General features: G+C 60.0%; 100 protein-coding genes (2 of these 100 running past the window's edge). 59 read left to right on the top strand and 41 right to left on the bottom strand.

Annotated elements, in window-relative coordinates; genetic code table 11:
* The 12 genes from QD172_RS02935 to QD172_RS02880 all read left to right on the top strand — a co-directional run.
* A protein-coding gene (locus tag QD172_RS02935) for a polysaccharide biosynthesis/export family protein (RefSeq protein ID WP_279854869.1) crosses the window boundary here: on the top strand, positions 1-1,017 show its 3' portion. Its footprint begins 699 nt before the window's first position; only the last 1,017 of its 1,716 coding nucleotides appear in the window; its start codon lies beyond the left edge, outside the window; the stop codon is at positions 1,015-1,017.
* A 2-nt stretch (positions 1,018-1,019) separates the two neighbouring features.
* Positions 1,020-1,832 (top strand): ABC transporter permease, encoded by an 813-nt coding sequence (locus QD172_RS02930; protein WP_279854868.1) that lies wholly within the window; start codon positions 1,020-1,022, stop codon positions 1,830-1,832.
* The gene (locus QD172_RS02925; protein ID WP_279854867.1) at positions 1,829-2,491 is read left to right on the top strand and encodes an ABC transporter ATP-binding protein; all 663 of its coding nucleotides are present in this window, start codon (positions 1,829-1,831) and stop codon (positions 2,489-2,491) included. Before QD172_RS02930 ends, QD172_RS02925 begins: the two co-directional genes overlap by 4 nt.
* 6 nt (positions 2,492-2,497) lie before the next feature.
* The gene (locus tag QD172_RS02920; RefSeq protein ID WP_279854866.1) at positions 2,498-3,589 is read left to right on the top strand and encodes a chain-length determining protein; all 1,092 of its coding nucleotides are present in this window, start codon (positions 2,498-2,500) and stop codon (positions 3,587-3,589) included.
* A gap of 37 nt (positions 3,590-3,626) precedes the next feature.
* A complete protein-coding gene (locus QD172_RS02915; RefSeq protein WP_279854865.1) occupies positions 3,627-5,954 on the top strand; it encodes a glycosyltransferase in 2,328 nt (775 codons plus the stop codon).
* A 5-nt stretch (positions 5,955-5,959) separates the two neighbouring features.
* Positions 5,960-6,781 (top strand): 3-deoxy-8-phosphooctulonate synthase, encoded by an 822-nt coding sequence (kdsA, locus tag QD172_RS02910; protein WP_279854864.1) that lies wholly within the window; start codon positions 5,960-5,962, stop codon positions 6,779-6,781.
* 21 nt (positions 6,782-6,802) lie between these two features.
* The gene (kdsB, locus tag QD172_RS02905; RefSeq protein WP_279854863.1) at positions 6,803-8,092 is read left to right on the top strand and encodes a 3-deoxy-manno-octulosonate cytidylyltransferase; all 1,290 of its coding nucleotides are present in this window, start codon (positions 6,803-6,805) and stop codon (positions 8,090-8,092) included.
* A 68-nt stretch (positions 8,093-8,160) separates the two neighbouring features.
* The gene (locus QD172_RS02900; protein ID WP_279854862.1) at positions 8,161-9,108 is read left to right on the top strand and encodes a KpsF/GutQ family sugar-phosphate isomerase; all 948 of its coding nucleotides are present in this window, start codon (positions 8,161-8,163) and stop codon (positions 9,106-9,108) included.
* 35 nt (positions 9,109-9,143) lie between these two features.
* Entirely contained in the window at positions 9,144-10,160 is a 1,017-nt protein-coding gene (locus QD172_RS02895; protein ID WP_279854861.1) for a phytanoyl-CoA dioxygenase family protein, read from the top strand.
* Between the two features lie 359 nt (positions 10,161-10,519).
* Positions 10,520-11,593, top strand: coding sequence for a dTDP-glucose 4,6-dehydratase (gene rfbB, locus QD172_RS02890; protein WP_279854860.1), 1,074 nt, complete (start codon positions 10,520-10,522; stop codon positions 11,591-11,593).
* Between the two features lie 337 nt (positions 11,594-11,930).
* Positions 11,931-12,857 carry a glucose-1-phosphate thymidylyltransferase RfbA gene (rfbA, locus tag QD172_RS02885; protein ID WP_279854859.1) on the top strand — a complete coding sequence of 309 codons (927 nt, stop codon included), beginning with the start codon at positions 11,931-11,933 and terminating at the stop codon, positions 12,855-12,857.
* Between the two features lie 323 nt (positions 12,858-13,180).
* Entirely contained in the window at positions 13,181-14,209 is a 1,029-nt protein-coding gene (locus tag QD172_RS02880) for a glycosyltransferase (RefSeq protein ID WP_279854857.1), read from the top strand.
* Positions 14,210-14,335: 126 nt separating this feature from the next.
* On the opposite strand, the gene QD172_RS02875 is transcribed toward QD172_RS02880, so the two are convergent.
* Entirely contained in the window at positions 14,336-14,890 is a 555-nt protein-coding gene (locus tag QD172_RS02875) for a flavodoxin family protein (RefSeq protein WP_279854856.1), read from the bottom strand.
* Between the two features lie 134 nt (positions 14,891-15,024).
* Here QD172_RS02875 and QD172_RS02870 point away from each other — a divergent pair, with 134 nt between their 5' ends.
* Together QD172_RS02870 and QD172_RS02865 are read left to right on the top strand one after the other, a co-directional pair.
* Positions 15,025-15,963 (top strand): LysR family transcriptional regulator, encoded by a 939-nt coding sequence (locus QD172_RS02870; protein ID WP_279854855.1) that lies wholly within the window; start codon positions 15,025-15,027, stop codon positions 15,961-15,963.
* Between the two features lie 136 nt (positions 15,964-16,099).
* Positions 16,100-16,783 carry a DUF938 domain-containing protein gene (locus QD172_RS02865; protein ID WP_279854854.1) on the top strand — a complete coding sequence of 228 codons (684 nt, stop codon included), beginning with the start codon at positions 16,100-16,102 and terminating at the stop codon, positions 16,781-16,783.
* Positions 16,784-17,322: 539 nt separating this feature from the next.
* Here the strand turns inward: QD172_RS02865 and QD172_RS02860 are convergent.
* The 4 genes from QD172_RS02860 to QD172_RS02845 all read right to left on the bottom strand — a co-directional run bounded on the left by QD172_RS02860 (position 17,323) and on the right by QD172_RS02845 (position 20,621).
* Positions 17,323-17,682 (bottom strand): hypothetical protein, encoded by a 360-nt coding sequence (locus tag QD172_RS02860; protein ID WP_279854853.1) that lies wholly within the window; start codon positions 17,680-17,682, stop codon positions 17,323-17,325.
* Positions 17,683-17,733: 51 nt separating this feature from the next.
* Positions 17,734-18,102, bottom strand: coding sequence for a PH domain-containing protein (locus QD172_RS02855; protein ID WP_084208355.1), 369 nt, complete (start codon positions 18,100-18,102; stop codon positions 17,734-17,736).
* A gap of 346 nt (positions 18,103-18,448) precedes the next feature.
* On the bottom strand, positions 18,449-19,312 hold the full coding sequence (locus QD172_RS02850; RefSeq protein WP_279854851.1) for an SDR family oxidoreductase: 864 nt from the start codon (positions 19,310-19,312) through the stop codon (positions 18,449-18,451).
* Positions 19,313-19,724: 412 nt separating this feature from the next.
* A complete protein-coding gene (locus QD172_RS02845; RefSeq protein WP_084208357.1) occupies positions 19,725-20,621 on the bottom strand; it encodes a LysR family transcriptional regulator in 897 nt (298 codons plus the stop codon).
* Positions 20,622-21,074: 453 nt separating this feature from the next.
* Here QD172_RS02845 and QD172_RS02840 point away from each other — a divergent pair, with 453 nt between their 5' ends.
* The 8 genes from QD172_RS02840 (at position 21,075) to QD172_RS02805 (ending at position 34,404) form a co-directional block, all read left to right on the top strand.
* Positions 21,075-22,592: a CoA-acylating methylmalonate-semialdehyde dehydrogenase gene (locus tag QD172_RS02840; RefSeq protein ID WP_279854850.1), complete on the top strand. Its 1,518-nt coding sequence runs from the start codon at positions 21,075-21,077 to the stop codon at positions 22,590-22,592.
* A gap of 104 nt (positions 22,593-22,696) precedes the next feature.
* Positions 22,697-24,511 (top strand): GMC family oxidoreductase N-terminal domain-containing protein, encoded by a 1,815-nt coding sequence (locus QD172_RS02835; RefSeq protein WP_279854849.1) that lies wholly within the window; start codon positions 22,697-22,699, stop codon positions 24,509-24,511.
* A gap of 133 nt (positions 24,512-24,644) precedes the next feature.
* Entirely contained in the window at positions 24,645-26,282 is a 1,638-nt protein-coding gene (locus QD172_RS02830) for a BCCT family transporter (protein WP_279854848.1), read from the top strand.
* 86 nt (positions 26,283-26,368) lie between these two features.
* Complete coding sequence (locus QD172_RS02825) at positions 26,369-28,879, top strand: CoA transferase (RefSeq protein WP_279854847.1); 2,511 nt, start codon at positions 26,369-26,371, stop codon at positions 28,877-28,879.
* 690 nt (positions 28,880-29,569) lie between these two features.
* Positions 29,570-31,177: a BCCT family transporter gene (locus QD172_RS02820; protein ID WP_084208362.1), complete on the top strand. Its 1,608-nt coding sequence runs from the start codon at positions 29,570-29,572 to the stop codon at positions 31,175-31,177.
* A 550-nt stretch (positions 31,178-31,727) separates the two neighbouring features.
* Positions 31,728-33,275, top strand: coding sequence for a catalase (locus QD172_RS02815; RefSeq protein WP_279854845.1), 1,548 nt, complete (start codon positions 31,728-31,730; stop codon positions 33,273-33,275).
* A gap of 89 nt (positions 33,276-33,364) precedes the next feature.
* Entirely contained in the window at positions 33,365-33,952 is a 588-nt protein-coding gene (locus QD172_RS02810) for an ankyrin repeat domain-containing protein (RefSeq protein ID WP_279854844.1), read from the top strand.
* Between the two features lie 116 nt (positions 33,953-34,068).
* Positions 34,069-34,404, top strand: coding sequence for a hypothetical protein (locus QD172_RS02805; RefSeq protein WP_141391705.1), 336 nt, complete (start codon positions 34,069-34,071; stop codon positions 34,402-34,404).
* A gap of 499 nt (positions 34,405-34,903) precedes the next feature.
* On the opposite strand, the gene QD172_RS02800 is transcribed toward QD172_RS02805, so the two are convergent.
* The gene (locus QD172_RS02800; protein ID WP_077377625.1) at positions 34,904-35,581 is read right to left on the bottom strand and encodes an HAD-IA family hydrolase; all 678 of its coding nucleotides are present in this window, start codon (positions 35,579-35,581) and stop codon (positions 34,904-34,906) included.
* Positions 35,582-35,902: 321 nt separating this feature from the next.
* On the opposite strand from QD172_RS02800, the gene QD172_RS02795 reads away from it, so the two are divergent.
* Both QD172_RS02795 and QD172_RS02790 read left to right on the top strand, forming a co-directional pair.
* The gene (locus QD172_RS02795) at positions 35,903-36,379 is read left to right on the top strand and encodes a MarR family winged helix-turn-helix transcriptional regulator (RefSeq protein ID WP_279854843.1); all 477 of its coding nucleotides are present in this window, start codon (positions 35,903-35,905) and stop codon (positions 36,377-36,379) included.
* A 1-nt stretch (position 36,380) separates the two neighbouring features.
* Positions 36,381-37,130 (top strand): siderophore-interacting protein, encoded by a 750-nt coding sequence (locus tag QD172_RS02790; protein ID WP_077377619.1) that lies wholly within the window; start codon positions 36,381-36,383, stop codon positions 37,128-37,130.
* Between the two features lie 127 nt (positions 37,131-37,257).
* Here the strand turns inward: QD172_RS02790 and QD172_RS02785 are convergent, their stop codons facing one another.
* On the bottom strand, positions 37,258-39,207 hold the full coding sequence (locus tag QD172_RS02785; protein ID WP_279854842.1) for a TonB-dependent receptor: 1,950 nt from the start codon (positions 39,205-39,207) through the stop codon (positions 37,258-37,260).
* Between the two features lie 310 nt (positions 39,208-39,517).
* Between QD172_RS02785 and QD172_RS02780 the strand changes: the two genes are divergently transcribed.
* Both QD172_RS02780 and QD172_RS02775 read left to right on the top strand, forming a co-directional pair.
* Entirely contained in the window at positions 39,518-39,952 is a 435-nt protein-coding gene (locus tag QD172_RS02780) for a MarR family transcriptional regulator (protein ID WP_192839313.1), read from the top strand.
* Between the two features lie 80 nt (positions 39,953-40,032).
* A complete protein-coding gene (locus QD172_RS02775) occupies positions 40,033-41,292 on the top strand; it encodes an FAD-dependent oxidoreductase (protein WP_279854841.1) in 1,260 nt (419 codons plus the stop codon).
* Positions 41,293-42,101: 809 nt separating this feature from the next.
* Here QD172_RS02775 and QD172_RS02770 read toward each other — a convergent pair.
* The 3 genes from QD172_RS02770 to QD172_RS02760 are packed head-to-tail and all read right to left on the bottom strand — an operon-like array spanning position 42,102 to position 45,042.
* Complete coding sequence (locus QD172_RS02770) at positions 42,102-42,866, bottom strand: SDR family NAD(P)-dependent oxidoreductase (RefSeq protein WP_279854840.1); 765 nt, start codon at positions 42,864-42,866, stop codon at positions 42,102-42,104.
* Positions 42,863-43,900, bottom strand: a complete 1,038-nt coding sequence (locus QD172_RS02765; protein ID WP_279854839.1) for an alcohol dehydrogenase catalytic domain-containing protein — start codon at positions 43,898-43,900, stop codon at positions 42,863-42,865. The genes QD172_RS02770 and QD172_RS02765 overlap by 4 nt, the downstream gene beginning before the upstream one ends.
* Before the next feature lie 23 nt (positions 43,901-43,923).
* Positions 43,924-45,042 carry a mandelate racemase/muconate lactonizing enzyme family protein gene (locus QD172_RS02760; RefSeq protein WP_279854838.1) on the bottom strand — a complete coding sequence of 373 codons (1,119 nt, stop codon included), beginning with the start codon at positions 45,040-45,042 and terminating at the stop codon, positions 43,924-43,926.
* Positions 45,043-45,563: 521 nt separating this feature from the next.
* Between QD172_RS02760 and QD172_RS02755 the strand changes: the two genes are divergently transcribed.
* The 6 genes from QD172_RS02755 (at position 45,564) to QD172_RS02730 (ending at position 50,770) form a co-directional block, all read left to right on the top strand.
* Positions 45,564-46,265, top strand: coding sequence for an FCD domain-containing protein (locus tag QD172_RS02755; protein ID WP_043334202.1), 702 nt, complete (start codon positions 45,564-45,566; stop codon positions 46,263-46,265).
* The gene (locus QD172_RS02750; protein WP_279854837.1) at positions 46,262-46,555 is read left to right on the top strand and encodes a hypothetical protein; all 294 of its coding nucleotides are present in this window, start codon (positions 46,262-46,264) and stop codon (positions 46,553-46,555) included. Before QD172_RS02755 ends, QD172_RS02750 begins: the two co-directional genes overlap by 4 nt.
* A complete protein-coding gene (locus tag QD172_RS02745; protein ID WP_279854836.1) occupies positions 46,552-47,691 on the top strand; it encodes a GMC family oxidoreductase in 1,140 nt (379 codons plus the stop codon). The genes QD172_RS02750 and QD172_RS02745 overlap by 4 nt, the downstream gene beginning before the upstream one ends.
* 194 nt (positions 47,692-47,885) lie before the next feature.
* Positions 47,886-48,860 carry a sialic acid TRAP transporter substrate-binding protein SiaP gene (locus QD172_RS02740; protein WP_279854835.1) on the top strand — a complete coding sequence of 325 codons (975 nt, stop codon included), beginning with the start codon at positions 47,886-47,888 and terminating at the stop codon, positions 48,858-48,860.
* A 62-nt stretch (positions 48,861-48,922) separates the two neighbouring features.
* Positions 48,923-49,480 (top strand): TRAP transporter small permease, encoded by a 558-nt coding sequence (locus QD172_RS02735; RefSeq protein WP_279854834.1) that lies wholly within the window; start codon positions 48,923-48,925, stop codon positions 49,478-49,480.
* Between the two features lie 9 nt (positions 49,481-49,489).
* Positions 49,490-50,770 carry a TRAP transporter large permease gene (locus tag QD172_RS02730; RefSeq protein WP_279854833.1) on the top strand — a complete coding sequence of 427 codons (1,281 nt, stop codon included), beginning with the start codon at positions 49,490-49,492 and terminating at the stop codon, positions 50,768-50,770.
* A gap of 118 nt (positions 50,771-50,888) precedes the next feature.
* On the opposite strand, the gene QD172_RS02725 is transcribed toward QD172_RS02730, so the two are convergent.
* The 4 genes from QD172_RS02725 to QD172_RS02710 form a co-directional block, all read right to left on the bottom strand.
* Positions 50,889-52,433 (bottom strand): tripartite tricarboxylate transporter permease, encoded by a 1,545-nt coding sequence (locus QD172_RS02725; protein WP_279854832.1) that lies wholly within the window; start codon positions 52,431-52,433, stop codon positions 50,889-50,891.
* Between the two features lie 3 nt (positions 52,434-52,436).
* Complete coding sequence (locus QD172_RS02720; RefSeq protein ID WP_077377607.1) at positions 52,437-52,982, bottom strand: tripartite tricarboxylate transporter TctB family protein; 546 nt, start codon at positions 52,980-52,982, stop codon at positions 52,437-52,439.
* Between the two features lie 113 nt (positions 52,983-53,095).
* A complete protein-coding gene (locus QD172_RS02715) occupies positions 53,096-54,151 on the bottom strand; it encodes a tripartite tricarboxylate transporter substrate binding protein (protein ID WP_279854831.1) in 1,056 nt (351 codons plus the stop codon).
* A 131-nt stretch (positions 54,152-54,282) separates the two neighbouring features.
* Positions 54,283-55,029: a ribonuclease activity regulator RraA gene (locus tag QD172_RS02710; protein ID WP_077377604.1), complete on the bottom strand. Its 747-nt coding sequence runs from the start codon at positions 55,027-55,029 to the stop codon at positions 54,283-54,285.
* 503 nt (positions 55,030-55,532) lie between these two features.
* On the opposite strand from QD172_RS02710, the gene uxuA reads away from it, so the two are divergent.
* Positions 55,533-56,708 carry a mannonate dehydratase gene (uxuA, locus tag QD172_RS02705; protein WP_279854829.1) on the top strand — a complete coding sequence of 392 codons (1,176 nt, stop codon included), beginning with the start codon at positions 55,533-55,535 and terminating at the stop codon, positions 56,706-56,708.
* A gap of 106 nt (positions 56,709-56,814) precedes the next feature.
* Here the strand turns inward: uxuA and QD172_RS02700 are convergent, their stop codons facing one another.
* The 8 genes from QD172_RS02700 to QD172_RS02665 all read right to left on the bottom strand — a co-directional run bounded on the left by QD172_RS02700 (position 56,815) and on the right by QD172_RS02665 (position 66,454).
* Complete coding sequence (locus QD172_RS02700) at positions 56,815-58,122, bottom strand: TRAP transporter large permease (RefSeq protein ID WP_279854828.1); 1,308 nt, start codon at positions 58,120-58,122, stop codon at positions 56,815-56,817.
* Positions 58,119-58,736 (bottom strand): TRAP transporter small permease subunit, encoded by a 618-nt coding sequence (locus tag QD172_RS02695; RefSeq protein WP_279854827.1) that lies wholly within the window; start codon positions 58,734-58,736, stop codon positions 58,119-58,121. The genes QD172_RS02700 and QD172_RS02695 overlap by 4 nt, the downstream gene beginning before the upstream one ends.
* 155 nt (positions 58,737-58,891) lie before the next feature.
* The gene (locus tag QD172_RS02690) at positions 58,892-59,956 is read right to left on the bottom strand and encodes a TRAP transporter substrate-binding protein (protein ID WP_279854826.1); all 1,065 of its coding nucleotides are present in this window, start codon (positions 59,954-59,956) and stop codon (positions 58,892-58,894) included.
* Positions 59,957-60,132: 176 nt separating this feature from the next.
* Entirely contained in the window at positions 60,133-61,275 is a 1,143-nt protein-coding gene (locus QD172_RS02685; RefSeq protein ID WP_279854825.1) for a LacI family DNA-binding transcriptional regulator, read from the bottom strand.
* A 225-nt stretch (positions 61,276-61,500) separates the two neighbouring features.
* Positions 61,501-62,514 carry a D-glycerate dehydrogenase gene (locus QD172_RS02680; RefSeq protein ID WP_279854824.1) on the bottom strand — a complete coding sequence of 338 codons (1,014 nt, stop codon included), beginning with the start codon at positions 62,512-62,514 and terminating at the stop codon, positions 61,501-61,503.
* Between the two features lie 178 nt (positions 62,515-62,692).
* Positions 62,693-63,718 (bottom strand): sugar kinase, encoded by a 1,026-nt coding sequence (locus QD172_RS02675; RefSeq protein WP_347882022.1) that lies wholly within the window; start codon positions 63,716-63,718, stop codon positions 62,693-62,695.
* A 141-nt stretch (positions 63,719-63,859) separates the two neighbouring features.
* Entirely contained in the window at positions 63,860-65,455 is a 1,596-nt protein-coding gene (locus tag QD172_RS02670; RefSeq protein ID WP_279854823.1) for an aldehyde dehydrogenase (NADP(+)), read from the bottom strand.
* 222 nt (positions 65,456-65,677) lie between these two features.
* A complete protein-coding gene (locus tag QD172_RS02665; protein ID WP_054557138.1) occupies positions 65,678-66,454 on the bottom strand; it encodes an SDR family oxidoreductase in 777 nt (258 codons plus the stop codon).
* A gap of 647 nt (positions 66,455-67,101) precedes the next feature.
* Between QD172_RS02665 and QD172_RS02660 the strand changes: the two genes are divergently transcribed.
* The 4 genes from QD172_RS02660 to QD172_RS02645 all read left to right on the top strand — a co-directional run bounded on the left by QD172_RS02660 (position 67,102) and on the right by QD172_RS02645 (position 70,997).
* Positions 67,102-68,067 (top strand): tripartite tricarboxylate transporter substrate binding protein, encoded by a 966-nt coding sequence (locus tag QD172_RS02660; RefSeq protein WP_279854822.1) that lies wholly within the window; start codon positions 67,102-67,104, stop codon positions 68,065-68,067.
* 76 nt (positions 68,068-68,143) lie between these two features.
* A complete protein-coding gene (locus QD172_RS02655; RefSeq protein ID WP_084208377.1) occupies positions 68,144-68,614 on the top strand; it encodes a tripartite tricarboxylate transporter TctB family protein in 471 nt (156 codons plus the stop codon).
* A complete protein-coding gene (locus tag QD172_RS02650) occupies positions 68,614-70,134 on the top strand; it encodes a tripartite tricarboxylate transporter permease (RefSeq protein ID WP_279854821.1) in 1,521 nt (506 codons plus the stop codon). The genes QD172_RS02655 and QD172_RS02650 overlap by 1 nt, the downstream gene beginning before the upstream one ends.
* A gap of 161 nt (positions 70,135-70,295) precedes the next feature.
* Positions 70,296-70,997, top strand: coding sequence for a FadR/GntR family transcriptional regulator (locus QD172_RS02645; RefSeq protein WP_077377578.1), 702 nt, complete (start codon positions 70,296-70,298; stop codon positions 70,995-70,997).
* A gap of 121 nt (positions 70,998-71,118) precedes the next feature.
* Here the strand turns inward: QD172_RS02645 and dauA are convergent, their stop codons facing one another.
* The gene (dauA, locus tag QD172_RS02640) at positions 71,119-72,921 is read right to left on the bottom strand and encodes a C4-dicarboxylic acid transporter DauA (protein ID WP_279854820.1); all 1,803 of its coding nucleotides are present in this window, start codon (positions 72,919-72,921) and stop codon (positions 71,119-71,121) included.
* Between the two features lie 296 nt (positions 72,922-73,217).
* Here dauA and QD172_RS02635 point away from each other — a divergent pair, with 296 nt between their 5' ends.
* On the top strand, positions 73,218-73,406 hold the full coding sequence (locus QD172_RS02635; protein ID WP_084208379.1) for a CopG family transcriptional regulator: 189 nt from the start codon (positions 73,218-73,220) through the stop codon (positions 73,404-73,406).
* 190 nt (positions 73,407-73,596) lie between these two features.
* On the opposite strand, the gene QD172_RS02630 is transcribed toward QD172_RS02635, so the two are convergent.
* Together QD172_RS02630 and QD172_RS02625 are read right to left on the bottom strand one after the other, a co-directional pair.
* Entirely contained in the window at positions 73,597-74,883 is a 1,287-nt protein-coding gene (locus tag QD172_RS02630; protein WP_279854819.1) for an FAD-binding oxidoreductase, read from the bottom strand.
* A 244-nt stretch (positions 74,884-75,127) separates the two neighbouring features.
* Complete coding sequence (locus QD172_RS02625) at positions 75,128-76,537, bottom strand: sodium:solute symporter family protein (RefSeq protein ID WP_279854818.1); 1,410 nt, start codon at positions 76,535-76,537, stop codon at positions 75,128-75,130.
* Between the two features lie 246 nt (positions 76,538-76,783).
* On the opposite strand from QD172_RS02625, the gene QD172_RS02620 reads away from it, so the two are divergent.
* On the top strand, positions 76,784-77,755 hold the full coding sequence (locus tag QD172_RS02620; RefSeq protein ID WP_176503805.1) for a LysR family transcriptional regulator: 972 nt from the start codon (positions 76,784-76,786) through the stop codon (positions 77,753-77,755).
* A 163-nt stretch (positions 77,756-77,918) separates the two neighbouring features.
* Here the strand turns inward: QD172_RS02620 and QD172_RS02615 are convergent, their stop codons facing one another.
* Together QD172_RS02615 and QD172_RS02610 are read right to left on the bottom strand one after the other, a co-directional pair.
* On the bottom strand, positions 77,919-79,484 hold the full coding sequence (locus QD172_RS02615) for an aldehyde dehydrogenase family protein (RefSeq protein ID WP_279854817.1): 1,566 nt from the start codon (positions 79,482-79,484) through the stop codon (positions 77,919-77,921).
* A gap of 3 nt (positions 79,485-79,487) precedes the next feature.
* On the bottom strand, positions 79,488-80,408 hold the full coding sequence (locus QD172_RS02610) for an NAD(P)-dependent oxidoreductase (protein WP_279854816.1): 921 nt from the start codon (positions 80,406-80,408) through the stop codon (positions 79,488-79,490).
* 128 nt (positions 80,409-80,536) lie between these two features.
* Here QD172_RS02610 and QD172_RS02605 point away from each other — a divergent pair, with 128 nt between their 5' ends.
* A complete protein-coding gene (locus QD172_RS02605; RefSeq protein WP_279854815.1) occupies positions 80,537-81,487 on the top strand; it encodes a LysR family transcriptional regulator in 951 nt (316 codons plus the stop codon).
* Here the strand turns inward: QD172_RS02605 and QD172_RS02600 are convergent.
* The gene (locus QD172_RS02600) at positions 81,467-82,390 is read right to left on the bottom strand and encodes a LysR substrate-binding domain-containing protein (RefSeq protein WP_279854814.1); all 924 of its coding nucleotides are present in this window, start codon (positions 82,388-82,390) and stop codon (positions 81,467-81,469) included. The two genes, QD172_RS02605 and QD172_RS02600, sit on opposite strands and share 21 nt — an antisense overlap.
* 148 nt (positions 82,391-82,538) lie before the next feature.
* Here QD172_RS02600 and QD172_RS02595 point away from each other — a divergent pair, with 148 nt between their 5' ends.
* The 5 genes from QD172_RS02595 (at position 82,539) to QD172_RS02575 (ending at position 87,328) form a co-directional block, all read left to right on the top strand.
* Entirely contained in the window at positions 82,539-83,015 is a 477-nt protein-coding gene (locus tag QD172_RS02595) for a nuclear transport factor 2 family protein (protein WP_279854813.1), read from the top strand.
* An 80-nt stretch (positions 83,016-83,095) separates the two neighbouring features.
* Positions 83,096-83,737 carry a glutathione S-transferase gene (locus QD172_RS02590; RefSeq protein ID WP_279854812.1) on the top strand — a complete coding sequence of 214 codons (642 nt, stop codon included), beginning with the start codon at positions 83,096-83,098 and terminating at the stop codon, positions 83,735-83,737.
* Between the two features lie 46 nt (positions 83,738-83,783).
* Complete coding sequence (locus tag QD172_RS02585) at positions 83,784-85,901, top strand: 2Fe-2S iron-sulfur cluster-binding protein (protein WP_279854811.1); 2,118 nt, start codon at positions 83,784-83,786, stop codon at positions 85,899-85,901.
* Positions 85,902-86,126: 225 nt separating this feature from the next.
* Positions 86,127-86,663: a DUF2628 domain-containing protein gene (locus QD172_RS02580; RefSeq protein ID WP_279854810.1), complete on the top strand. Its 537-nt coding sequence runs from the start codon at positions 86,127-86,129 to the stop codon at positions 86,661-86,663.
* A 26-nt stretch (positions 86,664-86,689) separates the two neighbouring features.
* Positions 86,690-87,328 (top strand): cold shock and DUF1294 domain-containing protein, encoded by a 639-nt coding sequence (locus QD172_RS02575; RefSeq protein ID WP_279854809.1) that lies wholly within the window; start codon positions 86,690-86,692, stop codon positions 87,326-87,328.
* Positions 87,329-87,450: 122 nt separating this feature from the next.
* Here QD172_RS02575 and QD172_RS02570 read toward each other — a convergent pair whose 3' ends face one another.
* Positions 87,451-89,145, bottom strand: a complete 1,695-nt coding sequence (locus QD172_RS02570; protein ID WP_279854808.1) for an L-lactate permease — start codon at positions 89,143-89,145, stop codon at positions 87,451-87,453.
* A 391-nt stretch (positions 89,146-89,536) separates the two neighbouring features.
* On the opposite strand from QD172_RS02570, the gene QD172_RS02565 reads away from it, so the two are divergent.
* Positions 89,537-90,517: a DMT family transporter gene (locus QD172_RS02565; protein WP_279854807.1), complete on the top strand. Its 981-nt coding sequence runs from the start codon at positions 89,537-89,539 to the stop codon at positions 90,515-90,517.
* 144 nt (positions 90,518-90,661) lie between these two features.
* Here QD172_RS02565 and QD172_RS02560 read toward each other — a convergent pair whose 3' ends face one another.
* From QD172_RS02560 to QD172_RS02545, 4 genes are all read right to left on the bottom strand, one after another.
* Positions 90,662-91,351: a hypothetical protein gene (locus QD172_RS02560; protein ID WP_176494151.1), complete on the bottom strand. Its 690-nt coding sequence runs from the start codon at positions 91,349-91,351 to the stop codon at positions 90,662-90,664.
* A gap of 196 nt (positions 91,352-91,547) precedes the next feature.
* On the bottom strand, positions 91,548-91,952 hold the full coding sequence (locus QD172_RS02555) for a YkvA family protein (protein ID WP_077377519.1): 405 nt from the start codon (positions 91,950-91,952) through the stop codon (positions 91,548-91,550).
* Positions 91,953-92,154: 202 nt separating this feature from the next.
* A complete protein-coding gene (locus QD172_RS02550; RefSeq protein WP_271302847.1) occupies positions 92,155-92,880 on the bottom strand; it encodes a pirin family protein in 726 nt (241 codons plus the stop codon).
* Positions 92,881-92,929: 49 nt separating this feature from the next.
* A complete protein-coding gene (locus QD172_RS02545; RefSeq protein ID WP_084208395.1) occupies positions 92,930-93,391 on the bottom strand; it encodes a DoxX family protein in 462 nt (153 codons plus the stop codon).
* A gap of 131 nt (positions 93,392-93,522) precedes the next feature.
* Between QD172_RS02545 and QD172_RS02540 the strand changes: the two genes are divergently transcribed.
* Entirely contained in the window at positions 93,523-94,464 is a 942-nt protein-coding gene (locus tag QD172_RS02540) for a LysR family transcriptional regulator (protein ID WP_077377508.1), read from the top strand.
* A 59-nt stretch (positions 94,465-94,523) separates the two neighbouring features.
* On the opposite strand, the gene tdh is transcribed toward QD172_RS02540, so the two are convergent.
* From tdh to QD172_RS02515, 5 genes are all read right to left on the bottom strand, one after another.
* Positions 94,524-95,549, bottom strand: a complete 1,026-nt coding sequence (gene tdh, locus QD172_RS02535) for an L-threonine 3-dehydrogenase (RefSeq protein WP_136939232.1) — start codon at positions 95,547-95,549, stop codon at positions 94,524-94,526.
* Positions 95,546-96,784, bottom strand: coding sequence for a glycine C-acetyltransferase (locus QD172_RS02530; RefSeq protein ID WP_279854805.1), 1,239 nt, complete (start codon positions 96,782-96,784; stop codon positions 95,546-95,548). Before QD172_RS02530 ends, tdh begins: the two co-directional genes overlap by 4 nt.
* Before the next feature lie 304 nt (positions 96,785-97,088).
* Positions 97,089-98,567, bottom strand: a complete 1,479-nt coding sequence (locus tag QD172_RS02525) for a BCCT family transporter (protein WP_279854804.1) — start codon at positions 98,565-98,567, stop codon at positions 97,089-97,091.
* Between the two features lie 280 nt (positions 98,568-98,847).
* On the bottom strand, positions 98,848-100,533 hold the full coding sequence (locus QD172_RS02520) for a BCCT family transporter (protein ID WP_279854803.1): 1,686 nt from the start codon (positions 100,531-100,533) through the stop codon (positions 98,848-98,850).
* 368 nt (positions 100,534-100,901) lie between these two features.
* Positions 100,902-102,608, bottom strand: a complete 1,707-nt coding sequence (locus tag QD172_RS02515) for a BCCT family transporter (protein ID WP_240499701.1) — start codon at positions 102,606-102,608, stop codon at positions 100,902-100,904.
* Between the two features lie 483 nt (positions 102,609-103,091).
* On the opposite strand from QD172_RS02515, the gene QD172_RS02510 reads away from it, so the two are divergent.
* The 12 genes from QD172_RS02510 (at position 103,092) to QD172_RS02455 (ending at position 113,636) form a co-directional block, all read left to right on the top strand.
* The gene (locus tag QD172_RS02510; protein WP_176494141.1) at positions 103,092-104,048 is read left to right on the top strand and encodes a GlxA family transcriptional regulator; all 957 of its coding nucleotides are present in this window, start codon (positions 103,092-103,094) and stop codon (positions 104,046-104,048) included.
* Between the two features lie 202 nt (positions 104,049-104,250).
* Complete coding sequence (locus QD172_RS02505) at positions 104,251-105,294, top strand: YHYH protein (RefSeq protein WP_279854802.1); 1,044 nt, start codon at positions 104,251-104,253, stop codon at positions 105,292-105,294.
* A 100-nt stretch (positions 105,295-105,394) separates the two neighbouring features.
* Positions 105,395-105,685: a hypothetical protein gene (locus tag QD172_RS02500; protein WP_176503824.1), complete on the top strand. Its 291-nt coding sequence runs from the start codon at positions 105,395-105,397 to the stop codon at positions 105,683-105,685.
* Between the two features lie 132 nt (positions 105,686-105,817).
* Positions 105,818-106,879 carry a YHYH protein gene (locus tag QD172_RS02495; protein ID WP_279854800.1) on the top strand — a complete coding sequence of 354 codons (1,062 nt, stop codon included), beginning with the start codon at positions 105,818-105,820 and terminating at the stop codon, positions 106,877-106,879.
* A 325-nt stretch (positions 106,880-107,204) separates the two neighbouring features.
* On the top strand, positions 107,205-107,765 hold the full coding sequence (locus tag QD172_RS02490; RefSeq protein ID WP_279854799.1) for a HupE/UreJ family protein: 561 nt from the start codon (positions 107,205-107,207) through the stop codon (positions 107,763-107,765).
* Positions 107,762-108,313, top strand: coding sequence for a hypothetical protein (locus QD172_RS02485; protein WP_279854798.1), 552 nt, complete (start codon positions 107,762-107,764; stop codon positions 108,311-108,313). Before QD172_RS02490 ends, QD172_RS02485 begins: the two co-directional genes overlap by 4 nt.
* A 135-nt stretch (positions 108,314-108,448) precedes the next feature.
* A complete protein-coding gene (locus QD172_RS02480; RefSeq protein WP_279854797.1) occupies positions 108,449-109,570 on the top strand; it encodes a YHYH protein in 1,122 nt (373 codons plus the stop codon).
* Positions 109,567-110,193: a YbhB/YbcL family Raf kinase inhibitor-like protein gene (locus QD172_RS02475; RefSeq protein WP_279854796.1), complete on the top strand. Its 627-nt coding sequence runs from the start codon at positions 109,567-109,569 to the stop codon at positions 110,191-110,193. Before QD172_RS02480 ends, QD172_RS02475 begins: the two co-directional genes overlap by 4 nt.
* Before the next feature lie 75 nt (positions 110,194-110,268).
* On the top strand, positions 110,269-110,967 hold the full coding sequence (locus QD172_RS02470) for a PEBP family protein (protein WP_279854795.1): 699 nt from the start codon (positions 110,269-110,271) through the stop codon (positions 110,965-110,967).
* A 223-nt stretch (positions 110,968-111,190) separates the two neighbouring features.
* On the top strand, positions 111,191-111,802 hold the full coding sequence (locus QD172_RS02465) for a hypothetical protein (RefSeq protein WP_279854794.1): 612 nt from the start codon (positions 111,191-111,193) through the stop codon (positions 111,800-111,802).
* A 162-nt stretch (positions 111,803-111,964) separates the two neighbouring features.
* A complete protein-coding gene (locus QD172_RS02460) occupies positions 111,965-112,528 on the top strand; it encodes a hypothetical protein (protein ID WP_279854793.1) in 564 nt (187 codons plus the stop codon).
* A gap of 199 nt (positions 112,529-112,727) precedes the next feature.
* Entirely contained in the window at positions 112,728-113,636 is a 909-nt protein-coding gene (locus QD172_RS02455; protein ID WP_279854792.1) for a hypothetical protein, read from the top strand.
* A gap of 168 nt (positions 113,637-113,804) precedes the next feature.
* Here QD172_RS02455 and QD172_RS02450 read toward each other — a convergent pair whose 3' ends face one another.
* The 3 genes from QD172_RS02450 to QD172_RS02440 all read right to left on the bottom strand — a co-directional run.
* On the bottom strand, positions 113,805-114,725 hold the full coding sequence (locus tag QD172_RS02450; RefSeq protein WP_279854791.1) for an alpha/beta hydrolase fold domain-containing protein: 921 nt from the start codon (positions 114,723-114,725) through the stop codon (positions 113,805-113,807).
* Between the two features lie 118 nt (positions 114,726-114,843).
* Positions 114,844-115,311 (bottom strand): thioesterase family protein, encoded by a 468-nt coding sequence (locus tag QD172_RS02445; protein ID WP_279854790.1) that lies wholly within the window; start codon positions 115,309-115,311, stop codon positions 114,844-114,846.
* A protein-coding gene (locus QD172_RS02440; RefSeq protein WP_279854789.1) for an L-carnitine dehydrogenase crosses the window boundary here: on the bottom strand, positions 115,311-115,343 show its 3' portion. The gene runs 921 nt beyond the window's last position; the window shows 33 of its 954 coding nt (coding positions 922-954); its start codon lies off the right edge, out of view; the stop codon is at positions 115,311-115,313. The genes QD172_RS02445 and QD172_RS02440 overlap by 1 nt, the downstream gene beginning before the upstream one ends.

Raw genomic sequence — 115,343 nt, 5'->3', positions numbered from 1 at the left:
CTCTATGACTTCCTGATCAATGGTGAGATCGCCCGTCCGCAGTTCCGCGATGGCGATACCGTCGTCGTCGAGGAGCGTGGCCCGGCCATCAGCGTGGTAGGGGATGTCGAGCGTGATTACCGCTATGAACTCACCGACTCGCGCCTGAGCGGGGAAAACGTGCTGAATCTGGCGCGCCTCAAGTCCGGTGTCTCGCACGTGCTGCTGCGCGGCTCGCGCACGGACGGCCCCATCTCGCGCTATCTGCCGGTGGCGGAATTCCGTGGCGCTGACGTACGTGCCGGGGATGAAGTGCTGTTCAGTGCCGACCAGCGTGACGAGACCATCGTCGTGCAGCTGGAAGGCAGCTTCTATGGCCCCTCTCGCTATGCACTGCCGCGGGATGCTCATCTGGGCGAATTGCTCAACGCCGTCGGCGTGCCGAAAGGGCTGACCGACTACCAGAGTGTTTCCATCCGCCGTGAAAGCGTCAAGGAACAGCAGGCGCAGGCACTGCAGGATAGCCTCAAGCGTCTTCAGGCCACCTATCTTGGCGCGTCTTCTTCGACCACCGAAGAATCCGAGCTTCGTGTCCAGGAAGCCGCGATGATCGAGAAATTCGTCGAGCAGGCCAAGAAGGAAGAGCCGACCGGGCGTCTGGTCGTCGCACGTGACGATGGCAACATCGCCGACGTGCGTCTGCAGGACGGCGATGTCATCACCATTCCGGAAGTCAGCGATTCCCTGCTGATCAGCGGCGAAGTCGTGGTGCCTCAGGCCATGGTCTACACCCAGGGCATGACGGTGATGGACTACATCAACAGCGCCGGTGGCTTCACCCAGCACGCGGATGAAGGCCAGATCCTGGTGGTGCGCCAGAACGGCGCCGTCCGCCGTGCCGAGGAAGTCGAGCTGCGCTCGGGTGACCAGATTCTGGTACTGCCGGAACCGCCGACCAAGAACCTGCAGTTGGCCACCAGCATCACGCAGATTCTCTATCAGGTCGCCGTCGCCACCAAAGTCGCGATAGATCTTTGATCATGGAAATGACAACCCCTTCCTTACACAAAGTCACTCGTAGCCCCCTACGTGTGACGTGGAGTGTCTGGCACGCGTTGTTCATGCGCGAGGCAGTCGCTCGTACCATGGCGGATAGAATGGCGTGGTTCTGGATGTTGTTTGAACCCATTGCGGTAATCGCCATCATGGTCGGCATACGGGCCCTGTTAGCGGGAGGGCATCGGGTATCTGGAGCTGAATTCGTTCCTTGGATGATTACGGGACTGCTGGGGTTCTTTCTGTTCAGGGAAAACATGATGCGCTCCATCGGAGCGGTAGACGCCAATAAAGGACTATTCACCTATCGACAGGTCAAACCCATCGACCCTGTGCTGGTGCGTTGCTATCTGGAAGGCATGATAAAAACACTGATCCTGATTCTATTTGTGCTGGTCGGCAGCCTACTGGGGCTCGACTTGATTCCTGATGACCCACTACTGGCACTATGGGGTTGGCTGACTCTCTGGGCACTGGGTGCCAGTATTGGAATTCTTGTTTCTGTGCTGAGTGAGCTGATTCCTGAGATTGGCAAGCTACTTAAAATCATGGGGCTTCCGCTGTTGATCATCTCTGGGGTCATTTTCCCCATCAACCTCATTCCGCACGAATACCAGATCTATGTCACCTGGAATCCTATCGTTCACGGCGTCGAAGAACTGAGGAAAGCATTCTTCTCCGGATACCACACGCTGAATGTGATCAATCTTCTCTATCCGTGGTTCTGGGCACTTGGCATGATGGCATTTGGGTTGCTCCTGCATATCCGGTTTTCGTGGAGGTTGCGCGCTCAATGATAGAAATTCGTGGCTTGTACAAGCGTTACCATAATCATCATGGCAGCGACTGGGTGCTTAACGATATCAATCTCACTATTCCCACAGGAGTTAGTGTCGGCTTGGTAGGCAAGAATGGGGCAGGGAAGTCGACCTTGCTACGTCTTATCGCTGATATGGACCGTCCCGAAAGAGGGGAGGTCATACGCCATAGTCGAGTATCTTGGCCGATCGGCCTTGGTGGCGGCTTTCAGGGTTCAATGACAGGTCGGCAGAATGTCAAGTTCGTTGCACGGATTCATGGTAATCATGGAAAAGTGAATGATCTTATTGATGAGGTTGAAGCATTCGCAGAAATAGGCCCAGCGTTCGATGAGCCTGTAAAAACCTATTCATCAGGGATGAGAGCACGCTTGGCCTTCGGGCTATCACTGGCATTTGAATTTGATGTCTACCTATCTGATGAAGCAACCGCGGTCGGAGATAGGGCATTCAGGGCCAAGGCAAGTAAGGCTTTCAAGGATAGAATCAATACCGCAAGCCTGATCATCGTTTCACATAGTGAAGGTATCCTGAAAGAGCTTTGCCAAGCGGGTATCTATTTAAAAAATGGTGAAGCGATATGGCATGACAGTATCCATGACGCCATTTCTCATTATCATGCCGACAGCAAGGATTAAATACGCATGAAAAATTTTTTGAAAAAGTACCCTCATTGGGGACTTTGTTTTTTTAGTATCTTCGTTGTGAGTTTTTACTGGACATTCTGGGCCAGTGATCGTTATGTCTCTGAAGCCAATGTGGTGTTGGAGAGTCCACAGGTCAGTATGCCAAGTCTTGATGTCTCTTCACTCTTGACGGGGGGGGGGAGTTCCAATAGCCAGGATATGCTACTGCTCAGGGACTACTTACTATCTACGGACATGCTGAAGTATCTTGTCAAGAATGCAGACTTCAGGAAGCACTATGCTGGTTCTGGTGCAGACTTCTTTACACGACTGAGAGATGAAGATGCACCTCTCGAGATGTTGCATAAATACTATAAAAAGCGCGTCTCGGTTGAGCTTGATTCTTATGCTGGGGTATTGCGTATCAAAGTTGAGGCATTTACTCCAGAAAAAGCGCACCAGATAGCGAGCCTGTTGCTCTCACAGGGTGAGACTCAGATGAACCTTTTGGGGCAGCGTCTGGCTCAAGAACAAGTCGAGTTTTTGGAACAGCAAGTTGAAGTTCTTGAGAAGCGATTCAACGCCACGCGTGAAGCATTGTTGAGTTACCAAAATGAAAATGGCTTGGTTTCCCCAACTGCAACTGTTGAAAGCTTGAGTACAGTCGTGGCGACCCTGGAAGGGCAGTTAGCCAGTCTCAAAGCACGAAGAAGTGCACTATCGAGTTATCAAAGCAAGCGTTCACCTGAAGTGGTTCGTGTGAATAGTGAAATCAAGGCGCTTAATGACCAGATCGAAAGCGAACGAAATCGCTTAGCTCGTCAAGGTGGTAATGCTTTGAATGCTCTTTCCAGTGATTATCAGACGTTACAGCTGAAAGCTGAGTTTGCACAGCAGAGCTATTCAGGAGCTTTAGAGGCTCTAGAAACAACCCGAATAGAAGCAGCTAGGAAATTGAAGAAAATTACAACATTGCAAATGCCCACCATGCCTGAATACTCTGCCGTGCCTAGGAGGCTGTACAATACGATTGTATTTGTCTGTATTGCTTTGTTTGTATCAGTGATTTTATCTATGATCTCTTTAATCATATCGGATCATCGGGATTGATCTTTATGTTTGTATAAGTGCTCTTAGGAGGCCTGTGATGTATAGTGTGAACAATATTGACTTGACCGTTATTATTCCTTTCCGTGATGACCCATCTCTCCCTTATTTAAAGTCGCGACTAGAGGATCAGTGCTGGTCTTTTCCAGATCACAAGAGAATTCAGTTTCTTGTTGTGGACTCTGGCTCCAGCTATGATAGTCAAAAAGTATGTAGAGAGATCTGTTCGAAGAATAATGTAGATTATATTTATCACGACAGTATAGGTAAGACTTTCTCAATTGGTGAAGCGCGTGATTACGGAGTTAAGCATGCTGAAGGTAATGCCGTTACTTTCCTCGATGTTGACTTGCGAGTCTCAGATGATTTCTGGGATAATCTTCTGAAGTTGATGTGCTCTTATGGTATCTCAACGTATAAGAAAAGTTTTTTTGCCATACCGTGCTTGTACCTTACCGAGCAAGGCACAGAAGATTTTAATAATAACTCTGACTCCTCGAAATATTTGGCATACTATATGTCATATCTGTTAGGAGATAAGTCAAAGGTACAGAATCTTGCAGCTTGCTCTTCGGTAATGATTGTCAATCGTTTGCATTATCTATCTGTGGGCGGCCATAGCCCTGAGTTTAGAGGGCATGGATACGAAGATTTTGAACTTTATCATCGCCTTGGTGCAGAAGATAATACTATTCCTAGAGCTGATGATTATTATAAAGACACTAAAGTATGGGATACGTCAACCTATAATGGGTTTAGATCGCAGTTTTCATTATATGGTAGACTTGCGCTTGCCTCTAATCTTTATGTTTTTCATCTTTGGCATCCTCGCCCTAAAGAAAGCGATTTTTATGCGCCGGTTAACACTCAGAATAATCGGCTTCTATGGATGGATCTTTTTAAAAAGTTTGACAAAGATAGAATTCATCCCACCCCGATATCGGCAGTAGAATCTGCACATAAAAAAGTTCTTTACTTTGGTGTGCCAAATAGTCATTCATCAAACTGTTTAAAAGATATTGTACCTTTGCTTGGTGATTTCGTATATATAAGTGAGTATGATTACTATGAAGATGAAGTATTCGATTATAGATCATTTGAAGACCTAATTTCTCACCATGACATTGAAGCTATTGTTTTTCCTAATCCTTACGGTAACCCGGCCCGTTTAGAGGTTTACAAATGGGCAAAAAGAAGCGGTATCAAGCTATATGTCTACGAGCGGGGTGCATTACCGGATAGTTGGTTCTTTGATTCAAGTGGTTTCAATTCACACTCGAATAGCTATGACGCAAAACTATGGGATCATAAAGTATCTGATATTGATTTAATTCGCACAAAGAAATACATAGCACAACTGTCAAATCAAGAAACACTCGAAAAGCAAACAAATAGAATTGGTGCCGATGCTTTATATGAGAAGTTAAATATTGGTGGAAAAAAAGTCCTTTTTGTTCCCTTGCAACGTCCTAGCGATACAGTAATAAAATACATGGGTGGGGAAATAGAAGAATATAGCGACTTTGTCAATTTTATAGATAAAGCTGCGGAGCAGCTGAAAAAAAAGGGCTGGGTTGTTCTTTGCAAAAGGCATCCTCTAGAAACCGACTCGCCTGCTTTAGAGCATGCTCGATATGTTGCGCATGAGACACATTTCATGGATCTAATTGAAATGTCTGACTCTGTGGCTTTGGTTAATTCGGGTGTAGGCCTTTACTCTATGGCTTTTAATAAGCCCACTTATGTTTTCGGTGAGGCTTTTTATAGCATTGAGGGTGTAAATGTCAAATCAAGCATTTATGATATGGATGGCTTCATAAGCAATCTAAGTAGCCCGTATCAAGTTGATGTGGAAAAAGTATATCGATTTATCTCTTATTTAATTCATGGGTTTTATTCTTTTGGGAAGCCAAATGTTGTATACCGAACTGAAAGAGATGGCTCTAAGCGGAGCATTACAACGTCTGTAGACTTTTACGAAATTAGGATCCCGGGTTTGCAGCCAGTTTTATATAATAAGTCGAGTTATCCATCTGTCAGTAAGTTTTCTCCCTTATTTGAGAGATTTACCTTAGATCTAGTGCAGAAAAAAAGCCGATCTAAAGTTACTAAATCTTCTGGTAAAGCTGTAACTGCTGCTACAGGTTCTCAGCCTAAAAGAGAAGATGCAAGTAGTTTGAATCAGCTACGATCCAACTTGATAAAATCTACCATGAGATATCGACTCTATAAGGTTGCCTATGGAGCTTTCCTGAGTAATGCTCAAAAAGCTCGCCTAGAAAATCAAACGGTCGATTTTTTTGTTAAAGCTAAACATCCTGTCTCTCGCTTTGGGCGCTGGATGTTTAAGCGTCAATTAAAGGCTTGAAACGTATGAGAATTAGTAACAATATCAATTTTACTCTTTTTGGCGGTATTAACGTCCTTGAATCTCGCGATCTCGCCATGCGTGCTTGCGAGCACTATGTAGAGGTGACCAATAGGCTTGGTATCCCCTACGTATTCAAAGCCAGTTTCGACAAGGCCAATCGGTCCTCGATTCATTCATATCGTGGCCCAGGCTTGGAAGAAGGCATGCGAATTTTCCAGGATGTAAAGTCCGAGTTCGGCGTCAAGGTCATTACGGATGTCCATGAGACATGGCAGTGTGAGCCTGTAGCGGAAGTGGCCGATATCCTGCAATTGCCGGCTTTCCTTGCTCGTCAGACAGATCTGGTCGTGGCCATGGCCAAGACTGGCAAGACGATCAATATCAAGAAACCGCAGTTCCTGAGCCCGGGGCAGGTGGTGAACATCGTCGAGAAGTTCAAGGAAGCGGGGAACAGCGATCTCATTCTCTGTGATCGTGGCACCAGCTTTGGGTATGACAATCTGGTAGTCGACATGCTCGGCATTGATGTCATGAAGCGCGTGACCGGGAATCTTCCGATCATCTTCGATGTCACCCATGCGTTGCAGCAGCGTGAAGCGACCGGCGCCGCTTCTGGTGGTCGTCGTCAGCAGGTGGTGACACTTGCGAGAGCCGGCATGGCCACAGGCTTGGCGGGCCTGTTCCTAGAAGCCCACCCGGACCCCGACAATGCCAAGTGCGATGGACCCAGCGCTTTGCCGCTTCATCAACTCGAGCCTTTCCTGCAACAGGTCAAGGCTATCGATGATGCAGTGAAGTCGCTGCCTGAACTGGTCATTGAATAAGTCTGCAAAGGGAATAGCGTCGTGACGATTGAGATGAACCAGAAAACGGTCATCATCATTCCTGCACGTTACGGCTCCAGTCGTCTGCCAGGGAAGCCCCTGGCAGACATCGCTGGCAAGCCGATGGTGCAGCATGTGGTGGAGCGTGCTTCCCAGGTATCTGGAATTGATGCTGTCTGGGTTGCCACTGATGACCAGCGCGTCTTCGATACCGTGGAAGCTTTCGGTGGGCAGGCCGTCATGACCTCTCCAGAGCATGCCTCCGGTACGGATCGCCTGGTTGAGGTGATGCAGAAGGTGTCTGCCGACATCTACCTCAATGTGCAAGGCGATGAGCCATTGGTACGACCGGGAGATCTGGAGCTGCTGGTGGCAGCGATGCAAGACAGTTGGGTGAAAGTGGGCACACTCTGTCATGCCATCTCGGCAGAGGAGGCCAGGAATCCGAATACGGTCAAGGTGCTGTGTGATCAGTTTGATGATGCCTTGTACTTCAGTCGCTCTCCGATTCCGTATCCCCGCGAGGCAGACGAGGCCAGCTATCGCAAGCATGTCGGTGTCTATGCCTATCGGCGCGAGGTGCTGGAGGGATATTCGCAGTTGCCACAGCCTATGGCTGAGCGTGTTGAATCGCTCGAGCAGCTGCGTCTCATGCATGCAGGCATCAAGATTCGTGTCATTGAGGTAGAAGAGACAGGCCCGGGCGTTGACACTCCTGAATGTCTTGAGAAGGTAAGGGCCTTGGTGGAAGGGCGTCCTTCATGCGCCAAGTCTGAGCCACTGGTCAGAACTCGGCTGCTGATTACGGATGTTGATGGCGTACTGACGGATGGTGGTATCTATTACGATGCCTCTGGTGAATCTCTCAAGCAATTCCATGTCCGCGATGGCCTGGGTATCCGCTTGTTGGAGGAGTGCGGTATTCAGGTGGCAGTGCTGTCAGGGCGCGATTCCGCGACACTACGCAAGCGTGTGGCGGATCTCGGGATTTCTCATTCCAGGCTTGGGGTGAAAGACAAACATGCTGCATGCCTCGAACTGATGACGGCGGCGGGGGTTACCGCGGATCAGACAGTCTTCATCGGTGATGATGTAATTGATCTGCCAGCCTTCGAGGCTTGTGGTAGCGCTTACGCCGTGGCGGATGCCCCCAACTATATCAAGGCACAAGCCGATGAAGTGTTGTCACTGCCAGGTGGCAAAGGTGCTGTCAGAGAGCTGGCAGATCGAATCCTTTCGGCGCAGGGCAAGGAAGCCGTCTATAGCACCGCAGCAGGTTTTCTGGGCAATGTTGCCAAGGTTGCACAATAAAGAGTGAAGGATACTGCTCAGCAGCAGCATCGCTGGGCAGCCTAGCATCATGGACAGAGGGTAAGGAAATGCCAAGCGTCGAGATTGGAAAGAAGGTATTCGTGACTCAGGCGGAGGCACTGCAAACGACTTCTGAGCGTTTGGGGAATGAGTTTGAAGAGTCGGTACGCATGATCATGACGACCTCTGGTCGAGTGATCGTCTCTGGGATGGGCAAGTCAGGCATCATTGGCAACAAGATTGCAGCCACCTTGGCTTCGACGGGGACGCCCAGTTTCGCCGTTCACCCGGCAGAGGCTTACCACGGTGATTTGGGGATGTTCACCAAAGGGGATGTGGCCATCCTCATCTCCTACAGTGGTGAAACGGAAGAGGTCATTCGCCTGATCCCTTCCTTGAAGCACTTTGGTGTGAAGATCATTGCACTGGTAGGAAACCCCAGCTCGACACTTGGCAAGAACAGTGACTTGGTACTGGATGTTGGTGTTGATCGTGAGGCGTGCCCCAACAATCTGGCGCCGACTACCTCAACTACCGTCACCCTTGCCATGGGGGATGCGCTTGCCGTTGCCTTGATCGAGCGTCGCCAGTTCATGCCTCAGGACTTCGCGGTATTTCATCCCGGTGGAAGTCTCGGGCGTCGTCTGTTGACGCGTGTACGCGATGTCATGCATTCGCCAGTCCCTTGCAATACGCCTGCTGACTCCCTGCGTGAAGTCATCATGACGATCACCCAAGGCGGGTTGGGACTCACTGTCATTGCTGACAAGGGCACCATCCATGGGTTGATCACGGATGGTGACTTGCGCCGCTCACTCTTTGACAATCAGGGACTGGATGGCGTGACAGGGGGCGATATCATGACGCGCACCCCGATGACGATCAATGAGAACGAGATGTTCTCGGCTGCCGAGAACACCATGTTGAAAGCCAATGTCACCTCCTTGTTGGTGGTAGATGACAATGGTGCGCTGACAGGTGTTCTCAAGCTTCAGGATGCTCGCAAGATCGGTTGAGTGGCTCACTGGTCATGAATTCAATGGAGTCAGGCATGCGGTCACTTGCTGCTAGATGCATGGATGCACTTGGATTGTTGACAGGTGCCAAGTCCTTCGTGGCCAATCCAGTGCTGGGCAGTGCTGAGCTCAATCGTCGTGGTCTTCACCTGACACGCCTGCGCGCTGCGCATTGGCTGATGCGTGTACGCCAGGCCTGGTTTGCCTATGGCGTTCCGCGAGAGCAGCGCAAGGCCTTTCAGCGTGATGGCTATCTGATGCTGGAAGATTTCCTGCCTGCGGAGCAGTATCAGCGGCTGCTCACTGAGGCCGAGGGGGCACGTGGCGAGATTCGTCAGTGTCGCCAAGCAGATACCTTGACCCGTCGCCGGGTGATGTCACCGGAAAATGTTGAAGCCTTGCCGGAAATGCAGGCCTTGATGCGTGACAGACGATTCCGCCGTCTCATGCGTTACTGCAGTGGTCATGCTCGCCAGCCCATCATGCATCTGGAGCGCATCCACAATGGTGTACTGGAAAGTCACGAGCGCGATCCTCAGAAATCACTGCACGTGGATACCTTCCAGCCCACCATGAAGTTCTGGCTATATCTGCAGGATGTGACGCCTGCACAGGGCCCCTTCATGTTCGTGCCTGGTTCCACTCGCCTGACGTCAGCCCGATTGACGTGGGAGAAGCACATGAGCCTGATCGCCCGTGATCATCCCAATCGCTATACCCAGCGAGGCTCGTTCCGGGTGGATGAGGGGGATCTGGAGCGCTTCGGGCTGGGCGAGGTCAAGCACTTTGCCGTGAAGGCCAACACCCTGTTGATCGCCAATACCTACGGCATGCATGGCCGAGGTGAGGCAGAGCAGGGCAGTACACGCTTTGCGCTGTGGGGAATGAGTCGTACGACTCCCTTCTCTCCGTTACCGGGACTGGGTTTCGAGTGGTTGAATCGCGTGCAGTACAAGGTACTGGAGGCTGAACGGCAGCGTGATGATCGCAAGGCCGCCGCCCGGGGAGAGCAGGCTTCCTGGTTCGTTCCCTCGGACAACGGCGAGCTGTGAGATAGGTCTACTGACGTGCCGGACGCCTGGGCAAGGCATCCGGCCATGGTTCCTGACAGACACAAGAAAGCCCCGTTCGCTTCGCGTTCGGGGCTTTCTTGTGTCTGTCATACCTCGGGAGGAGGTTTCTCCCTCGTCATATGAGAATTGCCTCATCATATTGAGGTGACATTTGACGCAGGAATTTCAGCTGGGTGACGGCAGGTGAATCGGGCGAGGGCCAGCGATGGCGTGACGTATCATCTAGGGACAAGGAGGGTGGCGGCCCGGTGCTTTGTCGCGCCAGCTGGTCGGCGTTGCCGTGGCTGACAGCACTCTCACATTTTCTTTCTGCGCCGAGTGCGTGGCCGAGGTGAAGCATGAAGTTCCTGATTACCGGTGGTGCCGGTTTCATTGGCTCAGCCGTGGTGCGTGAGTTGATCCATTCGACAACCCATGATGTGGTCAATCTCGACAAGTTGACCTATGCGGGCAACCTGGACTCGCTGGAGTCCGTCAGTGACCACCCACGGTATGTCTTCGAGCAGGCGGATATCTGTGATGCCAAGGCATTGGCGCGCATCTTCCGTGAGCATCAGCCGGATATCGTCATGCACCTCGCCGCCGAGAGTCATGTGGACCGCTCCATCGATGGGCCGGAAGCCTTCATCGAGACCAATGTCATGGGCACCTGCCGTCTGCTGGAAGCCGCACGTCGTCATTGGAAGCAGCTGACGATGGTCAATCCGGAGAAGGCCGAGAGATTTCGTTTTCACCATATCTCGACCGATGAAGTGTTCGGGGATCTCGATGATGATGCCCCCGGTTTCCACGAGCAGACACCTTACGCACCGAGTTCTCCCTATTCAGCGAGCAAGGCGGGCTCGGATCATCTGGTCAGAGCCTGGCAGCGCACTTATGGCCTGCCCACGCTGATGACCAACTGCTCCAACAACTATGGCCCCTATCACTTCCCCGAGAAACTGATTCCCCTGACGATTCTGAATGCGCTGGAAGGCAAGGCATTGCCTGTCTATGGCAGCGGCCATCAGGTGAGGGACTGGTTATACGTGGAGGATCACGCCCGCGCCTTGATCAAGGTGGCGTGTGAGGCAGAGGTGGGGCAGAGCTACAACATCGGGGGCCACAACGAGCAACGCAACATCGATGTCGTCCGCATGATCTGCGCTCTGCTGGAAGAGATGGTGCCGACACGGCCAGAAGGCGTCGCACATTACGCGGACTTGATCACTTTCGTCTCTGACCGGCCGGGGCACGATCTGCGCTACGCCATCGATGCCGCCAAGATTGACCGGGAGCTTGGGTGGCGCCCTCGGGAAACTTTCGAAAGTGGCCTGCGCAAGACAGTGCACTGGTACCTCGAGAACCCTGAATGGTGGCAGCGTATCCGTGATGGCCATTATCAAGGGGAGCGCCTGGGCGTCAGCGCCTGATCCGTCGTTCTCATGTGTCTGTAAGGCTTGGAGTATGGCGTCACGTCATGGTGGCATGGGGCGTCTGGATGAGCGGCATCATGCAAGGCATGACTGACACTTGATCCAAGCATGTTAATTAAATGATGTTGGTAACGTCAGCCAAACATGGGGTAAATGGGGATGAATATCGGTGAAAACCATGCTGCGTGACAGGTAAGGGGCACGTACTCTGTTCTGCGACACGGACTGATGAAGCAAGGCATTTTCAAAGCCATGATGCTCGATGCCCATTTGTCGGTCGGTGTTCGCTATCCGCGGTGACAGCGGAATGACGTCAAGGGACAGGGAGATCAGCATGGCACGGAAAGGCATTATTCTCGCGGGTGGTTCGGGTACACGGCTGCATCCGATCACGCTCGGCGTCTCCAAGCAGTTGTTGCCCATCTATGACAAGCCGATGATCTTCTATCCGGCCTCGGTACTGATGCTGGCGGGAATTCGCGACATTCTCATCATCTCGACGCCTGAAGATCTGCCGCAATATCAGCAACTGCTGGGGAGTGGAGAGCAGTATGGCGTGCACTTCGAATACGCCGTACAGCCCAGCCCGGATGGCCTTGCTCAGGCGTTCCTGATCGCCGAGGACTTCATCGGGGAAGACGATGTCTGCCTGGTGCTGGGCGACAATATCTTCCATGGCCCCAATTTCACCGGCCAGCTCAAGCACGCGGCTTCACGTGTTTCCGGGGCTACCGTATTCGGGTATCTGGTTCAGGACCCGGAACGCTTTGGTGTCGTGGAGTTCGACGAAGAGGGCCGGGCGCTGTCCATCGAGGAGAAGCCAGCTCATCCTCGTTCTCCCTTCGCGGTGACGGGGCTGTATTTCTACGACAACGATGTCGTGGAAATCGCCAAGCAGGTCAAGCCTTCTGCGCGCGGCGAACTGGAGATTACCTGCATCAACAATGCCTATCTGGAACGTGGGGATCTGCATGTCGAGCGCCTCGGCCGTGGCTTCGCGTGGCTGGATACCGGTACCCACGATAGCCTGTTGGATGCAGGGCAGTACGTGCAGACCATCGAGCATCGTCAGGGACTCAAGATTGCCTGTCTGGAAGAGATTGCCTGGGGCAATGGCTGGATCAGCGATGAGGAGTTGCAGGTGCTGGGCCAGCGTCTCAGCAAGACGGGCTATGGGCAGTACTTGCTCAAGCGTCTTGAGGATGTGAGAAGGGCGACCTCACAAGGAGAGGATCGACACGAGCTGATCAGGGTCGCATGAGGCAAGCCCCATGAGGCAAGCCCCATGAGGGCCGGTCGATGAGTGATCGGCCGGACATTTGAGGTATCGATGAGTCAAGGCCCACAGCTTACCCTGTGGGCCTTGTCGTTGCTGGAAGGGCTGTCAGCGGCCCTAACGCATGTAACACGTTGATTACCTCCGCTACATGTTGGCAGCATTCGGGTGGTGTCTGGCTCAGAATTCATTAAGCTCAGAGGAAGCGTCCCAGAGACAATGTGTGCTCTTTCGCGCGCTTGCCTCCCTTTTTGGCCTCCGGGCCAGACGCGCCGGGACCATGAATGCCTCGTGTAAAGGAGACTGTCATGACCGCCTTCCCGACAACCCCACGCTGGATCGTACTCAGCGATGATGCTCTGGCACTGGAAGACATCTATTTCTTCCTGCCTGCCATGGGCGCCTTGCGCAAGGAAGGCACTCGCGTCGAGCGTTTCGAGACGCGTCGCTGGAAGTTCTCGCCCAGGCTGGCTCAGGCGCGTCTCGGCGGTGCCTGTCTGCTGATCGCCCGCACCCTGGGTGAGGAGTGGATCGAGATGCTGGAGGCTCACCGCGAGCAGCATGGCCGCATCTGCTATCTGCTGGATCATGATCTCGTTACCGCGCAGCCTCAGGAGGAAAGCGAGAGGCAGGCTCGTGAGTTGCAGCAACGCCTGCTGGCGCTGGCGGATGAGGTGGTGGTGGTCAGCGAGCAGTTGCAGACTGCTCTGGCAGGCCTGCATCCCAAGGTCAGCCTGCTGACGCCGCCGCTGACAGGGGCGCTGCCGGACCTTCGCCATCTCGATAGTCAGGACTGGTGCATCGGCTTTCATGGCACTCTGGCGCATCGCGACGATATCGTGGCGCTGGCACCGGTACTGCGCGATATCCAGACGCGTCACGACGATACCGAGGTGGAGTTGATGATGGGGCGTCATCTGCCGCTGGCGCTGAGTGACATTCCGCGTCTCAAGTCCATGGAGGCGTTGGGCTGGGAGGCTTTCCAGGACTATTGCTCGCGGCGGCGGATCGCCATTGGCCTCGCGCCCCTGATGGCGGATTCGGTCAATCACGACATGTCGTGGCGGCGTTTTCTCGATATCACGCGCATGGGCGGAGTGGGGATCTACAGTCGTCGCGCTCCCTATCATGAGCTGATCGAGGATGGCGTCGACGGCCTGCTGGTCGGGGATGACCCGGCAGAGTGGCTGGCGGCGCTGGAGCGTCTGTTGAGTGATCGGGATGCCACCCGCGCCATGGCGCACAACGCCCAGCACAAGGCCCATGAGGTGGGGGACCCCCTGCGAGTGCTGGATTTCTGGCGGGCCCGCAGCACGATGGTCACTTACCCCATGTGACACTGCCACTCGGGTAACGAGACACTATCCTCCTACACGCCAATACCCCACAGGCATTCCATCGCCTGTGGGGTATTGGCGTTTTCAGGGTCTGATCTTCCCGCGACCTGACAGTGGGGTGTCAGATCAACCCACCAGGCGCTGGGTGATGTGTGCGACGCGCTCACCGTACAGGCGTGCGGTTTCCAGATCACCGGCGGGGATCGCCTCAGCGCCTGCATCGGAGGGAGACTGCACCAGAACTCCGGCGGACCCACCGAGATGGTTCACGTCGTCGCGGGTGGCTGCCAGCGTGGTGGCAGGAGCGAGTCCCAGACTGACCCACAGGCCACCGTGCTGCATGGCCAGAGTCTGCAGGTAGTTCAGGGTCATCTGCTTGTCGCCGTTGAGGCTGGCGCTATTGGTGAAGCCACCGAAGACCTTGTCCTGCCAGCCGCGCGAGAACCACACCTTGGAGCTGGCGTCGGCAAATTTCTTGAACTGCCAGGGAGGGCCGCCCATATAGGTCGGGGTGCCGAAGATGATGGCATCCGAGTCATTCAGTACCTGCCACTCCGCCTCACTGATCTCGCCCTGTGGGTCGATTCGAATCAACGTGGCACCAGCACCTTCCACCACCGACTCTGCCACACGCTGGGTGTGTTCATAGCCTGAGAAAACGATCACGGCAATCTTGCTCATGCAGACATCCTCTGGGGTCATGACAGATTTCACGAACGAGGTCAGTCTAGTCAGGCACGCGTCAGCGAGATACCGTATGGCGAGTGACGCTTTGTTGCATGAAATGAGCAGATGCAGGCGAGGGGTGGGCGGAGATGATCGATCGTATTGCGGCCAGTGAGGTGTTTCTGGCCAGCGTGGAGCTTGGCAGTATCTCGGCCGCCGCCGAGCGGCTGGACATGTCGCGTGCCATGGCGTCCCGCTATGTCGCGGCGGTAGAAACCTGGGCCGGTGTACGGTTGCTGCATCGTTCAACCCGTCATCTGAGCCTGACGGGGGCCGGGGAGCAGTTACTGCCCACTCTGAAGACTCTGGTGGCGCTCTCGGATCGGGTCGCGTGGCCGGGGATTGCCCAAAGTGCCGAACCCTGCGGCCCGCTGCGTGTCAGTCTCAGCGTGATTGCGGCCCAATCCCTGATGGGCGAGGCCTTTGCCAGCTTCATGGCCCGATATCCACGTGTGCAGTTGGAATTGCTGGCGACCAACGAGCGCGTCAATCTGATTGAGGAGCGCATTGATCTGGCGATCCGCATTACCAATGAGCTGGATCCTCAGCTGATCTGTCGCCCTCTGGGCCAATGTCATTCCGTGCTGTGTGCCGCACCTGGCTATCTGGCGGTTCATGGCCACCCCTCGCATCCTGAGCAGCTCGCCCAGCATCAGTGCCTGACCTACACGCATTTCGGGCCGGGACAATGGACGCTCTATCGTGATGATGAGGTCTGTCAGGTGACGGTGAGCGGGGGGCTCAAGACCAACGAAGCTACCTTGCTGATGGAAGCCCTGCGCTGGCAGGGGGGTATCGGCATGCTCCCCCGATTCGCCGTTGCGCCCCTGTTGGCCAGCGGGGAGCTCGAGGCCGTGTTGCCGGAGTGGGCGCCCAAGCCACTGGGGATGCATGCGCTCTACAGCACTCGCCAACACATGCCGCTGGCATTGCGTGCGCTGATCGATCACCTGGCCGACGTCCTGGCAGGATCTGCGGGAGCGGGGCCGTATCACACCGCTTCGGCTGTTGAGGATGGGATAACCTGAGGGCGAGGTTCTGTCCCGGAGGTGAGGAGGACTCATCGTCCTGTGTGACGGGCTGCTGGCAGGGGCTTTTCGCGATGGTTTTGCTATGCTGCGTCACCTGATCGTTTCCCCATGTATCCGTTGCAAGGAGTGTGGCATGTCGTTTCCCCCAGCGCCTGAAGTTCCCGAGTCCCTGCCATTGGCGGATGCCTCCTCACCAGTGCGCCCGACGCCCCAGGAACTCTCCGAGCCGAGTCGTCTGGCGAGCCCGGCGGCCGCCCGCAATCGCGATGCCATTCTGGGCGTGTTGCGCGAGGTGATGGGTGAGTCCCGTCGGGTTCTCGAGCTGGCCAGCGGAAGCGGTGAGCATGCCGTGCATTTCGCCAGTGGATTGCCGCATCTGTGTTGGCAGCCGACAGACGCCAGCGCCCGAGCGCTGGCCTCGATCGTGGCCTGGCGAGAGGAGGCATCCTTGCCCAATCTGCAGGCCCCGCTGGCATTGGACGTCCTCGATCCCTGGCCGGAGGTGACATTCGATGCACTGGTGGCGATCAATCTGGTACACATCTCGCCGTGGCGCGTCACCACCGAGCTGATGCGTCAGGCCGGACGTCGCCTGCCACCAGGCGGGGTACTGTATCTCTACGGCCCCTACAAGCGTGAAGGCCGGCACACGGCACCCAGTAACGAGGGCTTTGATATCCAGCTCAGAAGCCGCAATCCGCTGTGGGGCGTGCGCGATCTGGGCGCGGTCATCGAGGAAGCGAATCGTAACGGCCTGACCCTCGACAAGGTGATCGAGATGCCAGCCAACAATCTGAGTGTGGTCTTTCGACGTTAGCACGTGCGATGGCGATCAGTGAGCCGTCAGCCATCAGCGGTAGTGAGCACTCCGCATGTGGCCCCTTCACTACGACAATGCCCCGTCCTGTCGCCAGGTCGGGGCATTGTCGTATTCCGGCGAGGGAAACCCGTCACTGCGGACGTGGGCAAATCCTTGATTTACCGTTCTGCTTTCAATAAGGGCCGTTATGAAGGCGAGTGCATTAATCATTGATCGTGAGTCGGTATCAAAAGCGCTTAGTCGCAAGCAGAAACTTAGTCTGAGAATGATCTGTCATCCACAATACGGTGTCAGTGTTGTCTAGGAGTGCTTGATCGGTAGGATATTTGCATAACCCGTATTGTTTACAGGTCTTTCATAGAAACCACGCCTCATCAGGCGGTGTTGGGGGCGACAGATGGGGTTGGGCAGAAGAGTAACCAGCTCAGGCTAATCGTGTCATTACTTCCCGGGACCATACACCTAGAGGCCATCTTGCCTAATGCAGAATTGCCCCGGGAGCTTGCGGGCATTCCCCGGGAGCACAAGCGAGCTTACTAGCGCCCGCGAGCGTCGGGTTCCCGCTCGGTATCATTCCAGTCGATCACGTGACTGATGATCTTCCAGCCGGCCTTGCGGGCGGCCTTTTCGGCCTGAATGCGCGCTTCCACCCGGGAGATGCTGTCGGTCTGCACCGTGAAGGGTTCTTCCAGTGCCAGACGTTTCTGCTTGACGCCCAGCGTCACTCTGAGCCCCTTGAGCGGAGTGGTCGTCTTTCTGGCGCGTGGTGCCTCAGGGCGAATGCGCGGCGAGGTGCCGGGAGAGGTTGAGCTGGCGGGGGCAGTAGAGGAGCGGACATATCGCTCCAGCTCACGCTTCATGTTTTCTTCGAATTGTTGGATGGTGGTATCACTCATATCAGCAGTCTCATTCACGTCCGTAGAGAAGTACGATGATGGCGAAATGGCTCAACACGCATGACGGGCAATGAGTCGTGAGATGTCGGTCAATGGCGTAGACCCGGTAAATTCAAATCTGACGGTGCCCAGGGCGGAGGAGAATATCGTGAGCTCCGAGTCGAGGTCGAAGGTACCGGAGGTTTCAATCGAGAAGGCGTCAATCTTCCTGTAAGGGAGCGAGGTGAAGTCCTTCTTGCTCCCGGTAAGGCCCTGCACATTCACCGCTATGACGCGCTTGGTGGTAAAGATGACCCCATCACGCATCGATTTGTAGGCCGCGACAATCTCTTCCCCTTCACACAACAACGCTTCCACCTTTTCTGCGTATTCGGCGTGTGGCTTGAGCTTGAACACGCCCTTGTTCTGGAAGTCGATCATGGAATACTCCAGCCTGCTGCTCAAGTCTCTGACATGAGTCTCGCGAACAGGATATCGAGGGGGATGAGACGCCGTCAGTGAGTCAGTCGCTCATGAATCATGCATCGTGACACGTGGTATAGGCTCAAGGATAAGGGATTCCAGCGCCTGAGGATAGCGTCGTGCTAACCCCTGGCAAGGGGCGTCAGCGCACCCTGTTGCAGTGGTTGCCAACGAGCGTGCCATTGGCGAAACAGGATGCGCTTCTCACTTCTAAGCAGGGTAAGACTTTCATGAACCGGCTTTCACGAACCGGCTTTCACGAACCGGCTTTCATAGACACAAAGGCCGAGTGCGCTTTCAGCGCTCAGCCATTGACGACGGTGCCGCCATTGGGGTGCAGGGTCTGGCCGCTGATGAAGGAGGAATCCAGTGATGCCAGGAAGACATAGCAGGGCCCCAGTTCACAGGGTTGCGCGGTACGTCCCATCGGGGTGTCGGCACCAAAGTCTTCCAGCATCTGCGGATCATGTGCGCCGAGTGTCGCCGGCTGCAGCGGTGTCCAGACCGGCCCGGGGGCGATGGCGTTGACGCGAATCCCGCGGCCGACCACTTGATTGGACAGTGAGCGGGTGAAGCTGACGATGGCGCCCTTGGTCGCGGTGTAATCGACCAGAAACTCCGGGCCGATATAGGCATTGACCGAGGTGGTATTGATGATGGTGTCATCTTCGCCGAGATGCGGGAGCGCTGCCTTGGTCAGGTAGAACATGCTGTGCATGTTGGTGGCGAAGGTCTGCTCCCACTGGACATCCTCCAGGGTGGTCAGGTCCTCGCTGACCCACTGGGTGCCGGCGTTGTTGACCAGCACATTGAGCCCGCCGAAGGTCTCGACCACCTGCGCCACGGCGTCGCGGCAGAGCTCGGCGTCACGCAGGTCACCGGCGATCAACAGGCAACGACGTCCCTCCGCTTCCACGAGTCGCTTCGTTTCCTGAGCGTCCTCTTCCTCGCTTAAATACATCACCGCCACATCGGCACCTTCGCGCGCGAAATGTATGGCGGCGGAGCGACCGATACCGCTGTCGGCACCGGTGATCAGCGCCACCTTGTTCTCGAGCTTGCCGCTGCCGCGATAGTCGTCACGGATGAAGATCGCCTGTGGCTCCATCAGGCGCTCCGTGCCCGGCAGTGTCTGCTGTTGGGCATGAATCTCGGTCTTGGCCACCATCTCATCCTCCTTGACGACGCCGTACGCCGTAGCTGTGTAAGTCGTGTGAGCTGTGTGAGTCATGTGAGCTGCGTCAGTCGCGTGGGCGGTCGTGACCGGCATGACACGCCGCACAGTCTCGGGCACATCAGATATCACGCATACCCTTGAGTAACCTTGTGACAGTGGGGGCGAGGGAAAACGGGCGAGACAGGCAACGCTGCGTCCCGCTCAGAGCAATCCTGCCAGTGATGGGAGGTGGGGAGGCCGTGAGAGTGCAAGGGCAGGTGAGGAGAGAAGGGCAAAGAGCTTGGCGCTTAGCGCAGAGAAAAGAGGGAAGAGAGAAGAGAGAAGAGAGAAGAGAGAAGAGAGAAGAGAGAAGAGAGAAGAGGCCGGCGTGGCCCACGAAGGGCGCAACCTGGCATGACACCGGTCACTCTACCGGCCAGACATTGGCCAGGCTCTGCAATGCCGCCTGAACGCTGGGATCAGCGGCCTTGTCACGGCGCCATACCACGCTGAGTGCGCAGGGCAGGCGGGTGTCCGGCACGATATTGAGCCCACGCTCCTGACGCTCGGCCAGCGCCAGCACATCACGCGCCAGTGACAGCCCGACCCCCGCGCGTACCAGGTCCAGCATGCAGACTTCCTGATCCACCTGGGCGACGCGATGCAGCGTAGCCTCCACGCCGCGCATGGCATGTGCCAGCAGGCGGGAATGTACCGAGTTGGGGGGCGTGACGATCCACGGCAGGGCCGCCAACGAGGCCCAGTCGGTCGCGGTCAGCCGCGATGACCAGCCCGCCGGTGCCAGCACGTAGTACTCGAACAGCGCCAATTCCCGGTAGTCGAGGGCGCTGTCGCCCGGCCCTTCTCCCGGTGGGGCGAGATAGAAGCCGATTTCCAGCTCATCCTGCTTGAGTGCCTTGAGCACACATCCACTCATGCCATGTTGCAAAGACGTCTCGATCCCGGGTGCCTGTGCCAGCAGATGCCGCAGGAAACTGCCGAGACGAATGAATTCCGGGTCGATGATGGTGCCGATGCGCAGGGTGCCACGCAGGGTGCTGTGCAGGGCAGAGGCAGCCTGCTCGAACTGGCGGGCACTGGCCAGCGTGCTTTCGGCACTGGAGAGCAGGGCCTGACCATCGGCGGTCAGCTGCAATCCATGGGGGTGCCGATCAAACAATGAGAGGCCCAGGCTTTCCTGAAGCTGTTTGAGCTTGAGGCTGACGGCAGGCTGGGTGAGGTGCAAGGCCTCGGCGGCTCGTGACACGCTACCGGTGCGCGCCACGGTGACGAAGGCGTGAAGACGGGACAGATCCTGCATCGAAGGCTCTCTGGGCAAGGGGGCGAAGGATCAACAGCGACATGGTTCATGTACCAGGCCGCCTGCATTCTTGTCTCAGCGTCCCGCCGATGACCTATTCCCCTTTGGTCTAGCGGTGCCACCGAAAGCGCTGCCTTGACGCTCGAACATTCCCTCCGCCGTATTCCATTCCACGCTCTCACTCGCCCGCAACCCCGCCATGACTGGGCTGGTGAGCGATGGCGGCTGTCTGCGTTCGGGGGCGTTCGTGATATCAGCAATCGTTATATCGCACCCAAGAATAACTCAATTGAACGTTCCGGCCGGCGGGGTAGATTCAAGGTACAGCCTTCATGCATTCAGCTCTCATAAGCAGCTCTCATGTCCAGCCTTATGACCAGCCCCTATGGCTGAGCCGCCGGGATGCTCCCCACGCACGCTTCAGTCACAACGCCAGTGGAGACGATTCACGCCATGACCACGCCCCAACAGACCATCGCCCATTTCATCAACGGCCAGGTGACCCACGGTGACTCCAGTGCCACACAGGATGTCTTCAATCCCGCCACCGGCCAGGTGACCGGCCAGGTCGCGCTGGCACGCGACAGCGACATCGATGCTGCCGTGGCGGCCGCCGACGCCGCCTTCCCGGCCTGGGCCGACACCCCGCCGATTCGTCGTGCCCGGGTGATGTTCAAGTTCCTCGCGCTGCTCAACGAGCACAAGGACGCGCTGGCGGAGGCGATCACCCGCGAGCATGGCAAGGTGTTCACCGATGCTCAGGGCGAGGTGGCACGTGGCATCGATATCGTCGAGTTCGCCTGCGGTATCCCGCAGTTGCTCAAGGGGGATTTCACCGACCAGGTCAGCACCGGCATCGACAACTGGACGATGCGCCAGCCGCTGGGTGTCGTCGCCGGCATCACGCCGTTCAACTTCCCGGTGATGGTGCCGATGTGGATGTTCCCGGTGGCCATCGCGGCAGGCAACTGCTTCGTGCTCAAGCCGAGCCCGCTGGACCCCAGCGCCTCGCTGATGATGGCGGATCTGCTCAAGCAGGCGGGCCTGCCGGATGGCGTCTTCAACGTGGTGCAGGGCGACAAGGATGCCGTCGAGGCGCTGATCGATCACCCCAAGGTGCGCGCACTGTCCTTCGTGGGCTCCACCCCGATCGCCAACCTGATCTACGAGCGTGGCGCACGTCACGGCAAGCGCATTCAGGCACTGGGTGGCGCCAAGAACCATATGGTGGTGATGCCGGATGCCAACCTCGACAAGGCGGTGGATGCCCTGATCGGCGCGGCCTACGGCTCCGCCGGCGAGCGCTGCATGGCGATCAGTGTGGCGGTGCTGGTGGGCGATGTGGCGGACACCCTGGTGCCGCGTCTGGCCGAGCGTGCCCGCGAGCTCAAGATCAAGGACGGCATGAATCTGGACGCCGAGATGGGGCCGATCGTCACCCGCCAGGCGCATGAGCGTATCTGCGGGTATATCGAAAAGGGCGTCGCGGAAGGGGCCGAGATGATCGTCGACGGGCGTGAGTTCACCGGCAACGACATCGGCGGCGACAGCACTGAAGGCTTCTGGATGGGCGGCACGCTGTTCGATCACGTCACCCCGGACATGACCATCTACAAGGAAGAGATCTTCGGCCCGGTACTGGCCTGTGTCCGCGTGCCGGACGTCGCGACCGCCATCCAGCTGATCAATGACCACGAATTCGGCAACGGCGTGAGCTGCTTCACCGAGAGCGGCAGTGTCGCGCGTGAATTCGGGCGGCGCATCCAGGTGGGCATGGTCGGCATCAATGTGCCGATTCCGGTCCCGATGGCCTGGCACGGCTTCGGTGGCTGGAAGAGCTCCCTGTTCGGAGATACCCACGCCTACGGCGAGGAAGGGGTGCGCTTCTACACCAAGCAGAAGTCCATCATGCAGCGCTGGTCGGATTCCATCGATGCCGGTGCCGAATTCGCCATGCCGACGGCCAAGTAAGTCGCTCGCGACTGCGGTCATCTGCACTGTCGCCATCTGCATCGTAGTCATCTGCATTCTGGTTACCTACCAGCATACGCCAGCTGTCTGGAGAGGGACGCGCCATGTCAGACAACAAGAACAATCAGCATCGACCCCCGGGGGGCGAGCAGGACGCTCGCCCCGCCAAACCGGGAGACGATCTGTCGGAATTCGATTTCATCATCGTGGGGGCCGGTTCCGCCGGCTGCCTGATGGCCAATCGCCTCAGCGCCAATCCTGATCACCGCGTGCTGCTCATCGAGGCGGGTGGGCGGGACAACTATCACTGGATCCACATTCCGGTGGGCTACCTGTACTGCATCAACAATCCGCGCACCGACTGGCTGTACCGCACCGAGCCGGACAAGGGGCTCAACGGACGTTCGCTGATCTATCCGCGCGGCAAGACGCTGGGGGGATGTTCCAGCATCAACGGCATGATCTACATGCGCGGTCAGGCGCGGGATTATGACCACTGGGCCGAGGTGACCGGCGACAGCGAGTGGCGCTGGGAGCAATGTCTGCCGGTCTTCATGCGCCATGAGGATCACGCGCGCCTCGACGAGGGCGGGGATGCCGGCCCCGAGCATCGCCAGTTCCATGGTCACGGTGGCGAGTGGCGAGTCGAGCGGCAGCGCCTCAACTGGGAAGTGCTGGACGATTTCGCCAGTGCCGCCGAACAGGCCGGCATCCCGCGCACCGAGGACTTCAATCGTGGCAGCAACGAAGGGGTGGCCTATTTCGAGGTCAATCAGCGTTCCGGCTGGCGCTGGAATACGGCCAAGGCCTTTCTGCGTCCGGCACTCAAGCGCGGCAACCTGACGCTGTGGCACTCCACCCAGGTCAATCGTCTGCTGTTCGCGGGCGGCGAGCAGGGCGCAGGGGATGGCACAGGAGCTGGCACAGGGGCGGACGCAGTGAAGGACGCCTCCAGTCTGCGCTGCACAGGGCTGCAGGTCGTGCGTGATGGCAAGCTCATCAACCTCTCGGCGAAGCGTGAGGTCGTGCTGTGTGCCGGCGCCATCGGCTCGCCACATCTGCTGCAGGTCTCGGGGGTCGGGCCCAAGGCATTGCTGGAGCAACATGGCGTCGAGGTGGTGAAGGATCTGCCCGGCGTCGGCGAGAATCTGCAGGACCACCTGCAGATCCGCTCGGTCTACAAGGTCACCAATGCCAAGACCCTGAACGCCATGGCCAGCACGCTGCTGGGCAAGATGGGCATCGGCATGCAGTACCTGTTCAAGCGTTCCGGGCCGATGAGCATGGCGCCATCGCAGCTGGGGGCTTTTACGCGCAGCAGCGAGGACTACGCCCATCCCAATATCCAGTATCACGTCCAGCCGCTGAGTCTCGAGGCCTTCGGGCAGCCCTTGCATCCCTTCCCGGCGATCACCGCGAGTGTCTGCAATCTCAACCCCACCAGCCGTGGCTCGGTGCGTCTGCAGAGCGCCGACCCGCGCCAGGCCCCGGCCATCGCGCCCAACTACCTGAGCACCGAGGAAGATCGCAAGGTCGCGGCCGACTCGCTGCGGGTCACGCGGCGCATCGCCTCCCAGCCGGCCTTTGCGCGCTACCAGCCCGAGGAGATCAAGCCGGGGGTCGAGTACCAGACTGATGACGAGCTCGCCAGGCTCGCCGGCGATATCGGCACCACCATCTTCCATCCGGTGGGCACCACGCGCATGGGGCGCGCGGATGACCCGATGGCGGTGGTCGACAGCCGCCTGCGAGTGCGCGGTATCCAGGGGTTGCGGGTGGCAGATGCCGGCATCATGCCGACCATCGTCAGCGGCAATACCAACTCGCCGACCCTGATGATCGCGGAGAAGGCCGCTGGCTGGATTCTGGAGTCTGCTGTCAGTACCGATTTGGCCGAGCCACTGCCGAGATCGGCCTGACAACGGCCATCTTCCTCCACCCATATCACGGCCTTGCCGATACGCCATGCATGGAGACCTTGCGATACGCCAATCGCAGGGAACTCCCCGTGTCTCAACACCGAACCGCATAACCACAATAACGGTGATCAACATGAGCAGTTCTGCGCCCAAGGCGGCTTCCGGTAGCGAAAGCCAGCCACGCGATTCCCGCGCCTCCCACACGGCCCGCGACGAGATTGACTGGCGGGTATTCCTGCCCTCGGTGCTCGTCATCGCCGGCCTGATCATTCCCATCATCCTGTTTCCTGAGTCCGGTGAGGCTGCCGTCAATACGGCCTTCGCCTTCGCGACCGGCAATTTCGGCTGGCTTTACCTGCTGGCGGGCTTCTCCGTGGTCGTGTTCCTGATCGGTCTGGCGTTCAGCCGCTACGGCAACGTCCGTCTGGGTGGCCCGCAGGACACGCCGGAGTTCTCGTATTTCAGTTGGGTGGCGATGATCTTCGCCGGCGGGATCGGCATCGCCATCGTCAACTGGGCGTGGGTCGAGCCGATCTACTATTTCACCGGCCCTCCCTTCGACGTCAAGGCCGGCAGCGATGCGGCGGCCGAGTGGGCGCTGGCCTATGGGCAGTTCCACTGGGGGCTGACGCCCTGGGCGTTCTACTGCCTGCCGGCGATTCCCATCGCCTATTCCATGTATGTGCGCAACCGCCCGGGCGTGCGTCTTTCCGTGGCCTCAAGCGGCGTGCTCGGCAAGCGTGCCGAGGGGTGGTGGGGCGTGCTGCTGGATGCGGTGGTGGTATTCGGCATCGTCGGCGGTGTCGGCACCTCACTGGGACTGGCGGTGCCACTGGTTTCACGGCTGGTCAGTGATCTGCTCGGCATCGAGCCGTCCTTCGCGCTCAATCTGGGGGTGCTGCTGATCTGGACGGCGATCTTCTCGGCCAGCGTGTGGTTCGGCTTGGCCAAGGGCATCAAGATTCTCTCCGACATCAACGTGATTCTGGCCATCGTGCTGCTGGCCTTCACCTTCATCGCCGGGCCATCGCTGTTCATGGTCGAGGGCTGGGTCAACAGTCTCGGCACCATGCTGTCGAACTTCGTAACCATGAGTCTGTGGACCGACCCGGTGGGCGATTCGACCTTCTGGAAGGATTGGACCGTCTTCTACTGGGCCTGGTGGATCGCCTACGCGCCGATGATGGGGCTGTTCGTCGCCCGTATCTCGCGGGGACGCACCATTCGTGAGCTGATCATCGCCGAGCTGGTGTTCGGCTCGCTGGGCTGCTGGGTGTTCTTCGCGGTCTGGGGTGGCTATGCGCTGGATCTGCAGGTCAGTGGCACTCTGGATGTCGCGGCCGTGCTCAGCGACGGCGGTATCCCCGGTGCGGTGTCCGCAATTCTCGCCACGCTGCCGTTCTCAGAGCTGATCACCGCAAGCTTCATCCTGCTGTGCTTCATCTTCCTCGCCACCACCCTGGACAGCTCGGCCTATGTGCTGGCGTCGGTGACCACGCGTGAGCTCTCTGGCTATCAGGAGCCCAGGCGCAGCGTGCGTCTGATCTGGGCCTTCCTGATCGCCGGTGTCGGGGTGGCATTGATCCAGTTGGGCGGCCTCAAGGCGGTTCAGACTTCCACCATCGTGGTCGCGCTGCCGATGATCCCGGTGCTGTTCATCCTGACCTGGTCGCTGGTGCGCTGGTTGCGCCAGGACTTCGCGCGCAAGGTGCTGGAACCGCATCTGGTGCTGGAGACTCCCAGCCCGCGCGATGACGCCAAGTCTCGCTGAGTGCACTTTTTCCTGTCTCTCTCAACACATGACGCTCACCGGGGCTGACGCGACCCGCAGCCCCTCTGGCCAGAAGGACCGCACCGATGACATTTCACTCCGAAACCCGCCTGCCGCTGACTGACGTCAAGGTCATCGATTTCGGTCAATACATGGCGGGCCCGGCCGTCGCCATGATCCTGGCCGACCTGGGCGCCACCGTGGTTCACGTCGATCCACCCGGCGGGCCGATGTGGCAGTCGCCGGCCAACGCCACGCTCAATCGCAACAAGCTGATCGTCTCGCTGGACCTCAAGTCCGTGGAGGGTGTCGAGCAGGCACTGGCACTGATCGAGGAGGCCGACATCGTGATCGAAAGCTTCCGTCCCGGGGTCATGAAGCGGCTGGGTATTGACTTCGAGGCATTGCGGGAGGAGCGCAATGAGCTGATCACGCTGTCGATTCCCGGCTTTGCCTCCAATGACACCCTGCGCCGCGACTGGCGTGCCTTCGAGAGCGTGATCGCCGCCAATTCCGGTGTCTTTACCGACATGGGCCTCAACCGCGTGTTGATGGGCATCAACCCATCCTTCTCGCCGCTGCCGCTGGGCTCGGCCTATGGCACCATGCTGGCGGCTTCCTCGGTGGTGCTGGCGCTGCAGGCCCGTGAGCGCACCGGCATGGGCGACGAGATCGAGGTGCCGCTGGTCTGCGCGCTGATGGAAGGGCTCTGCTACAACTCGATCAAGATCGAGGGCCTGCCGGAGCGCTACAAGACCCAGCGCGAGAAGGAGATCGAACGTCGGCGTATCGAGGGCCAGCCGATGAATCTCGACTACGACGAGCTGCAGGAGCTGCTCGATCCCTTCTATCGCAGCTACAAGTGCAAGGATGGCCGCATGTTCTATGTGGTCTGCCCGAGTCACCGCGAGCACGCCAAGCGCTGTCTGAAGGTGCTGGGCCTCTATGATGCGCTGGTCGCCGAGGGCATGAGTGAGGAGCCGGATACCTATCGCCCGAGCAGCGAATGGCAATCCGACATGTCGCTGGGTGTCTATCCGTTGCCCAAGTCCTGGGCGGACCATATCGCGGCGCGCATGAAGGAAGTCTTCCTGACGCGCACCTCCAAGGAATGGGAGAAGATCTTCGGCAAGGGCAAGTTCCCCGGCGCGCCGCAGCGCTGGCTGCAGGAGTGGATCCACGATGACCACGCCGAGACGGCGGGCCTGATGGTCGAGGTCGAGGACCCGGAATTCGGACTGATGATCCAGCTCGGCCCGATGGTATGGATGGCCGACAGCGGCCAGGAGATGTTGACGCCCAGGCCGCGGCGCTGGGTGAGTGTCACTCATGCGCTGTCGGTGCTGACCCGCATCGAGACCAAGCTGCCGCGGGTGCGGGCACGCAATGCCCGCGATGGCTGGCTGGAAGGCGTCAAGATCCTGGACCTGTGCAATGTGATCGCCGGGCCGCACTCGGTGGCGTATCTGGCGCGCTTCGGTGCCGAGGTCATCAAGGTCGACCCGGCCAAGCCGTTCTATGACTGCTGGAATACCGTCATCTTCGGCCTGTCGCACATGCGCTCCAAGCGCTCGCTGCTGACCGACGTCAGACAGCCCCGCGGGCGCGCCATCCTGGATGAGCTGATTCGTCAGAGTGATGTGGTGGTCTGGAATGCCACCGACCGGCAGGTGGCCTCCATGGGGCTGAGCGAGGAGGCCATGCGCGAGCTCAACCCGGACGCCGTCTTCTGCCAGTTGGACTGCTTCAGTGGCGTGCTGCCCGGGCCGCGCACCAACTACCTCGGCTATGACGATCTGGTGCAGGCCACTACCGGCATCATGCTGCGCTTCGGCGGCAGCATGGATACCCCTGAAGAGCACGCCCACGTCGGCACCATCGATGTCATGTGCGGCTTTGGCGCGTCGCTGGGGATTGCCACCGCGCTGTATCGCAAGCTCAAGACCGGCCGCACCTCGCGCATCAAGACCTCGCTGTCGGCGTTGAGCGGTCTGGCACAGCTGCCGTTCTGCTACGACTATGAGCGCCGCAGTCTGTTTGATGAGCCCTCCGGTCGTGAGGCGACAGGCTATGATGATCTGGCGCGTTTCTATTCAGCCTCCGATGGTATCCTGCTGGTCAGTGCCTATGAGTCGGAGCTGGAGAAATTCCGCAAGGTCGAGGGACTGGAAGAATTGCCGGAAATCCCGCGTGAGGAGCGTGCCGCCTACCTGGCTCCGCGTTTCATCAGCGCGCGAGCCAATGACTGGGTCGAGCGACTGCAGGCGGCGGATATCGCCGCGGCCGTCTGTGAGAACCTGGAGACATTGCGTTCCTACAACGTTCACCCGGCTGGCGAGCGGACCGGGATCGATGCTGGCAGCTATTCGTTCTCGGTCTACTCGGACCACCCCAGCGGTCACGAGATCACCCAGCTCGACCCCTACGCCATCCGGCCCCGACGTGGGCGCATCTACCCGCTGTCACCGGCCGAGAAATACGGCGCTTCGACTCGCTCGGTGCTCAGGGAGCTTGATCACAGTGATGAAGAGATCGATCAGTTGATCGAGGAGGGCGTGGTGTCCGAAAGCTGGAGTGAGGAGTACCTGCCGAGCTGATCCCGCCATGCGGTGCTTGTTCACCGAGGGCCGCCGGCTGCAGGCAATCGATGGCGCCCTGGATGTTCAAACGCCCCATCTCGTGATTCACGAGGTGGGGCGTTCTTGTGACTCAGTACGTCAGCCATTGCTGAACGCTCAAGGCCGACTCATCTGACTCTGAGCTTGCATGGGTCAGCTCGAGCCAGGTGCATGAGAAGTGCTCAAGCGCTGGGCGTCTTGTGACATGAGGTGAACGTCGAGGATTCTGCTCATGAGAGTGGCGCATCGGCTGGCGAGACCCTCGTGATGCAAGGGCGGAAAGACTGCCGCGTCAGGTGCTGGCTTATGCGTGACAGTCGCCGCTCATGAGCGTTTTAGACCCACAGGCCGCCGGCATTGACGTGTCGGCGGCCTGTGCGCGTCTGGTGGAAACATTGTCGAATAAGGCGCAAGGAAGGCGCGAGAAGAGTGCAGGAGGGGGGAGTGTGCAGCGCAAGCTTGATGAATGAAATTCATGTATGCATGAGAAAATACTGTGTCGCGATTTGTGCTCCCCGCGGTTGCCGGGAAAGTATAATGCGCGTGGAATAAAAAAATGTATAATACCGCGCTCTTTTCATTACGAAAAATTATTGAACACAGCGAACTGCCCGAGCAAGAGCGACGTCTCGCCCCTCTTGCTCGGGCTTTCTCACTAAGGTGGTAGTCGTGCAAGAAGCCGTTCCCCCCGCCAGTGATGGCGATCATCTGGACCCCCGTGTCTTCATTCCCGCCGTATTGGTCATCCTGGCCTTCATCGGCCCCGTCATCCTGTTCCCGGAGGCCAGCACCGCGCTGATCAATGCCGCCTTCGCCTTCGCGACCGGCAAGTTCGGCTGGCTGTATCTGGTGGCAGGTCTGAGCGTCGTCGGATTTCTCATCTGGCTGGCCTTCAGCCGCTACGGCAACGTCCGTCTGGGTGGGGCAGAGGACACGCCCGATTTCTCCTACTTCAGCTGGGTGGCGATGATCTTCACCTGCGGGATGGGCATCGCGATCGTCAACTGGGCGTGGGTCGAGCCGATCTACTATTACACCTCGCCGGCCTATCACGTGGCGGCCAAGAGTCGTGAGGCCGCGGAGTGGGCGCTGGCCTTCGGTCAGTTCCACTGGGGGCTGACGCCGTGGGCCTTCTATTGCCTGCCGGGCCTGCCGATCGCCTACTCCATGTACGTCAAGAAGCGTGATGGCGTGCGTCTGTCCGTCGCCTCGCGCGGCGTGCTGGGCCGCCATGCGGATGGCGCCTGGGGCGTGCTGCTGGATTCCATCGTCGTGTTCGGGATCGTCGGCGGCGTCGGCACCTCGCTGGGGCTGGCGGTCCCGCTGGTCTCGCAGCTGGTCAGCGGCATCCTGGGTGTTGAGGCCAACTTCGGACTGGAAGTCGCGGTACTGTGCATCTGGACGGCGATGTTCTCGGCCAGTGTCTGGTTCGGCCTGGCCAAGGGCATCAAGATTCTGTCGGACATCAACGTGATTCTGGCGATCTTCCTGCTGGCCTTCACCTTCATCGTCGGTGACTCGCAGTTCATGGTCGAAGGCTTCGTCAACAGCCTCGGCAAGACCCTGGGCAACTTCATCCCGATGAGTCTGTGGACCGACCCGGCGGGGGATTCCACCTTCTGGAAGGACTGGACCGTCTTCTATTGGGCCTGGTGGATCGCCTACGCGCCGATGGTGGGGCTGTTCGTGGCGCGTATCTCGCGCGGCCGTACCATCCGTGAGCTGATCATCGCCGAGCTGGTGTTCGGCTCGCTGGGCACCTGGGTGTTCTTCGCGGTGTGGGGCGGTTACGCGCTGGACCTGCAGATCAGTGGCGCGCTGGACATCAAGGCGCTGCTGGATAGCGGCGGTATCCCGCTGGCGGTGGAAGGCATCCTGCAGACCCTGCCGTACGCCAAGCTGGTCACGGTGGCCTTCATCCTGCTGTGCTTCATCTTCCTGGCGACCACGCTGGACAGCTCGGCCTACGTGCTGGCCTCGGTGACCTCACGCAAGCTGTCCGGGTATCAGGAGCCCAAGCGCTCGTTCCGCTTGATCTGGGCCTTCCTGATCGCGGCCGTCGGCGTTGCGCTGATCCAGTTGGGTGGCCTGCAGACCGTGCAGACCTCGACCATCGTGGTGGCGCTGCCGATGATTCCGGTGATGCTGATTCTGGCACTCTCCATGCTGCGCTGGCTCAAGAATGACTTCCCCAAGGAAGAGCTGAATCCGGTGCTGGTCATCGATGACATGCCGGCGTTTCAGCGCAAGTCGAAGAAGGCGAAGCGCCAGGCGTAGTGGCTGGATGCGCTGAAAGATCTGTCGCAAGACTTGATGACAACGGCTCCTCACTTACGGCTCCTCAACATGAGGGGCCGTTGTCGTTTCTGGCAGTGGAGCGAATCAGGGTGCCTCCGGGGTGTCGATGGGCCATGACCTGAGACTTCGCGATGCCTGGATTGCATGCCTGGATTGCATGACGGGTTTGTATGACAGGAATGTATGCCTGGATTGTATGACTGGATTGTATGACTGGGTGCAACAATCGTGGCCTGCTCTGCTGGCGTTCAGGCCATGGGAAAGCTCTCGCTCAAGGCAGGCGATTCTTACCTCTGGCGTGAAAGCCTCGTCATCGGGGCATCTGGCTCAAGGCACACGCGGCAAGCATGGCCCGGGAACAGGAAACCACGCCACAGTCCTTGCTTGAGAGTGGAAGTGATTGGTGCTGATTCTACATCATGTTAGTTTTTCGCTATTTCAGGGTTAGCTATTATTTATTTTTGCTATGGGAACTTCTCGCGAATACTCCTCGCCTCGTTACTCCCTGATTTGACGAGGAATTTCCGAGATGCTGAGCGTACGTTTTCCCATGAAGACCCTGACAGCCGTAATGGCGCTGGGGCTTTCTGCAAGCAGTCTGGCGCAGCAGGAAGTGATGACACGTTCCAATGGTGCGCCGATCGGCAACAACCAGGACTCCCTGACCGCTGGTCCGAATGGCCCGACATTGCTGCAGGATCACCACCTGCTGGAAAAGCTGGGGCACTTCGAGCGTGAGCGCATTCCGGAGCGCGTGGTCCACGCTCGCGGTATCGGGGCCTACGGTGAGTTCCGTGCCACCGCGGATCTGACCGACCTGACCGTTGCGGCACCTTTCCAGGACAAGGGCCAGGTGACGCCGGTCTTCGTGCGCTTCTCCAGCGTGATCAACAGCAAGGGCTCGCCCGAGACCCTGCGCGACCCGCGTGGCTTCGCCGTCAAGTTCTATACCGACCAGGGCAACTGGGACATGGTCGGCATCAACTTCCCGGTGTTCTTCATCCGCGATGCGATGAAGTTCCCGGACATGATCCATGCCCTGAAACCTGACCCCCGCACCAACCTGCAGGACCCGAATCGCTACTTCGATTTCTTCAGCCATATCCCGGAAAGCACCAACATGCTGACCTATCTGTACTCACCGCTGGGCGTGCCTGCCAGCCTGCGTGAGATGGATGGCTCCGGGGTCCACGCCTTCAAGTTCGTCAATGGCGAAGGTGACTGGAAATACGTGAAGTTCACCTGGAAGTCGCGTCAGGGCAACCATGGCATGTCGCCGGAAGAGATCGCCAAGGTGCAGTCCACCGACTTCAATCATCTGACGGATGATCTCTACACCCATCTCGACGAAGGCGATGACCCGGTCTGGGATCTCTATATCCAGACGCTGGACCCCAGCCAGCTGAACAGCTTCGACTTCAACCCGCTGGATACTACCAAGCTGTGGCCGCAAGACCTGATCCCGGCACGCAAGGTCGGTGAGCTGACGCTGAATCGCGTCCCGGACAACTTCTTCCAGGAAACCGAGCAGGCGGCCATGTCGCCGGCCAACCTGGTACCGGGCATCGAGCCGTCGGAAGACCGCATGCTGCAGGGGCGTCTGTTCGCCTACGCCGATGCCCAGCGTTATCGCCTGGGGGCCAACTACTCTCAGCTGCCGGTCAACGCCCCCAAGGTGGCGGTCCACAACAACCATCAGGATGGCGCGGGCTACTCCGCTCCGCGTTCCGGCTCCATCAACTACCAGCCGAGCCGCAACGCCGACTCGCTGGTGGATGACAGCCAGTACGAATACAAGCGTTACACCCTCAATGGCACTACCCAGCAGCAGCCCATCGGCAAGGAGCAGAATTTCGCTCAGGCCGGGGAGCTGTACCGCTCCTTCTCCGAGGAAGATCAGGATGACCTGATCGAGGTGCTGGGTGGGGATCTGGGCAAGGTCAAGAACGACGAGATCCGCAACATCATGGTCAGCTACTTCTATCAGGCCGACCACGAATACGGCGAGCGTCTGGCCAAGGTCGCTCACGTGGACATGGACGATGTCGAGGAGCTGATCGACGCGCAGCAGAAGTGATCTGACGCGTCGCGTGACAGGGCAGGGGGGCAATGCCTCCCTGCCATCTTCCCGACCGATTTCTGGACCAACCTCGAGGAGAGAGTCCCATGACCTTGACCGTGAATGCCCCCATCAGGCAATCCATCACGAACCTTGTCACCTTGATGCTTGCGCTCAGCGTCGCCGTCATGAGTCTGCTCGCCCTCCCGGCGCAGGCGGACGAGGGCATGGACATCATGGATGCCGCGCGTCAGGGCGACAACGCCGCCATCGAACGCTACCACGACCAGGGCGGAGACCTGTCGATCACGGAATCCCACGGCTATACGCCGTTCATCATGGCTGCCTACTACGGGCATACCAGCACTCTGGCCCTGCTCAAGGGGTATGGGGTGGACGCCTGTGCCGTGGATGAAAGAGGCAGCAATGCCTTCATGGGCGTGGCCTTCCGTGGGCATGTCGAGACGGCAGACTGGCTGTTGGCCAATACCGACTGTGATGTGAATCATCGCAATGCCAGTGGCCAGACGGCGCTGATGATGGCCTCGCTGTTCGGGCGGGAAACCATCATCAGGCATCTGCTCGATGCCGGGGCCGACCCCGGAATTGCGGATCAGCAAGGCAATACCGCCGAGTCTCTGGCCGCCGCTCAGGGCCTGTCACGCATCGTCACCCTGGTGAAGTTCAACCTGTAAGGCGTGCAGAGGTTGCCTCTGCCATGCCCGAAGCACCATTGGACGGCTCGGCCGTCCTCTACCCGAGTGCCGCTCCCGCTGGGGCGCTCACTCGACACCATCTGGAGTCTCTCTGAATGAAACGTCTGGTTCCCCTTGTCTGCCTGTCCATGCTCACTGCCGTCAGCACTCTCAGTCACGCAGAAGATAGCGTCTCCGATGCCCGGGTACGTGCTGCCTTGAGCGAGCCTCTGATCGCGGGTCACGCCCACGCGGCGTCCACGCGGCAGGCCGTCTTTGCCGCTACCGGCATGAGCACCTCGGCAGGGCGTGTGCAGCAGGCGCTGGAGCAGCCGCTGCAAGGCGTGCGCGGTGCCGCCGGTGGGATGATGAAAGCCCGCTATCAGGCCAATGATGCTGGCAAGAGTGTTTCTGCAACTCGAGTGGAGCACGCGCTCAACGACAGCGTGTAAGGCTCCGCCTTTCGAGTGATTGAGTGTCTGGCGACCAGCAACAACACCATCAATGGCTGACTCATGACGAAGCCCGTCCTTGCCTTGCGCTCGATGACTCGAAAGATCTCTGGAAAGCCCTGAAGAAAGCCCTGAAGAAAGCCCTGGAGAGAGACTCGCAGCAAGTCTCAGGAAAGCCCCCAGGACCACACGCGGAACTCTGCCTCCGCGCTCAGCGCCGGCCGAAAGGCCGCGATGGCATCCTTGCGCAAATGCATGTGACTGGCTCGGGCCATCGCCCCTGATGCAGCAGCATGCAGGACGTGTCTTTGCCCAAAGGTGACCTTGTCTGAAGCTGACCTTGTCGGAAGATGACCCTGCCCTGAATGTCCTGTCCCGACATTCCTTGCCCGCCTCCGTGCGGGCTTTCTTGCATTCCTTGCCCGCCTCCGTGCGGGCTTTCTTGTCTTGCGCGCCGGTTCGCGGTGCATCAGCTCTCCAGGAATCCGGCCCTGGCCGATCAGGGGTCGAGGCGTGCCACGCGCTGCGAGATCTCTCTGATCAGCGCCGGAAGCTCGCGTGCACTGCGCATCTTCAGCGCCCCGGAGGGCGTGCCGAGGCCGTCCTCATGGTGGGCGAAGTGGATGACATGCATCCCGGCATCCAGCCCGGCTTTCACGCCGACGGCGGCGTCATCGATCACCACACAGCGCTGCGGCGCGAACCCCATCTGCTCGGCGGCGAGGCGATAGAGGCGTGGGTCCGGTTTCCAGACGCCCAGGGTGTAGGCACTGAAGATATGGCCGTCAAAGAAGCGCGCCAGCCCGGTGGTATCCAGCGCCAGGCGTACCTTGCGTTCCGGCCCGTTGGTGACCACGCCGCAGGGGTAGCCGGAGAGCTCCGCCAGTGCCTGAGGCATGCCGGGCATGGCCGTGAGGCGAGCCGCCATCAGGTCCTCGAGGGTGGCACGCATGCGGGCCTCCATCTCATCCAGCCGCTCGGGGGCCAGCGCGCCATGATGTGCCTCGAGTTCCGCGACGATGCTGCGAAAACGTACGCCCCGGAAATGATCCAGATACCGGGCGGCCGTGAAGGGCAGGCCGTAGCCGGGTAACGTGCTGGCAAGCGCTTCTGCCAGCAGGACTTCGCTGTCTACCAGAGTCCCGTCGGAGTCAAACAGCAGGCAGAGTTCGGCCATTGATGCCTCGTGGAGTGTCGGAAGTGATAGTCACGACATTAGCAGTTTCCTGAGGGTGGCGGCCATGGGACAAGTCGTTGAATTCATGCCTCTCATGGCGCATGAAATGCGTCCGGGTGGCGGAGTTGCCAGGCGCGACTGAGTTGGGCGACTGAGTTGGGCGACTGAGTTGGGCGACTGAGTTGGGCGACTGAGTTGGGCGACTGAGTTGGGCGACTGAGTTGGGCGAGCCAATGAGAATACGTCTTCTTTGGATATTTGTTGACAGTGTCAACCAACCGCCCATATAGTTGCCCTTTAGCAACCAACTGATGGAAGACCATGGCAACGACCGCTTTGCATGAAGTGCTGCATCGTCTGATGCACGTCTATCGCAAGCAGCTGCGCGATGGCATCCAGCAGCACGGCATCGACTTGCCTGTCCTGCACATCCGGATGTTGAAGAGCATCGTCCGGGTTCCCGAATGCACCGCCCACAAGGTCGGGCAGCTGCTCGGGCAGGACAAGGGGCGTGTCACTCGCGTCCTGAACGAGCTGGAGACCCGCGGGCTGGTGTCACGACACCAGAATCCGCAGGACCGGCGCAGTCAGCTGCTGCAGGTATCCGCGGCGGGGAGTGACATGCTGGAGCGAGTCAAGGTGCTGGAACAGGAGACGGCCCAGCGCATGGCCGGTGATCTCGGTGATGAGGAGATCGCGGCCTTTCTGAGCACGGCGACTCGCATGATGGACAACGTCTCCGCATGCGGGGATTTCAGCGCTGATGTGCCCAATGGCAATGACGACAGGAGTGCGTGAGATGGCCAAGCCCGCGATGCGAGACCTCGAGGTGATTCGTACCCAGCGTGTCACCGAACACATGTTGCGCGTGACGCTGGGGGGCGAGAATATCGGCTCCCTTCCCGAAGACCAGGAGAGTGCCTACATCAAGCTGGTCTTCGCGCGTGGGGAAGGTGAGCGACCAATGATGCGCACCTATACCATTCGTCATCAGCGCGCGACCGAGATCGATGTCGATTTCGTGCTGCATGAAGAGGCAGGCCCGGCGTCTGTCTGGGCGGCCAGTGCCAGGCCGGGTGACAGCATCACCATCGGCGGCCCGGGGCCCAGGAAGTTGATCAACATGGCGGCCGACAGCTTCTTGCTGGCGGGTGACATGACGGCGTTGCCGGCGATCAGTGTCAATCTGGCCGAACTGCCGGCGGATGCCCGAGGACACGCCATCATTGAAGTGCCGGATGCGGCTGACATCCAGACGCTTGAGCACCCGCCGGGAATCGAGCTGCACTGGCTGATCAACCCGCAGCCAGACCCGGAAGGCCAGCCGCTGCTGGAGAAGGTTGCCTCGTTGCCGAGACTGGAAGGTCAGATCTCTGTCTGGGCGGCCTGTGAATTCGGCAGCATGCGTGCGCTACGTGCTCACCTCAAGCAGGCCTACGAGATTCCCAAGTCCCACTTCTATGTCTCGAGCTACTGGAAGATCGGTCAGTCAGAAGATGGTCACAAGCTGGCCAAGCAACAGGACGCCGAGACCGAGCAGGCGGACTGACACCGGCGCGTCAGGTGCAAGGCAGGTGGTCCGGACACGAAAAAGCCCCACAGGCAGGCCTGTGGGGCAATCTGACAGTCAACGCATCGCGAGCATCGGCTGACTGACCCGCAAACAGCGGACGGACTCAGAAGCGGTAGCTGGCACCCAGCCGGATGTCACGACCTGGCTCCAGCATGCTGTCGCCACTGCTGAGCAGGTAGCTGCTGTGATCGCTGTAGCGCTTGTCGAACAGATTGTTGACCGCCAAGGTCAGAGTCAGATCCTGCCAGGCGGCCGGTGTCCACTGGGCGCGGATGTCGTGCGTCACGTAGCCCGGCTTTTCCTCATCGCCTTGTGCCACGCGCTCCAGGCGCTCCACCGCATTGAGGGTGTAGCCCAGCGTGATGTCGTGGTGCGCAAGACGGTACTGGTTATCCCAGGTCCACTTGTCGCCGGTGGAGGCACCGATGTTCATCTCGTCACCCAGCGGGTCGCCGTCGTTGTTCTTCATGACGACCTTGGCGTAGCCCAGGCGGGTGTCATAGCCACCGACTCCCCAGTTCAGGCTGGCTTCATAGCCACGACTCTCGACGTCGCCACCCAGGTTGTAGAGCACCGCCGGATCACTGCCGCGATCATAGGCCTGGTAGTTCTCGATATCGGTATGGAAGCCGGTCAGCGCGAAGCCGAAGCGATCGCCCTGGGTCAACGCATCCTGCTGGTGCCAATCGAGACCGATCTCGCGCTGGCGAGCGCGTTCCGGCTCAAGCCCTTCCGCAATGGTGACGTCATCCCCGATCAGGATCACTTCCCGCGCCTTGGCACCCCGGATGGCCTCGCCGTAACCGGCATGCAGGGTCAGGTTGTCAGTGGCATCGACACTCAGAATCGCGTTGGGGGAGACCTCGCTGCCACTGACGCTACCGGCCTCGCCGTAATCGCTGTCGTAATCATCCAGGCGCGCGCCAACGGACAGAGCCCACGGGCCCAGTGTCATGCGGTTCTGGGCGTAGACTCCCAGGTTGCGTGAGGTGTCTTCGTTGTTGGGGCCAGAGCTGCCTGCGTCATCGGAGCGACGGGTGTCCTGATCATAGAAGTCCACGCCAGCCGTCAGGGCATGCGCCACGTCCCCCGTCTTCAGGCGGAAGGTGTTGCGAACATCCGCGCCGAATTCGCGGGAGCGGCTGGTGCTGCCACTTTCGACACGATCCAGTTCCTGGGTGGTGTGATAGAGGGTGGTCTTCGTATCGATCAGGTCATTGCCCGGGTGCCAGGCGTGATTGACGGTAAAGGTCTCACGCTCCATTTCCTGGTAGGTCGGTTGCTGGCTGCTGAAGCTCGGCATGTGAGGGCGTGTGAAGTAGGTGCCGTGATCGGTGGTGCGCTCGGCACTGATGCGCAGGTCCTGATCATTGACGTCCAGCAGAGACATCTTGAGCAGGTAGCCGCGCTGCTGACCTGCGGTCTGTTCCTGCTCACCGCCACCGCCGACCTCATAATCATCGCTGTTGCGACCACTGACATATCCCATCAGACCGAGATTCTCTCCCAGACGACCATAGAACGCCGTGGTGCCGGAGGTGGCGTCCGCCGCGCTCTCGGTACCGACGGAGACGCGCGCCCCCATATCCTGACCGGGCTTGAGCAGATCCTGCGCATCCTTGGTCTCGAAGCGGAGGCTGCCGCCAAGCGCCCCCGGGCCATCATCCGCCGTCGCAGGGCCGGTATCGACTTCCGCCTGCTTGAGCAGGGCAGGGTCAATGGTCAGTCGGCCGGTATGGTGGAAGAGATAGCCACCCTGACGTGCGCCATCGATGGTGACGTTCAGGTTGGTGTCTTCCAGTCCACGAACATAGACCTTCTGGCCGATGGCGATGCCGCCACCGACACTGACCCCCGGTTCGGCGCGGAACAGGTCTTCCAGGTCGCGTGCCTGACGCTGATCGATCTCTTCAGCACTGATCACGACATTCTGTTCGAGACGGTCTTCGCTGATGACGAGGGTGGACATGTCGTCCGCCGAGGCGTGGCCCGAGAGGCTCAGGGTCAACGCACTGGCGGAAAGGACGGCTGCGGTAAGCGGATGGAGATGCACGTGATATCCCTTGCTTTGAATAGTTATATGTTGCGACTGGCAATGCTAATCGTTCTCAATAATGAATTGCAAGATTCTTGCACAATTCTTGCCTGCAGGGTCTGCTGGCGTCGTATCGGGGAGAAAGACCGCGATTGAGTTGCTCGCGCAAGGCATTGCCACGTGCAAGCCGATAGGGTTGGTGGACAAGGATTGCTGAATAAGGGTTGCTGGATAAGGGCTGCCGGATATCGGTGCGCTCTTTATCGTGCTCGGTTATCGTGGCAAGCCATGCCCCCCTTTTTTGACCACCGTCACGTGAGGCACCAGAGTGGATCAAGCAGAAGCACTGTACGAAGCCGTCAATCAGCTCATCCGTGTCCATCAGTTTCGCGACAGGGAAAGCATCTGCCACCACAACGTCTCCGTCGCTCAATGCTATGCATTGGAGACGCTGGTCAAGCGCGGGCCGCTGAGACTGCAGGCGCTGGCGGACGAGATGTACCTCGACAAGAGCACGACAAGCCGGGTCGCCGACTCACTGATCCGCAAGCACTATGTGCGCAAGATCGAGGACCCCAACGACCGGCGTGCCGTTGAGCTCTCGCTGACCCCGGAGGGCAGGGCGCTGTACCAGCAGATTCACGCCGAGCTGGTCGCGGAAGAGGCCTCCATGATCGAGGGCTTGTCGCCGGAGGTCGTGGAGGGCGCAGTGACACTGCTCAACAAGCTGACCCTTGCCGCGCGGCAGCGCCTGGGTGACTGATTGAGGGCCTGGGAGTAGACATTGGCGTGAAGGGATACTAGGTTTGTTGTCACTGACAACATATTGCTGCGAGAGATGCCATGAGTCGTGATATCACAGGCCTGCCGGTGGCCATCATCGGCGCCGGGCCGATAGGGCTGAGCGCCGCCGTCAATCTGCTGGAGGCAGGGTTCGAGCCGATTCTCTTCGAGTCGGGCGCACACGCAGGCGCCAACCTGGCCAGCTGGGGACATGTGCGCATGTTCTCGCCCTGGTCATGGAATATCGACGCTTTAGCGGCCGAGTTGCTGCAGGAACAGGGTTGGCGTGCCCCGGACGCCGCTGCCTATCCCACCGGGGCAGAGTTTCTTGACCGCTATGTCGCACCGCTCGCCGCGCACCCGTCGATCAGCTCGCGGCTGCATGTCGATAGCCGCGTCACCCATGTCAGTCGACAACAGCATGATGTGCTGCGCAGTGGCGGACGCGATGAGGCGCCCTTCGTGCTGCGCGTCGAGGGCCCTGACGGCCCGCGCGATGTGCTGGCCCGCGCGGTGATCGATGCCTCCGGCACCTACCAGACCCCCAACTGGATCGGGGCGCACGGGATTCCCGCCATCGGTGAGCAAGCGGCGGCCGAAGTCATCGCCTATGGCGTGCCGGACATTCGCGGCACACAAGCGGCTGAGTATGCCGGCAAGTCGGTACTCGTGATCGGCAGCGGCCACTCGGCGCTGAATGCGCTGCAGGACCTGATCGCGCTGGCAGACCACGAAGAGGGGATGCGAATCGTCTGGGGTGTGCGCTGCGCCAATATCGATGAGGTCATCCGCCCGGCGCCCAATGATGAGCTGGAGGAGCGCAAGGCGCTTGAACTGCGCATCAAGGCGCTGCTCGAGGAAGGCCGGATCGAGGTAGTGACCGGGCTTGCCGTCGAGGCAATCGATCATCAAGCGGGGCGTTGGGTCGTACAGAGTGGCGAACACCGGCTGCCAGCGGTGGATCGCATCATCGCGGCCACTGGCTTCCGTCCCTCTCTGGAGCTGCTGTCTGAATTGCGTGTCTCGCTGGACCCCGCGACGCAGAGCCCAATCAAGCTTGCGCCGCTGATCGACCCTAACCAGCACAGCTGCGGGTCGGTGCCGGATCACGGCGCGGCCGAACTGCTGCATGCCGAGCCAGGCTTGTTCATCCTCGGCATCAAGAGTTACGGCAGAGCGCCGACCTTCCTGATGCGCACCGGCTATCAGCAGGTCAGATCCGTGGTGGCCTCGCTGGCCGATCCTGAGTCAATCCAGCCAGCACCTGGCTGCGAAGCGACAGCAACACGCAACGCCTGCTCTGCATCTGTCTGTGGGTGATGCATCTCTCTGAAAATATGATACGGCGCCTGATGATCGGTCATGCAGCGAGATGAGGTAGAAAACAAGAATGCCCGGTACCGAAAGGCACCGGGCATTTTCTGGTGAGTGACGCCTTCCTTGAAGCCTGGCTTCGAAGGGACGGTCAGCCTGTCGAAGCTGCTTTCTTGTTCGTGGCCTGCTTCAGCTGTACTGGCTTGCGAATACCGAGGAATTAGACAAACACCACCGTCAGATCGAGGAGAAACCAAGTTTTCAGTTTCCCTTTTAGCTTGTTTATTGACTGCATCTATTGGTAGGCCGGTTATACGCGAAGGAGATTTTTGTGAGTCACTAGAATCAAAACTTCGGATAAGTCCCTTAGCCTCGAGGCGGTAATGTCGATCTCTCCAGAGAGCAGGGTCTTGGCTTAGGCAAGGGAAGAGCCCACATAGGAGTGGGGTTGAACTCTTCGGCAGCTATCGCTTTTGTACGATGTGCCGTCATAGCGGGGCCCTGATCATCTCAGAGCGACGGCGATATGCAGACATTGGCGTATCCGCCGATATAGAGCAGCACTTGCTCATCGACCCGTATTAGGTCCATGAGGCCCCCAAGTGTTATTTAGAAGATAGAGCAGTCAGCAGACGGCTACAATCGGCCAAGCATCAATATGCCGAAGCTGAACAGGAGAGCTGGAGGGAGTGCGACTGTATGTGAACCTGCATTCTAAGTATGAAAATGCCCACAGCAGCCCTGAGGGCATTTTCATATATCGTACATTCATAGGGGGCAGGGAGTTGCAGTCAAGAAGAACACTAACGGAAGGTCTAGCGTCCCATCCAGCCGCCGTCGACGGTCAAGATAGTGCCGTGAATGTAATCCGAGGCTGTAGAGGCTAAGAAAACCACCGGGCCCACGAAGTCCTCCGCTTTGCCCCATCGTCCTGCAGGGATGCGCGCGAGAATATCGCGCGAGCGCCCTTTATCCTGTCGCAATGCCTCGGTGTTATCCGTGGCGATATAGCCCGGTGCGATGGCATTCACATTGATACCTTTGGCTGCCCATTCATTGGCAAGGGCTTTGGCCAGCTGTGCGATGCCACCCTTGCTGGCCGCGTAGCCTGGTACGGTGATCCCCCCCTGGAACGAGAGCAATGAGGCGGTGAAGATAATTTTTCCGCTACCGCGGGCCACCATCTGCTTGCCCACTTCCCGTGCCAATATGAATTGAGACGACAGATTTACTGCGATTACCTTGTCCCATAATTCATCGGAATGCTCGGTGGCAGGTGCGCGCTCGATGGTTCCCGCGTTGTTTATCAGAATATCTACCTGAATGATGTTTAACTGCTCAGCTAGTTGATGCACTGCTGCGCGGTCTGAAAAATTGCAGGCGATACCAGTGAACTGACGGCCAAGTGCGCGAATACGCTCGCCTACCTCATCGCCATCTTGAGTGATACTGGCGCTGACGCCGATGATATTTGCACCTGCTTCAGCTAGACCAATAGCCATTGCGGCACCGATTCCTCGACTGGCGCCGGTGACGACAGCTGTCTTGCCACTCAAATCGAAGGCGCTCAATACGCTCATGCTGAGGCCTCTTCGTCGATGGAGATGAGTGTCTTAAGTGCTTCGGGATTGCCAGATAGATTTCCAAAGGCCTGATCAATGGAGGAGAGGGGCTGTCGATCGGTGATGATGGCGTTGGCATCGATCGCCCCTGCGGCCAGCAAGTTCAGCGCATCGTCGAAATCCTGAGGTTCATAGACACGGGCACCCAGAAGCTCGAGCTCGCGCCAGAAAAAACGAAAGAGATCTATCTGGGGACGATTGGGATGAATAGCTACCATGACGATCCGGGCGCGGACCGCTGCAACTTCTGTCATCAGGTCAACGCCTGCCTGGCTGCCAGAGACTTCAAAGACGACATCGGCGCCCTTGTTGTTGGTACGCTGCTGAATTTCGAGATTGATATCGATGTCCAGAGGGCTGAGTGCATCAAGACCCATGGCACGTGCCAAGGCAATACGCTGAGGATTTATCTCACAGATGATCACTTCCGCTCCGCGTGCCTTGGCAGTCAATGCGATCAGGGTACCAATAGGGCCCCCACCGATGACGACAACACTTTCACCAGCTTCGAGACGAGAACGGCGGACATCATGAACAGCAACGGCAGTTGGTTCGACCAGAGCTGCCGCGTCAAGCTTCATACCACTGGGCAAGCGATGGATCAGGCGCGCAGGCACTGTCCAATAACGACGGAGCGCGCCATCGGTATCAATCCCCATGAACTTGAGATTGTGGCAGATGTGCGAATGGCCAGCATTGCAGGCGGGGCAATCACCGCAGTCATCCAGCGGTCGCACGACCACGTGATCCCCGAGTGAGACATTAGTGACACCTTCACCGACTGCACTGATTCGACCTGACATCTCATGGCCCAGCACGCGAGTCTCGCCGATGCGTCCATCCATATGGCCCAGATAGGCATGCATATCGGTGCCGCAGATACCGCAGTACGCGACGGCGATCTGGACTTCGCCAGCCTCGGGAGTCTTGATGGACGTTTCATCGATGGCGAATTTCTGGTTACCGCGATAGACAGCACTAGGGTTTTGCATTTCAACGTTCCTTTCTTTGGAGTTTAGCGATGCTCTGGTGCCAGCCGGATGGCCCGGACCCGATGAGGAGCAAGTCGCTGAAAGTCGAACTCGACGCCGATTCCCGGAGTCTCCGGGGCGATGGCGTGACCATCGGCAGTGACGAGAGGACGGTGGGTGTATTGATCAATCGGGAAGGAGTGAACTTCTACCCAGCCTGCGTTCGGCTGAGCGCCGACCAAGCTGACGTGAAGTTCCTGCATGCCATGGCTACAGACAGGAATATGATGCTTATGGCTATGCCTGGCGACATCGAGCCAGCCGGAAATACCGCCACAATTTGAGGCGTCGGGCTGGATATAGGACAGTTTTGCGTGCTCGATGGCATGACCGAATTCGTGGGAGGTATGCAGGTTTTCCCCCATGGCAAGTGACATGCCCGTAACCTCAGCAATCTTTGCATATCCGAGCGTGTCGTCCGGAATGGTCGGCTCTTCGAACCACAGAAGATCGTAAGGCGAAAAAGCACGGGCCGCCTCGATCGCCTGATCGACATTGAGTGCGTAATTAGCATCGACCATGAGCGTGCGATCAGGGCCGATCAGAGCGCGAACCGCCGCGACTCGGGCAAGATCTTCTTCCAGCTGGGGCCGGCCAACCTTTATCTTGACGGCCTGGGCACCCTGCTCCAGGTAGTGACGGACATTTGCCAGCAGTTTCTCGTCAGAGAAATTGAGGTCGATTCCACCGTAGTAGATTCGGCTCCGTTGGTTTTTGCCGCCGGCCATTTTCCATAGCGGCTGTTGAGTACGGCGTCCCTTGAGGTCCCACAAGGCTATATCCAGCGCCGAAATAGCGAAGCTGGCAATTCCTCCACGTCCCACGTAGTGGACGCGCCACAGCATGTCTTCGTAGCAAGTCGCGATATCCTTGCTGTCGCGGCCCAGCAGCCATGGGCCAAGGTCATGTTCCAGCACGGCCAGAATGGCATGTCCACCACGACCTCCGGTATAGGTGTAGCCAGTACCTCGATAACCCTCTTCGGTGTCGATAGTGGCAGTGAGGAGCTCGAACACCGTATGGATACCGTGCTTGGCATCTCCCATGGGCTCGCTGAGAGGAACTCGAAACAGCTGGAACTCAAGGCCGGTGATTGTCGTCATGCTTTAACTCCCGGCGGGAGGCCCGCACGCTTAGAGAGCTGGTCGAGATATAGCCCAGCGTAAGGTGTGATGCCATGGCCCAGCAGAATGAAAGTACCGTCGGCAATCAGTGCTGGGCCAGCCCTCCTGGCAGCGAGAGCCGCTGGGTAGCTCCAGGATGTCAATCCAAGCACGCCCACGACAGGCAGAGAGCGAATCTGGATTTCCTCGTTGGGTAGGTCCGACGGCAAAATGTCTCCTTCTATCCGTCGTGCCCATTGACCGTTGATCCACATTTGGGCAGCTAGTGGAGTGGTGCCGAAATTCGTGAAATCCATATGCTTTCCTTTTTTGGTATGACCATATTTAGTTCACTCGAGTCTGGCATGGCAAGCTGTGAAGAATAAGACTAATGTATATTTTTATGCATGATCATGATTTTATTGATTTTATTGTTTGTGTGCTTCGATATTATCTTTTGGTCGTAGTTGTTGGTTTAAATTTCTTGCACTAATTTGGTATGACGATAAGTGAGGTTTGGAATGAGCATACGCAGCGCAGACTCGATCAGTCAGCAACTTGAGCACGCGATTATGACGGGGGAGCTGACCGAAGGTCGGCCATTACCGGCGGAGCGGACATTGATGGAGCGGTACAGTGCGAGTAGGACCGTGATTCGTGAAGTAATCACTGCCTTGACGGCTAAAGGCTTCCTTAAGAGTCGACCTCGTCATCGACCTATCGTGTGCCGCCCGAACGCAGATGCTGCGATGCATGCGGCAGGCTCGGTGATAAAACATATGTTGGCCAACTCGCGTGGCGTACATGATCTCTATCAGGTTCGGGTGCTTTTTGAACGCATGCTTGTGCGTGATGCGGCGACCCGCGCGGACAAGAATGATATCCAGCGTCTGAAGGATGCGTTGGATGCTAACCAGGCAGCAATTGAGAACTCAGAGCAGTTTTATGCAACGGATGTTGCTTTCCATCATGTGCTTTACACGATTTCAGGAAATTCGGCCTTTCCAGCCATCCATAGCGGGTTTGTGGAATGGCTAGCGCCACAGTGGAGTCGTATGCCTCGCAGCCGCGAGCGTAACCAGGGAAATTTCCTAGCACACCAGTCCATTTATCAAGCGATTTTGATGAGGGATCCAGACCAGGCGGAGCAGGCATTGCTTACCCACCTCGGAGCATCTTGGGATTTTGTACGCAGTACTTTTTTTGCAGGAGAGAATGAGTGACTACGTTTGATCGTATTGTCGTCGGTGGGGGAGCTACATGCTGCGTGGTTGCAGTGAAGCTGGTTCGTGAGCAGGGCGCCTGCGTGGTTGCAGTGAAGCTGGTTCGTGAGCAGGGCGCCTGCGTGCTGCTGCCTGAAGTTGGGCATTCACATCATCATCCCTTGCTCGATATGCCTCTGGGCATCTTCAAAATGACCAATGACTCCATATTCATGCGCTATCACCAGACAGTGCCGCAGGAACATCTCGCTGGGTGGGCGTGCACGACATCCACCAAGGGTATGTTATGAGCGGTGGTACATCAGTAAACGCACAGGCCTACATGCGTGGTCGCCCTGATGATTACAGTGGTTGGCATAAACAGCTGATTAACAATAGTGTTAGTGCGGGTTGTCCCTTTAAGAAAGTTTTACCCTATTTCCGAGAGTTGAAAAATAACGATCAGCTGAATGATTTCTATCATGGCCAGGGAGGGCCCTTACAGGTATCTGACCCTGGGCGTGTTGATGTGGTGTCGCGCTTTTTCTCGCAGTCGGTGCAGACAGTTGGCGTGCCTTTTACTTCCGATTTCAATGGTACCTGCCAGACTGGTGTCGGGTTCTACCAGTTCATGAATCGAGCAGGCAAGAGATGTTCTACTGCTTGTCTGCGCCATCATCCTGATTTGACTCTTAAGCTCAATGCCGAAGTTCAGTGTTTCCTAATCACTAATGGTCGAGTCATTGGGGTGGAATGCCGAGATCATAAAGGTAGCGTGCAAGTCATCAAGGTAAGGGGGGAGGTGATTCTAGCGGCCAGTGCTCTAGTAATGCCAAAGCTGCTGAAGCTTTCTGGTCTCAGGTCTGGTGATGAACTTCGACGCCTGGACATCGATATTGAGGTTGAGCTTCCCGATGTGGGCGAGAATCTCATCGATCACCCTGAAGTGCCGATCACTGCGTACTCCCGGTCACGAAGCAGGTATTACAGGCAAGGCCAAAGCTTGCGGATATTACGTAATGGCTTGCAGTTCAAGATGTTCGGGGGCGGTCCGATAGCCTCGGCCGGTGTCGAGGCAGGTACCTTCGTGAATCCTGGTGGCCCGCAAGATTTACCCTCTATCCAGGCATTCTGTGTGCCAACTGTCTATCTGGATAGTGATGCTGTGAACTTCGCCAAGGATGGCTATGGCATGACGATTACTACCGTCGTCATAAAACCAAAGGCGCGCGGTAGTGTCAGGCTGCGCTCTGCTCATCCGGCTGATATGCCGCTGGTATCGCCTAACTTGTTGGGTCATCCCGATGACATGCAGGTCATGGTGACTGGGCGGCGATTCTTTTTGCGTACATTCGATGCTTCACCGCTCAAGTGTTGGAGAGTCGCTGTGCAGACTTCATCGCCTTGTCACGGAAGAATTCCAGCCATCGTCCTTGAACTGACGTAGGTCAATTGTCGATTGGAGAAAGGGAGGCACGACAGAACGCCGTCTGGGCCTTGTGCACTAGGAACATGCCCGGATAGATACCTAGAGAGGTCACGCCAGGCCTTGCTCAGATTCCTCGATGAGCGAAACGGTGAGGTCACTACTGGCCCGCTGATACCCATGATGTAGAAGCCATGATAATTGGAGCGAATTCAATGATAAAAACAACGCTTATTCCTCTCGCCGCTGCCATTGGCATGATCTGGGCTACAGGAGCGCAGGCGACACAAACTGTGAAGTGGGCCCATGTATATGAGCCATCAGAAGCCTACCATCATTGGGCTGAGTGGGGGGCTGAGCAAATTGGGGAACGGACTAATGGCCGCTATAAAGTGGACATCTTTCCTGCTTCGACTCTGGGAAAGGAGGTCGAGATAAACCAAGGCCTAGTGCTGGGGACAGTCGATATCATTTATACCGGGCAGAGCTTTGCAGCACAGACATACGGCCCTCTGGCCTTGTCCGATGCCCCCTTCGTCTTTCGTGACTACACCCACTGGCAGGCTTATACCCAAAGCGATCTATTCCAGGAATTCGGCGAAGGGTATACCAAGGCTTCTGGCGGGAACGTCATTCTCGGTGATTGTTACTACGGCCAGCGCCACGTGACTTCAAATAAACCGATTATCGAACCTGCCGATATGCAAGGCCTGAAGATCCGGGTCCCCAACGCACCCATTTATAGCTTGTTCCCCAAAGCCGTGGGCGCCCGGCCAACTCCCCTGGCCTTTTCTGAGGTCTATCTCGCGCTACAACAAGGCGTGGTCGATGCTCAGGAAAATCCGTTGCCGACCATTCGTGCCAAGAAATTCTACGAAGTGCAGGACTATATCGACCTGACCGGCCATGTCACAGGCTCCAACCTTATCGTTGCCGGAGGGCCTTTCTTCAATCGACTACCGGACGAAGATAAGACGATCTTCCGTGAGGTGTTGGGAGAGGTGGCGCAGAAGGTATCGGCGGATGTGCGTGAGCAGGAGCTGGCCTCAATTGACTGGTTCAAGGCGCAAGGAGTGAAGGTTCTTGATGTTGATCGTGATGCCTTTCGCGAATTGACCCTACCGTCTCTCAATGGTGATGAAGCAACTTGGACTCTGGAAGAGTTCGATCGTCTCCAGGCGTTGAAATGACCTCGCACAAGGCTAAAGACATGAACAAGAGAGCTTTCGTTCCGCTCGACAGGAACTGTCACGTGCCCGATCAAAATATAGGGCAGAAATCATGCGAGCTGGAAGTAGCGTTTGAGGAAGATGAGGCCCCATTCTTATGGCGCAATTTCGGTCTGGAGGATGGGCTAACCTTGCTCGTGTTCTGGAGTATGGCTGGCGTGGTATTTGCGCAATTCTTTAGTCGATATATCCTGTCATCCTCACTGGGATGGACCGAAGAAGTGGCGCGTTATCTTTTGATCTGCGTCGGATTCATGGCAGCGACGATAGGGGTTCGCAAGCGTAGTCATATCCGGCTAGAGCTCCTCTATCGCTATTTACCCGTGAAAGCTTCCGCCGTAATAATCTGGTTGATGGATATTGGCCAGCTGGTGTACTTCGCCATGTTGGGCTGGGTGACCTGGAAGATACTGCCGCTGATGAGTGCGCAGAAGATGACTTCGATAGCCATCAGCATGGAGGCGCTTTACAGCATCGTGCTTTTCAGCATCGCAATCATGGTTATTCGTCTGGCTGGGCAAGTCATCATGTGCCGGGGCCCGAAGGACTGGCTTCGTACTCACGCCAGCACTGAAAAATAAGGGGCTATCATGACGTTATTCGTTCTTTTCGGCTCTCTTCTCTTGATGCTCGTGCTGGGATTCCCTGTAATGGTGACGTTGGGGGCATCGTCGCTGGCAGCTATCTTGGTAGAGGGGGGGGTGCCAGACTTCATAGTGATGCACCGAATGGTCGGTGGAATGGACAGCTTCCCTCTGTTGTCGATTCCCTTCTTTGTGCTGGCGGGAAGTTTGATGAATTCTGCTGGCATTACCAGTCGTATCTTCGATTTTGCCAGAGCCATTGTCGGATGGATGCCCGGTGGGCTTGGGCATGTCAACGTCGGTGCATCTGTCATCTTCGCGGGCATGTCCGGGGCTGCAGTCGCTGATGCTGGCGGGTTGGGGGCCATCGAGATCAAAGCCATGCGCCAGGCAGGGTATGACCCCGGCTTTAGTGTGGGTATTACTGCGGCTTCTTCTACCATTGGTCCTATCATTCCTCCGAGCTTGCCGCTGGTCATCTATGGGGTCATGGCATCAACGTCGATCGGCCAGCTCTTTGCTGCAGGATTGATTCCCGGTCTGATGATGGCAGGAGCGCTGATGCTGATGGTGGCATGGTATGCACATCGTTATCAGTATCCGCGTGATATCGGTTTTGCTTTGCATCGAGTCTGGCATACCTTCTGCCGTGCATTTCTGTCTTTGATGACGCCGCTCATCATCGTTGGTGGAATCGTACTGGGTATCTTTACCGCGACAGAAGCGGCCATCGCTGCGGTCATCTATGCGATGATGCTGGGCGCGTTGGTGTATCGCACGCTGTCTTGGAAGAGGTTGATCAGCGTGAGTATGGAAACGATTGAAACGACGGGCATCATCATGATGATCATCGCTGCATCATCAGTCTTTTCCTGGTTACTTACGAGCCATCACGTGGCTGAGAACTTCGCTAGCTGGATGCTGGCGTTCACCTCAAGCCCAACAGCGATACTGCTGTTGATGACGTTAATTCTGTTCGTGGTGGGGTGCTTCATGGAAACCATCGCGGCGATCACTATTCTAGTACCGGTTTTGCTGCCGATTGCCGTGAGTCTTGGTGTCGATCCAGTTCAGTTCGGCATCATCATGGTGCTCAATCTGATGATTGGTCTATTGACCCCTCCTGTTGGATTGGTGCTCTACGTGTTGTCGCAAGTATCGAAAGTGCCTTTTGAGCGCTGTGCATCTGCTACGATGCCCTTCTTGATTCCTTTGATTCTGGTGCTGATGTTGGTAACCTTCGTGCCGGGGCTGTCCTTGTGGCTGCCTACGCTGATTTATCGCTGATCGAGTCATGAATTTTGATGTCGTCTTTCCGGCAGCGACTGGGCTGATAATGAAGCAATTATCATGTTTCATTATCAGCCATTTTCGTTGATAACTGAGCCGATAGTTTCCACTTGAGTCAGGAGGATGAAGCCGCTTTCTCGACAGCTGACTTCTTCAACTGCACCGGCTTGCGAATGCCGAGGAAGTAGACGAAGACGACCGTCAGTACGACGAAGAACAGGCTGTCCGGCGTGGTGATGAAGGTCATCGGGTTGCCGTTGGAGAGCGTCAGCGCGCGACGCAGGAATTCTTCCAGGTTCGGGCCAAGGATGAAGCCGAGCAGCAGCGTGATCACCGGATAATCATGTTTGCGCATCAGGTAGGCGACGATGCCCAGCACCAGCGTCATCATCATCTGGAACACGGAGTAGGTGGCCACGAAGCTGCCGACGACGGCCAGCAATGCGATGGCGCCGTAGAGCACGTCCTTGCGGATGGTGACGATGCGCAGGAAGTAGGGGCCCATCAGATAGAGCGTCAGGGGAATCAGGATCAGGGCGCTGAACAGCAGCGAGGCCAGCATCGGCGCGATCAGTCCGGATTGTGACGCCATCAGTTGCGGCCCCGGCTGGATGCCGTTGATCACCAGTACGCCCAGCACGATGGCCGTGACCGGGTCGCCCGGAATCCCGAATGTCAGCATCGGCACCAGAGCGCCACCACAGACGGCATTGTTGGCACTTTCGGCGGCGGCGATGCCTTGGGGATTGCCCTTGCCGAAGCTCTCGGGCTTCTTCGAGGTGCGCACGGTTTCCACGTAGGCGAGGAAGCCGCCCATCGAACCACCTGCGCCGGGCAGGGTGCCGACCATGTAGCCGATCAGCGTCGACTTCAGATAGCAGCCGATGCCGATCTCGCGAATGGCGCTCAGCGGCGGAATGAAATCACGACGCTTGAGCTGTTGGCTGGCCTTGAGCTGCTGGCGGATGGCGGCGTCCTTCTTGCGATTGCCGACCTGGATCAGCAGCTCGCTGATGGCGAAGGTGCCGATGATGACCGGCATCAGGTCGATCCCGGCAGTCAGCTCACTGATGCCGAAGGTGAAACGCGCCAGTGGTTGCATGGCGTCCAACCCGATCGTCGCCAGCATCAGCCCCAGGCAGGCGGTGATGCCGGCCTTGCGGATGTTGCCGCGCTGGGCGACCACGATCACGATCAGCGCGAAGGCGATCAGTGCGCACTTGCCGGTGGTCTTGACCAGCAGTGAGGCCTCGGCGATGAACGGTGCCAGCACGATCAACAGCAATGCGCCGAGGCTACCGCCGACCATCGAACCGAAGGAGGCATGACCCAGTGCCAGGGCACCTTCGCCACGCTGTTGCATGGGATAGCCTTCCAGTGCCGTCATCATCGAGGAGGGCGCGCCGGGGATGTTGATGGTGGTGGCGGTGATGCTGCCGCCGCACATGCCGGCCATGTAGATGCTGGCACACGCCATCAGGGCGGTAGTCACGTCCAGGCTATAGGTCAGCGGCAACAGCAGGGCGAGCGCCAGGGTGGCGGTCAGGCCCGGGATGGCCGAGAAGATGGTGCCGATGACGAATCCGGCGACCACGTAGAACAGGATGACCGGGTCCAGCAGCAGGGCGAAGCTTGAAAATACCTGAGCGATGAATTCCATGCGTCATCCTCCACTCGTGGCGACGAGAGCGGACAGCTCGAAGGTCGGCAGGTGGACATTGAAGAGTTGTTCGAAGAGCAGATAGCCCAGTGCGGAGATGGCGCAGGCGATCAATGCCTTGCTGATCCATTTCTCACGCCCCGAGAACAGCAGCATCACGCTGAAGACATAGAGCGCGGACGCTAGCAGGTACCCCAGGTGCGAAAACGCCAGGATATAGAGGGCGGTCACCAGCATCAGGCGCAGCGCCGGTGAGAACAGCGGTGCGCTGGCGTCGCCGTCCGTCGTGGAAGACTCCTTGCCGTCATCCGCTGCAGCGCCGCGGCTGGCGCGGTGCTGGCTGACCAGCTGGGCCACGCAGAGCACGAGCGCGATGCACCCGATGAGGGCAGGGAAGAACGAGGCCGTCAGGCGGCCATTGTCCAATGGCGGCGCCATCTGGAAGGCGCTGATCAGATAGAGCGCACTGACGGCCGTCATGACCAGCGTCAGCGGTGTCGCCCCGCTGATCAACCAGTGGCGTCGGGGAGGGGAAGCGGATGAGGACATGACAGAATTCCTTGACGGCGCCCGTTGCCGGACGCCGCTTGACGATGGAAGTGAAGGAGGACGGGTAGACGTCGAGTGGCATCGACACTCAGCGGTGCCGCTTGCCGGCGCGTCTACAGGCCGAGTTCATCCATGGCGGTGAAGGTCTTCTGTTGGTAATCCTCGATCCAGGCATTGACCTCATCGCCGCCCAGCCAGCTGGGCGTGACGCCGACGCCCGTGATCCACTTCTGGAATTCCGGTGTCTCGTAGGCCGTGTGGTAGGCATTTTCCAGCGTGCTGACTACCTCATCCGGCGTGCCCTTGGGCACGGCCAGCACGATGAAGCTGCCGGTCTCGAGATTGCCACCCAGTTCACTCATCGGCGGCACTTCCGGGTAGGCGGGGTTCTGCTCTGACGAGAATTCGACGATGCCCTGGGCATCCCCGGATTCCAGAATGCCCGAGAAGTCTCCCAGGCTCGAGATGGCACCGTCGATCTCGCCGGACAGCAGGGCCTCGGCTTCGGCGGTGGAAGAGCCCGGATAGGTGATGACATTGAATTCGACACCGGCTGCGGCTTCCAGGCGGCGAACTGCCAGGTAGGGGCCGGAACCTCGCGGGGCGACACCGATACGCACGGTACCGGGGTTGGCGCGTGCCGCCTCGATCAGCTGCTCATAATTCTCGAAACCGGATTGCTTGGATACCACGATGGCGTCCGCTTCCTTGGTGATGCGAGCGAAGGGAATCATGCGGTCCAGCGAGTAGCCGGGCACCAGGTTGCCGCGAGGCAGGGTGATGATGCTGTCATAGGTCATCACGCCGACGGTATGGCCATCCGGACGGGCCTTGCTGAGTTGCATCAGGCCGGTGGCGGTGATGGCACCACCGATGTTCTCGACGTAGATCGATTTCGGCAGGTCCTGCTCGGCCAGGTTACTGATCTTGCGGCTGATGGCATCGGCGCCGCCGCCGGCGGGCCACGGCACGATCAGTCGGATGTCACGCACCGGATAGTCGGCCTGCACACCGGTGCTGACGAAGGGCGAGGCCGCGACCATGCCGGACAGGGCAATCGGGGCGAGCAACGCCAGCAGTGAACGGGAGCGGGTCCTTGAGCGAGCGCTCGGCGTGAGACAACGTGAGTTGGCTTGACGGGTGTCTTGGCGATTGTCTTGACAGAGCATGGCACGACTCCAGTGTTGTTATGGTTGTGGTCACTCGATACGCATTGATGCAGGAGGGGCGGTGGACGACAGGCCGGCGTGACCTGTCGTCCGGGGCTACCGTGGACAAGACGGTATGGGCGACATGCAGATTACTGCTTGGCTGCCATGTAGCGTTCGAATTCTGCGCGGGCCTCGTCCGTCGGCGGGTACAGGCCGATCACGGGCGTGCCGTTACGGACTTTCTCCAGCACGTAATCCTCGAAATCTTCCATCTGACTGGCTTCCTCGGCGATCTCGTCGGCCAGCTCAAGCGGGATGACCATCACGCCATCGGCATCGCCCACCAGCACGTCGCCCGGGAAGACCGGCACGCCGCCGCAACCGATCGGCACCTGCAACTCTACTGCATGGTGCTTGGTCAGGTTGGTCGGGGCGCTGGGCTTGGCGCAGAAGATCGGCAGGTTCATCTCGGCAGCGGCGCCGGAATCCCGGATACCGGCATCGGAGACGAAACCGGCGCACTGACGATACTCCAGGCGGGTCAGCAGGATGCTGCCAGCACTGGCGGCCGAGGCATCCTGACGGCAGTCAGACACCATGACATGCCCGGACGGGACGGTTTCCACCGCCAGGCGCTGCGGGTGCTTGGGGTCGCGGAAGGCGGCGACGGTGTCGATGTCTTCACGTGCCGGGATATAACGCAGTGTGAAGGCCTGGCCCACCATGTGGGTCGTCTTGCGGTTCATCTGCACCACGTTCTGGATGAAGGTGTTTCGCAGGCCACGCTTGAAGAGCAGGGTGTGCAGAGAGGCGGTGGAAGCGCGCATCAAACGCTCGCGGGTCACGGAGGAGAGCTCGGCGTAGCTGGCGTGCTCGGTAGAAGTAATGGCAGTCATATGGCGTCCGTCGTCAGTCTATGGGTAAGGAGGCTCGGCTCTCGGCAACGTGCCTGGCCAGAGTGATCAGTCGACACGTGCGTCTGATGGGGTTTCCGAGATCACTATAGGGGGCTTGAGATGACTGATCAAACAAATATTGACAACTTTGGATGATCAATAAGTCTAGTGTCGGCAGCGAAAATGGCACTCATCACCATGGCTGTCCGGCATGGCACGCGAAGGACATCGTGGGGCACGCGAGCGTCACGTTCCGCACTCGTTACTCGTCATGTCACTCAATATGTTGATATTGATGGATTTATTTTCTGTATCTCAGGCCGATAGGGTGTCTCGCCCAGTCCCACGATACGGCTTTACGGTGAGGAGCCGTGTCGGTGGCAGGAAGCAACATGAGCCGGCTCGTCATCGCCAGCGACATAGGTCGCATGGCAGCACCTGACACAAGTTGTCATATTTTGTCGGTGGGTGGCACTTGCCCCTTTGACCGTCAAGGAGATGACATGGAAGCGACATGGCGCTGGTTCGGTCCCGAGGATCCCATCACGCTCGAGGAAGTTCGTCAGACTGGCGCGACAGGTATCGTCACGGCGCTGCATGAGATACCCAATGGCGAGGTCTGGCCGTTGGCCGCCATTCGCGAGCGCAAGGCGCAGATCGAGGCGGCCGGTCTCAGGTGGTCGGTGGTCGAGAGCATTCCCGTCCATGAGAGCATCAAGCAGGCAGCGCCCGGCAGTGATCGCCATATCGCCAATTACCAGCAGTCGCTGCGTCATCTGGCGGAGTGTGGCATCACCACGGTGTGCTACAACTTCATGCCGGTACTGGACTGGACGCGCACCGATCTCGCCTGGCAGCTGCCGGAAGGTGGCACGGCCCTGCGCTTTGATCAGGATGCCTTTGCGGCCTTTGATCTCTATCTGCTGGAGCGCCCCGGCGCCGAGCGCGAATACACCAGCGAGGAGCAGCAGGCCGCGCGGCAGCATCTCGAGACGCTGGATGATGCCGGTCGCGAGAGGCTGATCCGCACCATCATTGCAGGACTGCCCGGTGCAGAAGAGGGCTACAGCCTGGCGGAATTCCGCGCCGCGCTGGCAGCCTATGATGGAATTGACGCCGCGCGCCTGCGCCAGCATCTGGCCACCTTCCTCAGGGCCATCGTGCCGGTGGCGGAAGAGGTCGGCATTCGACTGGCCATTCACCCCGATGATCCGCCGCGGCCGATGTTCGGCTTGCCGCGCGTGGTCTCGAGCATGGTCGATGCTGATTGGCTGCTGGGTGTTGTACCCAGTCCGGCCAATGGTTTGACGTTCTGTACCGGCTCCTACGGTGCCAATCCGGATATCGATCTCAGCATCATGGCGCGCCGCTTTGCCTCTCACATCCACTTCGCTCATCTCAGAGCCACCGGGCGTGACAGCGAGGACAAGCGCTCCTTCCATGAAGCACAGCATCTCGAGGGCGACCTGGACATGGTGGAGATCATCCGTGTGCTGGTGGCAGAAGAGCGCCGCCGCCTGGCGTCTGGCGGCGCGCCCCTGCCGATGCGCCCGGACCATGGTCACCACATCCTGGACGATGCACGCCGCGAGACGCGTCCCGGCTATCCTCTCTATGGGCGCATGAAGGGGCTGGCCGAAATCCGTGGCCTCGAAATGGCGATCCAGCGGCTGGCCTGACGGCGGGTACGCCACTCAAACAAGAACGGCCACCCCGGTGTCTAGACCGGGGTGGCCGTTCTTGTTCATGAGGCCAGACAGACAGGTCTGTCTGGCCAGGGGGCTGCTAGACGAAATCGGGAGCGATCAGGCGCGGGATCGCCAGCACGAATTCCGGGAACAGGATCATCAACACGATCACGGCCAGCATCACGCCCAGGTACAGCATGGTGGTCGCCATGGCCTTGAGCAGGGGGATGCCGCCGATCTTGGCGGAAATCATCAGACATAGGCCGTAGGGCGGCGTGATCAGCCCCAGGCCCAGCGCCATGACGCCGATGACACCGAACTGCACGGGGTGCACGCCTGCCGCCATCGCCAGCGGGTAGAAGATGGGTGCCATGATCGCCATGGCGGGCAGGGCGTCCATGAAGGTGCCGATCACCAGCAGCACGATGGTCATCACGATGAGCAGCACGGTCGGGTCCGTGATGCTGACGCCTGCCATCAGCTTCGGCGGAATCTGATAGAAGCTGATCAGATACCCGAAGATGGCCGCGCCCACCAGACTGAACAGCGACAGCGAGCACAGCCTGACGGTGTCGGTGGAGGCATTGAGCAGCTTGGTGAGATCCAGCTCGCGATAGATCACGAAGCCCAGCACCAGTGCGTAGACCACCGCGATCACCGCGGCTTCGGTCGGCGTCACGATGCCCAGGGTGATGCCGCCGATGATCACGATCGGAATCCCTGAGGCCAGCAGACCATCCTTGCCGGAGCTTGCCAGCTCCTTGAGGGTGGCACGCTTGCGTACCGGCACGTTGTAGCGGCGCACGTAGCGGGTATTGAGCAGCAGCTGAGCCACACCGATCATCACGCCGGGCAGAATGCCGCCGAGAAACAGGCCGGCGATCGACGTGTTGGTCAGCGCACCCCAGACGATCATGTTGATCGACGGCGGGATGATGGTGCCCATCACGGAGGAGGCTGCGGTGACCGCGACGGCGAAGCTGACCGGATAGCCTTCGCGCTTCATGGCCGGAATCAGTACCGTGCCCACGCCGGCACTGTCAGCGGTGGAGGAGCCGGAGACCCCGGCGAACAGCATGCTGACCAGCACATTGACGTGGGCCAGCGCACCACGGAAGTGGCCGACCAGTCGCATGCACAGCGTGATCAGGCGGTCGGTGATCCTCGCGGCATTCATCAGGTTGCCGGCGAGCAGGAACAGCGGCACGGCCAGCAGCACGAAGGAATCCATGCCGTTGTACATGCGCTGGAACATGATCCAGTAGGTCAGACGCGGGTCCAGCAGGATCAGCGTGGTCGCCGTCAACACCAGTGCCATGGCGATGGGAATGCCGATCACGATCAGGACGCCCAGCACGCCGAACAGCAGCCAGGGCATCAGGTAGAGCCAGTCCATTGGCATCATGGCAGTGTTCTCCGGTCAGTGGCGTCATGCGCATGGCCGGCGATGACGGGGGACAGGACGGCCTGCGTCTCCTCCGGCGTCGCCAGTTCTTCCGCCTCGCTGGGCGTATTGAGTGCCGCTTCCATGGCGGTCATGCCGAAGAGCCAGGCATGCAAGAGTCGCTGCAGACTGAACAGCACGATGAAGACGCCACTGACGGTGAACACCGAATAGACGTAGATCATCGACAGCCCCGAGGCCATGGCACTGCGGCGCAGGCCCGACAGTGCGAAGTCCTTGCCGTGGACGATGAACAGTACCCCCAGCAGCAGGCAGGCGAGATCACGGATCCAGCGCGTGACGAGGTCGGCGCGACTGCCGCGAGGGAAGGCTTCGAGCACGAAGTGATCGGCATGCAGCACCCCGACGGCGGTGCCCAGCATCACCATCCACTGGAAGGCGAAGCGGCTGAATTCCTCGGTCCAGAACAGGCGAGGCAGGAAGGCCAGGTTGCGACTGGCGATCTGATAGATGATGAAGACGATGAAGCTTGCCAGCAGTACCAGCAAGACGAGATAGAGCAGACGTTCGAGCGTCCGATTCAGGCGTGAGAGCCCTGCGAGCACAGAAGGCATGGCACTGTCCTTTCAAGAAGAGTGCGAGGGAAGGAGAGCGACGACACGAGAGTGATGACACGCGAGGTGACGTGCGCCAGGGGCAGAGGAAGGTGGCGGGGCGCCTGTCCTGAGGCCAGAGTTGGCTGCAGGTGAGGCGCCCCGCCTGACATGCCTTATCTGACGGCGCGTACCTTGTCGTAGATGTCCTGCAGTCCCATCTCGGCGATCACTTCCTTGAGCGGCTCGGCGACGATCTCCTGCATGCGCTCACGGTCGATCTCATGCAGCTTGGCACCCTGCTTCTCCAGCTCCGCGAGGGCTGCCGCGTCCTGTTCCAGCTGCACCTTGCGGGCGTAGGCCGCCGCTTCGTGCGCGGATTCCATCAATGTCTTCTGCTGCTGCTCATCCAGGTTGTCCCAGGACATCTTGGACATGGTCAGCAGGCGCACGGTGATGTCGTGCTCGGACAGCGCGATGTTGGGGGCGACTTCGTGGAAGCGCATGCGCAGTGTCCATTCCGGCTCATTGAGCAGGCCGTGGATCGCGCCCAGCTGGATGGCGGTGTAGATCTCCTTCCAGGCCACCACGCTCGGTTCGACCCCGAGTGCCTGCCAGGCGACGATCAACGGCTTGGTCGGATTGGTGCGCAGCTTGAGGCCCTTAAGGTCATCGAGTGAGGTGACCTCGCGCGAGCTGACGATGTGGCGCTTGCCGCCACCGAAATAGGCCAGCACCTTCACGTCGGTCTCGTCACTGATCTTCTGGGCGATTTCCTGGCCGACCTCGCCATCCAGCACCTTCTGCCAGTGGTCGACATCGCGATACAGGAACGGGATGGTGAACACGTTGGCGGTGGGCGAGAAGTCGGTGATCAGCCCTGGGCTGACGATGGACATGTCCAGCGCGCCGGCCATCTGCTGCTCGAACATCTCGGTTTCATGGCCCAGTACCGAGTTGCCCATGATGGTCATGGTGATGTCGCCATCGGTCTTCTCGGCGAGCAGGTCGCGCAGGCGCTCGGCGCCGAGCTGGTAGGCGGTATCTTCGGTGCCGGCGTGGCCGAAGCGCAGCTCCATTGCCTGGGCGCTGGCCGAGAAGCCGAGCGTGGCGCCCAGCAGGGTGCCGGTGGTGGCCGCGACGGCCAGCCCCTTGCTCAGCCCTCTGGTCAGTCGGGCGCCCACAGGTGAGCGCTGGGAAATGGCAGGGGTGGTCGTAGTTGGATTGATCCAATTCAGCATGATGGCGTTTTCCTTGGCGTTGTTTGTTGTTGTGCCTTGCGTCTTTCTGTCTTTCCGTCTTGCAGTCTTGCGGCTTGCCAGACCGGCAGTCTCTAGACGGCCGGTCCATGCTCGGGGGTCGCGCGGCCAGCCGATGCTCTCCAGGCATGACCCGCCGTTCAGAGAAAGCGTTGGCGTCAGTCCGGGCGAGGCGTCTCGACGATGGCGTCGTCAGGACTCCCGCAGGAGCGGCGTATCTTGAGTTCCGGCGGCATGATGACGCTTTCTCGCTCGCCGCCGGGATTGGCGATCCGTCGCAATGCCAGTCGCGCCGCCTGCTCCCCGATGGCGTAGGGGTGCGTGGCGATACTGGTCAGGGGCGGGTCGCCCAGTTCGGCTTCCTCGACATCATCGGTGCCGATCACGGCACAGTCGCGACCAGGTTCCAGCCCCATCTGGCGCAGTCCCAGCATTGCACCGAAGGCCACGAGGTCGTTGTGGCAGACCACTGCCGTCGGGCGAGGGCTTTCCTGCATCAGGGTCTTGATCAGCTCATGGCCGACACGCCGCGTCACGCCATTGCCGCGCACCAGGCGGCGATAGCTCAGGCCATGATGATCCAGCGCGGCCTGATACCCCAGCCAGCGGTCATGACTGACCGAGTGGTCCGCGCCGCCGATGAAGGCGATGCGCTGATGGCCCAGGCTGACGAGGTGATTGACGGCCATCTCGGCCACGCGTCGGAAATCGGTGCCAGCGTAATCGAATGGCGGCGCGTCCAGATAGCGCATCACCTGGATGCAGGGCATGCCCCAGTCGGCCAGTTGATGGATCAGGTTCGGGTCCGAGTGTTCGGCGGGGCACAGCAACAGGCCATCGACACGATGTTCACGCATGCGCTCGATGAAGCGCTGCTGGCGCTCAGGGGAATCTTCGCTGTTGGCGAGAAATGACACATAGCCTTCCTGATGGAGGGCGGCATCGATCCCCGCGACCATGGAGCCGAAGAAGGGGTTGGCGATGTCATAGACCACCACGCCAAGGGTCGCGGTGCGGCTGCCGCGCATGGCGGCGGCGCCACGGTTGTAAACGTAGCCCAGCGCCTTGATGGAGTCCTGGACCTTCTCGCGGGTGCGCTTCGCCACCAGCGGGCTTTCGCGCAGCACCAGCGAGACCGTGCTGCGCGAGACCTTGGCATGTGCCGCGATATCTTGAAGCGTGATGCTGCTCGAGGCGCTCTGTGATGATGGGGCCTGCGATGACGGGACCTGTGATGACGGGGCCTGCGATGACACCGTGGCATCTGCCTTGGCCGGCGGTGTCGTGATGGGATCTTTCATGGCGTCTTCCCTGGGCGTTTTCTTGTTGTCATCCCGAACTCATGGCCGGGGTGGAGACGTTTTTGGATGGTTCCAAATCCATGTCCAGAGCATAGAGCAATTCGCCCGCGCTCCCCTCAGCACTTTGGTCTGGCAGCCATGTGTCGAAGGGGCGGCGTCACAGGTCTGCCAGCCACCGGTTTGCCGGCCACCGGACTGCCGGCCACCGGACTGCCGGCCACCGGTCTACCGGCGCGTCCAGCTGGCTTCATTGACCGCACTCAGCGGCGATTTCCCCGCCAGTGCCAACAGCAGGTTGTCCAGCGCACGCTGCGCCATGGCGCGGCGTGTCTCATGGGTGGCAGAGCCGATGTGCGGCAGTGCCACGACCTGTGGCAGGCGCGTCAGCGGTGAACTTGCCGGAAGCGGCTCCTGCTCGAAGACATCCAGCCCGGCGCCGCGGATACCGCCACGCTCGAGACACTCGATCAAGGCCGCTTCATCGATGACACGCCCGCGGGCGATGTTGATCAGGATGGCGCTGGCGGGCATCAGCTCCAGCTCGCGTCTGCCGATCAGGCGTTCGGTCTGCTCGCTGAGCGGGACGGTGACGCAGACGAAATCGCTGGTCTTGAGCAAGGTGTCCAGCTCGACGCGGCTCGCGCCCAGTTCGCTCTCCAGCGCAGGCTTGGGGGAGGCATTCGAGTACTGGACCCGCATGCCGAAGCCGAGTGCACCGCGCCGCGCGATCGCCGCGCCGATACGGCCCATGCCCACCATGCCGAGTGTCTTGCCGTGCACGTCCGTACCGAAGTGAGGCGGTGTGAGGCCATGTGTCCATTGGCCGTCGCGCACCATGTTGGCCAGCTCCACCGCGCGTCGTGCCGTGGCCATCATCAACAGGAAGCCGACATCGGCAGTGGTCTCGGTCAGCACGTCCGGGGTGTTGCACAGCAGTATGCCGCGCGCGTCCATCGCTTCAAGCGGGTAGTTGTCATAGCCCACGGAGACCGTGCAGATCACCCGCAGTGCGGGGGCGGCATCCAGCAGCGCTTCCGTGATCCTGTGTCCAGAGCAGATGAGTCCATGGGCATCGTGCAGGGCGTCGTGCAGTGCCGCATCCAGCGCCTCGGCGCTGTCATGCCCCTCCAGCAGCACGACGTCATGCCGCTCGCGCAGGGTGGCCATCTGCTCCTCATCCAGCGCCTTGAGCACCACAACCTTGCGGCGGGTCACGCACTCGTCTGCGTCACTTGTCATATGGCTGTTACCTCGGGCCGAGTAGTGCTGTGCATGCATCCTTGCCTCCTTGAGAGCGTGGGCGATGAACTGACCTGCAGACTGCCGTCAGGGGTGTGTCACCCCTGGTCGTGTCGCTACTGGTTGTGTCACCACTGGGTGTATCACCACTGGTTGTCATTGGAAATCGGCCGCGAACTCAGGACACGCTGACGGCATCACCCGCTTCGAGCGCCTTGAGCGTCGCGCGATCCGGCAGGCCCTCCATGTCCCCCCGCACCTGAACGGCACGGCTGCCGAGCAGATTGGCGCGATGCATGGCGTCTTTCGGGGAGAGCCCTTCAAGCAGTGCGCTGACGACACCTACCGCAAAGGCATCGCCCGCCCCCACGGTATCGACGACCTTGTCGACCCGCAGGCCCGGGACGCTGAAGGCGGCTTCCTGGCCGCCGATCATCCCGCGGTAATAGCTGCCCTCAGGGCCCAGCTTGATGATGACGGCCTTGGCACCTTGCTCGAGATAGTGGCCGGCGATGGCCTCAGGCGTCTTCTGGCCGGTCAGTTGCTCGCCTTCCGCAAGCCCCGGCAATACCCAGTCGGCGCGGCTTGCCAGCTGATTGAGGGTGTCGCGCATCTCCTGCTCGCTTGACCACAGGGTAGGGCGCAGATTGGGATCAAAGGAGATACTGGCACCGGATTGACGGGCCTGTTCGAAGAGATGGAACGATAGTTCACGACAGCTGGGGGAGATGGCCGGCGGAATGCCGGTGGCATGCAGGTGGCGCAGGGCGCTGAAGTCGATGCCATCGGCGTCACTGGCATTCATGCGGCTGGCGGCGCTGCCCTGACGGAAATACTCGACATGCGGATCTTCCCCCTGGCTGGCGCGTGCCTTGAACATCAGGCCGGTAGGAGCATCGCTGTCGCGGGTCAGATGGCGACAGTCCAGCCCGTTGTCTTCCAGGGTCTGGCGCAGATAGCGCCCGAGGCTGTCGTCGCCCACGCGGCTCAGCCAGCCGACATGAAATCCCAGCCGGGCGAGGCCGATGGCCACGTTGGTATCGGCGCCGGCGATGCGTCGCTCGTAGTGCGAGACCTGTGCAAGATCGCCCTCGCTTTCGGCGACCAGCAGCGCCATGGCTTCGCCAAAGGCGAGGATTTCCAGTGGCGAGGAAGAAGAGAATGAGGATGGCGTCGATGACGCGTTGGCTTGCTCAGACATCATGGCGTGTCCTGTGTAGTTGGAGCCGTTCCTTGTGCTTGTCCTGCATGACGACACGGCTGGCGAAGCCGCGCCGTCATGGAAATTGCCGTACTGCGCATTGTCGGTCAGACGTCACTCACTGCACGTCACTTGGGCAATGACTCAGAGCTGGCGCTTGCCGTCCACCAGACGCGACAGGCCCTGGGTGCCGTCACGCAGGGTCGGGCTCAGCAGTGCCTCAGGCAGATCCTGATAGCACACCGGACGCAGAAAGCGTTCGATGGCCGCGCTGCCCACCGAGGTGGTGCGGCTGTCAGAGGTTGCCGGCCAGGGGCCACCGTGGACCATCGCCTGACAGACTTCGACACCCGTCGGCCAGCCATTGGCGAGAATGCGACCGGCGCGACGCTCGAGCACCGGCATCAGGGTGCGGGCGGCGTCGATGTCGGCATCGTCCAGGTGCAGGGTGGCGGTCAGCTGGCCTTCCAGGTGCTCGCAGACCGCACGCATCTCGTCCAGATCGCGACAGGCGATGACCAGCGAGCTGGCACCGAAGACTTCTTCCTGCAATGCGGATTCACTCAGGAAGTCGCTGCCGGTGGTTCGGAACAGCGCGGTCTGACACGGACTTGCGTTGTCGCCATCCAGTGCGCCGCGCGCGACTTCCTGTACCTGGGGCAGGGCGGAGAGCTTCTCCACGCCACCCCGGTAGGCATCGTGGATGCCCGGCGTCAGCATCGTCTGGCAGGCACTGGCCGCGACATTGTCGGCGGCGGTCTTGAGGAAGCGCTCCAGCGCTTCGCCTTCGAGGGCCAGCACCAGTCCCGGGTTGGTGCAGAACTGGCCGGCACCCATGTTGAGCGAGGCGATGAAGGCCTGTCCCAGCCCTTCGGCACGGGCTTCCAGCGCGGCCGGCATCAGCAGTACCGGGTTGATGCTGCTCATCTCGGCGTAGACCGGGATCGGCTGAGGACGTGCCTGGGCGGTCTTGAGCAGTGCGGTACCGCCACTGCGTGACCCGGTGAAGCCCACGGCCTGAATGCGCGGGTCATTGACCAGTGCCTGACCCAGGGTGTTGCCGCTGCCGTAGAGCAGTGAGAAGACGCCTTCCGGCAGGTTGCAGCGCTTCACGGCACGCTGGATGGCGCCGCCGACCAGCTCGGACGTCCCCGGGTGAGCGGAGTGTGCCTTGACGATGACCGGGCAGCCAGCCGCCAGTGCCGAGGCGGTATCGCCACCGGCCACCGAGAAGGCCAGCGGGAAGTTGCTGGCCCCGAAGACGGCGACAGGGCCGAGGCCGATGCGACGCTGGCGCAGGTCGGCGCGCGGCATCGGGCTGCGTTCCGGCATGGCCGGGTCGATGCGCACATCCAGCCACTCACCGGCGCGCACGACGCCGGCGAACAGGCGCAGCTGACCGCAGGTACGGCCACGTTCCCCTTCCAGACGAGCCCGCGGCAGGCCGGTTTCCTGAAGGGCGCGCTCGGTGATCTGCTCACCGATGGCCTCGATTTCCTCGGCGATGGTCTCGAGGAAGCCGGCGCGGGTTTCAGCATCCGTTTCCCGGAAGCTGTCAAAGGCGTCGTGTGCCAGCTGGCAGGCCAGCTCCACCTCACGGGCACCACCGGCCGGATAGCCCGGCGCCAGGCGCTCACCGTTGGCAGGATTGATGGCGTGTACCGGCTTGCCGTCGGCCAGCAGACTCTGCTGTCCGATGATCTGGTGGCCGCGCAGTGTCGTCTGATCGGAAGGTGACATAAGGCGTCTCTCTTTTCGTGGGGCGTTCTTTTCGTGGGCACAGTCCGGAATGTCCCGCCTCCATCGCCCTCATGGGGCGCGACGCGGGACAAGGGAATGCTCGTCTCGACTGACGGTGCATGGCGGGACTGTTGCGTGCCGACATGTCATGAGGCCGAGGGCGAGACATTCAGGCTGCTGGGGCGCGTCTCATGGGCGCGATGCCGTCGTGGGCGGTATGCCTCACGGGCACATCTGGCCGCCATTGATGTCGATCACCTGGCCCGTGATGTAGCCACTGGTGGCGTGGGAGGCGAGGAACAGGAAGGTCGGTGCACATTCCTCGGAGGTACCGAAGCGGCCCATGGCGATGCTGCCGGCGATCTTGGCACGCAGCTCTTCGCTCTTGTCGGCGTGGAAGACGGTATCGATGGTGCCCGGCGACACGATGTTGAAGCGCACGTTGTCCTTGGTGAATTCCTTCACCCAGTTGCGGTGCAGGTTATGCAGCATGGCCTTGGTGCCGCCGTACAGGGAGGCGCCGAGACCACCGCCCTCGCGGCCCGCGATGGAGCCGGTGCTGATGACGCTGGCGGTGGTGCCGGAATCCTTGGCGGAGGCCTTCAGATGCGGCATGGCATATTTGGTCGTCATGATCGCGGAGCGCAGGTTCAGATCCATCACCAGGTCGAAGGCGGCATCATCCAGGCTCTCGAGTCCGGCACGCACGCCCAGACCACCGGCATTGTTGACGAGCACGTCCATGCCGCCGAAGGCCTTGGTGAAGTCCTCGACCAGTGCAGCACAGCCTTCGCTGGTGGACAGGTCACGTGCGAAATATTCAAAGCGAGCACCGGTGGCTTCCATCTGGGCGATGGCGTCGCGAGCGGCGTCATCCTGCTGGCGGCTGTTGATGCCGACCACTGCCCCTTCACGGGCGAAGGCCACGGCGGCTGCCAGACCAATACCCTTGGTGGAGCCGGTGATGAGGACTTTCTTCTGCTTGAGATCGGTGAACATGTGGGATTCCTGACGGTGGAAAGCCGTACGCTCTTGGAGGCGGCATGGCGAATGAAAGGTGGAGGAAGTTGCGGCGAGCATTGGCTCCCTCTCGGCACGAGTCACCTTAGCCCAGGCAGACACGATCGACAAACAAATAATGACAACTGGCGAGTAGTGCTTTAGTGCAGTTCGCCGTTGGGTATCTCTGGATCACCCGCCAATGGCACCTGGCAGGACGCGGGCTGGTTTCGGGACAGGGCAGGCGAGCTTTCCTGGAATGAAGGAAAGGGTGATTTGTCGTGAATTGACAGATAAATAAGTAAAATCAATAAGTTATTCAGGTTTATCGTAGTCAGCCATGCGCAGGATACGCCGTGGATTGCGGCCATTGGATAAGGGTCTCGCTAGCCCGGTTCGGCTATCCTAGAGGTAGATCCCGTCAGCCCCCCACGACAGCCAACCCTCACTCCCTCCCTGATGCTCATTTTTGGATTGGTCTAAAGTTCAAGTTGTCATAACTTGTAAAATTCGTGTATCCCGCTGACACTGATCTCAGTGCCTGGGGCAGCCAACGCCAACCTTCATGACGCTGTCCCACGCTGCAATGCCGCAACAGACATAGCCACGCAACGCCTCCATAACAAGACAACGAGAGAGTCTTCGCCATGCGTAAATTGTCACAAGTCCTCTGCGCCTCCGTGCTGACCCTGTCCGCTTCCGCGGTGATGGCAGCTGACTACCCCTACAAGCCCATCACGCTGATCGTGCCATGGTCTGCCGGTGGTGGCAGCGATGCGGTCGGCCGTCAGCTGGCGGCGGGTCTTCAGGAAGAGCTCGGTCAGCCTGTCAATGTGGTCAACAAGACCGGCGGTTCCGGGATGGTGGGTCACATGTCCATGAAGATGGCGCGCCCCGACGGTTACACCCTGGGGCTTGGCACCGCAGAGATTGCCACCTATCAGCATATCGGCACCGCGCAGCTGTCCTATGAGGACTTCACGCCCATCGCGCTGCTGAACCTGGATTACGCCTCCTTCACGGTGAACGCCGATTCCGAGTGGAAGACCCTAGATGATGCCCTATCGGCGCTGAAGGCCAATCCGAGCGATTACACCGTCTCCGGCTCCGCGCCCGGGGCTGCCTATCATCTGTCCTTCGCCGGCTTCCTGGATCAGCAGGGCATCAATCCGAATGACGTGACACTGGTGCCCAGTGAAGGCGCCGCGCCGGGTCTGCAGGAGCTGGCAGCCGGTGGTGTGGATATCGTGTTCTCCTCGCTTCCGGAAATCGAGTCCATGCGCAAGTCTGGACGCGTCAAGGCGCTGGCGGTGCTGGCCAATGATCGCGTCGATTCCTTCGAGGATGTGCCTTCTGCCAAGGAGCTGACCGGCTCCGAGTGGAGCCAGGGCTCCTGGCGTGGCCTGGTCGGGCCCAAGGGACTGCCGGAAGAGGTGACCGCACGCCTGTCGGAAGCCACCGAGAAGGTCTGGAAGTCCGAGCAGTTCCAGGACTTCATGTCCGGTCGCGGTTACGGCACCGTCTGGGAAGATGCCGAAGGTTTCCGTGCCTTCATGAAAGATCAGAATGAGAAGAACGCAGCCACCATCGAAAAGCTGGGCCTGGCCAACTGAACGCGCGGGTCGCCGTGAGCGTCTGCCATTCAGCGTGTTCGACCGTTTCTTCCTGAGTCTTCATGAGTAACCGCACATGCGTACCAACGACAAGGTCACGGGTGTGGTGACGGCAGCCTTCGGGGCTGCCGTCATATATGCCTCCCTCGACTTGAAGAACCTGCCGCGCCAGGAATATGGGGCCGGTACCTTTCCCACGGTCATCGGCGCACTGCTGATGCTGTTCGGAGCCATCCTGCTCGTCCGTGGGCTGCGCAATCGTGAAGTCTGGTTTGCCTGGCAGCACCCTGTGCCGCTGATCACCTTCATCATGACATTGGCGGCCATCTGCGCCTCCATCGTGGCCTATATCTACCTGACGCCAGTCATCGGTTTCCCGGTGGTGTCCTTCGTGCTGCTCACGTTGCTGCTCTATGCCTTCCATCATCGTCGCTGGTTGCCTGCCGGTGGTATCGCGCTGGTGGCCACGGGAGTGATCTGGGAAGTCTTCGGCCAATTGCTGCACGTTCCGCTTGAGCTGGGCCTGCTGGAAAAGGTGATCTACTGATGAGTGACTTACTGCAAGCCGCCACGATGGTGTTCACGTGGGAAGTGATGCTGATCATTCTCGCCGCCTCCCTCTTCGGGCTCTTCATGGGCGCCATCCCTGGCCTGACGGCCACCATGGCCACGGCACTGCTGGTGCCGGTCACCTTCTTCATGGAACCGCTGCCGGCCATCGCCGCCATCGTGTCCGCGACTGCCATGGCCATCGTGGCCGGCGACATTCCCGGGGCGTTATTGAGGATTCCCGGCACACCGGCCTCGGCGGTCTATACCGAGGAAGCCTATGCGATGGGCAAGCAGGGCAAGGTCGGGCTGGCACTGGGGCTGAACGTGACCTGCTCGATGATCGGTGGGGTGATCGGGGTGCTGATCCTGGCCTTCTTCGCGCCGCGCATTGCCGAGTTCGCCATCCAGTTCACCAGTGACGAATATTTCTGGCTGGCGCTGCTGGGGCTTTCCTGCGCGATCCTCGTCTCCGGCAGTGACCCGCTCAAGGGCGGAATCTCGATGCTGGCGGGGCTGGTCATCGCGATGGTGGGCATGGACAGCGTCTCGGGTCAGATGCGCTTTACCTTCGGCAACTATGACTTATTGGCCGGTATCTCCATTCTGCCGGTGCTGATCGGACTGTTCGCGATTTCCGAGCTGATCCGTCGCATGCCGGAAACCCGCAATGCCGCGCCGCTGGTGCCGCCCGTCATCAAGCGTCCCTTCGAAGGCGTTGGCGCAGCGCTCTGGAAATACAAGGGCGGTGTCCTTCGCGGCGGTGCCCTGGGGACCGTGATCGGGGCCTTGCCGGGCGCCGGTGCCGATATCGCGTCCTGGATCAGCTACGCCGTGAGTCGCAAGCTCTCCAGGACTCCGGAGAAGTTCGGCAAGGGGCATCCAGAAGGCCTGGTCTCGGCCAGTTCCGCCAACAATGCCTCGTTGTCCGGGGCCTATATTCCGGCACTGGTCTTCGGGATCCCGGGGGATACGGTCACGGCGATCATCATCGGCGTCCTGATGACCAAGGGCATCACGCCGGGTCCTGACGTCTTCGTCGACCAGGCACCGTTGGTCAATGCCATCTTCATGGTCTTCGTGCTGGCCAATCTGCTGCTGTTGCCGCTGGGCTTCATGGCGATCCGTGGGGCGCGACACATCCTGTCGATTCCCACCGGTATCCTGTTCCCGCTGATCCTGATGTTCTGCATCGTCGGGGCGTTCGCAGCCAACAATGCGATGTTCGATATCTGGATCATGCTCGGTATCGGCCTGGTGGGCTTCTTCATGGCCGAGAACGACTTCCCGGTCGGGCCGATGATTCTGGCGGTGATTCTGGGGCCGATCGTCGAGAGCAACTTCATGCGCTCGATTCTCAAGTCCAATGGGGATCTGACGGCCTTCGTGGATCGCCCCATCGCCATGGTACTGGCGATTGCCGCAGTGGCGGTCTGGACCATGATCATCGTCAACGGGGTGAAAGCAGGGCGTCGAGTACCGCAGACACCGGCATCAAAACTCCCTCAGGATGCCTGAGTGAGATGACGCGTCGGATCGAGAGGGGCCTGCGGGGGAGCACCCATTGAGGGGGCTGCCCCGTAGCCTTTCCTCATGCGGCAGGGTTTCCGGTAGAATCGCACACCATCTGACATGCCTGAAGGTGGACCAAGAGTGATGAGAAAGGGCGACATGACACGATGAGTGACGCAGCCAAGCATTCACTGTCGTTGGTGGTCTACGAGAAGATACTCGCCGCCATCATCAGCGGTGACTATCCCGTCAACAAGAAGCTGCCGACCGAGGCGCGCCTCTGCGAGCTGTATGAGGTATCCCGCCCGGTACTGCGGGATGCCCTGGCGCGTCTGCGCGAGGACAATCTCGTCGTGTCGCGGCGAGGGTCTGGCAGTTTCGTCATCAATCGGCCTGACAGTGCCGTGCTCGAGTTCGCACGGATCTCCAGCATCGCCGACATACAACGCTGCTTCGAGTTTCGCACCAATGTCGAGGCTAGTGCGGCGGGCCTCGCCGCGCAGCGGCGCACGCCAGAGCAGCTGGAGCACATACGTCAGCGTTTCGAGGCCATCAATCAGGCCAACCTCAATCATGATCGCGCCTCCGAGGAAGACTTCGAGTTCCACCTCGCGATTACCGAAGCCGCCAGCAATCACTACTACGCCACCGTGCTGCGTTCGCTGAATCAGAGCATCAAGGAAGGCATGAACTTGACGCGCGGTCTGTCACTGCGTGCCTCCGAGGAGCGCCTGCGGATCGTCCAGGATGAGCATCAGGCGATCATCGATGCGATCGCCGGCAAGGATTCACCCGCCGCGGAAAGCGCCATGCGTGCCCATCTCGAGGGGGCGCGTCGGCGTATGTTCGAGGGGGTGCACACGCCCTAGTCTCACAGGGGGCGGGCGCTCCACCTGCCATTTCAGCTCCACGACAATGCCTCTGATCATTCCCGGTCAGAGGCATTGTCGTCTCTGGAGCGCAATGCTGTCCCCGTGATGGCTGCGCTCGTCACTCGTCTGCCAGCCAGCGCCGTGCGACCGCGAAGGCGCGTGGCAGGTTGCGGCACCAGGTCAGCTCTCCCGTGCGCTTGCGAATGCCGGCCCGGCGCAGCTTGACGATCAGATGGCTGGGGAGCCCCGACAGGACCAGCGCCACGTGCTGGTGGCGCATGTCATCGATCAGTGACTGCAGAGCGACGATGGCCGTGCCGTCCATGCTGGGTACATCGGCCATGTCGAGAATCACGATCTGGACCTTGTCATCGACCAGGCGCAGCGAGGTCAGTGCCTTTTCCGCCACGCCGAAGAACAGGGGGCCGTCGATGTCATAGAGCGCAATCGCTCGGGTGTATTCTCCCCGGGCATGCGTCTGGCGTGGAGGATCGCTCTCTGGCGCATCGTTCTCTGGCGTGTCTGTCTCCGGCATGTCAATGATCTGACGGGTCTGGGTGAGCTGCATCATGCGGCGGATGAACAGCGCCGCCGCCAGGCCGATGCCAACCGCCACCGCCAGTACCATGTTGAACAGCACGGTAAGGCCGAAGCAGATCAACAGGATCGCCACGTCACCGCCGGGGGCAGAGCGCAAGGTATGCACGAAGTGACGAGCCTCGCTCATGTTCCAGGCGACGATGAACAGCAAGGCGGCCAGTGTGGCCATCGGCACTTTTCCCAGCAGTTCCGCCAGCGCGATCACCGCCAGTAGCACCACCGCGGAATGCACCACGGCGGCCAGCGGTGAGCGGGCACCACACCGGATGTTGGTGGCCGTGCGAGCGATGGCGGCGGTGGCGGTGATGCCTCCGAACAGCGGCGCCACCAGGTTGCCCAGCCCCTGGCCGATCAGTTCGGCATCCGGATCATGGCGTGTCCTGGTCAGTCCATCAGACACGACCGAGCACAGCAGGGATTCGATGGCGCCCAGCATGGCGATGGCGATGGCAGGCCCCAGCAATGCGCGGATCAGGGTGAAATCCAGTGGCAGTGGATATCCGTCCGCTCCGGGCAGGTGCCAGGGGGCCAGAAATGCCGGGGCAATCGGAGGGATACCATTGCCACTGTCGTTCAGCGTTTCCCAGCTGAAGCGTGAGGCAATGGTCTGCACCAGCATTTCATGTGAGTCATCGCCCAGGCCGTGATTGACGGCGTAGGCGGCAAGTGCCCCGACGAACAGGCCCACCAGCGGCGCGGGAATCGGGAGGTGAAGTCGCGGCCATAGCAGCATGACCACCAGCGAAAAGACCCCGATGGACAGTTCGAAAGGATTCAGTGTCGGCAGGGCGGCCAGAATCTGACCAACGTTCTCCACGAAGTGCTCGCCGAGCTGACCGACACTCAGCCCCAGGAAGTCAGGCACCTGCAAGACAGCGATCACGACGGCGATACCCGCGGTAAAGCCCAGCACGACGGGATAGGGCACGAACTGGATGAGTCGCCCCATGCGCGCCAGCCCCAGCATGACCAGTATGGCGCCCGCCATCATGGTGGCGATCAGCAGGCCACCGAGCCCGTACTGCTGAACGATGGGGAACAGGATCACCACGAAGGCCGCTGTCGGGCCGGAGACGTTGACGCGTGAGCCGCCCGTGATGGCAATGATCGCCCCCGCGACGATGGCCGTGTACAAGCCATGCTGTGGTGCGACGCCGGCGGCGATGGCCAGTGCCATGGACAGCGGCACCGCCACGGTGCCGATGGTCAGCCCGGCCAGGATATCCTGGCGGAGATCGGTGAGGCCGTAGCCTGAGTGCCAGGCGGAGCGCAGGCCGGTGGCGATGCGGGGGAGGCGCATGGGAGAGCGCTTGGGGGTCATGGTGGTGGGTCCTCGCGGAGGGAGACGCTACGCTGACTCTGGTGCTGGCGTGTCAGGGCATGGCGTGACATGTCCGAACACGACGAATGCATCAGGCAGCAGCAGGGCGGTCGTCCTGGACTGTCTGCCTTGTCATGACGATCTCATGATAAAGAGATGGTAAAAAAATTAACATGTCATTGGCATGTTCGTCATCCGCCCCCCAGTGTCAGGGGGGCTGGCCTGTCGGGATTGGCTTGTCTGTACCGGACCCTCGGTATTACCATCAGATGTTAATGGTTTCGGGAGAGCCGAGGATGGAAAAGAAGACCGCACGTCTGACCCTGATGATTGACCCCCACAAGAAGCAGGCCTTCGAGCAACTGTGTGCCACGCAGGACCAGACGCCCTCTCAGGTCGTTCGTCAGTTGATCCGCGAGTATCTGCAGGCACATGGTGTCGAGTACGCCTCCCAGCCCGGGCGTCCGCAACCGCCATCTTCCTGAAAGAACGGGTGTGAAGGGCGTTCTGGCAAGCCGTGACTTGGTCTTCGCTGAAGTGGCCTGTGCTGACAAGCTCTGCGCTGACAATCTCTGCGCTGACGCAAGAGACAAGAAGCCCCTGACAGGCGAACCTGTCAGGGGCTTTCACGTTCATGGGCCAGGCCATTCACCCAGCTCTCTCAGATAGGCGAGATCATTGGCAGAACCTGACCGGTGACAGGCTGCGCGCGTAGCCCGGCAGGGGCTCGCCTGCCACCATCCGGGCCACGATATCCCCTGTCTCGGCCGAGAGTGTCAGGCCCAGATGGCCGTGCCCGTAAGCGAGAAGCAGGCCGGGGCAGCCAGGCATTTCGCCCACTACCGGCAGGCCATCGGGGGTGGAGTGGCGCACCCCCATCCAGTGGCGGGCGACGTCGAGGGGCTGACCGAAGAGTGTCTCGCCCCATTGTGTGAGGGCTTGCCAGCGCTGTGGCGAGGCGGGGCGCGAAGGCGCACAGAACTCGGTGGTGCCCGCCAGGCGAATGCCTTCCGCCATTGGCGAGGCGTAGAAGTGATGCGCCAGCCAGCCTACCGGGCGTGAGAGTGGCAGCTGGGTGGCGAGTTCGATGTGATAGCCGCGCTCACTGACCACCGGCAGACGCTTGCCGAGTCCCGCCAGTAGTGTGTTGCTCGCGATACCGGCACAGACCACGACATGCGGGACCTCGTGGGAGGTGGTGGCGGTGTCGATGCGCCAACCACCACTGGTCAGCGGCGTGAGGGCGTCGACCTGCTGCGCCGTCCACTCAAGGCCACCTTCTTCCAGCTGTACGAAGAGTTGGTGGCTGAGTGACAGCGGGCTGGTGAGGTGGCGGGTGTCAGGGAAGAACAGGCCGCCTGCCAGCCCCTTCGGGTTGAGCGACGGTTCCATGTCCCGCAGCTGGCTCGCGCCCAGCGCCTGACATTCGACCCCGTCACGGCGCTTGGCCTGGGCCATCTTCTCCAGCGCCGGCGGGGTGATGGCGGTGTCGCGCTGGATCTGCAGGCAGCCTGTCTGGCTGGCCAGCGCAGTGGTGGCTTTGGTCTGCAGGTCATCGATCAGGGCATGCTGACGTTCGACGGCATTGGCCAGCAAGGCAATCAGATCTGCCTTGTGGCGCTGGAAATTGGTGGGCGTTGCCGCCTTGAGGAAACGCCAGCCGAAGTCCGCCAGGGCGGGGGTGTGGCGCAGGGCGATGGCAAGGGAGGGCTGCCTGCTCAGCAGGTGGCCCGGCAGCTGGCGCAGTGTGTCGCCGCTGGCCATCGGCGAGGTGGCGTAGTTGGCGATCAGACCGGCGTTGCCGAAGGAGGTGCCTTCACCGACGGGATTCGGGTCATACAAATGAACGTGATAGCCACGTGCCTGCAAGGCGCGGCAGGTCGCCAGGCCGATGATGCCGGCGCCGATGACGGCAATGCTGTCGTGGCTCGACACTCGGGCGGCGGGGGATTGCGGGGTCATCGCGCGTACTCTCTTTGCCGGTCATGCCGGGCGGATTGCCCGACATGATCAGCGTGATGAAGACGGTGTGAGGGTCGTGACAGGGCCATGACAGAGCTTGGAAAGCCTTGGTCGAGCGGCACAGACCCTGCCGATGGCTCAGTTGTCGCGGTAGAACTTCCAGGAGGCGATGGCGATGACCACGGCGGTGAGGATGCTCAGCAGACAGATGGTGTAGAGAGTGAATCCGAACATGGTCAGGTCCTCAGGAGTGGGTGGGCTGGATCGGGGCGTTCTTGCCGTTGTGGTCTGGCGCCGCGTTCAAGAACTGGTAGACGAGGGTGAAGACCACGATATTGACGATGACGCCAGCAATCAGTGGGGTGAGCCCGGTGAGGGCTTCCAGTTCCAGGCCACTCCATTTCCACATGCTGGTGGCCAGGGCGCCGGCGATCATCGCGGCCACACCAGCACGCTTGCAGCGAATCCTGAACAGCACGGCGAAGATGAACGGCAGCAGGATGGTCGGCGCCCACAGGGCGTAGCTCAGCAGCAGCGCATCGATGATCGAGGTGGCGTAAAGCGCGAACACGATGGCGCCCAGGCCGATGGCCAGATTGACGCCGCGCTCGATCCACAGCTGTTGCTTGCCGGACATGGCGGGGTTGATGAAGGGCTTGTAGATGTCGGTGACGAAGATGACCGCTGCCGAGTTCAGATAGGAATCCGCCGTTGACATCACCACCGCCAGCAGTGAGGCCAGCACCAGCCCGGTCAGCCCCAGCGGCAGGGCGTCGCGAATCAGTTCCGGCATGGCCTGATCCGGCGAGATCTGCGGATAGAGCACCAGCGCGATCAAGCCGATAGTGGAGCTGACGGCATAGAACAGCAGACCGAAACCACCGGCCAGCGAGTAGCCGATCCTGGCATGGCGGGAATCCGGTGCGGACAGGGCGCGCTGGGTGTAGGGCGGGACGAGGGTCTCGCCGAGCAGGAAGGCGATGAAGATGCTGATGAACATCAGCGGCGTGTAATCGCCCATGAGGCTGAAGTGTTCGCTGGGGAGCGCGGCGATCAGGGCCTCGGGGCCACCGATCTTGTCGAGCCCGACGATCATGGTGATGGGCAGGAAGACCGCTAGCATCACGAACTGCACCACGTCAGTCTGGATCACGGCCCACATGCCGCCGGCCGTGGAGTACACCAGTACCACTGCCATGCCAATCAGGATGCCGGTGCTGATCTCGATGCCCAGGATGGCATTGAAGACGGTGCCGATGGCCAGCGCCTGGGCGCCGAGAATGCCGATGCAGAAGATCAGCGAGAAGATGCCGGTCAACAGGCGAGCGCTGCGACCATAGTGTTGCGCCATGATGTCGCCGACCGTCTGTGCCCCTGCATAACGCTTGAGGCGTGGCGCGATGTAGAGGCCCGCGATGATGGTGGCGATGGGGAAGGCGGAGGCCGCGAACATGAAGGCGTAGCCTTCGTCGAAGGCCTTGCCGGCGCGACCCATCGAGGCACCCCCGCCGAGGAAGGAAGCGGCGAGCGTGGCGAACAGCACCGGCCAGATGATCTTGTTGCCGGCGACAGCGAAGTCGGCACTGCTGGATGTCTTCCTGGCACTGCGATAGCCGATATACAGCAAGATGGCGAAATACAGCAGTAGCCCCATGAGGTCGATCGTGTGCATTGTCTGTGGCCCTTTGTTGTTGGTTATGAGGGTCTGGTCAGCTTCCTCCCGCTGGGGGTATAAGCACAACTAAAGGCTGTCTATTAAGTCATAAGAACAATTTAGAGCCTATTCACGAGAGGCTAGTCTTGAGCATCCAGTCCCAAGCGTCCATTCTCGAACGCCAGGCACGAGGGCCTTGCCACGAGAGTCCCGTCACGAGAGCCCCGCCACAAGAGCCCAGTTGTCATGAAACTCAGACATAACCTGCGTCAGTTGCAGATCTTCCAGGAAGTGGTGCGCACGGGCAGTCTCTCCCAGGCAGCGCGTCGGCTTGGTTTGACGCAACCGGCGGTGAGCACGGCGATCGCCAATCTGGAGAGTGACGTCGGGTTTCTGCTCTTTCGGCGTAACCACTATGGCACCCAGTTGACACCGGAAGCCGTCCATCTGGCGGAGGGTGTCGACAAGGTGCTGGCATCGGTGGGGCATCTGGATGAACTGACGGATGGTCTGCGTGATGGTCACGCCGGCAAGCTCACCGTGGCCTCGATGCCGGGGCTTTCGCCGACGGTGATGCCTCGAGTGATGTCACGCTATCTTGCCGACTTCCCCAGGAGTCGTCTGTCGCTGCAGACGTTCAGTTCACGCAAGATCGCCGAGTGGGTCGCCGAGGGCCAGTTTGACCTCGGGGTCATCGAGGCAGACGCCGCGGTCGAGGAGCTGGTGCTGGAGGAGTATCAGCTCTGCATGGCACTGGCCGTGCCTGTCATGCATCCGCTGGCGCAACGCGAGGTCTTGTTCCCACAGGATCTGGCCGGGGAAACCATCATCACGCTGGATCAGCACCATCAGAGTACCTTGAAGCTAGCGCGTGCCTTTCAGCAGGCAGGCATGACGCTGCAGGCAAGCATCGAGACGCATCTGTTTCCCTCGGTCGCGATGCTTGTCAATGAAGGGATAGGCATTGCCTTGATCGATCCGGTGACGGCGGAGGCGATGCTGGCGCGGCGCGATTGCCAGCTGCGCGTGGTGCCATTCGCGCCGACCATCAACCTGGATGTCGCGCTGGTCACCTCGCGTTTTCATCCCGTCTCGCGTCAGGGGCAGCGCTTCATGCCCTATCTGACGGCGGAGCTTGCTGCCTGGCAGCAGCGCTCGAAGGAGCGTTATGCCGTGACGATGCCGGAGGATGGCGAGGATGCCGCCCCCATGGTGTGAAGCCACTCATGATGGGTCACCGTCACGGACCTGGTCATCTCCCTCGGCGATACTGCCGACAACAATACCCTCGCCAAATAAGCACCAAGGCCCCACCGCTGATGGGCGGTGGGGCCTTGGTTGCCGTTTCAGGCGTGACCGAAGGGTCAGGGTCGCAGAGCCCTCATTCCAGACTCGCCCCATAGCCGAAGCTGGCGGCCGGTTCGGCGGCGGTCTCGACCCACACGCTCTTCACTTCGCTGTATTCGCGCAGCGCATCCAGCCCGGAGGAGCGGCCATAGCCACTCTCGCCGTAGCCCCCGAAGGGGGAGCTGACGTGAATGGTCTTGTAGCCATTGACCCAGAAGGTACCCGCGCGCACCTGACGCGCCACGCGGTGGGCGCGCCCGACATCACGCGTCCAGACGGCACCGGCCAGCCCGAAGCGACTGTCATTGGCGATGCGGATGGCGTCGGCTTCCTCCTCGAACGGTATGGCGACCACGACCGGGCCGAAGATCTCCTCCTGCGCGCAGGTCATGGCGTTGTCGCCCAGCAGCACCGTCGGCGCGACATGATAGCCGCCGGTGTCCGGGATGGGGTCTGCTGAGCCATCCGCCAGGCGCGCGCCGTCTTCAAGAGCACCAGCCAGCATCGACGTCACATGCTGGTATTGCCTGGCGTTGTTGATCGGGCCGATCTGGGTCGCCGGGTCCTGCGGGTCACCGAGAGTGAATTGCGTGGCAGCCTCGGCCAGTGCAGTGGTGAATTTCTCATAGATAGAGGCCTGTACCAGCAGGCGCGAACCCGACACGCAGCTCTGGCCGGCACCGGAGAAGATGGCCGCCTGAGCGCCGCGCAGTGCCACCTCGAGATCGGCATCCTCGAAGACGATATTGGCCGACTTGCCACCCAGCTCCAGCACGCTGGGAATGCAGCGCTGCGCCGCGGCGGTGGCGATATGGCGGCCGGTGGCGGGGGAGCCGACGAACACCACCTTGCGGATATCGCCCTCGGCGATGAACGCCTGGCCAATGGTATGGCCGTAGCCTGCGATGACGTTGACCAGTCCGCGTGGCACGCCGGCGCGCTCGATCAACACACCGAGGGCCAGCGAGGACAGCGCCGTCAGCTCCGAAGGCTTGAGGATCACCGCATTGCCGGCGGTGATGGCCGGGGCGATCTGCCAGCCGGCGGTGAAGATCGGCGCATTCCACGGCGTGATCTGCAGCACGGTGCCCAGCGGCTCATAGGTCACGTAGTTGAGGTGTGAGGTCGGGACCGGAATCACCTCGCCGTGCAGCTTGTCTGCCCAGCCCGCGTAGTACTCGAACATCTCGGCGACCTTGGCCACCTCGACACGCGCATCACGAATCGGCTTGTTGGCGCTCAGTGCTTCGAGTTCGGCCAGCGCCTCGGTCTGCTCACGAATCAGGCTGCCTATCTGGTAGATGACGCGCCCACGCGCCTGGGCGGTCATGGCAGCCCACTGCGGTTGCGCCTGGCGTGTGGCGGCAGTCGCGAGCGCGACCTGGGAGAGATCTGCATCCGGGAAGGACAGCATCAGGCTGTCATCGTGAGCGTTGCGTACCTCGATGGGGTCACCCGTGCCGGTGATGAACTCACCACCGATCAGGCTGCTGACGATAAAACTGTCGTCATGAGATTGGCTGCCGTTCTGAAAATTCTGCATCAACTCGGCGATACGTTGAGTCGTCGAGGATGCCGGGGTCATGTCCTGGGTCAGCATGGCTTATTCTCCGTGGCCAAAGAGGGTCGGGTCAGTGCGTTGCACGATGGCGCAGAAGTCTTCGCTGTCATCCAGGCTCGCGCGGCTCTCGTCCCAGAGTTGCGCCACGGCGTCGGCAAGGGGGAGCTCCAGTCCAAGCGTTGCTGCCAGATCACTGGCCAGCCCGACATCCTTGCGCATCAGGCCCATGGTGAAGCCGGAATCGTAGGCCTTGTTGATCACCCAGCTGGGGAACATCACCTGGCTTGCGCCGCTACGTCCCGAGCCCGCATTCACGCCTTCCAGCAACTTTTCTGGGGAGACACCCGCCCTGGCGGCCATGGAGACGGCCTCCGCCGTGCTGATCAGATGGCAGGCCGCCAGCATGTTGTTGGCAATCTTGGCGACGTTGCCCGCCCCGCAACCGCCGACGTGCACGCGGCTGCCGCTCATGGCTTCCAGTACCGGCATGACGCGAGCCAGCACTTCCTCCTCGGCACCGATCACCATCGACATGCTGCCACTCGCCGCGCCCTTGGGGCCGCCGGATACCGGGGCGTCGATGAAGTCGATGTCGCGTGTCGCCAGGGCCGCCGCCACCTTGCGGCTGGTCTCGGGAGTCGAGGTGGTGGTGTCGATCACGATCAGGCCCGGCTTGCCCAGCGTCAGGAGACGGGTGGCGGCTTGATCCTCTTCCTGTGCGCCTTCCTTGCCCAGACATAGCTGCTCTACATGCTCTGCCTTGGGCAGCGACAGGATCACGATATCGATCCTGTCCAACAGTTCTGCAAGCGAGCTGACCGGCGTGACGCCTGCCGCGGCAGCCTTGTCACGCGCAGCCTGTGAGAGATCGAATCCGAAGACGGGGAAGTCATGGCGAGCAAGTGTGGCGGCCATGCCGCCACCCATGTTGCCCAGTCCGATGACACCGACGGTTATTGTCATTGTGTGATTCCTGTCGTGGTGAAAGGGGGATGGTCATCCGGTGACTCGAGTATGGACAGCGCTTCTGTGTTCCAGCAATAATCCAAAATTCACTTTAATGTTGTCTTCAAGGCAATGCTGGGGGCGTGATGAGTCTGGTGCAGGAACGACGTATCAGTCATTTCCACGAGGCCGCCAGACTGGGCAGCGTGCGGGCAGCGGCGGATTTCCTGAATGTGGCACCGTCGGCGGTCAGCCGACAGATCACCCAGCTGGAGCATGAGCTGGGCATGCCGCTGCTTGAGCGTCACCGACGTGGGGTCAAGCCGACGGAAGCCGGCGAGCGGGTACTGGAGTACTACCGACAGCGTCTGGCGCAGCAGGAGGTACTGCTGGAGTCGTTGCAGTCATTGAAGGGGCTGCAGAGTGGCTCATTGGTACTGGCCATCGGCGAGGGCTTCATCGAGGGGCTGGCGGGGCCCTTGAGCCGTTTTTCCGCGCGCTATCCGGGCATCGAGCTCAAGGTGAATCTATGTGGCAGCAATGAGGTGATCCGTCAGGTCGTCGAGGACGAGGCGCATCTGGGGCTGGTGTTCCATCCGGCAAGCGATCCAAGGATTCGCGCGCACGTCTCGCGCCCTCAGCCGGTGTGCGCGGTGGTCAATCCGGCGCATCCTCTGGCGCGTCAGGCGACGGCGGCTGTGCCCGAGCCACTGTCGCTGGCGGCGCTCGACGGATATGCCTTGGCGCTGCCGGAGGTGTCGTTCGGCATTCGCCAGATCGTCGCGCAGGCGGAGCATCAGGCCGGGGTGATGCTGAGCCCGACGCTCACCTGCAACGCGCTGGCGATGCTCAAGCGGTTCGCGCTGCAGGGCGGCGTGACCCTGCTGCCGGATTTCGTGGTCAGTGAAGAAGTGGCAGCGGGCAGGCTATGTCGACTGTCGCTTCAGGAAGCGCCTTTCATCACGCCGCATGTGCAACTGATCAGTCGACTGGGCCGGCAACTGAGCGTCGGTGCCGATCGACTGCTTGGCCTGCTGCGCGAGGACATGACGGCCTTCAATGCACCGGAGGTAGGCTTAGTTTGTCAATCGCGCTGACGGTGTAGGATTCAGCACCGGGTCGGCGCGCAGACGCTCGGCGGCAAGATCCAGGAAGGTGCGTACCTTGGCCACGGCGCCGCGACCCTCGCTGTGCAACAGGTGGATCGGTAGCGGCGGTGGTTCGAGCTCCTCCAGTACGGCCTGCAGGCGGCCCTCGGCAAGATCCTCGCCAACCTGATACGAGAGCACGCGGGTGATGCCCCAGCCACTGTGTGCCGCCTCGATGCAGGCAGCAATGCTGCTCATCGTTAGCCGTGGGCTTACGCGTACAGAGTGTTCTCCCTCACGGCCGAAACGCCACTCCTTACCGTTGTTCAGTGTGCTTGAAGCAATGACGCGCTGTGTGGTCAGCGCCTCCAATGAGGTGGGAATGCCTTCGCGGGCGAAATAGGCCGGTGAGCCGCATACGACTCGTCGCACACTGCCCACACGGAGTGCCGAGAGCCCCGAAGAGGGCAGTGAGCCGATGCGCACGGCGATATCGAAGCCTTCCTCGATCATGTTGACCACGCGGTCCACCATCACTACTTCGGCGCGCATCTCGGGATAGTGCTCCAGATACTCCATCAGCAGCGGCATCACGTGAATGCGACCGAACTCGGTGGGGCAGGTGACGCGCAATACGCCGGTAGGGCGAGTCGCGGCGCCGCTGACGCCATCCTCCGCTGCCTGAAGCTCCGCCAGGATGCGCCGTGCATCCGCCAGATACCGCTCGCCGATCTCGGTCAGGCGCACGCGCCGAGTGGTGCGCGTGAAAAGGCGCGCACCCAGGCGGGCTTCCAGAGCATTGATGCCGCGTGTCACCGAGGGGGCACTCATGCCCAGCGCGCGGCTGCCTGCCGCGAAGCTTTCGGTATCCGCCACGGCCACGAAGACCTCCAGTGTCTGCAGTCGGTCCATTGCTGGCTCCTGTTCACGGCGATTATTGTCATCGGATGGAATAATGAATTGTATTCGGTGAGGATTCTAGCGCCATGTCGGGGAGAGTACCGTGGAGATGCGCCTATCCAATATGTGTCTGATCCCCCCAATCGCTGGAGTCGATGCCATGTCTGCCAATCTTCCACGTCATCCCTTGCCACCGTTCACCCCGGAAAGTGCTGCTCAGAAGGTGCGTCTCGCCGAAGACGGCTGGAACAGTCGCAATCCCCAGCAGGTTGCGCTGGCGTATACCCCGGATACCTGTTGGCGCAATCGGGCCGAATTCGTGACCGGGCGTGATGAGGTCGTGGCCTTCCTGACCCGCAAGTGGGCAAGCGAGCTTGAGTACCGCCTGATCAAGGAACTGTGGGCGACGACAGACGACCGCATTGCCGTGCGTTATGCCTACGAGTACCGCAACGACAGCGGCCTGTGGTTCCGCGCCTACGGCAATGAAAACTGGCAGTTTGATGAGCAGGGCCTGATGACCCACCGCCACGCAAGCATCAATGAACATCCGATTGCTGAAAGCGAGCGACAGTTCCATTGGCCGCTCGGGCGGCGTCCCGATGACCACCCGGGGTTGAGCGATTTTGGCTTCTGATTCGTCATCGCCAGTCACGTTTTTCTGCAGCGCACTGCGCTTGCCGCTCTCGGCTCTTTCCTTACATTGTCAGGTGAATCATGAACCCACGCTTTGCTGCTACGTCAGCTCCCATCCGTCTGTTCCGCAATCCCAAGTCCGGCCACTGTCACCGCGTCGAACTGATGCTGACGCTGCTGGACATTCCCTATGAGACGGTGGATCTCGACATGGCCAACGGCGCGCACAAGGCGCCCGATTTCCTCAAAATCAGCCCCTTCGGGCAGGTGCCGGTCATCGAGGACAATGGCGTCTTCCTGAGTGATTCCAACGCCATCCTCGTCTATCTGACCCAGCGCTATGACGGCGAGCGACGCTTCATACCCAGTGATGCGCTGGCAGCGGCCGAAGTGCAGCGCTGGCTGTCGGTGGCGGCAGGCGAAATCGCCGCTGGCCCCTGCACGGCACGCCTGGTAACCGTGTTCGGCGCCCCCTTTGACCACGAGCAGGCCATCGCTCGTGCCCATGCCCTGTTCGCCGTCATGGAGACCCATCTGGAACAGCGTCACTACCTGGTGGGGGAGCGTCTCACCTTGGCCGACATCGCGGGCTACAGCTATATCGCCCATGCTCCGGAGGGTGGTGTCAGCCTGAGTCCTTATCCCGCCATTCGTGACTGGCTTGCGCGTATCGAAGCCGAACCGGACTTCGTGGGCATGCCGACGAGCCCGATACTGGCCTGAGCCCCACCGTCATCTTGAGGGTTTATTCATGAATGAACATCGGCAGATGTTTCATGCAGGTGAGCGGCGTGTCCAGGCACGCGCAGGTGTGCCAGAGCATTATGTCGAGCAGGTCGCCCCCTATGTACGCGACCGAATGACCGAACAGCATGTCACCTTCTTCGCGAGCCTGCCGGTACTGTTCATGGGCGTGCCTGACAGTGACGGCTGGCCGTGGGCGGTGGTGAGCTTTGCGCCGCCCGGGCAGCTTTGCGCTGCCACGCCCGGTGAGCTGCAGGTGCATGCACGGCCGGCGCTGGAGGAATTGCTGGGACTCGAGTTCACTCCCGGTACCAAGATCGGCGTGCTGGGATTGGACCTCGCCACTCGTCGGCGCAATCGTCTGAATGGCACCTTGCTTGACTCTGACGCGGTGGCGGGCGTGGCGTCGGACGGGCTGCGGATCGGGGTCGATCAGAGCTTCGGCAACTGTCCGCAATACATCCAGCAACGTGAGATCGACTGGGCTGCCGAGCAGACCAAATCGCTCGTCAGCCGTGAGGTGGCACTGAACGATGAGGTGTCGCGTGTCTTGCTGGCCCAGGCGGATACCTTCTTCATTGCAACCCGCGCAGGTGAGCTGGATGACGCTGCGCCCAACGGCGTGGATGTCTCGCATCGTGGCGGCAGGCCAGGCTTTCTGCACATGAATGCCGATGGCAGCCTGTCGTTTCCCGATTTTGCCGGCAACCGCTTCTTCAACACCCTGGGCAATATCGAGCTGGATTCGCGGGTCAGCCTGTTGATTCCTGATTTCATCACGGGCGAAGTGTTGTTGCTCAAGGGGCATGCTCGGGTCGACTGGAACCCCCAGCGGGCAGCACTGGTCGAGGGCGCCGAGCGTATCGTGGATGTGGTGCCGGAGCAGGTACTGCATGTCGAGAATGCCTTGCCCACCCAGGCGCGACTGATCGAACGCTCGCCATCGCTTGCGCTTACCGGTGACTGGCCGGCAACGCGCGATGAACCATCGACGCTGCGACGTCTGCGTGTCATCGACAAAGTGCGCGAAAGCGAGACGATCACCTCCTTTTATCTGACGCCATGGCCGCAAGCGGGGCAGGTTCGCGAATCGGCGGAAATCGCGGCCTATCAAGCCGGCCAGTTTCTGACCCTGCGTCTTGCTTCCACACCACAGCATCCTCTGTCGTCAGGCGAGATTGCGGTGATGCGCAGCTACAGTCTCTCGCAGGCTTGGCGGGCGGGACAGAATGCCTACCGCATCTCGGTACGCCGCGATCCCAAGGGGATCGCCTCACGACTGCTACATGATGAATTCGCGGTGGGCGATGTGCTGGAAGCGACACCACCGGCGGGGGATTTCATGTTGCAGGACTCCCCCGCGCCCATCGTGCTGCTGTCATCGGGTGTCGGCATCACGCCGATGATCGCCATGCTGGATGGCCTAGTTCAGCTGGCAGACGCGGGGCATCCTCCGCTCGGCGAGGTGGCCTTCGTACACGCCGCGCGCAATGGGCGTGAGCTGGCGTTTCTCGACACGCTGGAGCGCTGGTCGCGCGTGCATGCGTGGTTGCAGGTACATATCGCCCTGTCACGCCCGAGTAAGGCGGATCTCGTGGCCGGGCGGCATCAGTCAGTGGGCAGGCTGGAGCTGGTGAGTCTGGCGAGCAATCTGCCGGGCCTTGCCTCCAGCCATGTCTATCTGTGTGGCTCCGAGGGCTTCATGCGCGCCCAATACGCCGCCCTGATGGCGCTGGGCTTGCCGCGTGAACGACTACATCACGAATTCTTCGGCCTTGGCTCACTGGAGAAGGGGGAAGCAACCGCGGTTGCGCTATCGGCAGACTTTCAGGCGAGCTTGCCGGAACATGCCCAAGTCACCTTCATGCCGCGCGGGGCATCTGGCCAGCCGTCCCCCAGCGATGCGGGCATTACACGGCAGTGGACGCCAGAACAGGGCAGCCTGCTGGAGCTGGCCGAGCAGTCAGGCGTGAATGCCATGTCCAGTTGTCGTTCCGGGCGCTGTGGTAGCTGCGCATTGCGACTCGTCGAGGGGCAGGTGCAGTATCCCGAGCCGCCACAGGCCGCCGTGGCTCAGGGGCAGGTGTTGGTGTGCTGTGCTTATCCGGCCAATGAACAGCCGCTGATTATCCAAACGCATTAAGCTGCATCGTCGGACGCGAATGACTCGGTGCGAATGACTCGGTGCGAATGACTCGGTGCGAATGACTCGGTGTAGCTGACCAGTCTTATGGGAAACAATGAGATAGCGCCAACGAGGTTCATGGTCCTGACAAGTGGTCAGCGGTATAGTGCGAGGCTTGTGTCATTTGTCCCGAGCCTCGTGCAGCCCGCGGCCTGCTCGGTATCACAGACAAGGATTCCCTCGATGGCTTCATTTCGTATTCTGACGCACCCCGAACACGGGACGCGTGCCGTCAAGATCGGCTGGTCCTGGCCGGCCTTCTTCTTCGGCCTGTTCTGGGCACTCTACAAGCGCATGTGGTTGCTGGCGGCGAGTCTATTCGGCTTCATCGTGCTCAGCTCGGTCTTCATTCCCGCGACGATGGAAGGGCAGCTGATTTCCAATGTCCTGTTCCTGGGTTTAAACCTGACCATCAGCATGAAGGGCAATCAGTGGTACGCGAGCCTGCTGGAAACCCAGGGCTTCACCCAGCAGACCCAGGTCGAGGCGCGCAACCCCGGGGATGCGCTGGCCGTGCATGCCAACTCGCAGAAGGCGTCTGCGGCTGACATCCGCGACCATGAACAACGCGGCACTCACGAGCAGGACCTCCCCGTGGATCACCGTGATGAGCAGGAAAACAAGCCCGACCGTAATGATGGCAGGGGTGATGACGATAACGGTGATGGTGGCGCAGGCGGCAAGGGGGGCGGCAACACCTCTGGTACCTTCATTGGCTAGGGGTCGGACCAGGAAGAGATGAGACGATGAACCTTCAAGGACGATTGACGCGCTGGAACGATGACAAGGGCTTCGGCTTCATCACGCCTGAGTCGGGGGGCAAGGATGTCTTTGCCCACATCAGTGCGTACCAGGGGCGCGGACGGCCGAAAGCCAGTGCGCAGGTGCAGTATCAGTTGGGCATGGATGAGAACAACCGCCCACGTGCCACACGCTTTCGCACGCTTGGGGTAGGAGCTTCCACTACTCCTGCTGGAGTGGGGCTTGCATGGTTGATGCTGCTGGCCGTGATAATCGTGCTCGGGGCAGGCTGGCAGCAGGGGCGTCTGCCCTGGATGTTGCCAATGGCGTATCTGGGCATGAGTTTGGTGACGTACCTGGCCTATCGAGTCGACAAGCAGGCCGCGACATCAGGGGAGTGGCGCGTGTCCGAGGGGAAATTGCACCTCATGGAGTTGCTGTGTGGCTGGCCGGGCGCGCTGATCGCCCAGCAGAGCCTGCGCCACAAGACGCGCAAGACAAGCTACCGAGTCGTGTTCTGGTGTGTGGTATTGATCAACATCGCTACCGTGAGCTGGCTGACGCTCTCGCCGGAAGCCGCGGCCATTCGCGATCTGCTTGGCTTTCCTGTCATTGCCAGAGAGGCCATGATCCGCTGGTCATGAGCGGGTATCGTCTGTACCTATCAACGACAAAGGGGCCTTAAAAGGCCCCTTTGTCGTTGTGGATCAACCCCATCCAGCACACCGTTGTCTGCGTCTCCACGGTAGCTGCTGAAGAGCCTGTTCTAGCGCATCAAGCCATCCACCACGCCCAGGCCATGGAAGGCGATCATGCCGATGATGCCGGCGAAGATCACGTAGTAGAGCGTCGGCAGGATCGTCTTGCGCAGCGTGATGCCTTCACGCCCCAGTAGTCCGACGGTCGCCGAAGCGGCGACCACGTTGTGGATGGCGATCATGTTGCCGGCAGCCGCGCCGACGGCCTGGAGGGCGACCATCATGGCGCTGGAGATGCCCAGCGCGCCTGCCACGTTGAACTGGAAATCCGCCAGCATCAGATTGGAGACGGTGTTGGAGCCGGCGATGAAGGCCCCGAGGGCCCCGACGCTGGGGGCGAACAGCGGGTAGATGTCGCCCACGCTATCGGCGATGAATTGCGCCATGGCCACCGGCATCGATACCAGATCTGCCTCGTTCACGCCGGAGTTGATCAGGATGCGCACCATGGGGATCGTGAACAGCAGCACGAAGCCTGCGCCCAGAATCGTGCGGCTGGATTCCGTGATGGCAGCACTGACATCCTGCATGCGCATGCGGTGCAGCACGACGGTCAGCAGTACCACGACCACCAGGATACCGCCGGGTAGGTACAAGGGCTGCAGACTGCCGGAGATGTCACCTTCTCCGAGAATGCCGCTCCAGCCGAAGCTCCATGAGGTCAGCGCTTCCTTGATCGGGGCGATGACGCGCGACATCACCAGCAGCACCGCGAGCAGCACATACGGCAGCCACCCCATGCCGACCGAGAGCGGCTTGCGACCCTCGACGGGCTCAAGTGTCATGTCCAGCTTGCCCACCCATTCCTCGGGCCAGCTGTCTGCGTTCGGGAAGTCCCAGGTCCGGCTGGGTAGCAGAAAGCCCTTGCGCGCCGCGGGTACCACGATGGCGAGGCCCACCATGGCACCGATCATCGAGGGGAACTCGGGCCCGAGCAGCAGGCCGGCCAGTACATAGGGCACCACGAAGCAGACACCCGCGAACAGCGCGAAGGGAGCGACTTCGAGTCCCTCGCGCCAGGAGCGATTGGCCCCGAAGTAGCGCACCATCACCGCCACCATGATGAGTGGCATGCAGATACCGATGATGCCGTGGGTAATGGCGACTTCCGAGGTGATCAACTGGAAGTAGCTGTCCCAGCTTGACCCGTTCGCGGCCAGAGCGTCACTGACGCCAGCCTTGTCGAGCCCTCCCGAGACACCGACGACGATGGGGGTGCCGACAGCACCGAAGGAGACCGGAGTGGATTGCACCATCATCCCGACCACGACGGCGGCCAGTGCCGGGAAGCCCAGCGCCACCATCAAGGGGGCAGCGACGGCAGCGGGTGTGCCGAAGCCTGAGGCACCCTCGATGAAGCAACCGAACAGCCAGGCGACGATGATGGCCTGTACTCGCCGGTCTGGGCTGATGCCGGAGAAGCCATTACGGATCGCGGCAATGCCGCCGGAGTGCTTGAGCGTATTGAGCAGCAGCAGGGCACCGAAGATGATCCACAGGATCGCCACCGTCAGTATCAAGCCCTGCAACGATGAGGCCATGACGCGTGTGAAGGTCATGTCCCAGGCAAGCAGGGCGATCAGGGCCGTGACCACGAAGACGATGGGCATGGCAATGCGGGCAGGGATTCTGAACCCTATCAGCAAGATACCAGCCAGTATCAATGGCGTGAACGCCAGAATCGCCATCCATGATGCATTCATGTCAATACTCTCCTTCGCATGAAAGGGTGATTGTCTTTTTGTTGGTTTTTGTCACGGCAATGTGAAGGTTGATCCAAAGTTTGGCGTTGAGCTTTCATCCACACTGCGGGAAATCACCGTAGGGCTCACCAGATCAAGGTAAGCGAGGAAAACATTCTTGGCGACGTCATGTTGACTGGTAATACCAGTGTCAAACACCGTTTTAAAGACGCGAATATTCGAAGTTTTTCATGAGGTTATGAAAGCCATAGCTAGGCATTCATGGAGTTTCATAGCCTCTGGTTACGACCAATGAGGGATGGGTTTATGTGTCTTGAGGACTCTTGTTACGCTGCGATTGCGGCTGATAAATCATCGAAGATCTGATTTTTCCTGAGACAAGGGTGCATGAATGGCAAAACTGGGTAGTGTGTTGGTTGTATTGGCCGCTTTTCAATGGGGGCTGACAGGTGGGATTGGCAGCTTGCTGATGTCCTGGGGCTGGGAGGCTGAAGTCATTTCCTTCTGGCGTGCCCTTGTCGGGTTCATCTGCATGCTGGCCTGGATGGTATTGCTGGGCTACCACAAGGTGCCGGCCAGAAAACCGCTCGCGTTGCTGGGGTGGTCGCTGCTGGCGGGGGTAGGGGTCGCCGGCAACTTCATGTTCTATTTCACGAGTGTCAGCATGAGTGGTGTCGCCGTTGCCGCGACTCTCATGTATAGCGCGCCGATTTTCGTCTATATCACGTCATTCCTGGCCCGGGTGGAACGCCCGGCACCGGTGAAGCTGATTTCCATCGTCGGTGTGATGATCGGCATCGTACTGCTGACGGGGGTGCTGCAATCCGGGAGTGGCAAGGTGACTCCCCTGGGTGTCCTGTTCGGACTTCTGGCGGGTGTGTCATACGCCATCTTCATCTTTGCCTTCAAGTCAGCCACGCGTCATGGCAGCACCCCTGGGGTATTGGCCATCGCGTTGGGCGTGAGCAGTCTGGTGATGTTGCCGTTGACGAATCTTTCACAGGCAGTGGCGGTCCCCTTCGCCGATGAGCTGTGGCTGATTCTGGTATTCGGCCTGGTGGGGGGAGGGTTCTCCTTCTATTGCTATGTGATCGGCCTGAAGAATACCTTGCCGTCGGTGGCTTCCATCATCGCCATGATAGAACCGATCACGGCCACCTTGTTCGGGGTGTTCGTGTTGGGAGAAGGCATGGACATGATGCAACTGGCAGGGATGGCACTGATTCTCGTGGCGATCACGACCCTGAGCCTGGCGCAGAATGGCCCTGAGGTATTGCTTCGCCTGCCGTTGGGCCTGCGGGGCGGAAAGCCGCGCAACATGACGGCCTCCACCCGTGAGGAAGGTGGCGGTACTCAGGCCAGCAAGGGATGAGGCTGCAGACGACTGGCCTGGCCCGACGAAGCCGATTGCCAGGATGAAATGACCTGAGAGAAGCAACGAATGGCATGGCCATGCAAGAACGCCTCGACCACCATGTGGTCGAGGCGTTCTTGTACTAGGGGCGGACGACAGGCGTCAGATGGCGGGTGGAGAAACGACCGCGACGTGCCTCAGTGAGGGTTGGCTGGCCTGGATGAAGAAGTCATTCATCGTCAGCTGAAGGTATTTCTTCATCATGTCGCGGGCAGGCATCAGCATGCGATCCCCGAGATCAAAGTTGCCGGTCTGATGAGGTACGGAGTCCTTGACCGTGTAATCCTTGCGATAGAGGAGTTGCTCATCCTTGTCATAGAGGCAGTACACCACCTCGAAATCGGCAATCACATCGAAGTCTTCATTGGCGATGCCGAAGGTGAGCAGATTCATCGGCAGATTCTTTGCCATCAGATAGTCGAGATAGACGGGGCCACGGTTCTCGTGGGCCTGAATCTCGACCTTGAGGCGATAGTCCTTCTCGCGGGCATCATGCGTGATCACCGAGGTGCTGGGTAACTGTTCGCGCAGCAGCAGGTCGAAATTCTTCATGGGCGGTGAAGAGGCGCGCGGCAGTTTCACGCTGCCCAGTGGGCGCATGGCCTGGGTCGCGGCACCCGAGAACAGATTGGCCTGAGGCTGGCTGTAATAGATGTCGGGGTAGAACGTCTTGTGTTCATAGGCCAGAGACTGCACCGGCTGAATGTTGGGCATATCGATCTCGGCACGCGAGGCGCAACCGGTCATCAGCAGCAGCGCGAGACCTGCCGTGGCGAATTTCAACATTGTCATGGAGGCATCCTGCGCTTTCGGGGGGCTCGTGGGCATGAAGATATGACTTCACGGTAACACGCACGGTGTCACCCGCTAAACGAGCGCTCTACACGGCATTCAACACTGTTGACACCCTGTTCATGGCGGGGAGGTCGTGGCCAGTGGGCCGTGTGCCGCCACGAGGGGGAGGCGCTGCCAGGCGCGTCGTCTGCCGTCAATCGAACCAGCGCTTGAGCACCTTGTCCGCGCGTGCGCGATGTTCCGGCTTGATATGGGCCGCCACGATGGCCACCGCGCCCGCCATCAAGGTGATGTCGTCGGTGTAACCCAGCAGGGGGGTGAAGTCCGGCAGGGCATCGATGGGGGAAATGAAGTAGCCCAGCGCGCCATAGATGGTGGTTCTGGCCCAGACAGGGGTATCGGAATCCTGCGCCGCGAAGTACATGCGCAGGGCGGGATTGAGTGCTGTCTGGCCGGCCTTGCGGGCGACCGACGAGACCTTGTGCCAGAAACCTTCCTCGCTGTACTCGGAGGCGTGGGCCGTGAGGGGCTGTGCATCCGGTGCCGGCAATCTGGGTGTCTCGGGTGGAGTGGACGTGATGGTCGTGTCCTTGCTCATGGGGTGTCCTCCGTCAGCTCACGAGGATGGCGATGACGGCCAGCCTCGCGCTTGATCGTATCATGCCTCCCTATGACAGATGTCGCCCAGCCACGTTCCCTGCCAGGTGTCCTCCCATGCGGACGTGCCATAACGACGCCTCCCCGCCGACAGTGATGTGGGCGGGGAGGCGTCGTGGGTCTAGAGGCCATCGGAGGCCAGCTCAAGCGGGCAGGTCGAACAGCAGCGCATGCAGACCTCGCGCCTCAGCGAGAGTGGCCTCGGGTTCATGGTCCAGCGTGACGGCATCTCCCGCGGACAGGGGCAGGCTCTGCTGATCCTTGCCCTTCAGTGTTGCCGTCCCGTCGATGACGTGCAGGTAGTAGCGACGCTGGGGCGCGAAGGGCAGTGCCAGCGAGGTATCCGTGTGTTCCGCGCCTTGCAGGCCGATGCGATACATCCGGGCATCCTGATTGATGGACAGGATGCCGTCCACGGCCTCTTGTGGCGGGGCGATCAACAGGTCGAGTCCCTCGCGTGCCGTGAAGGGTTGCTGCTGATAGCGCGGCGTCAGGCCCCTGGCATCCGGGGTGATCCAGATCTGCAGGAAATGCAGTGGCTGGCGAGTCGAGGGATTGTACTCGCTGTGCTCGATGCCGCTGCCGGCACTCATCAGCTGGACTTCGCCCACTCCCAGGGTGCGATGTGAGCCCATGGTGTCACGATGCTCGATGCTGCCTTCCAGCACATAGCTGATGATTTCCATGTCACGGTGCGGATGCGTCTCGAAGCCTGCGCCGGGTGCCACGGTGTCATCATTGAGCACGCGCAGTACGGAGACGCCCATGTGATTCGGGTCATAGTAGCTGGCGAAGGAAAAGCTGTGGCGGCTCTCCAGCCAGCCAAATCGAGCATGACCGCGTTCTGCCGCTGGACGTAACGTGAACATGGCAACCTCCTCAGAGTGTCGTGGTGTCTGCCGGTGAGTGAAGCAGGCTTCAGTCTTCGCGCACGGCGTTGCTGCCCGGTTGCAGTACCCGATCAAGGGACAGCTTGCCGCCGCCGGTGATCATGAGGCTGGCCGCGATGGTCAACAGGGCCAGCGCGTACTCGAAGCCGTTGTTGCTCATGAACAGGCCATTGCCGATATGCACGGTCAGGATGGCGATCAGCATCGTGAAGACCAGCACGGCAGCTGCCGGGCGCGTCAGCAGGCCGATGAGAATGGCCAGTCCGCCGAAGAATTCACCGCTGCCGGACAACAGTGCCATCAGGTAGCCGGGCTCGATGCCCATGGAGGCCATCCACTGCCCCGTGCCTTCCAGACCGTAGCCGCCGAAGGCGCCGAACAGTTTCTGTGACCCGTGGGCCATGAAGATGATGCCGGTGGGCACGCGCAGCACCAGGCTTGCGAGGCTCGTGTCAGTGGACATCAGGCGAGAGAGGGCGGATTTGAACATGAGTGGCTCCAGGGATCAGGTAAGGGGTGGATTTTCAAATCAGTGTGTCTGATCGATGGCGCTACTATAAAATGCGGTGTCACAGAAAAATAACGGAGGATTCTGGTCTGATGGATCAGAATTTTTGAATCATGGTCTCACCCATCACGCTGGACGCGCTGCGCGTACTGGATGCCATTGACCGACGTGGCAGTTTCGCCGCAGCCGCCGAGACACTGCACCGCGTGCCCTCGGCGATTTCCTACTCGGTGCAGAAGCTGGAGGAAGAGCTGGGCGTGCCGCTGTTCGACCGTTCGCGCCGCAAGGCCGAACTGACCGATGCCGGACGCCTGGTGCTGGAGCATGGGCGACGCATTCTGCTGGCCACCGATGAGATGACGGCGCTGGCGCGCCAGGCGGGGGCGGGATGGGAGGTCGAGCTGCGTATCTGCGTCGATTCCATCCTTGAACCGGACGCGCTCTATCCGCTGTTGGAGGAGTTTCAGGCCATCCAGCCGCGTACCCGGGTGGTACTCGGTGAGGAGGTGATGGGGGGCGCCTGGGAAGCGTTGCATGACAACCGCTGTGATCTGGTGATCGGAGCGCCCGGCGAGGCACCGGTATCGGGGTTGTCGAGCCGAGTGTTCGGGGCGATCGAGCCGGTCTTCGCCGTGGCGGCCGGTCATCCGCTGACGCATCTGCCGCAGCCGCTGTCCGCCGACGCCCTGCGTGACTATCCCACTGTCATCGTGGCCGACAGTTCGCGCAGCTTGCCCGGGCGCTCTTCGGGGCTACTGGATGGTCGCAGTCAGATCATCGTCAAGACCACGGCGCAGAAGATAGACGTCCAGCGCAGGGGGCTTGGCGTCGGCTATCTGCCGTTGCACCGGATTCGTCAATCACTGGAAGACGGCAGTCTCACGGTGCTGCCACTGGAGACGGATCGTGCGCCGATCGATCTCTCTCTTGCCTGGCGCAGTGGTCGCCAGGGCAAGGCGCTCAAATGGATTCTCCAGCGTCTCTCGGCTCCCGGCATGGGCGAGGCCTTCGGGCTGTTACCCCGCGAGGCGACGACTGACCGGCACGCGCTCTGACGATCGGGGGCAGACGATCGGAAGCTGACTGGCGTGGGGGAGCAATCGAGCAAAAGCCCTCAGGACCAGTCGAGCACCACCTTACCCGACTGACCGGAACCCATGATCTCGAAGCCCTGCTGGAAGTCATCGACGCGCAATCGATGCGTGATGATGGGCGAGAGATCCAGCCCAGACTGGATCAGGCTGGCCATCTTGTACCAGGTCTCGAACATCTCACGGCCATAGATGCCTTTGATGGTCAGCCCCTTGAAGATGACCTTGGTCCAGTCGATGGCCATCTCGCCGGGCGGAATGCCCAGCATGGCGATCTTGCCGCCATGATTGATGACATCGAGCATCTGACCGACGGCTGACGGCACGCCGGACATCTCCAGCACTACATCGAAGCCCTCATGCATGTCGAGCTCCGCCATCACCTCCTTCAGGGATTCGCGGCTGACATTGACGGTGCGGGTCGCGCCCATCCGCTCGGCCAGTGCCAGTCGATAGTCATTCACGTCGGTGATCACCACGTGGCGAGCCCCGATATGGCGGATGACCGCCGCCGCCATGATGCCGATGGGCCCGGCGCCGGTGATCAACACGTCCTCGCCGACCACATCGAAGGCCAGCGCCGTATGCACGGCATTGCCGAAGGGGTCGAAGATGGCCGCCAGGTCATCGCTGATCTCATCCGGCAGTTTGAAGAGGTTGTAGGCAGGCAGGGCGAGATATTCGGCGAAGGCACCCGGACGGTTGACGCCCACGCCCTCGGTATTGCGGCACAGATGGCGACGCCCCGCGCGACAGTTGCGGCAATGGCCGCAGGTAATGTGCCCTTCGCCGGAGACCCGATCACCGATCTCGTAACCCCGCACCTCGCTGCCCAATGCGACGATTTCCCCCGCATACTCATGACCGGTGACCATCGGCACCGGCACGGTGGCCTGTGACCACTCATCCCATTGATAGATGTGCATGTCCGTGCCGCAGATCGCGGTCTTGCGGATCTTGATCAGCACATCGTTGTGGCCGATTTCCGGTACCGCCGTCTCGGTCATCCAGATCCCGGGTTCGGGCTTGAGCTTGGCCAGCGCCTTCATGCATCACCTCCCGTCGCAGACCCGATCACGCCCATCTCGCGGCCGATGCGCGTGAAGGCCGAGACGGCCGTGTCGATCTGCTCCGGGGTATGCGCCGCCGAGAGCTGGGTGCGAATGCGCGCCTGTCCCCTGGGCACCACCGGATAGGAAAACCCGATCACGTAGATGCCGGCCTCCAGCAGGCGATTGGCGAAGTCGCCTGCCAGGCGCGCATCGCCGATCATCACCGGAATGATGGCGTGGCCGGCGCCCGCGAGGGTGAAGCCGGCGGCCTGCATGCCGGTCCGAAAGCGTTCGACGTTCTCCCACAGCTTACGGCGAGCCTCGGCGCTGTCCTCGATTCTGTCCAGCGCCTTGAGGGTCGCCGCCACGATGGGCGGCGCCAGCGAGTTGGAGAATAGATAGGGGCGTGAGCGCTGGCGCAACCACTCGACGATGGGCCCGCGCGCGGCCGTCACACCGCCCGAGGCACCGCCCAGCGCCTTGCCGAAGGTGGTGGTGATGATGTCGATCTGGTCCATCACGTCATGATATTCGTGGCTGCCACGCCCGTTGTCGCCGACGAAGCCGGTGGCGTGGGAGTCATCCACCATCACCAGCGCGTCGTAGCGGCGGGCGAGCTCGCAGATGCCCTTGAGATTGGCGATCACGCCATCCATCGAGAAGACACCGTCGGTGGCGATCAGCTTGAAGCGTGCGCCAGCCGCGTCCGCCTCCTTGAGGCGGGCCTCGAGTTCGCGCATGTCATTGTTGGCATAGCGATAGCGGCTGGCCTTGCACAGGCGCACGCCATCGATGATGGAGGCGTGGTTGAGCGCATCTGAAATGATGGCGTCTTCAGGGCCGAAGAGTGTCTCGAACAGGCCGCCATTGGCATCGAAGCACGAGGAATAGAGGATGGCATCGTCCATGCCGAGAAAGGCCGCGAGGCGCTTTTCCAGCACGCGATGCTGATGGTGGGTGCCGCAGATGAAGCGTACCGAGGCCATGCCGAAGCCATCACGCTCCAGCGCCTGTTGCGCGGCCGCAATCAATTCGGGGCTATCGGCTAGGCCCAGATAGTTGTTGGCGCAGAAGTTGATGACCTGGGCGCCTTGTCCCTCGTCCTTATCGCTGGCGGAAACCTGGATGCTGGCACGCTGGGGCGAGGTGATCTCGCGCTCCTGCTTGTAGAGGCCCTCTTCATGCAGCGCATTGATCTGACGGCTGAGGTGGTCGTGGAAACTGGCTGGCATGCGTCGCTCCTGTCTGTCGTGATCCTGTCGCTTCCGATGGACGCTGTACGCCTTGGGGAAACGTGGTGACACACACTTCAGCCTAGTAGCTCGTTGTCAGCACAGCAGGACTCTGTCGGCGTCGAGGGCGCAAGACCCGCCATTCCATTCCTGGCAGATGACGAAAAAAGGCGGGCATCAGGCGTGACACGGCCCTGCACCTCGTTAGAGGGCAGGGCCGTTGTGCTGGACAGATTGCGTCGCGCCAGATCGTTGTCTTGGATTGTGTCGGCACGCGCTGCGGCGCATCACACGCCATGGCGGTTCAGCGCTGGGTGAGTGGCGCCGATGTCGGGATTGCCTGGGAGGCGCGATCACGGCGTACGCGGATCACGAAGGCGATCACCAAGGCGAAGATACCGAAGGCGACCGGTATCGCGGCGACCGAGATCAGGCTCAGCAGGGTCTTGTAGACGTCGCCGCCCAGCCAGCTGACCACGATGGCCAGGGCGGCCATGGCGATGATCCAGAAGGCGCGTGAGCGCTTGACGGTCAGCATCTCGCAGACCAGTCCTGCCGAGTCGGCACTGGTGATGAAGAACAGCAGGATGTTGAGCGTCAGTATCACCGAGAGGATGCCGGTGGTATCGATGGTATCGATCAGCTTGAACACGTCCTCGACGCCCAGGCTGAGACTGCCGAGACCGAACACCACGAACCACAGGCACGAGAACAGGGTCGGCACCAGCATCACCCCCAGCACCATGCCACGCAGGGTACGGCCCTTGGAGATGCGCGCCACGAAGACGCCGGTGAAGATGAACCAGCCGTACCAGGCAGCCTCGAAGGCATACAGCCAGTCGGCCAGCCATGCCTTGCGCTCCGGATCACCCAGGCCGATGTCGGTGGCCATCGCCGGGTACTTGAGCAGGTATTCCGGCACCAGACGCACGAAGGTGGAAAGGATGTCGCCGGGGACGGTCAGCACCAGCACGCCGATCATCAGAATGATGGCGAACAGGGTGTTGTAGTTGCTCAGCCACTTGATGCCGCGCTTGAGGCCAGAGGCGGAGGAGATGATGGCGCATACGGCCAGCACGCTGATGATCAGGGTCGGGCTGAACTCGATGCCGACCAGCTTGACCAGTCCCTGCTGGATCGGGGTGGTCGCGTAGGTGAAGGACAGCGACAGGCCGATGACGGTGGAAACGACGAGGCTGACCAGATTGAGCTTGCTCCACAGGCCATTGCCCAGCAGTTCTTCGGCGGGCTTGGTCATCTTCATGTTGTACATGGCATGCGCGAACAGCGCGCCGATGGCCAGATAGCCCGCCCAGGCAAGCAGGCCCCAATGATTGAAGGCATTGAGCAGTGCCATGTCGGTGCTCTGTCCGGCATCGGTATGGTACTTGGGTTCCAGCACGCCCCAGGTGAGCAGGCCGATGCCCATGCCGGTGGCAAACAGCATGCCCATCCAGCTCAGGGTGTGGAATTCCGGTTCGCCTTCACCGAAGCGCAGCTTGCCCAGCGGCGTGAAGCACACCGCGACCATCACCAGCGAGATGGCGAAGGCCGGCCAGGTGAAGATGAAGCCGAGATTGCCGATCACCGAGGTCTTGACGGTGTCGAGGGCCGCGAGGAATCCCGTCGGGAAGAGGGCGGCGGCGCCGATCAGCAGCATGATGACCGCGACGGTGGCGATCGAGGTCAGGTACTTGCCCTTGGCGGAGTCTGTGTCCCCCAGGCCGCAGACGGAATCCGTGGTGGCCTCGGGCTGGCGGGAGGAGGAAGTGTCGGTCGTCATGAGAGCGCGATTCCTGAAGTTGTTGTTGTCGAACTGGCAAGCTGACGGCAGCAAGAAGTCGTCAAGAGAGGGCAGATAACGATGGCTGACTCCTGTGGGTGGCAAGGACCTCATAAGCCTATCTTGCCCTCTGGTTAATTTTTGGTTATTGGCGACCAGTATTTGCCATGACACGACATTATGTGTCTCGTGGAACGTCTGACGTGAAAGACATGCCTCAAGGCCCGCCGTTGCCTGTTGGCACGACGGGCCCGGGTCGAGTGAGGGGCTTAGAGCGGGCTCAGGGGCCTGTGTGATGCTGGGCGGGTTTCTTGGACCTTTTCAGTGCGTTGCCGGATTCCTGATAGAGCGCCACCAAAAGGCCCATCGTCATTGCCACGATCACGAAGCTCATCGGCAAGGCGGCGGCCATCAGGATGGTCTGCAGTGCCTTGAGGCCGCCTGCCATCAGCAAGGTACCGGCCACCAGTCCGATGCAGATGCCCCAGAAGATGCGGTGACGCGCCAGCGGCTCCTCATCGCCCAGCGACAGGATGGTGGTGACCACCAGGGTGCTGGAGTCGGAGCTGGTCACGAACCAGCTGATCAGCAGGAAGATCAACAGCGAGGAAAGGATGACTCCCAGCACGCCGTTGCCGGCCAGGGCATCGGCGGTGGCGAACAGGGCTTCCGGCAGATTCCAGTTGCGCACCAGCGTCATCAGCTCGCCGGTCCCCGGGCCCATGGCGGCCGTCAGCTCCTGATGCAGACCGGTACCGCCGAACAGCGCCTGCCAGAGGAAGATGATCAGCGGTGGGGCGATCAGCACGCCGAGGATGAACTCGCGCAGGGTGCGTCCCTTGGAGATACGCGCGATGAACAGGCCGATGAACGGGGCCCAGGCCAGCCACCAGGCCCAGTAGAAGATGGTCCAGCCTTCCTGCCAGCTGCTCTCGCCCGGGGTCTGGGCGACCCAGAGTCCCATCGGCACCACGTCGCGCAGATAGGCCAGCAACGTCTCGCCGAACAGCGAGATCAACCACAGGGTGGGGCCGCCGATCAGGAAGCTGCCGACCACGAGCACCGAGACGCCGATGTTGAGCTCGGAGATGAAGCGGATGCCGCGCTTCACGCCGGAGACGGCTGACGCGATGGAGATCACGCTGATGACGGCGATCAACGCCAGCTGAGTGCCGAGCCCGGCATCCAGTCCGGTGAGGCGGTTGAGCCCGACGGCGATCTGGCTGACGCCGAGACCCAGCGAGGTCGCGATTCCGAAGACACAGCCCAGTACGCCCATGATATCCACGGCGTGACCGATGGGACCGTAGATGCGCTCGCCGATCAGCGGATAGAGCGCCGAGCGCAGTGCCAGGGGCAGGTGATGGCGGTAGGCGAAGTAGGCGAGTGTCATGCCGACGACGCCATACACCGCCCAGCCATGCAGGCCCCAATGGAAGAAGGCCACCTTGAGGGCCTCGACGGCGCGGGCATGGTCCATGCTGGTAGCGCCGGCCAGATCCGCGTGCGGGTTGTTGGGGTACCCGAAGCCCCCGGAGTCGTCGAAGTAGAACAGTGGCTCGGCGACCCCGAAGAACAGGATGCCGATCCCGACGCCTGCCGAGAGCAGCATCGAGATCCAGGTGAAACGCGAGAACTCGGGTCTGCTGTCCCTGGGGCCGAGTCGCAGGCTGCCCCAGGGAGACACCACCATGACCAGTGACAGGGCGATCATGCCCACGACCAGGATGAGGTAGTAGGTGCCGAAGGTGTTCTCGATCCAGGCGCGGGCGGCGCCGAACAGGGCAGAAGAGGCCTGCGGACTCAGGCCGGCACCGACCACGAAGGCCAGCAGCAGGCCGGCAGCGGTGAGTGTCATGCCCTTGTGCATGCCCTTGAGCGGGCCGCGGGTCTCAAGGCGCTGCGTCAAATCAGGGGGGATGCCGCGGTGAGCGGACTCTTGCGAGTCCTGTTGGGCGGGTGTCATGGGAACACTCCTTTATTGTTGTGATTGTTGTCTCGCACTACCTGTGTGGAACGTTCTGGACATCAGACATCGACACGTTCTAAGGCTAGAGCGTCGTCCCCGATCATTTTCTCCCCAAACGAAGTCCAGTTAGCTGAACGCGTCATGCGGCAAGCGTCAGGCCGGATTTTCGGGTAATTTTCGCTGGAAGCCTGCAGTGCCTCGGCGCTCAGGGGCCCTCCGAGAGAGGCTGGAAGAGGATGTCCGGGAGCCAGAAACGCCAATCCCCGCCGGGCCTTGTGGCCTCAAGCGGGGATTGGTGTCATGCGGGTGCCGGCATCAGGTCACGGCAGGACCCGTGACCGGCATTGGTCAGACTGACCGGCGGATCAATTCAGGCCCGTGTCGGGGGAGGCGCGGCGACGTGCCTTGAGCGCCATGCGCGATTCCTCGATCAGGGCGATCAGAAGACCCAGTGTCATGAGCAGAATCACCAGGCTGACCGGCAATGCCGCCGCCATCAGCACGGTCTGAAGGGCTTTCAGGCCGCCGGCCATCAGCAGGACGGCAGCGACCGAGCCGATGCAGACGCCCCAGAAGATCCGGTGGCGCGCCAGCGGCTCCTCATCGCCCATCGACAGGATGGTGGTGATGACCAGGGTGCTGGAGTCGGAGCTGGTCACGAACCAGCTGATCAGCAGGAAGATCAGCAGTGAGGACAGGATGACGCTCAGGGTGTCATTGGCCACCAGTGTATCCGCCGTGGCGAACAGCGCCTCCGGCAGGTTCCAGTCGCGGATCATGCCCATCAGTTCGCCGGTTCCCGGGCCCATGGCTGCGGTCAGTTCCTGGTGCAGCGCGGTGCCACCGAACAGCGCCTGCCAGATGAAGATGATCAGCGGCGGTGCGATCAGCACGCCCAGCACGAATTCACGCACGGTGCGGCCCTTGGAGATACGGGCGATGAACAGGCCGATGAACGGCGCCCATGCCAGCCACCAGGCCCAGTAGAAGATGGTCCAGGCATCCTGCCAGTCGCGTTCCAGCGGCGTGCCCGCCACCCACAGGCCCATGGGAATGACGTCACGCACATAGGAGACCAGCGTCTCGCCGAACATGCTGATCAACCACAGCGTCGGCCCCCCGATCAGGAAGCTGCCCACCACGATGACGGAGACGCCGACGTTGAGTTCGGAGATGATGCGGATACCCCGGCTGACCCCCGAGACGGCAGACGCGATGGAGATGGCGCAGATCACGGCAATCAGCACCACCTGGGTGTAGATGCCGGAATCCAGCCCGGTCAGGCGATTGAGGCCGACGGCGATCTGGCTGACGCCCAGGCCCAGCGAGGTGGCGATACCGAACACGCAGCCCAGTACGCCCATGATGTCGACGGCGTGGCCGATGGGGCCATAGATGCGGTTGCCGATCAGCGGATACAGCGCGGAGCGCAGGGCCAGCGGCAGGCCGCGGCGATAGGCGAAGTAGGCCAGGGTCATGCCGACGATCACATAGACCGCCCAGCCATGCAGGCCCCAGTGGAAGAAGGCCAGCTTGAGCGCATCCACGGCGCGCGCATGGGTCATGGCGGTGTGGCCGGCGAGGTCCGCGTGCGGGTTGTTCGGGTAGCCGAAGCCGCCGGAGTCATCGAAGTAGAACAGCGGCTCGGCGACCCCGAAGAACAGGATGCCGATGCCGACGCCTGCCGAGAGCAGCATCGAGACCCAGGTGAAGCGAGAGAATTCGGGACGGCTGTCCGGTGCGCCGAGGCGCAGGTTGCCCCAGGGAGAGAACACCAGGGCGATGCACAGCCCGATCAGTCCGACGATGGTGACGAGATAATAGGTGCCGAAGGTGGACTCGATCCAGGCGCGGGCGGCGCCGAACAGACTCGCGGACATGTCGGGTGCCAGGCCCGTGGCCAGGACGAAGAGCAGCAGCAGGCCCGCTGAGGTCAGGGTCATGCCCTTGTGCATGCCGGTCAGCCAGCCTGAGGTCTCGACCTGCACGCTGGAACTGGCGTCGGGATAGGGCAGAGGGGCGGTATTCGTGGAATCGGGAGAGGACGCGGGGTCGGATTGGGAAGGGGTCACGCAGTAACTCCTGTTCGAGCTGGTCAAAGGGCCAGCGATCCCTGTCTCGGTCGAGGCATCGGGGATATCGACCGCTCATCCGGCACCATTATTGTTGTCGTGTTGGCAACGAGAAGAGATGAGGAACGCATTTTGGAAAGAGCAGTTCTTGGCTAACTGCCTAAAAACATTACGATATATTATGGATGGAATTGTTTTTGATGGCTACAGCTTCTGGAAAAATCACGCTACGCCAGAAGCGGGTCGGGCAAGCGGGACGCGAATCACCGCGACATGATCACCAGGCGCTCGCACTGAGGCCCCGGGGATGCCCGGGAGGCGGCATGGTGAAGTCTCGTCGACAGGTAAATTTCAACAGTCTGTTTTGTCGTAAGGCGAATTATTGTTAACGTAATGCGTCATTTTTGACGGTCGTCGTCATGTCACGCTCTCGGGTGATGACCCATGACACCTCTCTTTCCCTGTCACGGAGGCTCTCGCGTCATGCGTCTCGACTATTCCGGCCCCTTGCCCGAAACGATCGGATTTCTGCTGCTGCCGCGTTTTTCGATGATGGCCTTCTTCGCGGCGGTGGAGCCGTTGCGCATCGCGAATCGCATCAGCGGCAAGCCGCTGTTTCGCTGGTTGCTGATCAGTGAGGATGGCCAGCCGGTCACGGCATCGAGTGGCATGACGCTGGTGGCGGATCACAGCATTCTGGATATCCGCTCGCTGCCTTCGCTTGCGGTATGCAGTGGCTTCGAGCCGGAAGCTCACCTGAATCGCGCTCTCACTGGCTGGCTGAATCGCCTCGATGCCGGTGGCTGTGTGCTGGGCGGGCTGGATACCGGGTGCTTCCTGCTCGCCGCGGCCGGACTGCTCAATGGTGAGCGCGTCACGCTGCACTGGGAGAGTCTGCCGGCGTTTCGCGAGCGTTTCCCTGCCATCAGCACCTCGGATGAATTGTTCGAGCTGGGCGCACGGCGTTTCTCGTGTGCCGGGGGAGCGGCGGCGATGGACATGGCATTGGACGTGATTGCCCGGCGGCACGGCACGGCCCTGGCAGTCGATGTCTCCGAGCAGCTTGTCCATGACCGCATGCGGACGCGTACCGATCAGCAGCGCATGACGCTGGCGCGGCGACTCGGCACTCACAAGCGCCAGCTGGTCGATGCCGTCGCCTTGATGGAGCAGCATCTGGACACCCCCCTGTCGCTGGAGGAGCTGGCCCGACGCTGTCGCATCTCGCTCAGACAGTTGCAGCGTCTGTTCGAGCAGGAACTCGCCACGTCGCCGCGAGCCTGGTACCTGAGGCTGCGGCTGGAGCGTGCTCGGCATCTGCTCAAGGAGACGGATCTCGATATTCTCTCCATCGGACTGTCCAGCGGCTTCACGTCGAGCTCAAGCTTCTCGCGGGCCTATCGCAATCACTTCGGGCACTCCCCGCGAGCCGAGCGCTAGGGCTTCGGTAGGGCAGTTCTCGTGAAAAAGTCAGTTCTCATGAAAAAGTCAGTTCTCATGAAAAAGGCAGCTTTGTGCAAATGAGCGGCGTGTCTTTCCTTATGGAACGTGTTTTCCATAGGCTTGGCCTCGCGATGGGTGGGCCGTTCAGGTGAAGTGCAGATGACGTGCTGATGCCCTGGTGATCACAAGAGGAAACACGATGAAGCGAATGGCACTGGCCTCGTTGTTCAGCGCGGGGGTCGCCAGCCTGATCCCCGTGTCCGCGATGGCCCACGAGGGAGATGTCTCGGAGCGACTGGCGCAGATCGCCTCCCTGTTCGATGCCCGGAGCATCGTGGCTGGCCCTGAGGTAGTGGATTGCACGCTGTCCGGTGGGACCGAGACCCAGTGCTTCAGCATCACGCTGAAGAACTCGCTGGAGTCCAGCGAGATGGGCCCCTGGTGTCCCGGCAAGCTCTCGGACGGTGCCGACAAGGGGGGTATCTGGGTGCGTGACGGCAAGCAGTACGACGTGGATGGTGCCTTCATCGAGAATCTGGCCACCTTCTATGATGACCCCGAGTGGCAGCTGTTCGACGAGGCCACCGGCAAGGTTCACGTCACGGATACCAGGACGGCCTGTGATCAGGCGGCGCGGCCGGATGTGGCCGAGGCGTACCACAACTACTGCGTGGAATGCCGCACGGAATACATGGATGAGGTCGTCGAGACCACCTATGTGCTGCCACTGGTTCCCGTTGCCCGTCAGGAAGCGGCATCAGGACGCACTCCGCCAATTCCGCGGGGAATCGCCTTCAATGGCGTCAGATTCGATGCGGCAGCGCCTCAGGATGCGATTCTTGCCGCCCATACCCTGGCGCCTTTCGATGACTGCGGAGGGCATGTGAATCTGCATGTCGGCTATCACTATCACGGTGCCAATGGCTGCAGTCCCGCGAAGGAGAACGTCGCGGCGGATGCCCCGATGATCGGCTTTGCCATGGATGGTTATCCGATCCTGGCCAGACTGACCGGTGACGAGGCCGAGAAGGCAGAACTCGACGCCTGCAGTGGCCATGTCGGTGCAGGCATCGGATACCACTATCATGGCAACAGCGCCGAAAAGAACGAGATTCTGGGATGTTTCCATGGCGAGATAGGCTGTGCACTCGACTCACCGGATGCTGTCTGCACCGCAGATGACATGGGACATCGCGGGCCACCTCCCGGTGAGGAAGATCGTCCGCCGTCCGGGAAGGAGTGAGCCTGCAGGCACCTGAACACCTGTCGTTTTCTGACATATTCGTTGCACATTGCGTCAGCAAGCTTGTCGTCATTGAGTGATGACACAAGGAAATGCCGACATGAAAGCCTCTGAAACTCCCTCCGCTCGCGTGACCTTTCGTCGTCGCGGCAGCCTGGCCTTGATGGCGGGCGCACTGCTGGCCATCAGCGGGATGAGCATGGCGCAGCCTCCGGGTGGCAAGCCGCCGCAGGAAGCCTTCGATGCCTGTGCCAGCAAGCAGGTGGGAGACCAGTGCCAGATCGCGGTGCCTGAGGCAGACTCGCTGGTGCCGGGACATTGTGTCGCTCCGCCCCAGGGTGGCGAGACGGCCTGCTTGCCGGATGATGCCAAGCAGGGGCCCAAGCACTGAGGTCAGGGCCTGAGCCAAGCCTGAGTCCAGGCCGAGCTTGACCCTCACGGCTGTCCCTCCCATCGACACCCGCCACGCTGATCACTCGAGAGAGCAACAGCGTGGCGGGTGTTCTCTCTTTGGAGCCTACTCATGAAGACGGCACGCCTTGTGCGAGAGACCGCATCGATCACGGCCTGGTTGCCGGCCTCCCTGTTGATGGCAGGGGTGGCCCATGCCGAAGTGGTGCCGGGCCAATTCTCCACGGCCGCGCTGGTCAAGGCGCCGGAGACCGTCAGCTGTACGCTGGAGAATGGCAGCGCTGCCCAGTGCACCCGACTTGTCGTGAAGTACCAGCCTGATGACCTGGAGATCGGCCCTTTCTGCCCACCGACGCTGGATGATCAAGGCGGTATCTGGCAGTGGGATGGCCAGCACCCCGGTCTATATCGGCTGGATCGTGCCTTCTTCGAGATGCTCGATACGCTCGGGTTTCATTTTCATGATGAGGACGAGACGCTTCACATCATGACGGACCTGAGCAAGCGTCAGGAAGAGGCCAACAACTGCCTCAACGTGGCCGAGGATGAGAGCGTCGAGATGACCGTGCTGCTGCCTGTCGTCCCGGTGCCGGCCGACTCGCCGACGTCGCTTGGCACTGTCGCCAAGGTAGGCCTGGCACTGGATGGCGTGCCCATCTTCGCCGATGCTCCCTCGGTGCTGGATACCGGCAATCTGCCGGCATTGGATACCTGCGGCGGTCATGTGGATCCGGGTGGCTGGTATCACTGGCACGCGACGGCCACGGATATCGATAGCGTCTATGACACGCAAGGCGTGGATGCCCATTGTCAGCAACCGCAGAGCAAGAGCGCCCAGTTCGCTTATGCCTTCGATGGCTATCCGATGTTCGGCAGTGAAGACCCGACGGGCGAGGTGCCGACCGATCTCGACAGTTGCAATGGCCACTTCGGCCCGACCGAGCGTCACCCGGAAGGCGAGTATCACTATCACGCCACTCAGGAATTCCCCAACCTGCCCGCATGTCTGAAAGGCGTGGTGGCGAAGGACAACTTCACTACCAATGCCAGGATGGGGATCGGCTCTCCACGCAAGCCGGGTCAGGGCCCCATGCCCGGCCATGCAGGCGACGGACCTTCGGACGGGCCAATGCCGGAAAACGATGATGACAGCGCCGGGGGCGGGGCGCCTTGAACAGCGCCGGGGGCGGGGCGCCGTGAACAGCGCCGGCGCTCCGGCGCTGCGTGCCATGCCATACCCTGCTGTCTGCACGAATGTCATGGTCTTTTCCAAGACTTCCGCGTCTCGGTGCGTGTTTCACACTGCTGCTGTCTCCCCCCAACCGAGAGATCTCTTCACTGGATTTGCCTTCATGCCGCTTTCTCGCACCTCTTCATGCACCTCATCTCGCACCACATCTCACACCTCTTCTCGCGTTGCGCCTCTCGCGGCTCACTCCGCTCGGCGTCGTGACTCGCGGCCTTGCCGCATGCCCCGTCTGACGGCTGTCATTGTCGGCATGTTGACGGTGCTATTCACCCAGACAGCCAGCGCGCATGTCGATACGGATAGCGTCGGCGGCTTTGCCGCGGGCTTCCTGCACCCCCTCACGGGCCTGGATCACTTTACCGCCATGGCAGCCGTGGGGCTGTGGGGGGTGATTCTGGGGCGTCCTGCTTCCTGGCTGTTGCCGGTGGTCTTCCCGATGATCATGGCGCTGGGCAGTGTGGTGGGCATCGTGGGGGTGGCATTGCCCGGAATCGAGATCGGCATTGCCTTGTCGGCTTTGGTGCTCGGCGGCTTCATCGCGGGGCGCGTGCGCCTGCCGCTGTGGATGGCCTGTGCGGTGATCTCCGTCTTTGCCGTCTGTCATGGCTACGCCCATGGGGCGGAGTTGCCCCTGGCGTCTGATCCCTTTGCCTTTGCGATGGGCTTCATGGTGGCCACCGGCAGTCTGCATGCCGCGGGTATCGGCGTTGGCATCATGGCGGAGCGCTTCCGTCAGGGCATGTTGCTGCGCGGATTGGGGATTCTGACGACACTGCTGGGTGTCTACTTCCTGGTCGAGGCATTGTCATGATGTGGCCGGAACAGTGGATGATCGGCGCTCGCGCCGTCTGTGGCAGCCCGGTGATCCTGTATCTCATCGTCACGGCGGGTCTTGTCGGAGTCGCCAGTCAGGACACGCTCACCTGGAAGGCGGGCGGGCGAATTCTGCTGCGGCTCATCAATGGCCTGCTGCTCGGGATCACCCTGTCACTCTTTGCGCCACAGACGCTGGTAATGGCCGTGATGGGACTGGCCATGCTGGTGTCGTTGCTCGTCGCGATTCACGTACCGCTGCGCCATGCCTTCGGTCAGGGCATCTTCCAGCGGGTGCCGGCGCTGCTGGCCGGGCTGGTGGTGGCGCTGCTGTTTCTGGGCCATGAGGTGGCCTCGACACCCTTTGCCATTCTTCTCGGTGTCATGATGACGGTGATGTGGGGTGTCCTGCTTTGCTGGGTGATATTCGCGTTGATCGGTCGCCTTCTGCCTCGTGCGGCCTTCGTGATCGCGCAGCGAGTGCTGGGCGCCTGGATGGTCGCGATCGGTGCCATGTCACTGACCTTCATCGTGATGCAGTGGTAGCCGTCCCGGCATGACGAGAAGCGCCCGGAGACCCTGTCGGCCTTCCTGCGTCCGCGTCTGACTGGCTGACACCTCAGACCACCCGGTCATGCGCGAATGCCTCATGAATTCATCGTCCGACACACAGGAAAGCTCATGCGCCCACATTCCCTGACGTCTCGGGGACGACCCCGTATCGTGAAGCCCTTGGTGGCACTGACGGTGGCATCCGTTCTCATGGTGCCAGTGTTCTTCCATGTCGCGCAGTCAGTCGCCAATGATCAACCCTCGCTCGCGAAGGCCCAGTCCGGCTCAGAGGAGTCCACGTCGGAGGCAGCGGCGCAGCGTATGGCCAGGTCCGCCGCCGAGGCGCATTGCGCCGCCGTGAAGGCTTCCGTGCAAGATGCCGGTTTCGCCGACTCGGTGTCTGTCACCTGCCAGGACGGCAAGGCGCTGATCACCTCGGATACCTACCCGGATCACGAGATGATGACCGGTATCGTGGGCACCAATGAGCAGGTGCCGGTGCCCGCCAGTCACTACACCTCGCCCGTCATGCTCGAACCCACGCTGGGGGACACACCGCAGACGCGAGACGCGGCCTTGGGCGTCGCCGTCAATGGTGTGCCCATCTACGACTATACCGGAGGTGGGGAGATGTCCCCGGGGGATCTTTCCGTCTATCAGGCCAGCAACGATACCCTGGCGACGCAGCAGCTGGATGCCTGTGGCGGGCACGCCGGCCGCGGCGATGATTATCACTATCATGTCAAACCCGTCTGCATGATGGACAAGATGAAGAATGCCGGTGGCAACCCCATCATCGGCTGGGCCTTCGATGGCTATCCCATCTATGGCGATGACAACCCTGATGGTTCCCCTATCGCGATGGATGTGCTGGATGTCTGCAACGGACAGCCTGACGACACCTTCGGGTATCGCTATCACACCTCCGAGAAGGCGCCCTACATCATTCAGTGTCTGATGGGCGAGGTGCCCGACGCGAAGGACCTGCCGCGAGTAGCACCGCTGAATGTCGGGAGCGACTCTACAGAGGCCAACAGCCGTGGGCGGCCTGCAGGCACTCCGCCGCAAGGGGGCGTGGAAGACCTGGTCTTTACCCAGCAGGCGGATGGCAGTCGCAGCATGGATTACACCTATCACGGTGAAGCCTATTACATTCGCTATACGCCCACCGATACGCCCAATTGCTATGACTTCGAGACGCGTACCGTGACGGATGGTGGCGACGTCAAGACCGGGGAGTACTGCCGATGATTCGGGCATGGTCGAGCAAGTTATCGAGCAATCTGGCGGGCAAGTTCTCAAGTGCATGGCAGACGCGTCTAGCACGTGGCTTGGTCGTCGGGCTTGGTGCGATGGCCCTGGCCACACCGGCGCTGGCACAAGGCGACTTCACGCTCACCAGCCCTGCCTTCAATGATGATGGCTGGTTGCCGGATGACCTGAAATGCACTCGTGACGGCGGCGATGGCGTCACGCCGCCGCTGACATGGGGTGATGTGCCTGACGGCACACAGAGCCTCGCCCTCATCATGCATCACTATCCCAAAGGCACCGTCGAAGGTCGTGACGCACCCAGCCAGTATTGGCTGCTGTGGAATCTTCCGGCAGATACCCGGGCACTGCCGCGCGGCAATCCGGTATCGCTGGGGGATGAGGGCGCCGACAAGGACAAGAAGCGTATCGGGTATACGCCACCTTGTTCACCTCCCGGTCCTGAGGGCTCATATCACGACTACACGATCACGCTGTATGCCTTGAAGGCACCGCTGGAGGCGTTGCCGGATCATGACGACATGAGCGTGAACTGGGACACGATGACCGAGGCACTGCAGGGCAAGGTGCTGGATTCCTCCTCCATCACCTTCCGTAACTGAGCAGATGATGGACGCAAGACACCCCCCTGCAAGCCAGGAAGCGCGATCGCCATTCATCACGAAAGGAATTTTTCCATGCGCACATTGCTGACCGCCGCCCTCATTCTGGCTGCCGCACCTGCCTTTGCCGATTCACATGCCAAGCATGAGCATGCGGTCAAGCCCAAGGCCGGCCCCCAGAGTGGCACCAGGCTCAAGGCCGAGGTCTGGGTCGATAACTGGTTCGAGATGTACGTCAATGGCGAGAAGGCGATGCAAGACAGCGTGCCGATCACCACGGAGCGTTCCTTCAATTCAGAAACCGCCATCATAGAGACGCGATTCCCGGTGACGATCGCCATCAAGGCCAAGGACTTCAAGGAAAATGACACAGGCCTTGAGTACATCGGCACGGACCGCCAGCAGATGGGCGATGGCGGTATGATTGCCCAGTTCCGTGATGCCAGAACAGGCGAGGTCATCGGGGTCACCAACCGCGACATGCATTGCCTGGTGGTGCAACACGCGCCTGTCGAGGCTTCCTGTGCCGATGAGAGCGACCCACAGGCAGGCGAGGGCGCCTGTGACTTCGAGGAAACCACGGTGGACGGTGACTGGACGGCCCCGGACTTCGATGACAGCGCCTGGCCGGCTGCCATCGAGCATCAGTACAGCGATGTCAGCCCGAAGGACGGCTACGACGATATCGACTGGGATGACAGTGCCAGGTTCGTGTGGGGGAAAAGCCTCAAGCAGGACAACACCTTGCTGTGCCGTATGACCCTCGACGGCTGATCGCACGCTCCATCCTCCACTGATTGATCAATAAAAAAGCCGTCCCTGAACATCAGGGACGGCTTTTTTACTTCAGTGTATAAATGAATTTATTAAATAAATTATAGCTCCAGCCTTATGTTAAGTGATGGCTAAGTCCGTTGCAGTAATGTTTTTGTTTTAAGTATGGTATGATAATCTATGTTGTCTTAGATGATATTTCTTTGATTAATATAGGTGACATATGGAAATGTTGATGGGGGTTTTGAAAGAAGGAAATATTGTATATATAGCTGTGGCATTAATGGTTACATGTTTTTTTAATATTAATTCTATTTGTAGTTTCTTTGAAGAAAAAAAGCGGATTAAGTCTAATAGAATTGCTGAAACACTCACTTGTGAGGACTTATCTACATTCACTAAAAAAATGCTCAACGAAGAACTTATAATCGAAAGATTTAAAAATACTACTGGATTAGATTTAAATGCGAGGTCTAGAGAAGAATTTTCTAGAATATATTGCTATTCAGAAGGTGAAATGTCTATAAGTTTGTTTAGGCGTGCAAAATATATGATAGGATATTCTGATAACAAGATTGTTGTTAAGATAGGGGGGTTTATGCGTATTAGCTTGATTTATAATTTTATTATGGGATGTTTTTTTCTATTGAGTAGTGTATTTTTTATACTTGCTATGATGGTGGTGAATAATCTTGATGTATACAAGTATATTTCTTTGATAATAACGTCGTGCACGTTTTTCTGTGTAGGGTTATTATTGTTACGAGAAGCTTCTAGTTATCTGTCTGCCAAGAAGATAGCAAGGTATCTTGATTGTTATTATGGGAGTGATTGATTTTTATAAAGAGAGCTATTAAATCTCTTTGAATAGTTTGGAATAACTTGCTTTTGTGCAAATCCCAGGAAGCAGTGTTGAAAATAAATGTAAGCGCGGCATGGTTTATGCTATATAGTTTGATGATGGCATATTGTATTATAACTTTTTAAGGTGCACGTTATGGATGATAATGTCCTTAGGAAAATTATTGATGGCAATAGACAATTGGCCAATTTTTGGAATAGCGCTAATGGTTGGGCACCGGAGGGAGCAGCTGAGTTTTTATCAAAATCGCGCCTTGATTGGCAAGTGGAATTATCTGAAACACTCTATATGTGGGATTTCCAAGATGCAAAGAAAGGACAATTAATACTTGCGTGGGCTAACCTGGGAGCATTGGTTGAGGGAACCCTAAAACTTTTTTTTGGCGTGTATTATAATGACTATATTAACGACGATGATTTATATAGATATGGCGCTAAGGGTAAGGTAATCGAGCCAGATATACTTGGCCTCGAGAAGTTAAAGGTTTTTTTAGTTAAAAAGGAAATACTGAGTGATGAGTGGAGAGATTTTGTGAGTTTAGTCCAGTCCCGAAGAAATGCTATTCATGCTTTCAAGGATCGTGATATAGGAGATGAAGATGAGTTTAATACTAATGTTTCTCGTTATTTAGATTTTATGCGCATGATTAATGGTTTTTTTCATTATCCTGAAGAATACTATTCAGGGCCTACTTTTTAGTATGCTTGTAGATATTTGTATTGCATTCTACAGTGGAGTGATTTATTACACTGTATAGTGAGGTGTTTTTATTTTTAATATCCGTAATATTATTGCTGTTAGGCGACATAATTGATTATTAAATTGAAATATGCTAGTTGTTTGAAGTAACTAATTGTACTGCGATCGCTTTGATAATTATTCAGTCAATGGAGCACTTATGCAGTTCATGAAGAATGCCAAGGAACTGGCGCGCAATCCGCTCGGCATCATCGCGCTGTTCATCTCGTTGATCTACGGCTTCGCGAGCCTGTTGCTGAATTCATCCGCAGACAAGCTGACAGAGGTCGAGCGTTGGCCGCTGATCGCCTTCATCGTCATCTTTCCGCTATTGGTGCTGGGCGTGTTCTATCGTCTGGTGACCAGGCATCATGGCAAGCTCTATGCCCCCGGCGATTACCACAAGGACCGCTCCTTCATGCGCACCCTGTCGCCCGCCGAGCAGGAGGAGCGCCTGACGGCCGAGGTACAGGACTCACTGGGCGGAGAGCCTGGCATCGAGATGCCGCCAGCCAAGGCGTCGTATGCCCAGCCACCCGTGGATGATGCCGACGTGGCGCAACTGCTCCACGACGACAGTGACGATACGTCGATGGCGTCACCCGCCGGTGGGGCGGTGACACCGCATGAGATGTCGCGGGAGAAGATGACGCGAGAGCATCGCCATGAGCTGCGCGCATTGAAGACCGCACTGGTAGGACAGATCGTCCGCGAGTCTGGGGCAGAGCCGTCCGGCGAGGTACGTCATGATGTCCAGGTAGGGGATACGCGGGCTTGCTTCGATGCGGTGTTTGCCGACAAGGCCTCCACGACTACCTTCGTGGATGTCAGAGTGCTCAAGCATCACGCCAGGGCCGAGCGTATTCTCGACAGCATTCTCTATGAAGCTCTCATCGCACAGCGGGCGCTGGAGGATGATTTTCGTCTGATGGTCGTGGTCGTGATCTACGGCGACGCGGACCTGCGTGAGCGACTACAGGCCCGCTGGCAGCCGCGGGTCTCACACTGCCCGGCGGATGTCGAACTGCGTGTTCTTCGACGCGATGACGTGCGCTGTGAGGCAGCGTGATGTGCTGAAGCGTGATCCACCGTAGCCATGAGAATGTCTCGTCCAGACACGGCAGATGAGGGTGCACCTCGGGCCGGCCAGTGCTTGAGGTGGATCACGACGAAAAGAGGCCCGTACCGATGCCATCGGTACGGGCCTCTTTTCATGGCACGACCGCCCGGGGCGGCATCATGCCTCGTCAAGACGGCGCGTCAAGGCGTCACAGAAATCACGCCAGGCGATGCCCATCTCAGGCAATTCATGATGGGCGTGCAGGGCGGCGTGGACCATCCCCGTCGCGCAGTGATAGCCGACTTCCGCCCCCTGGGCTTTCCAGGTGGCGACGGCCGCCTCCAGCGGCGCCGTGAGAGGGTCATGTTCGACCGAGAGCACTTCGATGACCTGCGCCGGTGCCTGCCGTGAATGGGGTGGCGTCATGGCGTAACTGTGCGAGGGGTCACCCTCGGCCACCAGCTGCCACATGGCGACGATTTCTTCACGGCTCAGCAGTGGCGCCGTCGGCCCCAGTGTGGCGAGGTCCTCATTGTCGAGGCTCAGTACCGGGTCCATCGGCGGGTAGATGAGGCCCAGCACATAGGGGGAGTGTGTCTCGTGATGCAGGCGTGAGACATCCATGACCAGGCGACCGCCAGCACTGTCGCCGACGACTGCGACAGGGGTCAGTTCACGCACGGCAACCTCACAATCCATCAGCGCCTGTTGATAGGACGCTTCGGGCAACAGCCGGTAATCCACGCTGATGACCTCACGATTGAGCCGTGACGCCAGGCTTGAGGCCACGCCCTGATGGCTATCCAGCGAACCGACCTGCCAGCTGCCACCGTGCAGATAGACGACACAGCCGTCCTTGCGTGGCGCCTCACGCGTCGGGCGGAAACGTCGCAGGGCAATGACGTGGCCATCATCGGAATGCAGTGTCTCGTCGCTTGGCGTGACGCCGTCTGCGAGTGGCGCGGCCAGGCGCGCGTAGAGGGCTTCGCACTGAGGCCGGCTCTCGGCGACTGACAGGCCTGCCAATTCGGCCATGCCGTCGGCGAAGGCGTCGATGAACGCCTGGCAACGCAGCGGTGAAGATGTCTCGTGTGTCATGGTCTCTGGCTCGAAAGGAAAAATGTCATGCATACGATAACACCCCGCCAGAAACTGACGGGGTGTCGGTCCATCCTTCGAAAGGACGGTCTACCTCTTGATGCTGTCGGTGCGCGTATCAGGCCGTCTTGCGACGGATACCGATACGGCGGCCGGCCGCCTTGGGCCATTCATCGTCGCCTGCCGGCTGGGGCAGGGCGGCGATGCGCTCCGCCACCGCTTCCGGGCAGGGGGTCGGACGACCGCCACTGATGCTCATCGCCATCAACATCTGCTCGCTGGTGGCAATCTCGCCGCCGTCGGCATCGGTCAGAGTGAACAGCACGTGCTGACGCTTGGGGTCGTGATCCAGCAGCAGGACCTTGACCTTGAGTGTCTGGCCTTCGTGCGCCTCCGCCAGGTAGCACAGGTGCGTCTCCAGGGTGTAGATGGTCAGGTCGTGTTCGCGACGACCCTCGGCATCCAGGCCCACGTGCTCCATCAGTGCCTCGACTGCCATCGAGAAGGCACGCGCGTATTCGGCATCATTCATGTGGCCGTTGTAGTCGACCCATTCATGCGGCACCGTGATCTCGAGCAGGTCCATCAGATACGCCCCTCGAGACCTTCGGCTTCCGG

It is taken from the genome of Cobetia sp. 10Alg 146 (assembly GCF_029846385.1).
Classification (GTDB): domain Bacteria; phylum Pseudomonadota; class Gammaproteobacteria; order Pseudomonadales; family Halomonadaceae; genus Cobetia; species Cobetia marina.
Note: the sequence above shows the minus strand (reverse complement) of the source record. Positions and strands in the feature narration are given on the sequence as shown.

What these genes read in the sequence shown, in the direction of transcription:
- QD172_RS02715 (WP_279854831.1), bottom strand. Translation starts at nt 54,151, where the DNA reads ATGCTCTGTCAAGACAATCGCCAAGACACCCGTCAAGCCAACTCACGT.
- QD172_RS02730 (WP_279854833.1), top strand. Translation starts at nt 49,490, where the DNA reads ATGACGTTATTCGTTCTTTTCGGCTCTCTTCTCTTGATGCTCGTGCTG.
- QD172_RS02740 (WP_279854835.1), top strand. Translation starts at nt 47,886, where the DNA reads ATGATAAAAACAACGCTTATTCCTCTCGCCGCTGCCATTGGCATGATC.
- QD172_RS02615 (WP_279854817.1), bottom strand. Translation starts at nt 79,484, where the DNA reads ATGCTGACCCAGGACATGACCCCGGCATCCTCGACGACTCAACGTATC.
- rfbB (WP_279854860.1), top strand. Translation starts at nt 10,520, where the DNA reads ATGAAGTTCCTGATTACCGGTGGTGCCGGTTTCATTGGCTCAGCCGTG.
- QD172_RS02460 (WP_279854793.1), top strand. Translation starts at nt 111,965, where the DNA reads ATGGATGATAATGTCCTTAGGAAAATTATTGATGGCAATAGACAATTG.
- QD172_RS02570 (WP_279854808.1), bottom strand. Translation starts at nt 89,145, where the DNA reads ATGAATGCATCATGGATGGCGATTCTGGCGTTCACGCCATTGATACTG.
- QD172_RS02600 (WP_279854814.1), bottom strand. Translation starts at nt 82,390, where the DNA reads ATGGACCGACTGCAGACACTGGAGGTCTTCGTGGCCGTGGCGGATACC.
- dauA (WP_279854820.1), bottom strand. Translation starts at nt 72,921, where the DNA reads ATGACCCCCAAGCGCTCTCCCATGCGCCTCCCCCGCATCGCCACCGGC.
- QD172_RS02560 (WP_176494151.1), bottom strand. Translation starts at nt 91,351, where the DNA reads ATGACAATGTTGAAATTCGCCACGGCAGGTCTCGCGCTGCTGCTGATG.
- QD172_RS02645 (WP_077377578.1), top strand. Translation starts at nt 70,296, where the DNA reads ATGAGTGACGCAGCCAAGCATTCACTGTCGTTGGTGGTCTACGAGAAG.
- QD172_RS02465 (WP_279854794.1), top strand. Translation starts at nt 111,191, where the DNA reads ATGGAAATGTTGATGGGGGTTTTGAAAGAAGGAAATATTGTATATATA.
- QD172_RS02865 (WP_279854854.1), top strand. Translation starts at nt 16,100, where the DNA reads ATGTCGTTTCCCCCAGCGCCTGAAGTTCCCGAGTCCCTGCCATTGGCG.
- QD172_RS02900 (WP_279854862.1), top strand. Translation starts at nt 8,161, where the DNA reads ATGCCAAGCGTCGAGATTGGAAAGAAGGTATTCGTGACTCAGGCGGAG.
- uxuA (WP_279854829.1), top strand. Translation starts at nt 55,533, where the DNA reads ATGGAAGCGACATGGCGCTGGTTCGGTCCCGAGGATCCCATCACGCTC.
- QD172_RS02660 (WP_279854822.1), top strand. Translation starts at nt 67,102, where the DNA reads ATGCGTAAATTGTCACAAGTCCTCTGCGCCTCCGTGCTGACCCTGTCC.
- QD172_RS02870 (WP_279854855.1), top strand. Translation starts at nt 15,025, where the DNA reads ATGATCGATCGTATTGCGGCCAGTGAGGTGTTTCTGGCCAGCGTGGAG.
- QD172_RS02585 (WP_279854811.1), top strand. Translation starts at nt 83,784, where the DNA reads ATGTTTCATGCAGGTGAGCGGCGTGTCCAGGCACGCGCAGGTGTGCCA.
- QD172_RS02725 (WP_279854832.1), bottom strand. Translation starts at nt 52,433, where the DNA reads ATGGAATTCATCGCTCAGGTATTTTCAAGCTTCGCCCTGCTGCTGGAC.
- QD172_RS02800 (WP_077377625.1), bottom strand. Translation starts at nt 35,581, where the DNA reads ATGGCCGAACTCTGCCTGCTGTTTGACTCCGACGGGACTCTGGTAGAC.
- QD172_RS02610 (WP_279854816.1), bottom strand. Translation starts at nt 80,408, where the DNA reads ATGACAATAACCGTCGGTGTCATCGGACTGGGCAACATGGGTGGCGGC.
- QD172_RS02510 (WP_176494141.1), top strand. Translation starts at nt 103,092, where the DNA reads ATGCGTCTCGACTATTCCGGCCCCTTGCCCGAAACGATCGGATTTCTG.
- QD172_RS02930 (WP_279854868.1), top strand. Translation starts at nt 1,020, where the DNA reads ATGGAAATGACAACCCCTTCCTTACACAAAGTCACTCGTAGCCCCCTA.
- QD172_RS02500 (WP_176503824.1), top strand. Translation starts at nt 105,395, where the DNA reads ATGAAAGCCTCTGAAACTCCCTCCGCTCGCGTGACCTTTCGTCGTCGC.
- QD172_RS02495 (WP_279854800.1), top strand. Translation starts at nt 105,818, where the DNA reads ATGAAGACGGCACGCCTTGTGCGAGAGACCGCATCGATCACGGCCTGG.
- QD172_RS02530 (WP_279854805.1), bottom strand. Translation starts at nt 96,784, where the DNA reads ATGCCAGCCAGTTTCCACGACCACCTCAGCCGTCAGATCAATGCGCTG.
- QD172_RS02590 (WP_279854812.1), top strand. Translation starts at nt 83,096, where the DNA reads ATGAACCCACGCTTTGCTGCTACGTCAGCTCCCATCCGTCTGTTCCGC.
- QD172_RS02775 (WP_279854841.1), top strand. Translation starts at nt 40,033, where the DNA reads ATGAGTCGTGATATCACAGGCCTGCCGGTGGCCATCATCGGCGCCGGG.
- QD172_RS02695 (WP_279854827.1), bottom strand. Translation starts at nt 58,736, where the DNA reads ATGCCTTCTGTGCTCGCAGGGCTCTCACGCCTGAATCGGACGCTCGAA.
- kdsA (WP_279854864.1), top strand. Translation starts at nt 5,960, where the DNA reads ATGAGAATTAGTAACAATATCAATTTTACTCTTTTTGGCGGTATTAAC.
- QD172_RS02810 (WP_279854844.1), top strand. Translation starts at nt 33,365, where the DNA reads ATGACCTTGACCGTGAATGCCCCCATCAGGCAATCCATCACGAACCTT.
- QD172_RS02915 (WP_279854865.1), top strand. Translation starts at nt 3,627, where the DNA reads ATGTATAGTGTGAACAATATTGACTTGACCGTTATTATTCCTTTCCGT.
- QD172_RS02830 (WP_279854848.1), top strand. Translation starts at nt 24,645, where the DNA reads ATGAGCAGTTCTGCGCCCAAGGCGGCTTCCGGTAGCGAAAGCCAGCCA.
- QD172_RS02550 (WP_271302847.1), bottom strand. Translation starts at nt 92,880, where the DNA reads ATGTTCACGTTACGTCCAGCGGCAGAACGCGGTCATGCTCGATTTGGC.
- QD172_RS02675 (WP_347882022.1), bottom strand. Translation starts at nt 63,718, where the DNA reads ATGATGTCTGAGCAAGCCAACGCGTCATCGACGCCATCCTCATTCTCT.
- QD172_RS02825 (WP_279854847.1), top strand. Translation starts at nt 26,369, where the DNA reads ATGACATTTCACTCCGAAACCCGCCTGCCGCTGACTGACGTCAAGGTC.
- QD172_RS02450 (WP_279854791.1), bottom strand. Translation starts at nt 114,725, where the DNA reads ATGACACACGAGACATCTTCACCGCTGCGTTGCCAGGCGTTCATCGAC.
- QD172_RS02880 (WP_279854857.1), top strand. Translation starts at nt 13,181, where the DNA reads ATGACCGCCTTCCCGACAACCCCACGCTGGATCGTACTCAGCGATGAT.
- QD172_RS02555 (WP_077377519.1), bottom strand. Translation starts at nt 91,952, where the DNA reads ATGAGCAAGGACACGACCATCACGTCCACTCCACCCGAGACACCCAGA.
- QD172_RS02670 (WP_279854823.1), bottom strand. Translation starts at nt 65,455, where the DNA reads ATGTCACCTTCCGATCAGACGACACTGCGCGGCCACCAGATCATCGGA.
- QD172_RS02860 (WP_279854853.1), bottom strand. Translation starts at nt 17,682, where the DNA reads ATGAGTGATACCACCATCCAACAATTCGAAGAAAACATGAAGCGTGAG.
- QD172_RS02580 (WP_279854810.1), top strand. Translation starts at nt 86,127, where the DNA reads ATGGCTTCATTTCGTATTCTGACGCACCCCGAACACGGGACGCGTGCC.
- QD172_RS02835 (WP_279854849.1), top strand. Translation starts at nt 22,697, where the DNA reads ATGTCAGACAACAAGAACAATCAGCATCGACCCCCGGGGGGCGAGCAG.
- QD172_RS02470 (WP_279854795.1), top strand. Translation starts at nt 110,269, where the DNA reads ATGCGCACATTGCTGACCGCCGCCCTCATTCTGGCTGCCGCACCTGCC.
- QD172_RS02620 (WP_176503805.1), top strand. Translation starts at nt 76,784, where the DNA reads ATGAAACTCAGACATAACCTGCGTCAGTTGCAGATCTTCCAGGAAGTG.
- QD172_RS02505 (WP_279854802.1), top strand. Translation starts at nt 104,251, where the DNA reads ATGAAGCGAATGGCACTGGCCTCGTTGTTCAGCGCGGGGGTCGCCAGC.
- QD172_RS02485 (WP_279854798.1), top strand. Translation starts at nt 107,762, where the DNA reads ATGATGTGGCCGGAACAGTGGATGATCGGCGCTCGCGCCGTCTGTGGC.
- QD172_RS02845 (WP_084208357.1), bottom strand. Translation starts at nt 20,621, where the DNA reads ATGCAGGATCTGTCCCGTCTTCACGCCTTCGTCACCGTGGCGCGCACC.
- tdh (WP_136939232.1), bottom strand. Translation starts at nt 95,549, where the DNA reads ATGAAGGCGCTGGCCAAGCTCAAGCCCGAACCCGGGATCTGGATGACC.
- QD172_RS02625 (WP_279854818.1), bottom strand. Translation starts at nt 76,537, where the DNA reads ATGGGGCTACTGCTGTATTTCGCCATCTTGCTGTATATCGGCTATCGC.
- QD172_RS02770 (WP_279854840.1), bottom strand. Translation starts at nt 42,866, where the DNA reads ATGAGCGTATTGAGCGCCTTCGATTTGAGTGGCAAGACAGCTGTCGTC.
- QD172_RS02665 (WP_054557138.1), bottom strand. Translation starts at nt 66,454, where the DNA reads ATGTTCACCGATCTCAAGCAGAAGAAAGTCCTCATCACCGGCTCCACC.
- QD172_RS02700 (WP_279854828.1), bottom strand. Translation starts at nt 58,122, where the DNA reads ATGATGCCAATGGACTGGCTCTACCTGATGCCCTGGCTGCTGTTCGGC.
- QD172_RS02920 (WP_279854866.1), top strand. Translation starts at nt 2,498, where the DNA reads ATGAAAAATTTTTTGAAAAAGTACCCTCATTGGGGACTTTGTTTTTTT.
- QD172_RS02575 (WP_279854809.1), top strand. Translation starts at nt 86,690, where the DNA reads ATGAACCTTCAAGGACGATTGACGCGCTGGAACGATGACAAGGGCTTC.
- QD172_RS02815 (WP_279854845.1), top strand. Translation starts at nt 31,728, where the DNA reads ATGCTGAGCGTACGTTTTCCCATGAAGACCCTGACAGCCGTAATGGCG.
- QD172_RS02685 (WP_279854825.1), bottom strand. Translation starts at nt 61,275, where the DNA reads ATGAAAGATCCCATCACGACACCGCCGGCCAAGGCAGATGCCACGGTG.
- QD172_RS02680 (WP_279854824.1), bottom strand. Translation starts at nt 62,514, where the DNA reads ATGACAAGTGACGCAGACGAGTGCGTGACCCGCCGCAAGGTTGTGGTG.
- QD172_RS02745 (WP_279854836.1), top strand. Translation starts at nt 46,552, where the DNA reads ATGAGCGGTGGTACATCAGTAAACGCACAGGCCTACATGCGTGGTCGC.
- QD172_RS02805 (WP_141391705.1), top strand. Translation starts at nt 34,069, where the DNA reads ATGAAACGTCTGGTTCCCCTTGTCTGCCTGTCCATGCTCACTGCCGTC.
- QD172_RS02455 (WP_279854792.1), top strand. Translation starts at nt 112,728, where the DNA reads ATGCAGTTCATGAAGAATGCCAAGGAACTGGCGCGCAATCCGCTCGGC.
- QD172_RS02650 (WP_279854821.1), top strand. Translation starts at nt 68,614, where the DNA reads ATGAGTGACTTACTGCAAGCCGCCACGATGGTGTTCACGTGGGAAGTG.
- QD172_RS02490 (WP_279854799.1), top strand. Translation starts at nt 107,205, where the DNA reads ATGTTGACGGTGCTATTCACCCAGACAGCCAGCGCGCATGTCGATACG.
- QD172_RS02710 (WP_077377604.1), bottom strand. Translation starts at nt 55,029, where the DNA reads ATGACTGCCATTACTTCTACCGAGCACGCCAGCTACGCCGAGCTCTCC.
- QD172_RS02565 (WP_279854807.1), top strand. Translation starts at nt 89,537, where the DNA reads ATGGCAAAACTGGGTAGTGTGTTGGTTGTATTGGCCGCTTTTCAATGG.
- QD172_RS02755 (WP_043334202.1), top strand. Translation starts at nt 45,564, where the DNA reads ATGAGCATACGCAGCGCAGACTCGATCAGTCAGCAACTTGAGCACGCG.
- QD172_RS02605 (WP_279854815.1), top strand. Translation starts at nt 80,537, where the DNA reads ATGAGTCTGGTGCAGGAACGACGTATCAGTCATTTCCACGAGGCCGCC.
- QD172_RS02875 (WP_279854856.1), bottom strand. Translation starts at nt 14,890, where the DNA reads ATGAGCAAGATTGCCGTGATCGTTTTCTCAGGCTATGAACACACCCAG.
- rfbA (WP_279854859.1), top strand. Translation starts at nt 11,931, where the DNA reads ATGGCACGGAAAGGCATTATTCTCGCGGGTGGTTCGGGTACACGGCTG.
- QD172_RS02595 (WP_279854813.1), top strand. Translation starts at nt 82,539, where the DNA reads ATGTCTGCCAATCTTCCACGTCATCCCTTGCCACCGTTCACCCCGGAA.
- QD172_RS02765 (WP_279854839.1), bottom strand. Translation starts at nt 43,900, where the DNA reads ATGCAAAACCCTAGTGCTGTCTATCGCGGTAACCAGAAATTCGCCATC.
- QD172_RS02445 (WP_279854790.1), bottom strand. Translation starts at nt 115,311, where the DNA reads ATGGACCTGCTCGAGATCACGGTGCCGCATGAATGGGTCGACTACAAC.
- QD172_RS02630 (WP_279854819.1), bottom strand. Translation starts at nt 74,883, where the DNA reads ATGACCCCGCAATCCCCCGCCGCCCGAGTGTCGAGCCACGACAGCATT.
- QD172_RS02790 (WP_077377619.1), top strand. Translation starts at nt 36,381, where the DNA reads ATGGCCAAGCCCGCGATGCGAGACCTCGAGGTGATTCGTACCCAGCGT.
- QD172_RS02840 (WP_279854850.1), top strand. Translation starts at nt 21,075, where the DNA reads ATGACCACGCCCCAACAGACCATCGCCCATTTCATCAACGGCCAGGTG.
- QD172_RS02795 (WP_279854843.1), top strand. Translation starts at nt 35,903, where the DNA reads ATGGCAACGACCGCTTTGCATGAAGTGCTGCATCGTCTGATGCACGTC.
- QD172_RS02525 (WP_279854804.1), bottom strand. Translation starts at nt 98,567, where the DNA reads ATGACGACCGACACTTCCTCCTCCCGCCAGCCCGAGGCCACCACGGAT.
- QD172_RS02520 (WP_279854803.1), bottom strand. Translation starts at nt 100,533, where the DNA reads ATGACACCCGCCCAACAGGACTCGCAAGAGTCCGCTCACCGCGGCATC.
- QD172_RS02850 (WP_279854851.1), bottom strand. Translation starts at nt 19,312, where the DNA reads ATGGTGGCCAAGACCGAGATTCATGCCCAACAGCAGACACTGCCGGGC.
- QD172_RS02635 (WP_084208379.1), top strand. Translation starts at nt 73,218, where the DNA reads ATGGAAAAGAAGACCGCACGTCTGACCCTGATGATTGACCCCCACAAG.
- QD172_RS02475 (WP_279854796.1), top strand. Translation starts at nt 109,567, where the DNA reads ATGATTCGGGCATGGTCGAGCAAGTTATCGAGCAATCTGGCGGGCAAG.
- QD172_RS02855 (WP_084208355.1), bottom strand. Translation starts at nt 18,102, where the DNA reads ATGATCGACTTCCAGAACAAGGGCGTGTTCAAGCTCAAGCCACACGCC.
- QD172_RS02690 (WP_279854826.1), bottom strand. Translation starts at nt 59,956, where the DNA reads ATGCTGAATTGGATCAATCCAACTACGACCACCCCTGCCATTTCCCAG.
- QD172_RS02655 (WP_084208377.1), top strand. Translation starts at nt 68,144, where the DNA reads ATGCGTACCAACGACAAGGTCACGGGTGTGGTGACGGCAGCCTTCGGG.
- QD172_RS02720 (WP_077377607.1), bottom strand. Translation starts at nt 52,982, where the DNA reads ATGTCCTCATCCGCTTCCCCTCCCCGACGCCACTGGTTGATCAGCGGG.
- QD172_RS02480 (WP_279854797.1), top strand. Translation starts at nt 108,449, where the DNA reads ATGCGCCCACATTCCCTGACGTCTCGGGGACGACCCCGTATCGTGAAG.
- QD172_RS02895 (WP_279854861.1), top strand. Translation starts at nt 9,144, where the DNA reads ATGCGGTCACTTGCTGCTAGATGCATGGATGCACTTGGATTGTTGACA.
- QD172_RS02545 (WP_084208395.1), bottom strand. Translation starts at nt 93,391, where the DNA reads ATGTTCAAATCCGCCCTCTCTCGCCTGATGTCCACTGACACGAGCCTC.
- QD172_RS02925 (WP_279854867.1), top strand. Translation starts at nt 1,829, where the DNA reads ATGATAGAAATTCGTGGCTTGTACAAGCGTTACCATAATCATCATGGC.
- QD172_RS02760 (WP_279854838.1), bottom strand. Translation starts at nt 45,042, where the DNA reads ATGACGACAATCACCGGCCTTGAGTTCCAGCTGTTTCGAGTTCCTCTC.
- QD172_RS02540 (WP_077377508.1), top strand. Translation starts at nt 93,523, where the DNA reads ATGGTCTCACCCATCACGCTGGACGCGCTGCGCGTACTGGATGCCATT.